The following is a 93,924-nucleotide window of genomic DNA, read 5'->3' as shown; positions in this document are numbered from 1 at the left end:
TGTCCAAGTTTTGGGGTTCAGTGCAGACTGCGCCTCTTTGGGCGGTCTGCGCCGCCGCGCAGTAAGCGAAGCGCATGCAGTTGAATTGAACTTGAACTCAAGAACTTGAACTTAAAAAGTTGCCTTTAGATTTCAATCTAAAATAAAAACCCCTTTGTTGTTAATTTTTTCAGGATTTCGTCTATTAATTAAGTTCCCCTTCACTCGAAGGGCCCACTCTGAAGGTCGTAAATGGAAAATCCAACGCTGCTACAGTTCTTTCATTGGTATTACCCTGAAGGCGGAAAACTCTGGCCGGAAGTGGCCGAAAAGGCAGAATGGCTGGCGAATACCGGCATTACCATGGTTTGGCTTCCTCCGGCTTACAAAGGCGCGGCAGGGTCAGCTTCCGTGGGGTACGACACGTATGACTTATTCGATCTCGGGGAATTTGACCAGAAAGGCAGCGTCGCTACCAAATACGGTGATAAAACACAGCTTGTTGCCGCCGTGCAAAAATTGCGTGACCACAATGTTGGGGTCCTGCTCGACGTGGTGCTCAACCATAAAATGGGTGCCGATGAGAAAGAACAGATCCTCGTCAATCGCGTAAACGAAGATAACCGCGACGAAATTGATCCCGAAGGTGTTCAAGCCGAAGCCTGGACCAAGTTTACCTTTGATGCGCGTCAGGGCGAATATTCAAAATTCGTCTGGAATCACCAGTGCTTTAGCGGTGTCGATCACATCGAAAATCCAGATGAAAATGGTGTCTTCAAGATTGTGAACGAATACACCGCCGAAGGCTGGAATACCGAAGTCGATGACGAATTCGGTAATTTCGATTATCTCATGGGCGCAAATATCGATTTTCGGAACAACGCCGTTCGTGAAGAGCTGCACTACTGGGCGCGATGGATTATGGAACAGGTGCCATGTACCGGTTTTCGTTTGGATGCGGTCAAACACATTCCGGCCTGGTTCTATAAAGAGTGGATCGACAAATTACAGGAAGCCGCCGTCGAGCCTATGTATCTGGTTGCGGAATATTGGACTTTTGAACTCGACCGGCTCCAGCAATATATACACCAGGTTGACGGCAAAACCATGCTGTTCGATGCGCCATTGCTGCTCAATTTCCACCATGCGTCCAAACAGGGTAAAGAGTACGACCTCACCAAAATCTTTGATAACACCTTGGTACAGGCCGACCCGTGGCATGCAGTGACTATCGTTGCCAACCACGATACCCAGCCGTTGCAGTCGCTGGAAATTCCGGTTGAGCCGTGGTTCAAACCTTTGGCTTACGCGTTGATCCTGCTGCGTGAACAAGGTTTACCCGCCGTATTTTATCCCGATTTGTTTAGCGCGCAGTATGAAGATACCGGCGATGACGGCGAAACACATCAGATTGACCTGCCTGCGGTCGACGTATTGCCCGCGTTGCTGAAAGCGCGTCAGGACTATGCATGGGGGATCCAGACCGACTACCTCGATGACGCTAACTGTATCGCTTTCGTTCGCAGCGGCACCGCCGAGAAACCGGGTTGCGTAGTAGTCATGTCCAACGGCGACGAAGGGTTTAAAGACATTATTTTGGGCGACAGCTTTACCGGCAGCGTGTGGAAAGATATTACCGGCAACGCGGATTATCAGGTCGAATGCAATCAGGAAGGCAGCGGACATTTTGGCTGCAAAGCGGGCAGCGTTAGCGTCTGGATTAAGGAGTAAATGCTTTTTTGGCATGTTGGAAAAGCTAAAACGTAAAAAGTTACTACACTAAGTAAATGCCAGCGAATTTCACTTTAAGGAAGAAACTATGAAAAAATCAATGCTTGCCGCTCTCATGCTGACCACACTTTCTGTAGTAACTCTGACAGGTTGCTCCTCGAATCAGTCAATCAAAACCACCGATGGCCGCACTATTGTGACCGACGGTAAACCGCAGGTAGATAGCGACACGGGTCTGGTGTCCTATAAAAACGCGCAAACCGGTCAGACTGAACAAATCAATCGCGACCAGATTAGCAACATGAGTGAATTAGATAACTAACCAAAGGAGATGACCATGAAAAAGGCAATGTTACTTCCGCTTGCAGCTGTGCTGTCTGTTGTTGCCCTGACAGGATGTACCCGCACCAGTTATGCGATTCATACCAATGATGCGCGCACGATTGTCGCCGACGGCAAGCCGATGGATACCGATGCAGGCATGCTGGGTTACACCGATGCCTGGGGCATGAAAAAGCAAATCAATAAAGCGGACGTCAAAGAAGTGTCGGAAATCCCTCACTAACCTTGATTCTGCTATCGATACGAAAGCTGCCTTTGGGCAGCTTTTTTCGTTTGAAAGGCTTTCGTTTGAAAGGACTCTTATTCGAAAAGGCTCTTACTTAAAAGATCTCATTCGAAAAGGCCGATGATCGAAGAACAAAAGGGGGTCAACCGACAAGAGCTTCTTCCGTGAGGCTGCCTGTCGATTGTCGCAACGCGGGGTTTCTGAATGAAACCGAAAGTACAGGCTTCTGAACGAAACCGAAATTAATGCTATGAAATTCAGGCAAAAATCAGGCCGAGGACGGCGCCGACTGCCAGCACCCACAGCGGATGCAGTTTTTTGTTCATCGCCAGCACGGTACAGAGCACGATAATGGCACCGAGCGCCACGCTGGTCGCTGAGGCTTCGGCAATAAGCAGGCCGCTGGAGACCACCAGACCGACAGTGACCGGCACCAAGCCGCTCTGCACAATGCGACGCCAAGGTTTATCTTTATAACGTTTCCAGCTGCGCATCACGATAAGCGTGATGATGGATGAAGGGCCAAATTTGGCCAGCGATGAAACTAGCAATCCGGCCCAACCGGCGACTTGCCAGCCAATCAGCGGCACTATCATCATATTCGGACCTGGAGCCGCCTGCGCCAATGCAAACAGGGCGCTAAATTCCTGTGCGCTCATCCAATGATGATTCTGCACCACTTCACGCTGCATCTCGGGCAAAATAGTATTGCCGCCACCAAACGCCATCACCGAAAGTTGAGTGAATAACAGCGCGAGGGTAATCAGAACGCCGATCATTTCTGGCTTCTCCAGTACAGCAAAATACTGACGGGCGCGAGCACCAGCATCACTAACAGCATCGGCAGTCTCAGTCCCGCAATGGCAATAATTCCTATGGCGACAATCGCCAGCGCCATCCATTTACCTTTCAGGGGCAGCAGCATTTTGATGCCGGTCGACAGCAGTAATCCCGCTGCTCCCGCCGCCAGTCCGGCAAATAGGTGTTCAACAATCACATCATTCTGATAGCGGGCATAGACTAAACCGAGCCCGACCACAATCACCGTCGGCGCGCAAATCAGCCCTAAAATCGCCGCTAACGCGCCGCGTAATCCACGAAAATCATTGCCCATCGCCACCGACAAATTGATGATGTTGCCGCCGGGCAGGAATTGGCACAGGCCAAGCAGTTCGGTAAATTCGTCGCCGCTTAACCAGCGTTTTTTCTCGACAATCATTCGTCGCGCCATTGGCAGTACGCCACCAAAACCCGTTAGGCCCAAAATAAAGAAACCCATAAAGAGCGCGCGGCAGTCAGGCGCGTCGGCCAGCGTTTCGCTGCTCACCAGACTTTCGTTTGGCACGCTATCATTTGTCAGACTTTCATTTTCATGTTTAGCAGCGGGTACGGACATGACAGCGCTCTGTTTGTGTTTAAAATTAGATAAGGTATGGTTTTTAAGTATGATGCCAGCGGGAGTGTGCCGCTGTCTAATGCATTTGAACAACATAAAGGATACCTAAAAGGTATGGCGACGATTGATTTACGAAGGCTAAAGGCTTTTGTCACGGTGGTAGAAGAGGGCAATATCACCCGCGCTGCTCAACGACTGTTTATTCAGCAGCCGCCACTGACCCGTTTACTGCAAAGTCTTGAACAAGAGTTTGGCGTCAAGCTGTTGGAGCGGTTTCCGCGCGGTGTGGAACCGACCGACATTGGCAAAGTGTTGTTTAAAGAGGCTAAGGCTTTGCTGGACCGCGCAGAAAGTCTGAGTGCGACCATGCAGCGCGCAACGGAAGGCAAGCAGGGAAATATTCGGATTGGTTTTACCAGCTCGGCGGCGCTGCACGCTTTCGTACCCAACGTATTACGCCGTTATCGCGAGTTTTATCCGCAGGTTACGGCGCAGCTTGAAGAGGCGGGCAGTACTGAGTTATTGCAGGGTTTAGTCAATCGCACGCTCGACGTGGCATTTGTCCGCACGCCGGTATTAGGCATGCCCGAGCTTAAAATCGAGCGTATTTTACAGGAGTCGATGAGGGTCGCGTTGCCCGTCGGCCACCCTTTGGCGCAGCGTCATCGCGGACCCGTGGCGCTGAAAACGTTAATTAACGAAGGCTTCATTCTCTATCGCCGACCCGCAGGGCAAGGGCTTTATGACGCCATTCTCGCCGCCTGTTATCGCGCGGGATTTAGCCCACGAATCGTGCAGGAAGCGCCGCGTTTAACCTCGTGTTTAAGTTTGGTTGGGGCGGGATTAGGGGTGTCGATTGTTCCCGCCTGCATGGTTCGCCTCGGCGGCGATGGCGTGGTCTATTTGCCGCTCTCAGAAGAGGCCGAACTGCACGCGCCGCTCTATCTGGCGCAGAGAAAAGATAGCCAGAGTTCGGCGATGATCGCCACGTTTGGTGAGTTAGTCAAAGGCCAGTTAGAAGAGGAGAATCAGCGCTAATCTATTAGTAAATAATGATGTTAATGAAAACGAAAGCGTGAAAATCGTCAGGTATTAGTCCTCTTCGCGCAGATGACGTGCAGTGGATTCGACTGTGATACTGTCGTGCGCCACGGCGTGCAGCAGCGAATCGAGCAGGCCGGGGAAGCGGGCGTCGAGATCGTCACGACGAAGCGAAAGCAGGTTGGCGCGACCGTCCGGACGCTGCCAGATAACGCCACTTTCGCGCAGCACGCGCCAATGGTGAGTCAGCGTTGACTTCGACTGGCCTTGCAGCAAGGTTCCACAGGCGTGTTCGCCGCCGTTAGCTAATATTTGCACCACGGCAAGGCGCAGCGGATTTCCTAGAGCGTTCAGCACATTTTCGAGGCGAATCTGCTCGCGTTCGGGATGATTGGCAATCATTTTGAGTAAAAAGGTTTCCGTCGCAGGATGGCTAATAGGCCGAAAAGGCGCTGTTTGCAGAATGAATGGGCTATTCGATAATGATGAGGATAGTTACAGCTTATAAAGTTGAAGTCAAGAAAGCCCGCAGTCACGGGCATTCTCGTGAATTAACCCGATTCAGTCATCGAAAATATGGCGTAACGACGCTTCTTGAATAGCGGCATAAAGCGAAAATTCATTTACTACTTTACAGCCAAGAGCGCTTTCGAAAGCCTGTTGATTCGGATTGCCGCTGCTGACCGCGCTTTTGTCACTGCCCAAATTAGACTGAAAAATTCCGGCTGCGCTAACGGGCAGAAAATCTTCATAGATTATCGGCTCGAAAATCACCACCCGGGCATGAATCAGATCTTCGAGATTATCGCGCGACACATTGTGTTCGGGGATAGTCGCGCCGGGCGTCAAATGATAACGGAAGTAGCCCAGCTCTTTACTGCGCAGCTGTTCGGCGTCGTCTGGAAAATCGGCAAAGGCCGCTTCCATATGGCGCTGGTGGCTATCGTTGTCCAATTTGTTACCTGAAGCAGAAGCTTGCAACAGCAACTGATCGTAGAGCGCGCGGCCTTTGGGCGTCAGCGCTAAACCCCGTTGTTCAATTTCACCGAAGCGCGCGGTGTGTTTTCCGCTGTGTTCATCGATAAAACGAATCTGTTCGCTTAGCGCTTTGAAACTGGTCTGACGCAGTAAAATCGGCACCTGTCGGCGAGGCGGACCTTCGATCACCTCTTTGGGGGTAATGCCGTAGTCAGGCATCACGCGCTGCACGAGGTCGATATCCAACGTTCTCGGCGTGAGGTGATTGATATGCGGACCTTTGAAGCAGACCACGTCGGCTATCAAACGATGATGGTCGAGCAGGGCATTATAGGTAGCCAACGAAACCTGTGCCTCGCTGTGCCAACGGAATGTTTTAAGCGCTTCAATAACAAATTCATTGGTTTCGGCATCGGTTAAACCACCCGCCTGCTGCTGCTGGGCAATCAGCTCACGAACTCTTGGCGAAAAAATGTCACGCTGTTCGAGAATCTGGCGTGCTTGTTCGCGCAGTGTTTCATTTTCGATCAGTTCCATACGCAAAAGCGAAGTGAAAACGCGGAACGGATTAATGCGCAGCGAATCTTCGGAAATGGGCCGAAACGCCGTCGAGTGTACCGGAACGCCCGCCGCCGAAAGGTCGTAATATCCCACCGGCGACATACCCATAACGGCAAACAAATCTTTCATGGTGGCAAGCTCGGCCGCCGTGCCCAGGCGAATGGCGCCGTGCCTTTCAACCTCCAGCCGATTCAATTCTGCGGCTTTTACATCCTGTGAAAAGGTGCTCGGATGCTGGTTTAAATAGACCGCATTAGTCTCTTTAACAATTTGCAGCAGGGTGCCGTACTGCGGCACTTCCTGCTGATACATCTGCGACATGGCTTTCGAAAAGCGGTCGCGAATTTCATCTGGGGCGATCAATTCATTACTCATCATGATTCCTCGGCCTGATATCATTTATTCCCTTTATATCTCAAGCTTAGTGAATCTCTGTGCATTCGGCATCAAACACCTTTCAAGGATGATGAGGAACGCACACTTTGTTTATGAACGATTATGTTTATGAACGATTATGTTTATGAACGATTAAGCGCAGCCCGGCTTTTTTGTGTTCCGAGTAACTCAACGCCTTTCACTGCCTTGCGGTGGCGAGTCACATATAGGCTAAACGACACCATTATCAACGTGACGAGTGAAGACATTAGCGTTTGATAACGATAATCCGGCGATATGACCATATAACCTAATACCGCAACGATAATGAAAATCGCAAACCAGGTGAGCCAAGGGAACAGCCACATTTTGAAATCAGGCGACATGCCATTGCGTTCAAGCTGGGTACGCATTCTCAATTGCGACACGGCGATCACCAGATAAACGATAAGCGCAATCGCGCCGGTGGTCGAAAGCAGAAAATCAAAGACCTGATTCGGGAAGGCGTAATTGGCGATACAACCCGCAAAACCGGCCAGCGTTGAGGCCAGGACGGCAAGAGAGGGCACGCCATTGGCAGAGATTTTTTTAACGCGCGCAGGTGCGTCGCCGCGTTGTGCCAGTGAAAACAGCATGCGGGAAGCCGTATAAAGGCCCGAGTTCATGCAGCTACAAACCGCCACAAATACAACAATATCAACGATTAGCTTGGCGCCCGGCAGGTTAAGCGAGGTTAACATAAACTGGAACGTTCCCTGTGATTTTAGCGCCGGGTCATTCCAGCTCACCAGTGACACCACCAGAAAAATAGACAGCAGATAAAACAGCGCGATACGCCAGACCATCAAATTAGTCGAACGACGGATCTGTTTGGCAGGGTCTTTTGACTCGGCGGCGGCAATGGTAACGATTTCAGCGCCGAAAAAAGAGAAAATAGTGACTAATACGCCACCCAATACCGTGCCGAATCCGTGAGGCATGAATCCGCCTTGGTTATAAAGACGCGAAACCCCGTGTACGTTTGCCAGCGGCCAGTAACCCGAAACCGCAATCAATCCGATAATGATAAAGGCAATAATCGCCGCGACTTTGATAATCGAGAACCAGAATTCGAAAGCGCCGAAGCTTTTCACATTGGCGAGATTAGTCACGGTCAGCAGCACCATGATGGCAACGGCAAATTCCCACGACGCGACAGCCGGGAAGAGGTTATGCAGGATATTGGCCCCTGCAATTGCTTCAACGGGAATGGTCAATACCCAGAACCACCAATATAGCCAGCCGATGGTAAAGCCTGCCCAGTGACCGATTGCACGGGTAGCGTAGGTCGAAAAAGAGCCCGAATCGGGTTGAAGCACAGCCATTTCGCCGAGCATGCGCATCACTAACAGAACCAGCAATCCGGTGAGGCCATAAGAAATGAGTATCGCCGGGCCGGCGGTGGCAATGGCGTTTGAAGAGCCGATGAATAGGCCCGCGCCAATAATCCCTGCTATAGAAATCATGGTGACCTGAGGACCTGTCAGGCTATTACCAAGAGAAGAGCGCGCTGTAGAAGAATGATTCATAAGTTTCCTGCCAAATATGTGCTTGCCGACCCAGTGGCCTGGCAAAGAGTGGAAGTAGTTACATTGACTGCCTCATTACCTATCGTTGTTGATATTGACGAGCCTTATCATTTTCGTTGTGTCATTGAACTGTCACAATCAGGGGTAAATATAAGGAAAAAATTTTACTTAGGGTCATACGGTTTTCTTATGACCATGATTTGTGGGGTTATTTCAACTTTCGAGTTTCTCGATTTGCGTTATCAATCGCAAGTGAAAAAGCGTGAAGCGGTGGATGAAAAATCTTCGCGGCAAGGTGTAAATTGAATCTTTAGAAACGATGTGTTTTGCGACGATGGAATTAATAGCAAAAACCAATTGTACGTATATACTCGTACAATTGTATTTTGTATCCAGCATTGTTAACACGTCTTGATTAAAGACACTCGTCGACGGGAAATAAATCCCGCCTGAAATCGGCCATCCTCTATTAAGGACATTATATGGCTCGCAAAACTCCTATCGAGCGCTACCGCAATATCGGTATCTCGGCCCACATCGACGCCGGTAAAACTACGACCACCGAGCGCATCCTGTTCTACACCGGCATGAACCATAAATTAGGCGAAGTGCACGACGGTGGAGCAACGACGGACTGGATGGAGCAGGAGCAGGAGCGCGGCATTACCATCACCTCGGCGGCGGTAACCTGTTTCTGGCGCGGGATGGATCACGGCTTCGACGAGCACCGAATCAATATTATCGACACGCCGGGTCACGTGGATTTCACTATCGAAGTCGAACGTTCGATGCGCGTGCTCGACGGCGCGGTGATGGTTTACGACTCAGTCGGTGGCGTGCAACCGCAATCCGAAACCGTGTGGCGGCAGGCGAATAAATACCGCGTGCCTCGGCTGGCTTTCGTCAACAAGATGGACCGGCCCGGTGCCGATTTCTTCCGCGTTCGGCAGATGATGGTCGATCGTTTGAAAGCCAATCCGGTACCGATCGTGATTCCAATCGGCAGCGAGGAGCACTTTAGCGGCGTGGTTGACCTGCGCAAGATGCGGGCAATTTATTGGGATGACGCCACGCAGGGCATGACCTTCAGCTATGCGCCTATCCCGGCCGAGTTACAGTCGCTGGCCGAAGAGTGGCGCGAAAAGATGGTCGAAGCCGCAGCGGAAGCCACTGAAGAGCTGATGAGCAAATATCTCGACGGCGGCACGTTGACGGAAGAAGAGATAACCTTTGGCTTGCGTCAGCGAACAGTAGCCGGTGAAATTCAGCCGATGCTGTGTGGCAGCGCATTCAAAAACAAAGGCGTGCAACGGATGCTCGACGCCGTTATCGAATTGATGCCATCACCGCTGGATATCCCGCCGGTAGTGGGCACAGACGAAAACGGTCATGAGGTGCATCGGCAGGCTGACGACGGCGAAAAGTTTTCTGCGTTGGCGTTTAAACTGATGACCGACCCATATGTTGGGCAACTGACTTTCGTTCGTGTTTACTCTGGCGTGCTATCGAAAGGCGACAGCGTTTACAATCCGGTGCGCGGCCGTAAAGAGCGTATCGGCCGTATCGTGCAGATGCACGCGAACGTGCGCCATGAGGTGGATGAAATTCGCGCGGGTGATATTGCCGCCTGTGTCGGGCTGAAAGAGGTGACCACGGGGGAAACGCTGTGCGATCCCAATGCGCTGATTACGCTGGTTAAAATGGAGTTCCCGGAGCCGGTGATTTCGCAGGCTATCGAACCGAAAACCAAGGCCGACCAAGAGAAAATGGGTATCGCGCTGCAACGTTTGGCATCGGAAGATCCTTCGTTTCGTATTCGTACCGACGAAGAGTCGGGTCAAACCATTATCTCGGGAATGGGCGAGCTGCATCTGGAAATTATTGTCGATCGTATGAAGCGCGAGTTTGGCGTTGAAGCGAATATCGGTAAGCCACAGGTGACCTACCGCGAAACGGTGCGCAAAAAAGTTGACGATGTTGACGGCAAATTTGTGCGCCAGTCGGGCGGTAAAGGGCAGTACGGACACGTGGTGTTTTCGCTTGAACCTCAGGAATCGGGCAAAGGTTTCTCTTTTGTCGATGCGACGAAAGGCGGCGTCGTGCCACGAGAATTTATACCGGCGGTCGAAAAAGGCGTGGTCGAGGCGTTGAGTAATGGCGTGTTGGCGGGATATCCGGTGGTGGATGTTAAAGTGACATTAACCTTCGGCTCGTCGCACGAGGTCGACTCTTCAGAAATGGCGTTTAAAATGGCGGCGATTTTCGGTTTTAAAGAGGCGGCCCGCTTGGCGAGTCCGGTAATTTTAGAACCGATGATGCACGTTGAAGTGGAAACGCCCGAAGATTATGCGGGCAGTGTGATGGGGGATTTATCTTCACGACGTGGCACCGTGCAGGGGATGGAAGAGATTTTGGGCGGCGGCGGCAAGCTTATTAAAGCCGAAGTGCCGCTTTCCGAAATGTTTGGTTATTCGACCGTGCTGCGTTCCATGTCGCAGGGTCGCGCAACGTACACTATGGAGTTCCATCACTATGCCGAAGCGCCGCGCAACGTGGCGGATGACATCGTGGCGGCACGGGGCAGATAAATTTCTTCGACTTAATTGTTCGTAAAATCAGTGAAATAAAAACGGGGCCTCAAATCGATAGTTAAGATTTGGGGCCTTTTTTATGGGATCCAATCTACACTCAGTAAAGCTAATGATAACGACAGTTGATCTGAATTGATGATGAATATACTATACCCCCCTATAGTATATAGGACGCACCCGATGCCAAACTCCGCAGAAGACAAGAAAAAGGTTTTATCTCGAATTCGCCGTATTGGCGGTCAGGTCGAGGCGCTCGAGCGCGCGCTTGGCAGCGATGCGCCGTGTGTTGCCATGTTGCAGCAAATCGCCGCCATTCGCGGTGCGGCAAATGGATTGATGGCGGAAATGATGGAAATCCATTTGAAAGACACGCTGCTGTCCGACGCCCCGTCGATTGAACAAAGAACGCAATATACGGATGAAATCTCGACGCTCATCCGCTCTTATTTGAAATAGCTTCATCCGCCAAGAGGCGTTTGGGCCACACTGCATCCACACTATCTACACCTTACATTTACCTTAAACCTACTTTTTAGGAAGCGTTATGAAATCACGTGCAGCCGTAGCATTTGGTCCTGGCAAGCCGCTGGAAATTGTTGAAATCGATGTTGCTCCCCCGAAAAAGGGTGAAGTACTGGTAAAAATTACCCATACCGGCGTTTGCCATACTGATGCTTTTACCCTTTCAGGTGATGATCCTGAAGGCGTTTTCCCGGCAGTATTGGGTCACGAAGGCGGCGGCATCGTGGTTGAAGTCGGCGAAGGCGTGACCTCTTTGCAGCCGGGCGATCACGTTATTCCTTTGTACACCGCTGAATGTCGCGAGTGCAAATTCTGTAAATCCGGTAAAACCAACCTCTGTCAGGCGGTTCGCGCCACGCAGGGCAAAGGTTTAATGCCAGACGGCACCACCCGTTTCTCCTACAACGGCGAGCCGATTTATCACTACATGGGCACCAGCACTTTCAGCGAATACACCGTGGTCGCCGAAATCTCACTGGCAAAAGTTAACCCTGAAGCGCCGCTGGAAAAAGTCTGCCTGCTCGGCTGTGGCGTAACCACCGGCATCGGTGCGGTTCATAACACGGCGAAAGTCAAAGAGGGCGATAACGTGGCCATTTTTGGTTTGGGCGGCATCGGTTTGGCGGCTATTCAAGGCGCAGTGCAGGCAAAAGCGGGCCGCATTATTGCTATTGATACCAACCCGGGCAAATTCCAGCTGGCGCGCGAAATGGGCGCGACCGACTGCATCAACCCGAATGACTTCGACAAGCCGATTCAGGATGTGATTGTCGAAATGACCGACGGCGGCGTGGAGTTCAGTTTCGAATGTATCGGTAACGTAAACGTAATGCGTGCTGCGTTGGAATGCTGCCACAAAGGCTGGGGCGAAAGCGTCATCATTGGCGTAGCGGGCGCGGGGCAGGAAATCAAAACCCGTCCATTCCAGCTGGTAACTGGCCGCGTATGGCGCGGTTCCGCCTTTGGTGGCGTGAAGGGCCGCACCGAATTGCCGGGCATGGTTGAAGACGCGATGGCGGGACGCATCAATCTGGATCCTTTTATCACTCACAAACTGCCGCTGGAAAGCATCAATGAGGCTTTCGATCTGATGCACGAAGGAAAATCAATCCGTACCGTGATCCACTTTGGTGATAAATAACTCACTCGTGCCGCTCTACGTTTTGATTTGAGTCAGCCATAAAAAAGCCATAAAAAAAGCCGGTGAGCATAATAATGCTGACCGGCTTTTCTGATTTAATCCCTCGATTTCTAACTCAGGTTTTCGTCTAAAGTTAGTCGCTGACAGTCTCGTTAATAGGCTTGATCACCCGATGACGCTTTAACTCTCGGCGGTAGAGGAAGTAGCGCAGGCTATGCAGTACTACTAATCCGAGGGCGACGCGAATATTCCACGCGATGGCCGCGCCAAGAATCCCGTAATGGTGAGTCATCCACGGCAGGTAGATAATGTAGAGCAGCAGGTCGACTATCATGCTTACCGCCATTATCCACGGCTTGCCGCAGGCTTGGATCCAGATAAACGCCGGCTGTACCAAACCGTGCAACAAATATCCCACAAGGAACAGCGAGAAAATCATCCACGAGTGTTCGGCGAAGTCTGGACTAATCCAAACTGACAGGAACCATTTCGACAGGAATATGCCCGCAACCGCCGGAACGACCAGCACCGCGAATATACCCAGCAGCACTTTGTTGAAATAGCTGTTGGCAGAGCGAACGTCGGTTGAAATCTTGGAGACCAAAACCGGGAATAACACGCCGCAGGCGCTGACGGTGACAATCGCCACGCGAGAAACGACGTCGTAAGGAGTGGTGTAATAGGCAAAAGCGGCCGCACCGACAATAGAGGCCACAAAGAAGCGGTCAATATAGAGGATGATTGGCGCAATAATATTGCCTACTGAAATCCAGCCGCCGTATTTCACCAGCTCAAGCGTAATCTCTTTGGTCATCGGCACGCTAAATACGCTGGATGGCGTAACTTTACGGATTTCGCTGCGCATCATCATATAAAACGCGACTGCCATAATGCAGCGCAGCACGCACAGTGACAGCGTCAGCCAGAACAGGCTTGGGGTATAGAAAGAGATAATCACCGGCACTAAGTACATCAGTATCGAAAAGGGTGCTTTACCGATACTAATTTTCTTAAAGGCACCAAAGGCTTCCATTACGCCAACGAAAACGGTTTGCGCAATAACAAACGGCAGGCTGAAGGCAATAATCTCCATCGCGCCGGAAACTTCGTCGCGTATTTCCTGCGTGGTGACGTTAAACAGGTGCAGGGCTATCCATTTGCTTTCCACCCAGAACAGCACGGAAACAACCAGAATAACCGCCGTAATAATAAACCAGCCGGTTTTAATCACTTTTAGCATCGACGGCGCATTCTGCTCGTCGAGATATTTCCTGACCGAGTTGGTGACTGAGCGTGTAATACCAAAATCAAAAATTGTTATCGAACCGATGATAACAATAATCAGCGACAGAACCCCGAATCGCTCGAGGCCAGTGTGTCGCAATAACACCGGGATCATGAGTATAGCGACAAGCACCGGCAGGGCATAACCCAGGAAATTCCACGAAATATTCCGTAAAAAATCGCTGCTGAACAACTTCGCTATGTATTTTTTCATTTTTTGCGTTCGATCTGGTGAGTTTGTTCAAAAAAAAATGCCAGTCCCGAATACGTCTAGCTTCCTGCAACCTCCATTATTCAGGAGGTTGCAGGAGTGTATTCAGTCTGGCTCTTTAAGGCGTCTTTTCACGACTACGCTAAAACTTAAAGATGGTCCGAAGATTAATCTTTATCGATATGACGTTTGTACTCGTAAGTATAGAAGGCGTCATAGCTGTAGTTCTGGCTGTAGTAGTTCGCAGAGCGACGGATGATGGCGTTCAGGATACAACCCTTCACTTCAACACCGCTTTGCTCCAGACGTTTGATACTAACTTCAACTTCTTTAACGGTGTTGAGCTCGAAGCGCGCAACCATCATGGTGGTGCCAACCATCTGACCGATAATGCTCGAGTCGGTTACAGACAGGACTGGCGGGGTATCGATAACCACCAGGTCGTAGTTCTGATTAGCCCATTCCAGCAGATCGGTGAAGCGCTTGCTGGTCAGAAGCTCTGCCGGGTTTGGCGGAGTGCGACCGCGAGTCATCACGTGCATGGTTGGGATTTCAGTGGTGTGAATCACGTCGGTCGCATCTTGCTGACCTGCCAACACGGTTGACAGACCCACGCGTGGGTTAAGACCAAAGTAATCGTGCGCTGAACCACGACGCATGTCGCCATCGATCAACAGGACTTTTTTGCCGGTCAGTGCGATAACGCTCGCAAGGTTGACGGAAATAAAGCTCTTACCTGCATGAGGAACTGCACCGGTAATCATCAGAATGTCGTTCTTGGCGTCAATCATTGCAAAGTGCAGGCTGGTACGCAGGCTACGCAGTGATTCGACAGTCAAGTCGGCAGGGTCGGTGATTGCCAGAACTTCCTTGGTTTTTCGATCGTACTTGCTCTTGCCGCCCAGCGTATTGATAAACGGTAATGAAGCGAGACGACCTGCGTTGTTGGCGAACGGGACGTTTGCGTAAACGGTAATGCCTTGTTCTTCCAGCTCACGTGCGCTTTCGATACCGCGACGCATCATGATTTTGGTCACAATGAAGATAATCGCCATCATCGCACCCAGCAGGGCGGCCATGATTTCGATCAGGGTCAGTTTAGGGAACACTGCGCCCACTTCAGAGGTTGCATAGTCGATGATACGAACGTCGCCGACGGTACTGGCTTTGTTGATGCTTAACTCTTGCTGTTTACGCAGCAACTGAACAAAGATTTCCTGTTCGGAATCAACGTCACGCGTTAAACGCATCAGCTCTTGCTGGGTCTGCGGCAAGGCACTGATTTTCTTGTTCAAAGCGGTTTTCTCGTCTTCCAGAATTTTGCGCTGCTCAATCAGAGAGCGGTAAGTCGGGTGCGACGGAGTATAGAGCTGAGAAATTTCGGCTTCTTTAAAGGTCAGATCGTTCAGCGACTTGTCCAGGTTAACCATGGTGTCGAGTGAAGAACGAATTTCGAGATTCATATCTACAGAATCACGTTTCTGACGGTAGGCGTTCAAACGATCTTCTGAACGGTCAAGGTCATTACGCACCAGCGGCAGCTGCTCTTTCAGGAAGGCCAGGCTGTTAGCCGCTTCTTGAGAGTTACGCTCGACGTTCTGCAACAGGAAGTTGTTGGCGATGCTGTTCAGAACCTGCTGGTCGTGATCAGGATTTTCACCGTTCATTGAAAGTTCGATGATACCTGTATCCATACCGGCATCGGTCGCTTTCAGACGCGCAACCAGTTGGTCGTAGGCTTCACGAATCGGAACCTTACGCACGGTATAGGTAGTGCCAGTCGCTGCATTCATGGAATTGACAAAGATAGTCGTGCTACCTTTAACCACTTCCTGACCCACAGTACCCTGCAGAATAACGTTTTCTTTATTGCTTAAAGTATAGGTTTTCGGACCGGTGACTTTCAAAACGAAAGTCTGACCAAGCTGGGAAGCCGGGATTTCGAGCTTGCTGACATCCAGCTCGTTAACCGGTTTGTGCATCATGCGCGCCCAACCCTTTCCGAAGAACGGGAAGAAGTGCTCCTGCTGCTGAATATCTAAATGCAAGTCACGGATAGTCTTGAACTGAACCAATTTAGACTGGATCAATTTAAGCTGTGCATCAGACTTTGGCTGCGCACTGGACAAATATTTAGATACGTCATTCAGAATGGTAGAACTGGCATTACTTTCTACCTGCACCATCGCGTCAGTACTATAAACGGGGGTGGCGAAGAAGTAATAAATCACACCAAAAACCATCATGACTGCTACGGTAATTGCCACCAGCCAGCGGTCATCCAGGATCCCGCCATATAAGCGCCCCAGGTCCAGGTTATTGGAATTCGTTTCTATCTTGGCTAAGGTTGCGTCTCGTTTCTCTGACATTGTTAATCCCGCAATCAATGTGGTTATGGAATTTTGCTTAAAAGAAAATCTGTATAAACAAGTATTAGCAGCTCAAGGGTAGCTAAACAGCCACTTTCGGCACAGGCCGTTTGCTTCAATGATTTTGGTCGATATGCGGGTTCCTTGTTGTATCCTGCACTGGCCGATAAATTCGAACACCTGTCCGAGGTAACTGCTTTTATATCAAAAAGGGCACTAAATTCAAACGTCTAACTTATTATCCGCGTGCATAAGATAAGTATTATACGCGCAATATATTAGCCACAAACTGCATTGCAGGGGCGGCATCCTGTCGGACCTGAAACTCGTAACCAGATACGCGCCAGGCGAAAATTGCCTGATTATAGATAATAGGTTGGGCAACCATAGGTTCTTTCGCCGAAGGGTCGGAAGTGAGGCTGATTAAAAACTCACCCGCCACGCCTAACACGTCGGTTTTAATATAAACCTTATACAGATTGAGTTCCTGCATATATCTGTCTTCATTCGATTCATCGAGCTTGAACAGAGTGGTAAATTCCGATGGCGATCGACCAATACTTTGTGCCACGCCGATACCTTCGTACAGACGCGCCTTCATATAAAGCTTTTTATCAAAATTCACGAAATTAGGATTGATATTGGCGAAAGGTGCATCGCTTTCGGCTTTATTGTAGAGCGAGAGCATACTGCCGGAGTTGCTAATACCCAAGCCGCGCAAATTATCGGTAAGCGCAGAAAAACTGCTTTGTCCGGTAATAAACGAGGTGTACATCATCGAACCGAAAATGCCACTGCAATAACCCATTACCGCCTGAATTTTGGCAAAAGGTTCGCCTTCAAAATCATGCAGAATATCAACGTAGTTAGAACCCGATTCATTATCGGCACAGCGATGAACGGCGAGGACTTTTCGATTGGCTGCGCCCGCGCTGGAAGAACTAAGCGTTTGCCCCTTGCGGAAGCTGCTGCTCTTTTTACCCTGGCCGACAGAAACGTCGTGAGACTCCATCACCATGACATAAAATTTGTGCTGGTCTTCAAACGCCATTAACACTTCACAACGTTCGCCGCCCGCGTTGACCGCCATACCACGGCGTAAGCCTTGCAGGCTGTCGACCTGTAACATCGACAAATAACGGCCGTTAAAGTCGTGATCGCCAGCGATTTGCGTATATTGCGAGCCGCCGCGTAGCAAAATGCCGCCGTAACGGTTATCGGCGATGAACTTGACGTTAATCTTCCACGCTTCCGAAATGGGGGTCGTGCCTTTCGTTCCACGGGAGAGGTAAATCCCCATCCAGTTTCCGGTCCAAAAATCACCGGTAATCTGTACCGACGCATTTGGCCAGGTGTGGTCACCGTTTGCCACTACGCGAATACAGTTTCGTGCATCACCAATATGAATGTGCGAAAGCGCAAATCCATTGCCTCGGGCATTAATCCCGTCGGCTCGGCCGCCGCCGTTTAACATATTGATGCGTATATTAAGGCCCGTGATATTAGAGGTTGCGTCACCAATAACAATCATCGGCGTGGCGTCCCACAGGCTTCTGTGTGAAGGCCAGTTATCGTTGGCAATGAGGTGAGAGAGGCTGATATTCAAGCCATTGCTCGCCAATGCACCAGTAATCACTATTGGGCGACTGAGGGTATAAGTCCCTGTTCCATACACGTCATGAATACCGGCTTGAACGGCATAGTCGATGGCTGCACGAATCGCCGTGCTCCAGTCCCCGGCTGCGCTATTTTCATCGGCAAAATCTTCTATTGTGATGAAATGACTTAGCTTTGCGCCAATGCTGCCGCGCGAATATTTCTGGCGGATAGTGTAATCGTCGCGCCCAACACCCGCGTTGGCGTTCACTTGTGCCGCGCCGCCGTTGGCCTGCGAAGCTTGAGCATGTTGTACGGGTTCGCTTGCCTGCGCTTTGCCCCCCATCCAGCCCATAACGGCGGAAGGGACAAGCCAGCCAAAAAAGCGTCTGCGGGATAATGACATAATTCTGTACGACCTCTGCTAAGAGCCAGAATCGATCCGGCAGGAAACCTGAAACATCTGAAAGACGGATGTCAAAATAACGGCTATCTGAATAGTTGAGCTCTATTAAAAAGAGCAAATAAGAGAATAAATAGAAGAATAGATAAAAGAATTAAAGGCTTACTTGATGACACGACTCTTTACGCAACGACTCTTTATGAAACGCTTCTTTATGAAACCCTTCTTTATAAAACTAACAAGACGCCCGCCTTGTTGGCAGGCGTCTTGTTCGAACTTAATTTATAACTTAAAGAATTTTACGACTTAGAGAGCTTTACAACGTAGAAAGCTTTACGACTTTGAAAGCTGAACCACTATCAAGTGAAAACGATCTGACCAAAATTAGTGGGCAGTGAATCGGTTACAGGCATCGATAATCGTTTCTACGTCGGCATCCGAAAGTGATGGGTCGGCCGGAATGCTCAAGATTTCGTCGTGAAGGGTTTCGTTGAGCGGGAAGCTCAGATGATTCATTTCCGCATAGGCCGGCTGTTTGTACGGCGCAAGAGGGTAGTGAATTATCGTTTCGACACCGTTTTCACGCAGGAAATCTTTCAAAGCGTCGCGATGCTGGGTGCGAACCACAAACAGGTGCCAGGTATGCTGCTCACGCTGGGCAACCGTCGGCAGTTTCAACAGTGGGTTGTTGATGCCTGCAAGGTAGCGTTCTGCAATGCTGCGACGCGCTTCGACTTCTTTCCGGAAATATTTCAGCTTCACGCCAAGCAATGCGGCCTGCATTTCACTAAGACGGCTGTTAACACCCTGATAAATATTGTAATAACGCTCTTGTGAACCGTAGTTGCGCAGCGCGCGCAGCGTGGCTTCAAGTTCAGGATCATTGGTCGTAGCCGCACCTGAATCGCCAAGGGCGCCCAGATTTTTGCTTGGGTAGAAGCTAAAGGCGGCAGCGTCGCCCCAGTAACCCGCGCGATGGCCATCGATGCTCGCGCCGTGAGACTGTGAACAGTCTTCCAGCACCAACAGATTGTTATCCCGAGCGATTTCCATGATTTCAGGCATCGGTGAGCAGTAACCGTAAAGGTGTACCGGCATGATTACGCGGGTGTTTGGCGTAATCGCATCGCGGATTTTGCTCACGTCGATGTTGTAGGTATCCGCATCCGGTTCAACAAATACCGGTTTCAGATTGTTTTCGGTAATCGCCAGCACGCAGGCAATGTAAGCATTGGCCTGAATGATAACTTCGTCACCGTCTTTAATTTTGCCGAGCAGTTTCCATGCTCGCAGCACCAGTACCAGCGCATCCAGGCCAGAGGCCAATCCGATGCACGATCTTACCCCGCAAAATTCAGCAAATTGCTGTTCGAAAGTGCGTACTTCAGGTCCGAGAATGTAGTATCCGGAATCAATAACTCGCGCACTGGCCGCTTTAAGCTCATCGGCATAAGGCGTATTAATTTGCTTTAAATTGAGGAAGTTGATCATTTACGCATCCTTTTCTGGAACATCAGGCGTAATAAAATGTTGGTTATCTTTATAGAACGTCTCTTTCATGACGGGAACGTCAATCAGATAGTATTCATTGGTTTCATCTTCGCTGTAGAAGCTCTGAGAGATCTTCTTGATGAAACGCAGCGCCGGTTTGTTGTCCTTGCGCGCATCGATAACGATGTAGCGATAACCTATTTCTTCCATGAAATCGACCATCAGCAAGATGCTTTCGATGGCAGACGTCATGGTTTTGTTTTCGTTTAAAATCCAGCTACCGGCATGACCAATGCTTTTTTCTTTATCCATTTTATATGCGCGAAGCGAGCCAACCAGCTGCTGGTTGTCCTGACGCTGAATAAGGAAGTAATACTCCAAACCCGCGGCTTCGCGATTTTTATACTCTTCAAGCCAGACTTTCTGCTGCAGCGGGTCGTTGTCGACCGGCGTCAGAAACTGCGTGCTTTTAGGCGCAACGCGCAGACTGTGAACGAACTCATAGTCACTGACTTCAACGGGACGAAGTAAAATGGTCTTGCCGTATTTATTCTGCATATTTGGCTTTTGCCTCTTCAATAAACAGATCGTAGTCGTAGATGTAATCACTCTTGTCATACTTCTGGCTAGAGAGTACGACCAGCGCGCAATCTTTACTGAAGTCGTGCATTTCGACCCAAACCATGTCATTCACCAGCAAGCCTTTTGATGGGCTGTCTAACCAGTGATCGCTGATTTTATGGCCGTCGTTAAGGCGAACGCGCAGTTTACCGACCAGACAGATAAGGAACATCTTGTCATTGCGGTGAGCATGGAAGCCGCGATTCTGATTGGTATTGGTATTAAAGATGTAAAAAAGTCGCTTTATTTCGAAAGGGACCTGATTCATTGATTCCACGCTGACCAGACAGCCACGGTCATCGGTAAAGGTGACCAAATCAATCACCGAGTGCTGTGGCGGTTGCAAGGATTCTGCTTCATCAGTGTGTGTAAATAAATTCATAATAACGCCTCTAACCTTCTGATTAGTTTTGTTTATAGGCTGCCGATCCAGAATCGTAAGCCAATATTCGTACCAATTGTCCCAACAATTGGCGTGGTGCCTTGTTCGCTCTCACGAGGAGCAAGGCTTGGAAAGCAACCGCTGATTTTATTAATTTGTGACGCTAGCGGGCTGCGTATCCAGTTTTATTCGTCAACACCCCCGCAGCCACTTTTGCGATTTTGAAGACAATTCTTATAGACCAATATTATATTAATTTAGGTTGTTATATAAACTTAAAAAACGAAAACGGCCTTTTTTAGGATTACTGCAATGAGTAGCAGAATTTTTAAGGGGTGCTCACGGTTTCTTAAGCTTTAAATCACTTTTTCTTAACTGCTCCAAGACTTTTTCGAATGAACGCTTTTAAACGGTTCAAGGAGAAATAGGTCTTATTAAAAAGCGAGAAACGCCAGTATATCTGCCAAAATAGTTCCCTATGGTGATGGTATACATATTGCATGACCATCGGATAAACCGGCATAAATATACTGTTGCGAACGCGAAGATAATCTGTATCACCCGTCCACGGCACCAGCGTTTCCATGTTTAGCAGGCTAGGCTGATTATCATAAATGCACGCCAGATAGCGCGCTTTCACCGCCTGATAGCCATTTATTGAGACGATTTCGTCGAATACGCCGTCAGCATTATAATGCTCTATCGTCGCAACCACTTGCTCAACATGCTGTTTCTTAAGTTTATCTGCCGGTGAATAACCTTGCACATTCGAGGTTAATCCGATGCCACGTTTACCCGCCAATACCTGCTCGGCAAATGCCGTACCGCCAGGGAAAGGATAGCTGTCGACGTAAAAATCGGCTTCTTTCGAACGGGCAATAAATTGGTCATAGGGTAGAAGACGTAATACTTGTAAGCGTTTTCCGAAGCGCAGCTTTAAAGGCCACAGCCAAACATTGCCCGCAAAATTAATTCCTACCAGCGTAAAGGTCGCATTCGGCCACTTATTTAACAGCCGTGAGATAAGCGGACTCATATTCGCGCCACGGAAAGGGCGAAACTTCATTGCTGAACCCGAGGTGAAAAAATGCAGCGGCTGATTAGGCGTCGCTGAATTGTTCACAGGCACAGACTCAGGTTTATTTTCGGTTTTACTTTGCGATGTAACATCTGCAATAGGAATACCCAAGAAAGAAGTCTGGCCGGCAATCTGCTTACTCAAGTCTAGACGCGCGCCGTAGCTGCTCAGCTGGAAATAATAATCGCTCACTGAGCTGCCGTAAGTAAACGCGTGGTCCGCATGGTTAACAAAGGATATCTGTACGGGTTCGGGCTTATTATCGCTGAGGCTTCTGTTATACGCATTTTTAACTAATCCGCAGGCAACAACCGCCGCGATATCATCAAAATGGATGTGTAGAACAATGCGCTGATAATTTGCACAGATGTCACGAATTTTAACCACCGCGTCGAGCAGGTCGGTGGAGGCTATTTCATGCACCTCAGAGAAAATATCGTTAAAGCGCAGCTTGGCTTTTACGTCTGCCTTGCGCGTTATTAGCACGTCGGGCTTTACCGGATGCATCTGCCCGAGCTTTTCCATTAAGCGGGTATGACCGCCAACAATGAATGCTTCGGAAATAATATGCAGAGAGTCTTTCCTGGACCTATTTTCGTCGCTAACCGGCATTGTCAGAGGAGGCAATACCTCCTCGACGCGCTGGATAAGATTTCTTTCGACGTCGGGATCGTCATAGACCCCGATATCAATCATATGCAGCAGAGAGCCGTATATTTCAGCGGCTTTCAGGCTGGCGTTGAGATCCTGTCCGGAAAGGACGCTCTCCCGCAGAGGTTGCAGCAGAGTTCTCATGCTAACTCTCGCTCACTTACCGGACTCGGTAAGTGTTCGGCTTTGTAATAGTCAATAACGGCGTGGTGACGCGCGCAGAAGAATAGAATCGCGCCGCCAGAAGCACCAAACAGTAACGGGTTAAAGAGCCCGCCGACGAGCCATAACCCCAAAAATGCGAATGTCATCATGATATTGATAAAGCGCGTTTCGGTCTTGTCGTAACAGGAGCCGAATATCACCATCAGAAGAACCAGCAAATAGATTGAAGCACCGACGATCCCGAGGTCCATCAACATTGACTGGGTTTGGTTCTCGTAAAGATAAGGTGTTTCCGGCGCGCGGATCAGGCTCGGAATAAAGTAACCAATGCCGTGACCAAATATTGGATTATCAAGATAGTGATGACTCATGGCATTAGCCTGTACGTCACGCACCACGTCGGAGGAGGTATTAACGCTGCCCCCGATTCGCGTTTCCAAAATCTTGCTGACCGTATCACCCACCGGCGTAAAGCTATATAACGCCCAGCCAAACACGAATGCGACCATCGTATAATAGATTTTAGTCGACAGCTTGGCGTTAAAGATAAGGCTCAAGGCGATGGCTACCACGCTGACCGCCCAGAAGAAACGGGAGAAGGTCAACAGAATGGAGATGATTAGCACCACCAGACAAATAACGTTTAACAACTTTCTTTGTTTGCTGATCAGAATCTGGCCGACCAGAACGTAGAGAATAAACGGCGTGACGGAATCCATCGGGATTTGCAGTCGGGTCAGGAAACTGTCCTGAACGCCGAGGGTCATTAATTGAATGTCCCAGACTTTCGAAACGGCTTTAATAATGGTTCCGGTTGGCATCCCGGTTACGGCGGAAATAAACAGAATCGCCATTTTACCGAAACCAATAACCACGGCACCATTACGAATAGTATTAAATGCCAGTCGCTCGCCACCCATACGGTGTGGAATCGACGAAAGAAAACCGAAAACGACAAAGGTTAATAGCATGTCACGGGATTGCCCAATAACGCTTGGGAACTGATTTAACTGACCCAAAGAGTAGATAGCCAGAATAAAAATCAGCATTGCAAGCGGCCAGACCAGTTTAAAGAAACGGGCCATGGCTTTTGAATCGCAAATCAAGTGCAATCCAATCATTGGAATAATCAAAAAGCTGCGGGCCATGATGAGATAAATGGCAAACTTGGCCAGTATCTTCTTGGGCTCATTAATCGTCATCATACTAATAACCTTTAACCCTGAAAGGGCAGTGCGTAATCGCGCCACGTGACGTGGCGGGGACGGAAAACTGATAATTAGGGTTTATTCACCCGGCGCTAAACGTTGACGCTACAGCGTTTAGCGCTTCAACCCTTGGGTGGTACAGCTTTGAACGCTACCGCTTTTAGGCGCTACAGGCCCAGCACGTAAAATACGAAGAAAGAGGCATTACGCAGGAAACCTGTTTTATGCACGCCTTTACTGCTGAACAATTTAAATCGTGCCATAAAGCCTTTTTCGAACGATTCTACATAGTCGGTTAACAGTTTTCGGTCTTCCGGTTTCAACGCAGGGCTAAAGTCATCGAGGAACAGTTGAGCCTGAGTACGCGTGCGTCGAATAATATCACGCGCTTTAAAGAATCGGCTTTTAAATGAAACGCTTAATAGCGCGCCCAAAGAAGCAGATTGTGCACCCAGTACGTTATTTCCGTGCTGACGATAAAGAATCATCGAGTTATCGATAAAACCTACGCGGCCAATTGCCTGCGCCAGCATCGCCATATACCAGTCATGCATTATCGATTCGCCAATGCGGCTATTACGCGCCTTGTCGAACAGCTCATGGTTACAGGCCATCACACAACCCGTGACCGAGTTATTGACCATCAGTTTACCCAGGCTCGGATGACGATCGAGATTTTGGTAGGTAAACATCGAAATATGAATAGGCGACAGGTTCTTGTCGGCGACGCATAGGTCGGAATGCAAAAGAATCGGCCCCTGTTTTTGCTGCTCCATTTCAACGAAACGGTCCATAAACAGGCGCATTTTATTCGGTAACCACAGGTCGTCCTGATCGCTGAAGAAGGTGTAGTCAGCGGAGGTGTGCATGATCAGGTGGTTGAAGTTCTCGCGAACGCCGCCTTTTTTGCCGTTATCCAGCAACGAGATGCGCGGGTCTTGCTCGTTAAAACGATTGATAATTGCAGTCGTTTCGTCTGATGAACTGTCGTCGGACACCAGAAGACGGCAATCGTATTCAGGTAAATGAGAAAAATTGAGTAAAATGGATTGAATCTGTTCTGTCACATATTTCGCGCCATTATATGTAGCCAGAATAACGTTTATTTTTTTCATAGTGTCTCAACGTTAGAATATTGACGAGCTTACAGGCCGATTGTTCTAAATAAGCAAACCCTAAATAGGTAAAACCCAAGGCAAACTAGAACCGTCGATCAGTAAACCGTAAGCCCTGTAGACTGTGTCACGCGCGGCGCCTCTCACGAATGAAAGCGCGCCAAAAGCGCGTGACACAGACTAAATTAAAACTTGACGATAATCTCTTTCAGGGCCGAATCCCAATCAGATAAAGCGACACCTAAAGCTTTGATTTTTTCACCACTCAGCACCGAATACGCGGGACGCTTGGCCGGAGTAGGGTATTGCTCGGTCGTCACCGCGCTCAGCGTTGGCTTTTTGGCCAGTCTGCCCGCGGCGACAGCAACGTCAAAAATCTCGTCGGCGAATTCAAACCACGACACTTCGCGGTCACCGCCGTAGTGATAAATTCCGCCTTCTGCCTGCACCTGAAGCAGAGAGATAATGGCGTTCGCCAAATCACCTGCATACGTTGGGCAGCCGCGCTGATCGCTGACAATGCCCAGCGCGTCGCGTTTTTCGGCAAGATTCACCATGGTTTTGACAAAGTTGCTGCCGTATTCGCTGAACACCCACGCCGTACGCACCACGGCCGCTTCCGGCAACGCCGCCAGCACGGCGCGTTCGCCGTCCAGCTTGGTTTTACCGTAAACGCCCAGCGGATTGGTGGTCGCGGTTTCCAGATAAGGCGTGGTGCCCTGACCGTCGAACACGTAGTCGGTAGAGACATGAATCAGTCTCGCACCCACGTCGCGCGCCGCCAGCGCCAGATTTTCCGGACCCAGCGTGTTTACGCGGGCCGCGGCTTCTGGTTCGCTTTCGGCTTTATCGACCGCCGTATAGGCACCGGCGTTGATGATAGCGTCAGGCTTGTAGGCCTGAACGATTTCATCAACCTGCGCCTTGTTGCCGATATCCAGTTGCGCGGACCCCAGGGCTTCGATTTGCCAGCCCTCGGGAAGGCGATCCTGGATACAGCGGCCAAGTTGGCCGCTCGCTCCAGTCAGTAAAATTTTCATTTCACCAGTTCTCGCAGTGTCTTGCCGAGCTTGTCTTTTTCAGAAAGCAGCGGGTTTTCGATTGGCCATTCGATACCGACTTCCGGGTCATTCCACAGCAGGCAACCTTCGAGTGCAGGTGCATAGTAATCTGTGCACTTGTATTCGAAATCGGCTACGTCGGACAACACCACGAAACCGTGCGCCAGGCCAGGCGGAACCCAGAACTGGGTCTTGTTCTCTTCAGAGAGCAGCACGCCGTACCATTTGCCGTAAGAAGGTGAGTCCGGACGAATATCAACCGCCACGTCATACACTTCGCCACGGACTACGCGTACCAGTTTACCCTGCGGATTTTCGGTCTGAAAATGCAGACCGCGCAACACGCCCTTGCTCGAACGCGAATGGTTGTCCTGCACGAAATCCAGATCGATATTCAACATCTCCTGATAACGTTTTTTCTCAAACGTTTCCAGGAAGAAGCCGCGACTGTCGCCGAAAACCTTAGGTTGGATTATCTTGACGCCTTCAAGGGGAGTATCGATGATTTCCATATTAGATTTCCTTCGATGCAATCAGCTGGGTCAGGTACTGACCGTAACCGGTTTTAGCAAGAATTTTAGCCTGTTCGGCAACCTGCTCTTTAGAGATCCAACCTTTACGGTAGGCAATCTCTTCCAGACAGGCCACTTTAAAGCCCTGACGCTTTTCGATGGTGTGAATGAACTGCGAAGCTTCCAGCAGGCTGTCATGCGTGCCGGTATCTAACCAGGCGAAACCACGGCCCAGTTGCTCGACTTTCAGGTTGCCCGCGTCCATGTACATCTGGTTCAGGGTGGTGATTTCCAGCTCGCCGCGATGCGAAGGCTTGATCTGCTTAGCCATTTCGACCACGTTTTTATCGTAGAAATACAAACCGGTCACTGCCCAGTTGGAGCGTGGTTCGGTCGGTTTTTCTTCGATGGAAATCGCGCGATTCTGCTGGTCGAATTCGACCACGCCAAAACGCTCCGGGTCCAGAACCTGATAGCCAAAGACGGTTGCGCCTTCGCCATTGTTCTCGACCGCGTGCTCCAGCTTGCGACCAAAGCTCTCGCCGAAGAAGATGTTATCGCCCAGCACCAGCGCACAGCTTTGGCCGTCGATAAACTCTTCGCCAATCAGGAAGGCCTGCGCCAAACCGTCCGGGCTAGGCTGAATAGCATAGGTCAGCTTGATGCCGAACTGCGAGCCGTCACCCAGCAGACGCACGAAACCTTCGTTGTCTTCTGGCGTGGTGATGATCAGAATGTCTTTGATGCCCGCAAGCATCAACACAGAGATCGGATAATAAACCATCGGCTTATCATAAATAGGGAGCAGCTGCTTCGAAACACCGCGCGTTAATGGGTATAAACGTGTACCTGAACCGCCAGCGAGAATGATACCTTTCATGATTGCGTCACCTTTAAATTATTTAGTCAGCCCAAGACGCTCTGTCCAGGTACCTGCTTTAATTGTGTTTACCCACTCGAAGTTGCTCAGATACCATTCAACGGTTTTACGAATGCCGCTTTCAAAGGTCTCATCCGGCGTCCAGCCAAGCTCGCGCTCGATTTTGCTGGCGTCGATGGCGTAACGCTTGTCATGGCCAGGGCGGTCGGCAACCCAGGTAATCAGGTCACGATAGTTGGCAATACCTTCTGGCTTCTGCGGCACCAGCTCTTCGAGCAGGTCGCAAATGGTATGCACGACTTCGATGTTCTGGCGCTCGTTATGGCCACCAATGTTGTAGGTTTCGCCGACTTCGCCTTCCGACACCACTTTGTGCAGTGCGCGCGCGTGGTCTTCAACATACAGCCAGTCACGGATCTGATCGCCTTTGCCATAAACAGGCAACGCTTTGCCAGACAGGGCGTTCAGGATGATCAGCGGGATCAGTTTCTCTGGGAAGTGATACGGGCCGTAGTTGTTTGAGCAGTTAGTCACCAGCGTTGGCAAGCCGTAGGTGCGTTTCCATGCGCGAACCAGGTGGTCACTCGCGGCCTTGGTGGCAGAGTACGGGCTGCTTGGTGAATAAGGCGTTTCTTCGGTGAACAGGTCATCAACACCGTGCAGGTCGCCATACACTTCATCGGTAGAAATGTGGTGGAAACGGAACGCGGCTTTCTGCTCGTCGGACAGGGTCATCCAGTAAGCGCGGGTGGCTTCCAGCAGGGTGTAAGTCCCGACAACGTTAGTCTGCACGAAAGCAGCAGGACCATCGATCGAACGGTCAACGTGGCTTTCGGCGGCAAGGTGCATCACGGCATCAGGCTTGAATTCGCTAAATGCTTTGTTCAGCGCATCGGCGTCACAGATATCAACCTGTGCGAAATGATAACGAGGATCGTCACTTACCGGAGCCAGTGAAGCAAGATTGCCCGCATAGCTTAGGTTATCGATAACCAGCACCTCATCCTGGGTGTGCTGAATAATGTGTCTTACGACCGCCGAACCAATAAAGCCGGCACCACCTGTTACGATAATTTTCATTGTATCCTCAACAAAATTTGGGGTAGAGCAACGGGGGAGAGATTATTTCCAATACCGCTTGTGCATACTGAGCGAACGCGTCACACCGATTGGCAGGGTCTTGTAACTCTTCCCTAACTTGTAGCCAATGATCTTCATTGCATTGTTAATGCACGCGCGGGGCAGGAACATCACGCCATGTTTGAGCAAAAATCGCAGCTCAGAAATCAGGAATTTTTTACCTTCGCCACCGGCACCGCCGAACTTCTCATGGATCCACGACTCTTTGCCGTGAAATACACCAATATCGAAGTAGCGTTTAAACTCTTCGATAGGGGAGTAATTGTGAGAATGTCGGGCTTCGGCCTCGGCGACATAGGCCACTTTATAACCGGCCAACACTGCTCGCGCCGCAAAATACATGTCTTCGCTCAGGATGGTGTTGGACGGAAATCCGCCTAACTCCCTGAAAGCAGAAATGCGATAAGCCGCGAAAGAGTTTGAAGTAAACACGGTTTTCAACCCGGCACGCGGTGCGTCTGCGAGGGTGTAAACGTGACTCTTGGCCGTGTAGTTGAAACTGCGCGCATGGCGGGAAATCGGCGTCGCATTGTGATGCGGCAGCTGACGTCCGTAGGCGCAGGCAACTTTTGGATCGTCGAAGGCGGCGACTAAACGTTGTAGGCTGCCTTCTTCCGGTATTGCGTCCTGGGTGATAAAAATCACTACGTCACACTCATCCGGTGCCATGTCGACAGCCAGATTTCGCGTTCCACCGTGATTAAAGTCCTGCGAACTAATACTCGTTACATGAAAACCGGCCTGTGTTGCTAATTCGGCCGTTCCATCTTTACTACCAGAATCAATCACCTGCACGAAAAGGTCCGCAGGAGCGAACTTTTTAATGTTGTGAATCGACTCTTTCCACACTTCACCACCGTTATAGGTGGGTATTGCCAAAAAATATTTCATCATCTTATCTCGTTGGAGTGATAGATGAGGTATCTCCACGCGCAGCGGGTTTATCACCCGCCGACCTCCACGTGGAGACGCAGTATTAATCCCAGTTTTTAATGTAACGCACGCTTTCAGTCATGTTGTTCACGCCGGTAATAGTCGGCACGATCTGGCTGATAACGCGGTTCCAACGCACGATAGGCGCGGTGGTGACGTAAACGATGTCATACGGCTGGAGCTGGAAGTTGGTGCTCATCACCATCGCCGACGCATCTTTGGCATTCAGCTGATAGATATTGGCAATTTTGCCTTTATCTACGCCCTGACCATCATGGATGGCGCGAATAACAAAGATTCCGGAAGCATCAGCCAGTTCCTGATTGATGCCGCCCGCCGTGCCCAGCGCTTCCGCCAGCGTCATGCCGCTGCGGTCCATTTTCATGGTGGTCTGCTTGTTGACTTCACCCATCACGAAGATTTTGAGGTCGTCATTGCGCGGCACGTAGAGAATGTCGCCCGGATAAAGCAGGCGGTTCTGCATCAGGTCGCCGTTTTGCATTAACGCTTCAAGCGAAATCGGCTCGTCGTGACCATTGTGGGTCAAGACAACGTTGCGCCAGTCGGCATCGGTAGTCAGACCGCCCGCGGCGTTGATAGCATCGACAATCGTCAGCGGAATGTTGGTAATGGCCTGTGCGCCCGACGTCGTGACTTCACCCGTTACGTACACTTTTTGTGAACGGAATGAGGCGATACTCACGTCAATCTGTGGACTTTCCACGAAGCTGGCGAGGCGTTGCGCGATAAGTTTGCGCACCTCTTCAAGCGTCATGCCGACAACATGCACTTTGCCTATATAAGGGTAGAAAATATTGCCGTCCGCACCGACCCAGTTACCCGTATCGCTGGCGCTACGATATTGCCCGGCGGGGGTAGTCAGTTCTGGGTGGTCATAAACGGTAATGTTTAAAATATCACCGATACCGATGTGATATTGATAGCTTTTAAGCAGGTTTGTCAGTTGCAGGTTCGAGCGGGCAATGACCGGAGCAGGTTGCAATTTTTCTAGCAGATAAGGTGACATCGGGAGGATGTTGACCAACTTATCCAAGTCGTAATTGCTGTCTGGCACCTTGACGGAATTCTTACCCCCGGTCGATAAGCCTTGCCCTGGTACAATTGTACAGCCGCCTAAAATACCCACAGCAAAGACTAGCGCAGAAAGTTTAAACAGATTTTTGTGCATAGGTTCCAGACCATTTCGGTTTTTTGAGAGTCACTGTCTACATCATTTTCCGGAAACATAGGCATAGCAATCAAAGAGGAAATGCCAAATCAATAATCCGGGAAATTGGATGAAATCACGCGTTGTTTCTAAAGTAACCCGAGTGCGTAGGGGAAACAGGTATGCTACCGCCCTTGGCTCATAGCTACCAATACACTAAAAAAACGATGTATATAATCTCAGTACGCAGTTCAGGGAACAGACAATAACAGCCCTTACCGGGTGTTTTAAATAGCTAGGCTAAATAAATTCCACGATTTTAGGCGGTTATTGAAGCCAACAGATTATTATTCCATTGACCTTGATGTTTACACATTCGTGGTCTATGAAATAGTTGAGCCTGATGGGGGAAAAATCCTAAACGGCTATTGCGCGCTTTCGGCTTTGTCCTCACTTCTTCTGCTACAGTGAACTTCATTTCGAATTCACTTTAGCAGAAGGGGTATATAAATAACTATTCGTAGCGTTTTAACCAAGCCCTCTTTCAGATTATACCGATGAAAAACGGCAAGAATATTACAAAAACGACGCTTTAATGTTCGCCAAAACCATTAATTGGCGCATTGTCTTTCAGCTTTTTAATTAAATAAGGAACATTATAAAAAGGCTTGGGGTTTGAAACAGCGAAAGTCTGCGGGTGCATTTTTAAGCAATGCGCGCTGCTTGCAAAGTTAACGATTATAGGGTCAACGTTTATAACGTTAAAAAGGCGGCAGGGCAGTGAACCCTTAAAATGCGGGATGTCAGGGCGCTGACACAACGCGGTTCGTGTCTCCTGACCCTCAAAGAGGTAAAATTGATTAGCAGCATTCAACAGAATCACGTCCGCCTCACCCTGGTTGTACACAGCCATCGCCAGAGCAGAATTTGGCTGAAAATTCATATTTTTCAACGATTTTTGACAGCATTCTTTCACAACCCAGCCTTGGAACGTATGTTTAGTATATATAATACGAATGCCCTAAATTCGCAACACATTAATGCTTTTTAAACCTAGGATTTTTTTATAATCCAAGGGTTTTTTTTAAATAACCTATACACAATTTCGCATAAAACAGCGTCGGTTATACGGCTTTCTTATGGCTGAATTTAACTCTTTCGCGCCGATTGTTTAAGAAAAGTGCCTGCTCTCTTTTACAGTACTTTTATAGTACTTTTTCTAGTACTTTCCGCGTGTGGCGCATCTTTCGCGTTTCACGCCAACGACCTGCCGATAAAACAAAACCCTAAACTGGCAGAAGAAATAGTCACGCAGGATGAGAAATAATAACGGGCGTGCCTATTTATAGACGGCCAGTTATAAACGATCGCTTATAGTCTTTTAGACCACGGGTTATAGACGGGCGGTCATAATTGTCGAAGGTAATATTTTTGTATGAGAGCACTGCGTTTTATTTGAACGTTATTTGACTTTATTTCGTGATTAAATAGCGAGGTCTTTACTAAAAAATGACGTTCAGAAATATTTTGTATAAACATCCCGCCTTGTCTTTAAAAAAGTCTCCCCCACATAGAATGAAGAGAAACGCGAGCAAAGACGCCGTACACGCCTAGTCTTAAGAGGAGTAGACGTTTTCTATTGATGAACAGTGCTGGCGTAGAGTTTCGACGCTATGTCTCAACATAATGTCCCAACGCTATGTTCCAACGTAATGTCCCGACATAATGTCCGACAAAGAACACCGGTGATCCGGTAAAAAGTTTACGAGGAAATTATCATGACCCTTGAATATGCAATTGTAGCGGGCGGCTGTTTCTGGTGTACCGAAGCCGTGTTTAAAGATGTTATCGGCGTCGAGACGGTCGAGAGCGGCTATATTGGCGGCCAGACGGTGAATCCGACCTATGAAGAAGTCTGTAATGGCGATACCGGCCACGCCGAAGCGATTCGTATCGGTTTCGATTCTGAAAAGCTAAGTTACGGCGATCTGCTGGATATCAGCTTCGCGACGCATGATCCAACCCAGTTGAATCGTCAGGGTAACGACGTCGGTACTCAGTATCGCTCCGCCATTTTCCCGATGAATGAAGAGCAGCAGGCCGAAGCCGTAGCGGCGATTGCCCGCGCGCAGGAAGATCAGCGCGAGCCGGTCGTCACCACCATCGAACCGTTGGCGACCTGGTATCCGGCTGAAAACTATCATCAGGATTATTGGGAAGGTGCAGGCCAACGTAACGGCTATTGCCTTGCCGTTATCCCGCCGAAATTGCAGAAATTGCGGAAAAGCTTCGCAAATCGCACCAAATCACTGCAAGACTGAAACAACAAATTCGCGTTTTTTTGAAAGCGATCGCCAATATCCCCAGAAGTTTTGGGGATATTTTGTTTATAAATCCAGCTGATTGGCAAGATATTGTACTGAGAAGACGAATTCTAACGATTTAAAATGAGGTTTTTTTTGCCACACTCCAAGAGAATGAGGTAGCATCTTCCGCCGTTGCTGATGTTAACCACTCGTTAACCCCAGTGGGTCAGAATAATACAGTGGTGAAAAGCCACGATAGGCGTCAGCAATTGCAAACGTTTGCTCGTGTTGAAGGCCAGGGCGTGAAAGATTTCTTTTGGAGAACAGGTAAGAAATGAAACGACATAAAAAAACTGCGGAGCAGCTTGAGCATTCCAAGCACGCGGCCAAAAGGCGTTGGCTCGATTCCCATGAAGAGGGCTATCACAAGAGCATGGGCAGTCGTCAGGTTCAGATGATTGCCATCGGCGGCTCAATCGGTACCGGCCTGTTCCTGGGCGCCGGTGCGCGTCTGCAAATGGCCGGTCCTGCGCTGGCGCTGGTCTATCTGGTTTGCGGCATCTTCTCCTTCTTTATACTCCGTGCCTTGGGTGAACTGGTGCTACACCGTCCAACCAGCGGCAGCTTCGTCTCCTATGCGCGTGAATTCCTTGGCGAAAAAGCCTCTTACGTCGCGGGCTGGATGTACTTCCTCAACTGGGCGATGACCGGCATTGTCGATATCACCGCCGTCGCGCTTTATATGCACTATTGGGGCACCTTCGGCGATGTACCACAGTGGATGTTTGCACTGGCCGCGCTGGCGATTGTTGCCACCATGAACATGATCGGCGTCAAGTGGTTCGCCGAAATGGAATTCTGGTTCGCGCTTATCAAAGTGGCCGCGATTGCCATCTTCCTGATTGTCGGCGTCGTGTTCCTCGGCACGGGCAAAGAGCTGGCGGGTCAACCGACCGGTTTACACCTGATTACCGATAACGGCGGCATCTTCCCGCACGGACTCTTACCCGCGCTAGTGTTAGTGCAGGGCGTCGTCTTCGCCTTTGCCGCTATCGAGCTGGTGGGAACTGCCGCTGGCGAAACCAAAGAGCCCGAGAAGATTCTGCCTAAAGCGATTAACAGCGTTATCTGGCGTATCGCACTGTTCTATGTCGGTTCTATCGTGCTGCTGGTTCTGCTGCTGCCGTGGAATGCCTATCAGGCAGGTCAGAGCCCGTTCGTGACCTTCTTTAGCAAGCTGGGCGTGCCTTATATCGGCACCATCATGAATATCGTGGTGCTTTCTGCGGCGCTGTCGAGCCTGAACTCGGGTCTTTATTCCACCGGCCGTATTCTGCGCTCCCTGTCGATGGGCGGTTCTGCGCCGAAGTTCATGTCCCGCATGAGCAAGCAGCAGGTGCCTTACGCCGGTATTCTGGTCACCGTCGCGATTTACATCATTGGCGTGGTGCTGAACTACTACGTGCCGTCGCAGGTGTTTGAAATCGTCTTAAATATTGCATCGCTGGGCATTCTGAGCTCGTGGGGCTTCATCGTGGTTTGCCAGATGAAACTGCGCAAGGCGATTAAAGAAGGCAAGGCGAAAGATGTCTCCTTCAAAATGCCGGGTGCGCCGTTCACCTCATGGCTGACGCTGCTGTTCCTCGCTAGCGTGCTGGTGCTGATGGCCTTCGACTACCCGAACGGGACTTACACCGTAGCGACTATTCCGCTGTTAGTCGTGCTGCTGGTCTTCGGCTGGTTCGGCCTGCGCGGTCGCGCGGCAGAAGTTAAAGCGCTCGAGAAAGAGCACGCTGAGACGTTCGAAGCGAAATAATTTTGTAGCAACAAAGATTCAACTGTAAAAATCATAAAGCCCTCGACCTTGTTTAAGGTCGGGGGCTTTTTTGATGGTTCACGAAAAGCGATAAGACAATTAGCAAAAGGTGTGAAATAAGCAGCATTGAACACGTTTGATAAAGCGCATTTAAGCGCTGGTAATCCTAATATTTTCATGAGGTAGCGTATTTTCACTCAAGATAGCTATCTTATATGTAGACCTTGCACACAACGAATACGGGCAAAATAACCGGTTTGTTAAGTCTATAAATTCTGCGCTTAACAAAAATTTTCATCTAATTTATAACGGTATAGAGATTCAGCTAAATTGTGTAGAAGAGCAGCATGCCATGAAAATATTAATGCCTTGAAAGGAATTTTCTATTGTTACTTTGGTAGAAAATATTAACAACAACAGAGAATTCAGGTTTCATATTATTGAAGATCATTACGGAATATATTGGGCGCGTATCAGTATTCTTTGCTTAGAAAATGTTGTGGCGAAAATTCGTAAAATGTAAAAGTATAATGATGCATGTCTACAGCAGAACGATTTGCGTAAAAATCCTCTCCAAGAACAAGTTTGATCTCCCTCTCGAATTCCCATATAAGATATGCGCATATTAAACCTGTATCATCTTCAGAAAAATCATTGGTATCTGGATGAACAGTCACGTTAATTACCACATTACCAAACGGAGAATCCCTGATAAATTTTTCTGCGTCTTTAATTACTTGCGAAATTGTAGCGCTATTAATATCAAAGTTATGCATTACAGCCTTCTATCATAATTAAGTGAAATTTTTGGAATAAATAAAATAGTTAAACTTTCTTAATCAATTATTTAAATTTTATATAAAGTAATCCGATGTGTTTATACAAAATGTAAAATAATCAGAGGAAGGAGATAGATTACTCTCTTCAACTGCTTTTATTATTACACGACTACGTAGAAAGGTTGAGTTATTGCGATAGCTCACGCTAATTAAGTGGTTCAGATGGCATAAGCGTCTGATTTTTACATCAAGTTGATAATTAAGGTAAACTAACAGCATGATAAACTTCAGGGTTACTTAACTTAATATATTTTTTCATAATACTGCATGTTTACTACTTATTATGTCCTTTAGGGGCATCTATCATGTAAATCTATACCGAGTGATTTCCCACGTTACATATTACTTTAGTTAAAGAATAATTCATAAGAAATTTCTGAGTGAATAGTGAGTTAAAAGCAAATTAGTCAGAGATGACTTTTTGTAGTTATTGAATACAACATGATGTCAACACAAACTTAATTATGGCTCGTGCAGTCTTTGAACCCAATACGCCCGCCACCTGGGAAATCCTGCGCAGCGCGGTTGATGTATATTTGCATAATCTCTGGAAGCAGGGCGCATTATTCGGCGATAAACCCGAGTTGGCCTACTTTGTTAAAGTTGGTTTGGGCATAACGATGGATAAAGAGGATATTAACGCCGGAAAGCTGATTATTAAAGTGGGCATGGCGCCCGTCAGCCCAGCTGAATTTATCGTGCTCGAATTCTCCCAGAAACAACTTTAAAAGCTAGAAAGTTAAAGGTGGGCAGCTAAAACTGTTCGTCAAAGAAAGAGGACCGGGGAAAGAAGCACACCAATAATAAGACCGAGGCAATAAGAAAAGCCCGCATAATCTGCAGCAGTGCATATTATGCGGGCTTATTCTTTACGCAATTTTCTACAAGTCTAAGAGTTGAATTAAGGTTTGTTACCTAGCGTAAAGCTAAATTCGCCCACGCCTTCAATACCGCCCGTGACCACATCGCCAGGCTGCAACGCGCCTACGCCAGACGGCGTGCCGGTATAAATCAAATCGCCTGCTTTCAGTTCTACGGCTTCTGAAAGATAACTAATCACGTCGGCGACCTGCCAAATCTGGTCACTTAAATCGCCCGACTGTTTGGGCTCGCCATTAACATTCAACCAGATTTTGCCTTTCGCAGGATGCCCAACTTTACTTACGGGGATCAGCGCGTTAGCGGGCGCGGAAGCATCAAAACCCTTGGCGAAATCCCACGGACGCCCCAGCTTTTTGGCGGCAGCCTGTATATCGCGACGCGTCAAATCGACGCCGACGGTATATCCCCAAACGTGTTCCAGCGCCTGCGCGGACGGAATATTTTTGCCACCTTTGCCAATTGCCACCACTAACTCGACTTCATGATGCAAATCCGCGGTCAATGTCGGATAGGGCACCTCGCCCTGCGCGGGCACCACGGCGTCGGCGGGTTTACCAAAGAAAAACGGCGGCTCGCGATCGGGATCGTGGCCCATTTCACGAGCGTGTTCGGAATAATTACGGCCAACGCAGTAGACGCGGCGCAGCGGAAAACGTGCCTTTTGTCCTTCAACGGCCAGCGAAGCAACGTTAGGTTGCGGGATAACGAATTCAGTCATTTTTACTTTACCCTTTGTAGTTCAAACAAATGCAGATGTTAAAAAACGGTGATTTTCGATTATTCCAATGTAACCAGTCTGTTCTTCGCTTGCAACGTGGGTAAAGGTTTACGCCTGCTTTGTTTAACCAAAACAGGCTCAAATAAAAATAAAATGATTATCGATAACGCGGCGCGGCCTGACCTTGCAGAAACTCTGGCACCAATGCTTTGCGCAGCTTTTCAAATTCCAGCCACTTTGTTTCGTCTTGCAGCGGCGGAATAGTGACAGGCTCTTTGTTATCAAATCCGACCAACGCTGCATCGACCAGCTCGCCAACTTCCATCATGCCCGGAATTTCATCAATGTTTTTGCCACCCTTGTTCCAAATCTCGGTGCGGGTTGCCGCCGGTAATACCACCTGAAAATAGAGGCCGCTATCGGCCAGCTCCACTTGCAGCGATTGGGTAAAGGTTAAAACAAACGCCTTACTGGCGGTGTAAACCGGATCGCTAATTTCAGCGGCCAGCGCCAATACCGACGCAATATTGATAATGCCGCCATGTTGATGCTGGCGAAGTCCGTCCAGCGCAACGCGCGAAAGGCGGGCGACGGAGGTCACGTTGAGTTGGATCAGTTTATCGATCGCCTCTACGTCAGAGTTTTTAAAACCGCCGGGTAAAATAGTACCCGCGTTATTGATAAGTAAAGAGATTGCGGGCGTGGCCTGTATAAACTGCTCGAGTTTTTTTAAACTTTCGCCATCAGTGAGATCGGCGGGAAATGCTTTTGCCGCCACGCCATAACGTTGAGAAATGTCAGCGGCGAGCTGCTCGAGCTTTACGCCGTCGCGAGCAACAAGAATCAGGTCGTATCCACGTTTTGCTAGCCGATCGGCGTAGGTGGCACCAATACCGGTAGACGCGCCCGTTATCAAAGCTAAAGGTGCAGACTGGGTTGATAAAGTCATGATGAGATCCTCGAAGTGAATGTGGTTGCAATATTAAACCAGATGATTTTTAGCACTGGCGGTTTTATAATGCAACCAGATTATTTGCCTTAGCACGGAGTGATAAATGAAACGAACCAGCCTGAGTGACAGTCTTTGTCCGGTTGCGCGCACCCTGGATTTAATTGGTGACTGGTGGACGCTGCTGATTGTGCGCGATGCGCTGGGTGGTGTGCGTCGATTCAGCGAATTTCAGCGCAGCCTTGGCGTGGCAAAAAATATTCTCAGTTCACGATTAAAAACCTTGGTCGCGGAAGGCGTGATGCAGATTGGGCCAGCCTCGGACGGATCCGCTTATCAGGAATATGTCTTGACGCAAAAGGGGAAAGACTTGTATCCGATTCTGATTGCGCTCGGACAGTGGGGCAATCAGTACATGTTTAACGAAAATGAAACGTGCAGCCGCGTAGTTGAACGCGAAACCCAACAGCCGTTAGCGCCGATTAAACTTCGGTCACAGGATGGCCGCGAGCTGGCGGCAGAACAGGTTGAAGTGATTGTGGGGCAGAAGGGTACAAACTTCGCAAGTTAAGCGAATTGCAGCATAAAAAGTTAATGGAAAGAAGAGTAATGGAAAGAAGAATAGTGGAAAGAAGAGATGGCCGCCCATAATAGGCGGCCTATTTTTACGCCATTAGCATCATCTGATGGATCATTTCACCCACTCGTTTCACAGCGGGTCGATGAACGTGCTCATCAAGCTGGGCATAGTTGACGCGCAGGCAGTTACGGTATTTGCCTGACGCGGAAAATATCGAACCCACTGAAATCTGAATCTTTTCAGGTTCTAACAGGCGATTAAGTTTCTGGGTATCGATTTTTTCGTCCAGCTCAATCCACAGCAAAAACCCGCCCTGTGGGCGACTGATCCTGACGCCTTCCGGAAAATATTGGCTGATCCAATCGGTCATGATGCACAGATTTTGCTGATACTGGTGGCGCACGCGGCGAATATGCGTTTGATAATGGCCCTGCTGGATAAATTCGGCGATGGCAATTTGCGGCTGCGTCGCGCTCGCGCCCGTACCGATATATTTCATATGAATCGCGCGATCTCGATAGCGTCCGGGAGCAATCCAGCCAATCCGTAGACCCGGCGCTAACGTTTTCGAAAACGAACTGCATAACAATACGCGACCATCGTCATCCATTGACGTTATGGTCGACGGACGCGGATATTGATAGGCCAAATCGCCATATACATCGTCTTCAATGATCGCAATATCATAGGCTTGCGCTAATCGTAGCAGCGCTTTTTTGCGATCGTCGGGCATGTTATAACCCAGCGGATTATTACAGTTCGGCGTCAACTGTATGGCTTTAATCGGCCACTGTTCGAGGGCCATTTCCAGCGCTTCGATACTTATCCCTGTTACCGGATCGGTCGGGATCTCCAGCGCCTTCATGCCAAAACCTTTTAACGTTTGCATCGCGCCGTGAAAACTTGGCGAATCCACCGCCACAATGTCACCGAATTCGCAAACCGATCGGATAGCAATCGACAGCGCTTCGTGGCAACCCGTAGTGATAACGATATTTTCGGCATCCATATTGCTGCCGCTGTCGATCAGCAGGCGAGCAATCTGGTCACGCAGCACCTTTGAACCATCAATCGTATCGTAATATAAAGCTGAAATATCAGTGCGTTGCGCGACGCGTGCCAAAGAGCGCCCCAACGGTTTCAGGCTCGAAAGGGTGACATCCGGCGTGCCACCGCCTAGCGCAACCATCCCCGGCGTTGCGCGACTGTTGATTTGCGCAAGCACTAAATCCCACTGTGAAATATCCACCGGACGCTGTGGATTACGGCAAACGGCGGGCAAGTCGGCACGTTTTTTAAGCAATGAAACGAAATAGCCCGATTTTGGCCGCGCCTCGACCAGTTGCCGCTCCTCCAGCACGCGATAAGCCTGCTGCACGGTGCTGACACTGACCCCGTGTTCGTTGCTCAGCACTCTCACCGATGGCAAACGATGTCCCGCAGGATACAAACCCTGCTCAATCCGATCCCCTAAAACGTTGGCTAAATTATCATAACGGTTCATCGATTATTTCTCGTAGCAGTACAGATGACATTAATTTACGCCTAAATCTGTGCTTATAGCCATATCTGTATGGTGAAAATAATTAAAAACTGAATCTGTATCGCAAAACCCGTTTGGAGGATTCTAGTTGCACGGGTGAACAGGAGATAAAAAATGAAAAGAATCAGCGATAGCGAACAGTTTCTTAATAACGTACACGTGATTGCCGAACCACAGGGTGAGGTTACGAGTGGGCGTAGACGGTTTTTCTTAAATGCTTTAAGTAGCTGGTGGGCGCGGAGGCAGACGGCGAAGATTTTGAAAAATCTCTCTAACGAGCAATTAAAAGATATAGGCCTTGGGCGTCGGGAGATCGACAAGCTGTATGGGGTTTCGGGCGATGAAAATCGCAAGGTTTGGCCGAATTGGCCGAAATAACCTTTTTTTAGATTTTGAATCTAAGGCAACTTTTAAATTCAAATTAATGGGTCAACGGATTTTGACCTTTAATCTTTTAACTTCAACTTCCAATTCAATAGCATGCGCTTCGCTTACTGCGCGTTGCCGAAGCTTGACCGAGCCTTGACGGTTTTTAAATTCAACTGCATGCGCTTCGCTTACTGCGCGGCGGCGCAGACCGCCTCAAGGATGTTCCTAAGCGAACACCCTTGAGAATCCCGCGCTTTTTTTCCACAGCTGTAACTTGAGGACTAGAAAGGGAGATCTTTCCAGTTGCCACAGCGTGTGGCGTTGGTCGCGCGGCTTCGCCATTCCCTCATTACGGATTTGAGCCAAACACGTCTCAAATCACTTCATTCAGCGCCGCCCCGATACCGCCAATCACAGCCTCAAAAGAAAAAACGGATACTTTTAAGCGTTCAAAGGCCGATCACTCATGCCTAGTTAAGGTAATCAGCAACATCAGATAAAAATCAGGAAAAATCAGTTGAAAATTAATAAGAACATCGGGTAAATAAAATTTTTGAAGTTTAAGTTATCTTATTAAAAACAAAATCTATTAAGTTAGAGAGATAGGTCCTTGACCGCCCAAAAGTATCCGCCCTTGCTTTAAGTGTTGTGATTGGCGGGATCAGGACGGCGCGGAACGGAGTTGAAGAAGACGTTTTTGGCTTCTGAACGAAGTGACGGGAGCGCGAAGCGCCGCGACCTACGCCACGCGCAGAAGCAACTGGAAAGATCTACGAATGTAATCCTCAAGTTGCAACTTTGGAAAAAAAGCTCGGATTCCAAAGGCCCGAGCGACTGCGGGCCTTTGGGCGGTCTGCGCCGCCGCGCAGTAAGCGAAGCGCATGCAGTTGAACTTAAAAAACCGTCAATGCTCGGTCAAGCTTCAGCAACGCGCAGTAAGCGAAGCGTATTCAGTTGAAGTTGAAGTTGAAGTTGAATTTGAATCTATAGTTTAATTTGAATTTAAAGATCAAAATCGTTTATCAACCAATCTTGAACTTAAAAAGTTTACCTTAGCTTTCCAAAGCTAAAGCCCCCTAGCGATTAACACCGTTACGCCTTCTCTTTCAAAAGCGGCCTTGGATTCCGCACTAATCCCCTCATCCGTGATGAGATAATTAATCTTCTCCCAATCACACGGCAGGGCGAACATCGACACTTTGTCGATTTTGCTGGAGTCCGCGACGACGTAAACCACGTTTGCAGATTGAATCATCGCGCGTTTTACCTTGATGTCAGTTTCACTCGGAAAGCTGAGGCCGGCGCGGGGCGAAATACAGGCGGTGGCGAGAAAAAGTTTCTCCGCCAGCACGTTTTCGAAAAAGCTGGCCGCCTTTTCACCTGACGTCGAAAGAGTCGGAAATTTAAACGTGCCGCCGGTCAGTAAAATATTGACGCCGGGTTCGCCGCCGAGCTGCAACGCAATATTGACGGCAGTGGTAATCACCGACAGCTTTTTAATGTGCCCAAGATGATTGGCAATTGCCGTCGTCGTGGTGCCTGAGTCGAGAATAATTGTGTCGCCCGCCTCGATAAAACTGGCCGCTAACTTACCAATCGCCTCCTTTTCAGTGAGCTGCGTCTGGCGCTCAAGCATCATCGCGTGAGTGTTCTGCTTGCCATCCATCAGCGTCGCGCCGCCGTGGTAGCGCTGAATATATCCCTGCTTCTGCAATAAACGTAAGTCGCTACGAATGGTGGCTTCAGTCAGTTCAAAAGCATCAGTAAGCATCTTCACGGTGACCGTGCCGTCTTCCCTGATCATCTCCAAAATCTTGTCACGGCGGTGCTGCATGTCCGCCCACTGCTCATTTTTGCTTTTCAATTGAAATCTCCTTTTGCTACCGATGCCTTCATCTTAGCGACCCAGAGCCGTAAATATCGGTTTATAAGCCAAATTCCCGAGGCATGCTGGAAATTTTAACTGTCTATCTACTCGAAAGCGAGGTAGATGAAATTGTTTTTACATTTTCATATGAAAATGAATGAAGGTGATTTTTTAGGGTTGTTGTTGTATTACAAAGAGTTATTAATAAATACGAAAATATAATATTAAGCAACCACTTGATTTATATAACTTATTTAGCCTCATTTTCTTTTGTGCAAAACTTGATCGCTCGCTCATTTTTATCGAAAACGATAATCTATAGTTTTATTCGAAAATGAGTTGCGCCGTAAACGAAGCTGTTCATGGGAACAGGCTAGCGTCAGCGGCAAGGTCAAGACGAGGTAAAGATGGACGCTCAGGAAACAAGTCTGTTTAAGGAAACAAGCCAGTTTGAGGAAATCAAAACCGTCGCTCGGCAGGCGCGTCGCTACGTTTTGCAAATGAATCATCACGCGGGTAAAGGCCACACCGGGGCCGATCTTTCTGAAGTCGATATTATCTGTACGCTCTATATGGCAGTCATGGACAGAGGCGAAAAGCGCCCCGATCAAGACCGTTTTATTCTTTCGAAAGGGCACGGCGCGGGCGGCTTGTACTGTAGCGCAGCGGCGATGGGCCTGCTGGATCCGGCAATTCTTGACCAGTTTATGGGCGACGACACCTTACTGGCCGGACATCCTGTACATCAGAAACTGCCTGATTTGATTGAGATTAACTCCGGCGGTTTGGGCCACGGCTTACCGATTGCCGTCGGCTTGGCGCTGGGCAATAAAATCAGCGGACGCGAACATCGTCGCGCTTTCGTGCTGTTGGGTGACGGCGAACTGGCCGAGGGTTCCAACTGGGAAGCGGCGATGTCTGCCAGCAAATTCAAACTCGATAATCTGGTAGCAATTGTCGATCGAAACCGTCTGCAATTGGCGGGTAAAACCGAAGATATTATGCCGCTCGAGCCACTGGCCGACAAATGGCGGGCTTTCGGTTTCGAAGTGCTGGAGTGTGACGGCCACGATCCCGAGTCTATTTACGCCGCCGTCACGCAGCCAACCGTGGGTAAACCTCGGGTGATTCTCGCCAATACCGAAAAAGGTCACGGTATCTCCTTCATGGCCAACGTTCCCGCCTGGCACCACGCCGTACCTAACGATCAGCAGTTAGCCGAAGGGCTGGCAGAGCTGGAGGAGTGATCATGCAAGACTTACGCGACGCCGTCGTGGCAACCTTTATCGAACAGCAGGAGTTGGGAGCAAATATCAGCGTGATGGTCGCCGACTCGACTTCCACTTCGAAAATCGGGCCTTTCGAAAAAGCCTATCCAGATCGCGTTATCAATGTCGGCATTGCCGAGCAGAATATGGTGGGCATGGCGGCAGGTGTCGCCCTGAGCGGCCACGTGGTGTTTACCGCCAATGCGGCACCGTTTTTGTTTGCTCGTTCGAATGAACAAATGAAAAACGATGTTTGCTACTCCGAAACCAATGTGAAAATGCTCGGCCTGAATGCCGGTTTCGCCTATGGCCCGCTGGGTGCGACTCACCACTGTACCAATGACATTGCGATTGCCCGCACGCTTGGCAATTTGCAGGTATTTGCGCCCGCCGATGCCAGTCAGGCGCAGGCCATTGTAAAACATGCGATTCAGCATAAAGGGCCGGTTTATATCCGCATGGACAGCGACAAATTGCCTGTGCTGCACGACGAGAACTATCGCTTTATTCCGGGTCAACCCGACGTGCTGGCAGAAGGCGATGACGTCGTCGTTTTCACCTTGGGAACCTTGGCACACGAGGCGCTGGCCGCCCGCGAGCAGGGCTGTAATCCCACCGTCGTTTCATTGCCTTCACTCTGGCCGCTCGACGAACTGGCCGTGGTTGAATTAATTAAATCACACAAAAAAGTGATCACCATGGAAGAACACGTATTAAGCGGTGGCTTAGGCACCATCATCGGTGAGTTAATCCTTAAATACCGTTTAACGCAGCCGCTGCAGGCCTTCGGCATTCCTGCCTACGAGTTTACCCATAGCAGCAGCCGCACCGCGCTGCGCCGTCAATTTTCGATCGATACTTCCGGACTGGTTGCCGCAATCAAAGGTCCAGCCATCACTGCCGCTCGGGAGGCTGCGAATGAGCACTAATCAATACGATGTCAATTTGCGTTACGGCGTTGATACCAGCATGTCATTGGCCGGAAAAGTGGTAGTAGTGACGGGCGGACTAGGCGGGATTGCGATGGCGAGTAATCGCATGATGCTGGAGAAAGGCGCGCATTTGGCGCTGCTCTACCCTCAATTCGAAAGTGCAGTCAAAAATCAGGTAGTAGAAGAGCTGGGCGAAGAGCGAGTCAGTTATTTCGAATGCGATGTTACCGATCCTGCGCAGGTTGCCAGCGTATTCCAGCAGGTCGAGCAGCAGTGCGGGCAGATCAATATTCTGGTCAACTGCGCGGGCTATGTGCATCTCGAACCCGCTGTTGAAACCTCATTCGACCAATGGCAGAAAAATCTGGCGGTCAATTTAACAGGTCCGTTCCTTTGTTCGCAGGCGGCGGCGCGCAGCATGATTGCACGCGGGCAGGGCGGCAAAATTATTAATATCGCTTCGCAAGCGGCATCAATTGCGATCGATAACCATTGTGCCTACACCTCGGCAAAAGCGGGCCTGCTTGGCATGACCAAAGTGATGGCCAAAGAGTGGGCGCCTCATCAAATAACCGTCAATACGTTATCTCCAACCGTGGTGCTCACGCCGATGGGCGAGAAGGCCTGGCGCGGCGAAAAAGGTGAAGAGATGAAAAAACTCATCCCCCTCGGACGCTTTGCCTACACCGATGAAATCGCCGCCGCCATTCTGTTCTTCTCGAGCAACGGCAGCGACATGATTACCGGCGCAGACCTGATGATCGATGGCGGCTTTACCATCTGGTAAGCCTTCGAAAATGTTTGTAAGCCATTCAAAAATGAATGTGCAGTGAAAGTTTTTCAATAAAGGCAGTTTAATAGCGATGCAATGAGAATCCGTGGCGTCAACCCTACAAATTCGACGCCATAAGTATCCTAAAAACAATAACATTGAGAGAACATCACCATGAAAAGACATTTTGCCCTGTTAGCCGTTGCCGCCAGTCTCTGTGTTCCTCCAGCCTTTGCAGTCGAAAAAGGCACTTTTGCAATTTTAGTCAATTCACTCGATAACCCTTACTACTCTGCCGAAGCGAAAGGCGCACAAACGAAAGCCGAATCGATGGGCTATAAAACGCTGGTGTTGTCGCATGGCGAAGATGTGAAACGTCAGGGTGAGCTGATCAGTTTGGTTATTGGTCGCAAAGTACAGGGCATTATTCTTGATAACGCCGACTCGCAGGCCAGCGTTGCGGCAGTAAAACAGGCCAAAGATGCAGGCGTGCCGGTGGTGTTGATCAACCGCGAAATTCCGGTCGACGGCGTGGCGCTGGCGCAAATTTCACATAACAACTTCCAGGCGGGTTCTGACGTCGCCAACGAATTCGTTGAGAAAATGGGCGAGAAAGGCACCTACGCCGAGCTGACCTGCAACCTTGCCGATAACAACTGCGTGACCCGTTCGAAATCCTTCCACAACGTTATCGATCAATACCCTGATATGAAAATGATCGCCCGTCAGGATGCCAAAGGCACGCTGATCGACGGCAAGCGCATCATGGACAGCATTCTTCAGGCGCATCCAGACATCAAAGGCGTGATCAACGGCAATGGTCCAGTGGCCCTTGGCGCGATCGCCGCGCTCAAAGCCGCCGGCCGTACCGATGTTACCGTGGTCGGCATTGATGGCAGTAATGACGAACGCGACGCCGTTAAATCAGGCGCACTCTACGCCACCGTGATGTTGCAGGCACAGGCGATTGCTTCGCAGGGCGTTGAAATTCTTGACCAATACGTTCAGACCGGCAGCTACAAAGGTAAAGAACGCATCTTGTTCCGCGGCATTCTGATCAAGAAAGATAACGCCGATAAAGTGAATAACTTTAACTATCAAAAATAGCAGTCAGTAATGGCAGTTATCGAAACGTCAATTATCGACAATAGCCCTTATCGAAATAACCATTATCGAAATAGGCATTATCGAAATGGGCATTATCGATAATAAAGACTGCGGGAACAGCGGCCGAGGCGCGAAAGGGCATTGGCCGCTTATTCAGGTAGTTGAATAGATAGTTGGATAGACAGAAGTCAGCCTCGCCGCGACGGGGCTTGAAGGAGACGTGAAATGTCTAATCGCTTGATGTGGATAGTGATGGCTTCGCTGATGTTGTGCAGCTGCCGGATCGTGTCTGAAAAAAAGCTGGCGGAGCTGAAGAATCCCCCAAATCCGCACATGGCGCAGGCGGCATCGCTGTTTGACAGCAAGATTGCCCCGCAAATTACCAGCAGTGCCAAACCTTTATCCGGGTTGCTGACCCAAATCGAGAGTGCAAAAGATTTCGATAGCGCCTGCCAACAGTTGGGTTATCGCAGTCAAGACGAAAATCCGTGCGTGTTCAGCACCACCGTAAGCGGCACCGTGAGCGAAGTGAATACCACATCTCGTAATGGTCAATTGATTGTGAAGAGTGACGATCCGAAAGTCGGCGAAGTGAAAGTGCAAATCGGCCCAACCTTCCGAGGTACCGAACTGCGTGACAGCTATCGCGGCCTGAGTTACGGCGATTTCAACGACCAGAATATGTTTGGCGACTTTGGTAAAGCGATTAACCAGCGCGCCATCGCTTCGTTGGGTAAAACGACGTACAAAGTGGGCGACAAAATTACCGTTACGGGCGTATTTAGCGCCTTTGATACTCCTCAGCCGCCTATCTTGCTGACGCCGGCCAAAATCATGCCTGAACAGGCGACGCAGTAAGGAGGCGCGATGTTTGAACAACGTAGCAACAGCGTAGAGCCCGAACCGTTTGCCAATCCGCTGCTTCAGGGTTCGCCGGTGATTATCGAAACCTTAGGCGTTTCGCGCGTTTATCCGGGTGTAACTGCACTCGATAACGTGAACTATCGCGTCTATCGCAACAAGGTCAATGTGCTAATCGGCGAAAACGGCGCGGGTAAATCGACAATGATGAAAATGTTGGCGGGGGTCGAAACGCCCTCCAGCGGGCAGATTCTTCTCGACGGCGAGCCGGTCTCATTGACCTCGACCCATCAGGCCGAGAAGCACGGCATCAGCATCATCTTTCAGGAGCTGAACTTGTTTCCCAACATGACAATAATGGACAACATCTTCATCGGTAACGAATTTTTCCAGCGCGGACGCATCAACGTCGAGTATCAGTATCAGCTGGCAAAAGCGTTGCTTCAGCGACTGGAGCTGGATGTCGATCCGTTAACGCCGCTTGAGGAGCTGGCGATTGGGCACCAGCAGCTGGTGGAGATTGCCCGCGCATTATCAAAAGATACCCGCGTGCTGATTATGGATGAGCCGACTTCTGCGCTGAGCCAGTCCGAAGTTAAGGTGTTGTTTAACGTTATCGAGCAGCTCAAAAGGCGCGGCGTCACCATCATCTATATCTCGCATCGCCTCGAAGAGCTAATGGAAATTGGCGATCACATTACCGTGTTTCGCGACGGCAAATTTGTCGCGGAGTCTGAGGTGAGCCAGGTCAGTATTCCGTGGATTATCACCAGCATGGTGGGTGAAAAAGAGAAGCATTTTGACTATCGCTGTGCTGAAAAAGGGCCGGCGGTCTTGCAGGCGCAGGGGCTGACCATGCTGCATCAAAACGGCAACTATTCGCTCAATGATGTCAGCCTGACGCTGCATCAGGGCGAAGTGGTTGGCGTTTACGGGCTGCTGGGCGCGGGACGTACCGAGCTTTTCAAAACGCTAATCGGCCTGATGAAGCAGGACTCGGGTGAGATTCATTTGAAAGGCAATCGAATGGAAAACCGGCCCTTTGCCTATCGTCTCGAACATGGCATGGCGCTCGTACCCGAAGACCGACAGGCCGAAGGGTTAGTGCAGCTGTTATCGATAAAGATAAACATGACACTGTCACGTTTATGCAGCAAAAGCTTTTTGAAAACCCTGCTACCCATTCGAGAGCAGCCCGAAAACGTGGCGGTGCAACAGATGATAGGCAAGCTGTCGATTAAGGTGGGCGACGCCGATCTGCCTGTCACCTCAATGAGTGGCGGTAACCAGCAAAAAGTGGTGATCGCCAAGGCGTTGATGACCAATCCGCAGGTCGTATTTTTGGATGAACCTACGCGCGGTATCGATGTTGGTGCGAAAACCGACGTTTATCATTTGATAGGCGCAATGGCGCAGCAGGGGCTGGCGGTAATGTTCTCCTCATCAGAACTCGATGAGGTCATGCAGCTGGCAGATCGGGTCATTGTCATGGCGGACGGCAAAATTACCGCCGATCTCCCGCGCGCCGAGGTGGACAGAGAAAAACTGATCCGCGCATCGACGCCCCACGATTAAGATTAAGGACAGGCTATGCAAAGTCAAAAATATCTTGTTTACATGTACTTACTAAAGGCGCGCACCTTTATTGCCTTGCTTATCGTGGTGGGTTTCTTTAGCGCAATGGTGCCGAATTTCATTACTACTTCCAATCTGCTGATTATGACTCAGCACGTGGCGATCACCGGCCTGCTGGCGGTTGGCATGACGCTGGTTATCTTGACCGGCGGTATTGACCTGTCGGTAGGGGCCGTTGCGGGAATTTGCGGCATGATTGGCGGCGCCTTACTCTCGTTCGGCATCCCATTGTGGGGCGATAACCTGCTGTTCCTTAACGTGTTTGAGGTAATGGGCGTGGTTGCAGTCGCCGGTATTTTAATCGGCATGATTAACGGATTAGTCATTACCAAGCTCGGGGTCGCGCCGTTTATCTGTACCCTCGGCATGATGTATGTGGCACGCGGCGCCTCGTTGTTGACCACTGACGGTAAAACTTTCCCGAACCTGAACGGCGTAGACGCCTTAGGTAATACCGGCTTCTCGCTGTTGGGTTCAGGCAGCTTTTTAGGCATCTATAACCCGATTTGGTTGATGATTGCGGTGGTACTGCTAGGTATTTATATCACCAAAAAAACGCCGCTGGGTCGCTACATTTACGCCATTGGTGGTAATGAATCGGCAGCCAGATTAGCGGGTGTACCCATTTCGAAAGTGAAGATTTTCGTTTATGCCTTCTCGGGTTTCTGTGCAGCATTGGTCGGGCTGGTGGTCGCTTCTCAATTGCAGACTGCCCATCCGATGACCGGGAATATGTTTGAGATGGACGCTATCGGCGCTACGGTTCTGGGCGGTACGGCCTTGGCGGGCGGGCGCGGACGAGTATTTGGCTCGATTATTGGCGCGTTCGTCATCGTCTTTTTGGCCGACGGTCTGGTGATGTTCGGCGTCAGTGAATTCTGGCAGATGGTAATAAAAGGTCTGGTTATCGTGACCGCCGTAGTTATCGATCAGTTCCAGCAACGTTTGCAAAGCAAAGTCACCCTGATGCGCCGTCACGAAAAAAAGTTGCAGGCGAATCAGCCGCTCTCTGAGGTGAAGCATGTCTGAGCAAAGAGACGTGATTATCGCTATCGATGAAGGCACCAGCAATGCAAAAGCCGTGGCGATCGATGGTCATGGAAAAGTCATTGCCCAGTCTTCTCGGCCGCTACAGGTGCAAACGCCACAGGCGGGCTGGGTCGAACAACGGGGTGAAGTATTGATTGAAGCCTCGCTGACGGTGCTTCGGGAAGTAATCGAAAACGTGGGTGCGGGACGCGTAGCGGCACTCGCGGTGAGTAATCAACGCGAAACGGCAATGGGCTGGTGGCGAGAAACCGGCGAGCCTATCGGACCCGCTATCACTTGGCAATGCTCGCGCAGTGAAGACTTTTGCCAGCAACTGCGTTGGGATCATCACGAACAGGCGATCCGCGAGATAACGGGTCTGCCGATAGCGCCGCTATTTTCGGCTTCGAAAATGCGTTGGCTACTCGATAGTCTTCCTGACGGTTATCAGCGCGCCGAGGCGGGCGAAATCTGTCTCGGCACCGTCGACGCCTGGCTGTTATGGAACCTTACCGGCGGTGTAGCCTTTCGATGTGATACTTCAAATGCAGCACGCACCCAACTGCTGAATTTACAAACTGGGAATTGGGACAACCAAATGCTGACGCTGTTTGGTATTCCGCGCGCGGCGCTGCCTGAGATTTGCCCCTCCAGCGGACTGTTTGGCGTCACGCGCGGAGTCGACGGCGTGCCCGACGGGCTGCCGATTTTGGCCATGGTGGGCGACTCCCACGCGGCGCTTTATGGTCACGGACTTGGCGAAGCGGGCGGCGTAAAAGCCACTTACGGAACCGGATCGTCAGTGATGGCGCCTATCCCGCAGCCGCAAAGCAGCATTACCCAGTTGGCAACCACCGTCGCGTGGCACGATGGCCAGCAGGTGGTTTACGGCCTTGAAGGCAATATTCCGCACACGGGTGACGCAGTGGCATGGATGGCGCAAATCACCGGCCTCACCGACGGCAAAGGGGAAACGCTGGCGCGCGCGCTGAGCGAATTACCGGCCAGTGTCGACTCGACTCTTGGCGTCTATTTTGTGCCTGCGCTGACAGGCGCAGGTGCGCCATGGTGGGACGGACAGGCGCGCGGAGCGATTAGCGGTTTGAGTCGAGGCGTTGATCGCGCGCATCTCATCCGCGCTGCACTTGAGTCAATCGGTTATCAAATAGCGGATGTCATCGATGCTATGCGCCAGCACCCTGACTTTCATTTGGCATCGTTGATGGTTGATGGCGGTCCTACGCGCAATCCTTGGTTGATGCAGTTTCAGGCCGACCTGCTCGGCTGCGATGTTTTGCGCAGCAATACGCCCGAACTTTCCGCATTGGGCGCCGGGCTATTGGCGCGAAAGGCGCTGGATGAACTCGATAATGATCAGCTGACGGCGCTGTTGCCTCAACACGATGTGTTTACTCCCAACGCTGCTCGCCATGAACAGCTACAAGTGGAATGGCAGGGTTGGAAAGACGCCGTTGCCCGCACCTTGTCGTCGTCGCGCTCGAATTAATCACAAAAGAACATTTCTAGGTGAACATTTATACAGGTGAACATTTACAGGTGAACATGATGAACAGAGATTTCAGCGGAAAAACTGTAGTGATTACTGGTGCCTGTCGAGGCATTGGCGCGGGCATTGCCGAACGTTTTGCTCGTGATGGCGCAAATTTGGTGATGGTGTCCAACGCCGAAAGAGTATTCGAAACAGCCGAAAGCCTAAAACAAAAATACCCGGTTGAAATTTTACCTTTGCAGGTAGACGTTACGGATGAAACTCAGGTACAAGGCCTGTTCCAGCAGGCGATGGAGAAATTCGGCAGGGTCGACGTGTCGATTCAAAACGCAGGGGTCATCACTATCGATCATTTCGATACCATGCCCAAACAGGATTTCGAACGAATCTTGGCGGTTAACACGACCGGCGTATGGCTGTGCTGTCGCGAAGCGGCGAAAATCATGGTTAAACAGCAGTCCGGCAGCTTGATTAACACCTCTTCAGGTCAGGGGCGCCAAGGGTTTATCTATACGCCGCATTACGCCGCGAGCAAAATGGGCGTCATCGGCATTACTCAAAGTCTGGCGCTGGAACTGGCACCTTATAACATTACCGTTAACGCTTTTTGCCCGGGCATTATCGAAAGCGAAATGTGGGATTATAACGATAGAGTGTGGGGCGAAATTCTCTCTACCGATCAAAAACGTTACGGCAAAGGCGAGTTAATGGCGGAATGGGTACAAAATATTCCCCTAAAACGCGCGGGCCAGCCCGATGACGTTGCCGGACTGGTGGCCTTTCTGGCCTCGGATGATGCACGTTACTTGACGGGGCAGACGATTAATATCGACGGCGGACTGATTATGTCCTGATTTTCGAAGTGATTACCGATTTAAAAAGCATCGCCTGCGATAACGTTTAATCGTGTCGCAGGCGATTTTTTTACCCTTAATTTTTGAAAAATATAAGTTCTCAGGACATTGGCACCTGCATCTGTTTGTATTTTTCGAGGATAGGAGAATTGGTATCGCCGCTATTTTGCAGCTGCCACAGGTTACGATCGATGCCGTCGTTAATCATATAGATTACGCCGGTTTCAATCGCTGACATCAGGCAGAGCATCACAGGTTCATTGGTAGTAAAACCGACTTCCCCCTCCAGCAATCTTTGATAATCGATGTAGCGGAATACTCCGGCCTGGAACTCATAGGAGAGAATCGTCTTGCTGGTATTGACCGAGGAAAGCACTTCACCGGTATTAATATCAACAGCGCGCAGGTTTACGGCGATTTGGTCCAGCTGATATTGAGTACTCGCTCCGATGCCGAAATAGCGCGCACCGGCACCGCCAGATTTGACATTGCTTTCATAGCCGATAATTGATCCTTCAATCAGGATATTCGCCGCCACCAACGAAGAAAGAGGGCGGGCGTTATTAATCGCTACGCTGCCGTTGTCCTGTGCAGCACGAATAATCTTCCTCTCATTTAACAGATTTTGTAGCCCCTGACGCTCCAGCGGAATAAACCATTTGGAATCTTTTAGTGCGGTAACCAGCATTGAGGTGGCGCTTTGCGGCACGGCGGTGGAAAAGTTACTGGCGGGATAAGGCTTAAACTGCCCGGTTTCATCCTGAATATTATAGACCGAGACAAATATGCGTCCTTTCGCTGGCGGCAGGTGGGTCAGGTCTTGATAACTTTGCGCGCGAGGCAGCAAGGTAGGTTTGGCCGCTTCTTTCGGCGGTGAAGTAATACAGCCGCTAAGCACCAACACGGCCATTAAGAGGAGAGAGGTACGCATATTCTTATTATCCTATGTCTATACAGAGGGAGGTATCAAAAGTGAAACAAATAGCCTTGGCGAGGGGATCAGTTTGATGCACTGAGACCTTGCACCTGAATCGTTGAGGTTTTTCCGGTCGAACGGTCAGTGACGTTCATCACCAGTTGCCCATCGGTATTTTGCACGTCGACAATAAAGTCCTGAGTAACCAAACGTCCCGGCTTGCCCTGACTGATATTGCCCATCAGGCCGCTTAATAATTGGGATTGCAGTGCAGAGGTAAAGTTATCCAGCGCGCTGGGGGTAGAAGAATCAAAATCATAGGCATCCGGATCTTTATAAGAGTTCTGCGCGTTGGCCTCATTAAGAAGAAACGCGCCGTTATTTGGATTGCCGCCGAAATTAGGATTCACAAACTGAAAGACCATATTCCCCCCCCATGAAAGCGGAGAGAAAAGCAGGGCAGAGAGGACTAGCAGAAATATTTTCACGGTATTCTCCTTAGAATTCATCGCCGGACAGATCGCCGGTTCCCAGAAGGGTTTTATCTATTTGTCGTCTTGAAAGCGCCTCGCCAACATTTTGCAGGGCGGTATCGACTTCTTTGCCAAAATTGCGTCGATTCGGAAATAACAGCGTTTGATAGAGCGTATCCTGTCCGACCTTAATGGTTATCCAACTGCCCCAGCGTGCGCTCGGACGTTCGCTGATGGTCATGGTTTCCGGCAGGTTCTTCTCCCAACGGTCGGTGAAAAGCCGATAAAAATCATGGCCTACCGAGCTAACGGTATGATCCGTTATTAACCCCGGATCGCGGATATCCTTGATGTTTTTCTCTGCCAGTCCGTCGAAGCAGGTAAACATGGCACAAAGCATGAGTATGATTACGCCCGTTTTCATGCTGTTACCGCCTGAGATTTTCATTGGCCCAGCTCACTGCCTGAGTCCGATTTTTGACCGAGATTTTTTTGAACAGATTATATAAGTGGGTTTTTACGGTGTTTTCACTGATAAACAGCAGCTGCGCAATTTCATGATTTGAGGCACCCATACGTAACTTATTTAAAATCTCACTTTCACGTTGGGTAATGCCGTTTTGCTGATGATTGAAATAGCGCTGCTGTCCAGACTGATTGACCAAATAGCGGGTAAAGCGGGGAGAGAAATAGCATTCGTCGCGTAGAACGCTGCTAATTCCATCTGTCAGCTGCGTCTCACCCGTCGAGGGATAGAATACGGCGCTGATCGTGGGCCAACGTTCGATTTCGTAAAAAGGATAATCTTCAGGAGCGTTAAGCAGCAGAGTCTTTACCCGGGTTCGATATTGGCTCAACGTAGTTTGCCAATGGCTGGTCATTTTCTTATCCGCCTGAGCGATATCAAATATAACCAGTAGCTCGTCGGAGACAGGTTCATCCAGCGGTTTATTAATATGGTGCAATTTGGTATTGATGCCGAGTTTGTAACTCAGCTGTAATAACAATGCTGAAGATTGCAGTGAAGGCTTGGTGACAAGTAATAATACTTTATTCGACTGAGGCGTCTTTTGAGTATTCGATTGAAAGGTCTCGATAGTCATAATAGAATTTTTCCTAATAAGATCCATAAACTCTTTTCTTCAGGCGAAGAGTTAAGCTTCAGATGAAGAGTTGAGAGGACGAATCTGCTGTGTAAAATCCCTGGTGCAAGCGAACTACGGTCTAGTTTTGGCGCAATGGAAAAACATACCCCGCGCTGTCTAATCAATTTAGCGCGGCTGTATTTTAAATCAAGAGGGTTACATCAGTAATATAGGGGTAATACATAAGGCTTATTAACGGTATGATTATTCATTAGCCTGCGGGGTAATTTTCTAACCTAATCAAGATATTTATTATTAACTGAAATTATTGGGTTTTTTAAGTCATGCCCCAAGTTGAGTAAGAATGGATTATTTAAGAATAATTCGCCTTTTAATTCTTGGCTGTTTAATTTAATTAACGCGCTGGGAATAGTCTTAAGCATAAAATTTTGATATCAGTCACACTTTATTTTACTTAACATATCAGTGTAAGTTATAAGAAATTATCAAATGCATCGTCGACTGGCATTAATCTTAGTAAATAAGGCGAGGCAAGATAATTAATGAGCGAGCGAATGAATTTAATCGCGACTCATGCTTTCGTATGAGTCGAAAAATAAAATACCACTTCCCGCTGAGTTTAATTTGATTTTAGCTCTGCATACTGTAATGACTAACCCGACATTAGGTCATGGGGGGAGTCAATGAAAGTGTTTAATCTGGTCAGACATATAAATTTCCGTCTTCACAGTAAAAAGCCGCGGCTTTTATTAGGAGGGACGAGGCCAGCACCAAGGCGGGCAGCCACAATAGCGCTTTTGACTAGCTTATTTGTAAGCCCTTACCTATTTGCTCAGCAAAATGATCTGGCTTTTTCGGAAGCATTTACCCACCAAAATGAAATGTCTTCTTTGACGTTTGACCAACTGGCTGCGGGTAGCGGTAATAAAGCGCTAATCGAACAGCGCGGTAATCAAAATATGGCGCTGTTAAGCCAGCGAGGAAAAGGTAATAACGCCGATATTACTCAGTCCGGCGATCAAAATACGGCGCTGGTCTCACAAACGGGCGACAATAATTCGTCAGTTATTGAGCAGCAAGGATTTGGCAATACCGCGTTAATAGCCCAAAAGGGGCGCAGAAACGTGGCGCAAATAAGCCAAAGTGGTACGGACCGCTCAGCCGGTATCGTACAAAACTCGTCAGGAATGGCGATAAAAGTGACGCAGCGTTAGTGGTCGATGCCGTCAACTTAACCAACTAAACTCGAACCTATGGGGTAGCATCATGAAACTGTGGAAAATTATGGCAGTATCCGCGCTGGTCTTTAGTGGCACAACAATGGCGGCAGATTTCGGTGGTCAGGGCGGTCAAGGCGGCGGTTCTTCTGCGCCGGTATTCCAGGCGACTTCCTGGGGCTCTGAAATGCAAATTTATCAGGAAGGCTCACATAACGTAGCCAATGCCGCGCAAACTAGCGCAATGAATTCGCTGACCGATATCGACCAGCATGGCAGAGGCAACGTTGCTTCAACCGCGCAGCAGGGCGACAGAAGCATTTTGGCCGTCGATCAACTTGGCAGCTATAACCACGCCGATGCGCTCCAGACCGGCGACAAGAGCAAATTGCTGATTAGTCAAAACGGTAACGGCAACTTTGTAACCTCGACTCAATCAGCCAACAGCAGTCTGGTCAACATTCAGCAGGTTGGCAGTGGCAATCAGGCCTTCGCCGCACAGCGCTAATCAAGTTCTTACTCAAACGAAAAAACAGGGCACTGCCCTGTTTTTTTATCGAGGTTACCTTATGGTTTCACTGCTATTAGCCGCTGCGCTAAGCCAGCCTTTATGGTTCGACGTTCAACATCAGGGGAATATTTACGCGATTACGCCCATGGCGCATTTATCCGTGACGTGCGAATGTCAGGTGCAGATTACTTTTCAAAAAATAGGGCAGGCCGGGACGAGCACCAGTCAACAACAAGGCAGGCTCGCTATTTCTGGCGATGAGAATATCGCGCTGTCGAGAATGAAATTCACCCTCGACAGTCACGAAAAAGCGCTTATTACCTTAACGCTAACCGACGGCAAACAGCTGACTTTTGAAAAACGTCTGGTGCTGCCGCCTCAATAACGCTGGCTAAAACAGCAATTATTTGTTTTTTAGGAACATTATTAGTCATTTAGGAATATTAGTAGCTCATAGTCAAAATGGTTTTGGCGCGATCAAAATCAATATCCTGACGTTCGCCCATCGGCAACATATCGAAGCGTTGCAGATTTTCTAAAATCTCGTCGATAGCCGTTTTCGATTGACCATAATCACTCAATCGCGTTTTCAGGCCCATTACTTCGAAAAACTCTCTGGTTTTGGCAATCGCCCCGTCAATTCGGCTCTCTTCATCCCCTTCAACAATATTCCACACCCGTTCGGCATATTGCAGCAGCTTCTCTCTTTTACTCTCCCGCTGTACTTGCAACAGGCTTGGCAACAGAATCACCAACGTTTGAGCATGGTCGATACCATACAGCGCGGTAAGCTGGTGGCCGATGCGATGCGTTGACCAATCTTGCGGCACACCCGCGGCAATCAGGCCATTAAGTGCAAGCGTTGCTGACCAGGTGATTGCCGAACGAACGTCGTAATTTTCGGGATCGCTAAGCGCCTTAGGGCCTTCTTCGAGTAACGTGAGCATAATGCCTTCGGCAAAACGGTCTTGAACTTTGCCATACACAGGGTAAGTCAAATACTGTTCGATCACGTGAATAAAGGCGTCCACCACGCCGTTTGCCACCTGCGTTGCGGGCAGGGTATAGGTTTTGGTCGGATCTAAAAGTGCAAATTTCGGAAACAGCAGCGGATCGCTATAACCGGTTTTCTGGCCCAAACCCGTATGGGTCACTACCGAGACATGGTTGGTTTCGGAACCGGTAGCGGGCAAGGTCATTACGCAGCCAATCGAAAGTGCCTTCTGAAGAGGCTGACGTTTGGACCATAGAGGCCAAATGTCACCGTCATAACAGGCCGCGGCGGCAATAAATTTGGTGCCATCAACCACTGAACCGCCGCCAACGGCCAGCAAAAAATCAATCTGATTTTCTTTTACCACCGCAACGGCTTTCATTAGGGTATCGAAGTGAGGGTTAACTTCGATGCCACCAAATTCAACGCTAAAGCGCGAACCCAGTGCGGCCTGAACTTCATCCAGCGTGCCATATTTTTTGGCGCTGCCACCGCCATAGGTGATTAAAACGCGGGCATTTTCAGGAATATGTTTTGCAATATCTTTAATACGATCGGCACCAAACAACACGCGGGTAGGATTATAAAAATCAAAGTTGAACATGACAGGCCCTTGTAATAGTGAACAATCTGCACAATTTTCTCTCGACAATGATTACCATGATAAAGGCCGCAGACCCAAGATTGGCCACTAAATATCCTCTTTCGCCGCACAAACTGCTTAACTGAATGCCCCAGATTAATAATTATGCCGAAAGCGGCGAGACGCTAACAAGGCAGGGTTTACGCCGATTTTCGCGCCGTTTTCCCTATATTTTTAAAGCACCTAACCTACGTCTATACTGACATTAGCCTCGCTGCATATTGCCCGAAGGCTTTCATATGGAGTAGTAGATGAGAAGCGTACGCTTTTATCCAGAAGCCTGGCCGCTACATACGGCTTTTGTTATTGCTCGCGGCAGTCGTACCGAAGCGCGCGTTATCGTTTGTGAAATCGAAGAGGATGGCATTGTTGGCATTGGCGAATGTACGCCTTATCCGCGTTATGGTGAAAGCGAAATCTCGGTGATGGCGGAACTTGAGGCCGTTAGCGAAAAGATTCAGCAGGGCATCGACAGGCAGGCGCTGCAAACGTTATTACCCGCGGGCGCGGCGCGCAATGCTATCGACTCGGCATTGTGGAATTTGGAGCAGCAACAGCGCGGGCAAACGCTGTGGCAGTTAACGCAAATCGAGCCGCTAGTTTCGATTAGCATGGCGCAAACATTGAGTATCGACACGCCAGAAGCGATGGCGCAGGCGGCAATCGGCCATCAGCAAAATGGCGTGACCTTGCTTAAAGTTAAGCTCGACGACCATTTTATTACTGAACGCATGGTGGCTATTCGCAGCGTCGTTCCTAATGTTTCGCTGATCGTTGATGCTAATGAATCTTGGCATAGCGAAGGGCTGGCGGCGCGCTGTCAGCTGCTCGCTGACCTTGGGGTATTAATGCTCGAGCAGCCGCTTAAGGCCGGACACGATGAAGCCTTGGCTAATTTTATCCATCCTCTGCCTATTTGCGCGGATGAAAGCTGCCATACGGTTGACTCACTGCCTCAGTTGGTAGGGCGCTACGAGATGGTTAATATTAAATTGGATAAAACGGGTGGGCTGACGGGCGCATTAAAATTGGCCTCGGCCGCGCAGGCGCAAGGAATAGATGTAATGCTCGGCTGTATGCTTTGCACTTCTCGTGCCGTGCGTGCGGCGTTGCCGTTAACGGTAGGCGCTAAATTTATCGATCTCGATGGCCCGACCTGGCTTTCGCAGGATGTGGTGCCCGGATTGGCGTTTCACGCTGGCGTTATCGATTTACAGGCGACCGGCGATTAACGTTATCGTTTTCGACAGTGATGGTTATCTCTTACAAAGTGAAGTTTTTATTTGAAAGCTTTTCATTTAAAAGCATTTCAATCGAAAATCAGCTCAATCAAAATCAAATCAATTGAAAATTAAAAATACAAAAAGCCTCGGCACAAAGATTGCGGAGGCTTTTTTATTAGCGAAAAGGCTGTACCTTACGGTTTACTTTTTGGCTAACGGATCGAAAACGGTGTACGCCGTGCAGTTATACTGCTGGCCGGCCATCGTCAGGTGATACAGCTCTGCACCAGAGGTTCCGGCAGCATGCTCATTAATACCAAAATTAACGGTGGTATTTGAGGCATCCGGCGTGAAGGTTTTGGTATCGGCATTGTAAGTCGACAGCGTGTATTTAACCTTGTCGCTCATATCTTCATTTCGATTACCGAAATAGATTTGCGTGGCGTTGGTTTTCGGATCGGTAATTTGCAGCACCATGGTGTCTTCACTGGTGATGGCGCTAGTAAGCACTTTCATGCCGCCACAGTGGGTATAACCCGCTGCCGTATAGTTTCCGATCATCTCTGCGGCCTGTACTGCTGGCGTCATCGAGCCCAGAACCGCCAGTGATAAAAGCATTTTTTTCATGTGTTTCATTTTATTGTTATACCTGATTTACCGGATAGAAAAGGACTGTTGTGTTGGCAATGAGTTATTTCTCATAACATTAGTGTATGAATTACTAATCCAGCGTCTATTCGTTCAATGAAAGAAAATATGTCAGAGCAGGCCGGGCGCGGCTTTTGGCCTAAAATCATCCTTATACCTCCTAAAGATTTTCTTTACGCCTTGTTCTCTCATTCCCAGCCAATACGCTACATTTTGATACACTCTGCCCCGTGATGATCATCACTTACAGGGAGTGTCATGTCATGATAAAGCGCGTCAAAGTCCTTAATCTTAGAGCCTGCAATTGACCGATTTGTTGGAGCTTCAAAGAGTTAGCGCTAAACTAAAATTAAATATTAGAGAAAGTGAGAATTATCGTGGATGTCATCAAGGGTGAAGAACTGCAAGTTTCAGACGCTGTGTATGCGTATCAGTTAGACGGTAAAGGTGGCGTAAACGAAATTAATCAAAATTGCATAGCCAGTACCGAAAAGCCCTGCTGGCTGCACCTTGATTACTCAATGCCAAATAGCGAAAAGTGGATCAACAACACCCCACTTTTACCTGATAACGTGCGCGAGGCGTTGGCGGGCGAGAGCATTCGTCCGAAAGTGTTGCGTATGGGTGAGGGCACGTTGGTTACGCTTCGCAGCATTAATCTCAACGCCAATGCGCGTCCGGATCAGCTGGTGACCATTCGCGTTTATCTCACTGACAAGATGATTATCTCGACCCGTCATCGCAAAGTGTTTTCGATGAACGAAATCATTAATGATATGCAGCACGGCAGCGGCCCAACCGATACCGGCAGTTGGTTGGTGGAAATGTGTGATGGCCTGACCGATCACACCAGTGACTTCATCGAAGATTTGCACGACAAGATTATCGATTTCGAAGATGCATTGATGGAGCAGCAGCTGCCAGAACGGGGGCAGATGGCGTTGTTACGCAAGCAGCTGATCGTTTTACGCCGCTACATGTCACCGCAGCGCGACGTGTTCGCCCGCCTGGCAAGTGAGCGCCTGCCGTGGATGACCGACGATGAGCGTCGCAGAATGCAGGAAATTTCTGATCGACTCGGACGTGGTCTCGACGATCTTGACGCCAGCATTGCCCGCACAGGGGTACTTTCAGATGAAATTAGCTCGCTGATGGCTGACTCGTTAAACCGCCGAACGTACACTATGTCTTTGCTTGCCATGGTGTTTTTACCAACTACCTTCCTGACAGGCCTGTTCGGTGTCAATCTGGGGGGCATTCCGGGAGCGAATAACCATCTTGGTTTTACGGTTTTCTGTGCAATCCTGGTGTTGCTGGTGGGCGGTGTAGCCTGGTGGATGAAGCGCAGCAAGTGGCTTTAAATCATTAGCGTTAGCAAAAAAACCGGATTAAAGGCAAAAAAAAGCCGGTCACATAGACCGGCGTTATTAGAATCAAGACAGGGCATTGATTCTAAATTGCTAAAACAAAATAGGACAATTATGGAGCACAACGCCTATCGCTTGACGTTGCATTCACCTGCGGAATAGATAGTGCTAGATTCTAAAGTTGAAGATATTGATTTAGCGCAATCATTAGCCGTTAAATTTGACTGAAACCCTCTTCTTTTTTCTCGCTAAATACCTGCCAGCAGAATTTGCCCCTTAGGCTGTTCCCCCTCATTTTCGCTAAAGGTGTGTTGAAAAAGAAACCAGGCTTTGGCGACATTGGCTGTTGCTTTGGCAGGCTGCTGCTGCAGTTGATAAAAGCACAGCATACCAAACAGCATTTGTGGATCTGAAAGTATAAGCCTGATGACCAATGACTTATTTTCATATAATACGCCGAAAAGCTGAGCGTATTTTCGTTTGTCGATACTCTCCAACCGAGTTTCATTCAAAAACGTTGTTACTTGCTCAGAAGCATAAAACGTAGTTTCCTGAATGTTCCAACCTCTATTTTCTCTCTTCATAACTTCCCGCATACGCTGTTGTAAACGCCACAGGAAAGCTGCATCGGCTAACTCGGCCAAAGCGAAAGCGCAGGAGAGGCGTTGCGCGGCGAGCTGAGCGAAAAAACCGATAGTCAGCATTTTGTTAGGTTCAGTGGCTAAGGGGATATCGATAATGCCTTCAGGCGAAGGGCCTGATGCCGTGAGTACCAGACTTTCGATTTGCTGAGGGTCAAGCCGTGAAAAAGATGCCAACGCCGTTTGATCCGGCTGAATGACAGGCTGTCGTGAGGCAGAAAGAATGCACTTTACCGGCCAATTGTGCAGCACTCCAGAAATCGGAAACCCTTGTTCAGACACATCGGGACGGATTAACAATATCTCCTGCGAAACGTTAATTGATGACCAGGCTACAAGTGTGTTGTTCCACGTTCTTTGCCAGGTATTTACGCGACTATTCAAGTGTTCTGACTGTACAGATTCATTAGTGAGTCCGGTAAAAACCTCTAGAGGATGCAGGACTTGGCTAGCTGCTTGGGTAACATTTTTTAGCCAGTTGATTACCGGTTGCCAAAGTGGCTGCCGCCTTTCGGCCCCTCGCTCTTCAACCTTGAAGGTCCACGGCTGATTAAATAGTTCAGTAGTAATGTGTGGCTGTTCATTATAAAAGCTAAAGAATTCATTTACCCCGGCGCGATAGCTCTGCAAATCTTTCACGTAATTTGAAGTTGGAAGGTGGTGAATAGCGTAAGGATTAAGTGAATCTAACATGGTTATAATTTGCTCAAGGATCGCAAGACTCTTGGTAATCCAGACGATGAGTTGGCCATATACTGATTCATCATGAGGTTCGGCCAGCAACAGCTGCTGCAACTTTTTAAAAATCTTCTGTTGGTAGAAAGCTTCCAAATGCGCATCCTTTCGCAGTTGGGGATTATAAAGATCAATTTTACGCCAGTGAAAAATAAACCAGGTTTCGTTGGTTAGATGAAGTTTTACATTAAGCCCCTTTTGCATTTCAACCTCGAGTCTTATATCGCGATTTCTTAATTGATGTTCGAAGTGCTGCAACTCAATCTGGGTCGATAGGTTTTGCGTAAAATGAAAAGGTATCTCCGAGCTACTGCTAATAGATTTTTGTATGTTGTTCAAGCGTTCTTGTCGCGCAATACGAAAACGCTTTAAGAGAGATTCAACGTAAACTCGACGATCGTTATCTAATGGAACCGTAGTGTTGGCGCGAGCTTGATCCGAAAAGAAATGGTCAAAGTATTCTAATGCACTACTTTGCCCGTGGGGGGCCGAATTGGGGGTGATGCGAGGCCATTCGACCGGAACGTAAGGGGAAGGTTGCAGGTTACCCTCAACGTCTGGAATACGATAACTAAGCTGCTGATAATTGTTTTCAGCAAAAACATAGACAATATTGCCCATGACATCTTCTAATAACCTTGGCAACGGTTGCATTTCGGCAGTAATAGGACTTTTATTATCCCATTCAATAAAATTCTCGAAGTGGATGACACCTTGCTTAAGCAGTCGTTGGCTTTTCGACGCTGAGATAAGACGCCATGTTGCTGTAGGCGTAAATTGCCAATCTCGTGAAAAGGTTAATGCGGTTGAGTTTAACGAGGGTAAACCGGTTTGCAGTGTAAAGTGCAGATCGGCTGATAACCTTTCATCCTTTATATCAAAATCAATCCGATAAGCACCATCTGCGAGAAAAGCTAGTTGTATTGGAACACACTTCTTTGTATGAGGCTGAGGATTAGTCAGCGCAAGAGTAGTAGGGCAATAAAAGTAAACCCGTCGACTTGGCTCACCATAATAATAAACCCCTGAGAGTGCGGGATGGGGTAATGACCCCTCAGGCAGGGTGAAACTACTCTCTTTGAAACACTCCATTCGCCAGGCCAAAGGTAATGAGCCAGTGAAGAATTCATCTACCGTCATTATCCCTTGACGCAGGGCCTGGAGATCGGCGGCCAGATTATTAAAAGTCCCGAGCGAGCGCCAAATAGCTTCATATGGGCCGTTTTCAGGTAGTGCATAAAAGCTCTCCCGATCTTCCGCTAAGCTGGCAAATAGCAAACGCTGACCATCATGCTGCCAGCCTAAATAACAAAAATGACTCACGGGATCCCACCAAAAACCCGAAAAACCTTCGGAAGGTAAACTTTGTAATGCTGTCGCGCCGTTTTTTATCGGAATTTCCCGTAGACGTGCAGCAATATCTGGCCAATGTGTTTTGGTGAGCATGACATTGGCAATGGCGCGAGAAAAATCAATGGTAGTCTGAGGTGTTGCTGCACCGTGCTGGCTGGCGTGAGACCAGTTAATAACGTCAGGATGCGAAGCAATCTCGGCTATACGCTGGGTGAGTTCGGGGAGCCCTTGTATTTCAGGAGAATCGCCGTGGGCAACGAATAAAAGGTGCTGAGCAGACCAACTTATAATTCCCTGCTTAAGCAGGTTAAACCGCGCTTCAGAATAAGTTTCACCTGTTAAGGTAAGCAGTGAAGCACTTTCGAGACTAAGAAATTGTTTAAGTCCGAAGGCAATATTTGCTGGAATAATGTTATCAAGGGAAACAGTCACGCTGACCTGTACTTCTTTTGCCGTAGTTTCAAAGCCGCCAAAACAGAGGCTTAGCAAAGCTTCTTGAGTGCTTGCTTTAGAAAACTGCCGAAATGCCAAGGGAACCGATTCGGGTTGGCCGAGCGGTAATATAATCCCTTGCTGCTGCTCATTAATGAGTAAAGCCACGCCAACAATTCGATCATCGGCAGAATACCAGCTTATCTTCAGCTGATTGGCTCTCAGGGCAGAGAGATAACGCGCTTGTTGATTGGGAGCAAGTTGTTTGAATACGGCATCGAGCAAGCGTTGTTGCTCTTGCAAGCTATTTTCAATCAACACAGAAAGCGGGGCAATATCGATTCTTACCAAACTGTATTGCCACTGATTGATATACTCTACCAGCCGCCTATCAGCAACTAAACAAGATAACATCATATTTTGCAGGGTAGATAAGGCAGCAATATTCGTTGCCACCGTTTTTAGCGCCAATTGAGGGGCTTGGCTGATATCCGCAAAAGAGTGCGTAGGGCTCAATAAAGCTAATTGCTGGTGGGCAAGTAAACGAACCGGAAAAAGGCCGGTATCAAATAAAGTACTAAATCCTAAATGCAGTAAAGATTCGGTTGAACTCTCGGCCAAGCCAAGCTGCTCTGAAATAATTGCGCCAAAACATAGCCACTGGGATGTTATCGCAGATACGGGTGCAGCGGCCAGAACCGGATCGACAGTTGAAAGATAGGAGGTAAATCCAAGCAATGTATGGAGCGTAGCATCAATAAAGCGCAATATTGCCTGCTGATGTTCAAAGGGAATAGTTCCCATACTCGAGAGATACACGGTATAAATATCTATCGATTGCCCTTTAATGAATCCATCTTTACTCAGTTCTACAAGTGCCATCGGCTCGTTAAAGAAAGAGTTTTGTAGATGCTTAAAAACATAGTCATAGAGTCGCGGAGATTCAGGGTAATGTAGAGTGATGATTTCAGCTAACGTTTGTAATATTGCGCGATTGTCCAAGAATACGCTCTCGTCTGCGTGATGCTGTAAAATTTTGACTTGATAATCAATTATCTGACCCTGAGGATTAATAATTTGATTAACCATTTCCATACCCTGTTGGGTAATATTCGATACCGAGGTTTTAACTTTCCCTGCTGACAGCTTATATAGACGTTGGTGGAAAGGGATGTTCCCTGAAAAATCTGCTATTAGATCTTTAACCTGTGGTTGAGTCGGTAATGATTCGTCGGGTCGTAAAGCAATAGGGAGAGGGTAAAGCTTATAGCCGTCTGGCGCATGACGCCGAGTGCGATTAGGGGCCTCAAATATAAAATCATTATTTAAGAAAGTAAACCAACGGCCTTCTTCAATTGAATATACCTGACAAAATAGTAAGTTTTTAAAATCATGGCATGCCTCTTTCATTGCGGCAGTCACATCATCGATAAAAAGCCGGTTAACGCTCCGCCCAATAATGATATCAATAGGTCCGTGCGCTAAACGCTTATTCCAGGCATCAAGCAGAATAGAGGTTACCTTCAGTAGCAAAGGGGCGAGATCTTGAAACCGCATTTCACTAAATAATTTCGGTTGTAAAGCCTTCGACCAGGCCAACTGTGCCGGTTCAGATAGCCAATCATCGGTACTGAATTCCGCCAATACTTTTGCGGTATACTCGCACCGCGAGTAGGATAGGTAAATATCTTCAATATCGGCAGAAATTAGCAACCAGTTATTGGTAAAATCGGCATGGGTAGGCAAGACTTCATTGGCATCTAGATTTGAATCCGCCAAGCGTTGAGAGAAAATATGTGAATTTTGACAAAAAAGAATAGCGTTACTTTTACTGTCATCAATCTTGTTGGCAATAAATAAGCCTAGGTATTTAATTACAGCATGGTGAAACTGTGACTGTAATGTATGCCTGGCTGAGCCGTACAACGAATATTTATCTAGTTTAAAAGAGAGGTTTTGTTCAATTTCGTCAATGACATCTCTTTTCTGCTGTTCGTTACCTTGATGTGATCTTATTAATTTTGAAAAATCTTCGCCCATAAGAATGTGCTGAACAAGGTAAGCATAATTTGCTTCAATACCCAGGATATTACTTTTCAAAATTCCTTTAATTATACTCATGCTTTTGTTAAGCAATGAATTTTGTTCAAGAGTTAATGTTTTATCTTTGAGTATGTTGTTGGAGTGAAGCTCGAAGTTTTCATAAAACTCATTTAATAGTTCTTCGGTAATGTTCTTTGAGGTGGTTGAATCATCAGTTAATTCATTACAAGCCAGTATTTGTGTCGTATAACTTCTAATTGGTATGGTTAATGAGATAAAGCAAAACATCGACATGTAATTATATTGATTAGATAAAGTTAAGCCTTCTTTTTTTAATTCATCATAAATCGTTAAAGGACTTGGCATCTTTAAGACGGAAAAAAAAGGCCTTTTTATAAAGATCTGGGTGAGTTATTTTTAGATCAAATATATTAACGATGATGTTATTAAAAGTTGAACCAGCAGAGGAGCAAGTGGCATTGTTATCGATAATTGAGGGAGGCAGTCTTTCATCATGCCCAGGTAATGGCGGTTTTAAGGGGTAATAAGGAGAGGGGCGATGTTTAAATTTTATATTATCCGCCAATTTTTTTGTGCTCATTTTGAGCATGTTGAATGCCCAAGGCCGAGCAATAGCCTTCAAGTTTTCACCCTGGCGCAATGAAAGATAAGGGAAAGCGATAAAAACGGGGGTAGATAATAAGCTTTGCGTAGATGATTTTATAGTATCTCGTAATACAATGATTTCAGCATCAAGTTTACTAATTTTGCGTTCTAATACGCTAATTTGGTATTGATACTCTACCGGGTATCGCGTGTGACTTGACTGAGGAAGTTTAAATGCAGCATCGAGATTTTTGGTTAATTCTTTAACTTTTCCTTCTTTTATCCACCTTTTGATATGGCATTGCCGATATGAGGTAACTAGCGTCGTGAATGATTTCACCATGTTATAACCTAAATAAAAATCAGCCGCACAAATTGCTGCCTGTAGAAAAGGGAGTGCTGAAGAAATAGGCTTGCTGTCTTTATCGCTGATGAAATTATCTTTAAAAAGTTCAAAGCAACTATAAAAGGGCAGTTTTTCAGCCACGGCCACTGAAAACCCTTTTTCCTGACGAATCTCTCTTTCAGTCAACTTATAGGTATGATCTCTTTGTTGGAGAAAGAGCAGCAATGCTCTTCTATCGTTGCATATCTCATCTTTTAAAGTCATCAGGGGATCCGAGCCATTAATCGCAATAGCTCTTTCTTTCAAGCTAACAATAATATCTTTACTATTAGTAAAGGTTTTACAAAGAACATTTTTGTAATATCTCAGGCGCTCGGCAAAAAAATCGCCTGTTTTGTCCCAAGCATTTAATTTTATAGTAGGTTCAATAACCTTGTCACAAGGATCAAATAAAGTGCGCTCGTCTAAGAAAAGATAGTTCTCATTGAGAAAGTCATGAGGGAGAGTGATGAGTGCTTTGGTTTGATTTATTCCAATTCTTTGTAAAGGAAACTGACCCAATTGAGTGCGACTGCCTTCAATATTAAATGAGTAGTAGCGACACTCTTTTGTTCTAACGCTATAACCAAAGAAAAATTTACCGATTTCGTGAAACGGCCGCTTATTGTAGGCGACTTTTTCGGTAGCTTCTTGTGAGAGTCTTATTACTTTTGACATGAATAAAAAGCGCAGGAATTTAAGCCTTTTTACTTCGGTATCGATAATATAAATTCTTGTGTCTTTATCTCTGAGGAAACTCAACTCATTCGCATCAAGCAGCTCAACCGCCATATCGACTACTTGACGATATTTCTGGCTATAAAACTCTCTTGCTTGTTTATTGGCAATCTCATAAAGCTTTTTAAGCTCTGACATCTTCTTATGGGCTTTAAGTTGGAAGGGTTGATTAGGCTTGTTATTTTGTGAGTTATAATCGCGAAGCTCGACCGGAACATTATTGGGTAAGTAACGATATAGTATCGCCATTCCATCTTCGAAGCTGCGAATAACATCGCGATAATTAGCACAATCGCTTAGCACATTGATGTCGGGAGTATAACTACCTTGATTATGAATGCGCAAACTATCGATATTGAAGTTGATCTTTTTGAAAATATTTATCTTGGAATATTCAATCTGGATAATTTCATCAAATGTCACCATCGGTAGACTTTCAAGGTCTATATCCTGTTCATGATAGTCATAAAAATCCTGATTGATTTTTCTGCGAAGCGTTACTGATGTTGTTTCATGGGTTGAACTGACGTTTTTAGCGGGATAATTATTAAGGCGCGCCATGTAAAACTCATCTTTCCTTCCTTCTTGTAATCCGGCTTCAAAATTCTTGTCAATAATATGCCTATTTTCGGCAATCTCACTGCCAATATAATTGAGCATATAATAGAATTTTTTTGACTGTAAATTGAGGCTGCTCATTTCATGACGTTCAAAGGTTAATGCAGCCGGGATTATTTGGCCAAGCAAAAATTCGGTTATTTTTGCCATCCTCAGTTTGTCTATTATGCCTAAGCTAATATAATGTTCTGCAACAGCAAGTCGTAAAGTTTGCAGCGCTTTTTCAACGGTAACGCTTTCTGATCTTTCCCATAATGTGCTGGCCTGCCTATCCAACGCTGAAATAAAATCGTCAATACTCCAGGCTTGTGGCGAATGAGGTGGAGCAAGAAGCACCGATAAGGTATCCAGCAAATAATCGTTAACATCATTTCGCTGTTCGGCAGTAAAAGTGGTGATATTGGCGGCATGTAAAAACTGACTGAGTCGATCTAAATCTGGATCGCCGTTCGCTTGAAAAAGAGTATTAAATAAATCCACGGCAAGAGGCCAGCCTGTTTTTGACGATATCAAAAACTTTCTTGTGACGTGAATTATTTCCTCACATAACGGACTACTATTGCTTGATATTTGCTGTAAAGGCAATGCTTGGGGAAGATTTTGCCTCGTCTTGTCGGCGGCGTGTTGTCCCATTAAGGCAAATGTACCCAAAAATGCCGTGGTTGAGGCCACGGCTGCGCCAGCCAGCAGAGTTATTTTACCGGGTAATTGCCATCCTGGAGCGAGGGTTGATGCCGCAATTACGCTTGAAGTGACTAATAAAGGTGAGCTTACAGTTTCATAAGTTGCCGAAGTTAAGAAGTTATCCTGAACGCTTACGCCACTATCAGGCGATACACAGGTTCTCTTAGGGATGGGCCAGACCGGAAGTTGACCCAGTAATATTTGTTGCTGATAATCTGCCTTTAATCGGAAATATTCTTCACCCTCGTAGCGCTTCCTTATTGTAATAGGAATCGCATGATTGACCGCGCGGTCCAACGCTTTTTGAGCACGGCGTTCTGAATAGTGACTGGCCTGTGAATCAGATTTGCACGGGTTTGAGGGAAAGTTCCTTTGATACCAGTTCTTCAATAAGCCATCTTTTTGTCGTTCATAATTAAAACTTTGCTGCGACAACCCATATATATCGCGGATGACGGCAAAACCCTGATTAAGAACATTAGGGGGTATTGACACATTGTTAATCAACCCGCTGAGTCGTAGTCCTGAATATAAGCACAGCAGCAGGCTCAAACCCGTAGCGGCTATACCGGCATAACCACTATCCATAAATAATGTTTGCGCAGGCAAGATCACCTGCGAATACAAATTCACCAATATCTCGGGCTGATGCAGATCTTGACTGGCACAAATGAGCAGGCCGGTATGAAGCAAGCCGGTTAAGGCGCTAATAATTTGCGAGGTGAGCGGAAGCTGCTCTCCTTCAAGCCAGGTAAGTAAAAAATGTGGCAGGCTAGCAACCAAAATGCCAACGGTATTAGGGCCCAGCAGATTATATATTAGTGTATTAAGCAGCGTTAGGCCGCCCAAAATCCCTGCCTGATACACGTAATCGACGCCGCGACTATGACAAAATAGGCCCACACTCAGCAGCTTGCTTATTTCTGGGGGTAGGATATTTAGCATGTCATTGGCTAAGGTAAACCTGCTGAGTTGAATAAGCTGATAGTGCAATGCATCTTTGATAGCGAGTGCGGTAGCGGTCAGGGAGGTTGTCCATGGGGTTTGGGTTGGTAAGTTTAACCAAGGTTGATTATCCAGGGCATCGAAATACTGCTCCTGTGATAAAGGCGTGCAGGCATCAAGATTATTGGCAATAGTACAAATATGGCTCACACATGACATGCAAGAGGAGTGATTCTCTGACAGGGGCTTATCTATCTTGCTGGTATTGACGGGCTGGCTGGAATTGACTGGATTAATTTCTTTATTAATTGTCGATATCTTCATTAACGTGGCGGCTTATTTCGAGATAAGTAAGCATTGGACTTTAGCAAACTCGCTAACAGTAAATTTGCAGATAACGCCCAAATCATCCTTCAGATTTACTCCACATCATGTGAAATCTTCTGCTGCATCCCTCTATCCATAAAGATATCTAGACTTCTAAACGCGCCTTTTGTAGAGTGTTGCAATCTTAAAATTTATTTAAATCATCAAATGATAACCAGCGGAGAACCCTATAAAAATGAGTAATAACATGGTGATTCTAGATGGCGGCATGGGCCGTGAGCTTGCAAGAATGGGCGCGCCTTTCCGTCAGCCGGAGTGGTCGGCACTGGCGCTAATTGAAGCGCCGCAGTTTGTGCGACAGGCCCACGATGCCTTTATTGCCGCGGGTTCGCAGGTTATTACTACCAATAGTTACGCCGTCGTGCCTTTCCACGTAGGTGAAGAAGTCTTTGCTAAACAGGGTGCCGAACTGATTGCTTTGTCGGGCCGATTAGCCCGTGAAGCCGCCGATGCCGCGCCGACGCCGGTCAAAGTTGCCGGTTCACTGCCGCCCGTTTTAGGCTCTTATCGTCCCGACCTGTTTGAGCCAACCAAAGCAAAAAGGCTGCTGAGCGTGCTGGTTGATGGATTAAAAGATAGCGTCGATTTATGGCTGGCAGAAACGCAAAGCTCGGTTGTTGAAGTCGAACTGGTACGTGAAGTGTTAGGTAATGATCCTCGTCCACTGTGGCTTTCGTTTACCCTGAAAGATGAGCTAAACGAAAATGGTGAGGCGCAGCTTCGCTCGGGTGAGTCGGTAACTGATGCCGTTAACGCTGTCTTGCGTTTGGCGGGCAGCGCCATTCTCTTCAACTGTAGCCGCCCTGAAGTGATGGCCAGCGCAGTGCGTGAAGCACGAGAAGTCGCTACGCGCCACGGTTCAAAACTGGCTATCGGTGTGTATGCCAACGCTTTCGAACCTTCAGACAACAAGCGCGGTGCCAACGAAGGGTTAAGCGATTTGCGCAAAGATACTGACCCGAAAGGTTACCTCAGCTTTGCCGAAGAGTGGGTTGAAGCGGGCGCAACGATGGTGGGTGGCTGCTGCGGAATTGGCCCTGAGCACATTGCTGCACTAAGCGAAAAGCTTGGCGACCGCGCGCACTCATAATCCTGTTTTCATATAAAAATTAGATAAAAAGGGCTTAGGCCCTTACTAAGGGAAACTCATGCTAGATCGTCGTTCGTTTATCAAAAGCGCAGGCGCGATTTCCGTCGCTGCGGCTACCGGTTCTTTATGGCCATTTTCCGGCGCTTATGCCGCCGACGCTGCGGTGCCTAAAAAGGGTGGCCATTTAGTGGTGGGCATCGATAACGCCTCCAGCACGGACCGCCTTGATCCAGCCTTCTGGTTTGAAACCTATATCTATTTTGTAGGTTCGCAGATTTTTAACAGTCTGGTTGAGATTGATGAAAAGGGCGGCCTCGCGCCTTCTCTGGCTGAATCCTGGTCTTCAGCCGATGGCAGCAAAACCTGGGTGCTTAAGATTCGTCAGGGCGTACAGTTCCATGACGGCCGCGCGCTGGGTGCCAAAGATGTGGTCTACTCGCTGAATCACCATCGCGGCGAGAAGTCGACTTCGCCAGTGAAAGGCTATCTGGATCCCGTGGCTTCTATTGCTGCAACGGGCGACCACGAAGTCACTATTAAATTGAACTCGCCAGACGTCGAGTTTGTCTGGTTGCTGAGCGCTGTGCATTTCGTTATCACTGCCGAAAACGAAAACTTCGATAAAGGGATCGGCACCGGTGCCTTTATTCTCGAGAAATTCCAGCCGGGCGTGACCACACTTACCAAGCGTAATCCGAACCATTGGAACAGCGCGCGCGGCCATGTCGACTCGGTAGAAACGCTGGCAATGAACGATTCAACGGCCCGCGTAGCGGCTTTGGTCAGCGGATCGGCGCAGCTTATCAACCGTGTTAACCCGCGCATTGTGGGTCGCATTCAGCACATGCCGAATATTCAGCTGGTACGCGCGAAAGACAGCGCGATTTACACTTTCCCAGGACTTTCGAATCTTGCGCCATTCGATAACGTGGATGGCCGTCTGGCGCTAAAATACGCTATCGATCGCAAACAGATTATCGATACCGTACTGGGCGGTTATGCCAGCGTTGCTAACGATAACCCGTTCTTCCCGTCGAATCGTTACTTCGCCAAAGACATTCCACAGCGTCCTTATGACCCGGATCAGGCCAAATTCCACTGGAAAAAATCGGGCTTTACCGGGCCGTTAACGTTATCTGTTGCCGACGCCGGATTCCCGGGATCGGTCGATGCCGCGCAGCTTTATCAACAATCTGCGGCCAAGGCGGGTATTGATATCAAGGTAGATCACGTGCCTGACGATGCTTTCTGGAACGACACCTGGCAGAAAAAAGTCTTCGTGTCGTCCAACTGGGCGAGCCGCCCAACTGCCGACGCCATGCTGTCATTGGTCTTTACCAGTCAGTCTTCATGGAACGAATCTGCCTGGAAAGTGCCGGCTTTCGATGCGATGGTCAAAGCCGCCCGTGGCGAAGCCGACGAAGCGCGCCGCAAGCAAATTTATCATGACATCCAGTTGATGCTGGTCGATCAGGGCAGCGAAATCATTCCGCTGTACGCCGATGCGCTCGACGGCTGCTCGACCAAAATCAAAGGCTTTACCTCCGTACCGGGCATGCCGCTCAGTGGTAATCGCGCGGCCGAAAAGGTGTGGATTGAAAGCTAAGCCAGCTAAAACGTTTAGTTATTATACGGTTAGTTTAGAAACGGCTTAGTTTGAAATAGCGATAAGGTTTGAAACAGCAATAAGGTTTAAAACGGATGTCAGAACTTACTACGCAACGGCCTTCGGGCCGTTCATCTTTGGCGGGGCTGGTGCTGCGTCGTTTGGGCTATGGCCTGTTAATGGTGCTGGCGGTGTCGGTGCTGATTTTTATCGGCGTGCAGCTGCTGCCGGGTAATGCCGCAACGGCCATTCTTGGACAGAGCGCCACGCCAGACGCCATTCGCGAGTTAAACCAGCAGCTTGGCCTCGACAAACCGGCGATTGGTCGCTATCTAAGCTGGCTAATGGGCATTTTGCATGGTGATTTCGGCATCAGCTACACCAGCCGCGAGGCCATCTCGGGGCCGCTGTTTAGCCGTCTTGCCAACACGCTGTTTCTCGCCGGATGTACGGCGGTCATTGCCGTGCCACTGGCGCTGGCGATCGGCTTTTTATCCGTGCGTTATCAAGGCGGTATCGTCGATACGCTGCTTAATGGCGTGGCGCGTGCCGCCGTGGCCCTGCCGGAATTTTTCTCGGGATATTTGCTGATTCTGATTTTTGCCATCACGCTGGCGTGGGCGCCGAGCAACAGTACGTTGTCTGATTCGATGCCTTTAACGGCCCGGCTGACGGCTATCGCGCTGCCTTGCGCTACGCTGGTGCTGGCGATTGTGGGTCATATGAGTAACATGACCCGCGCCGCGTTGATTGCCGCGCAAAGTGCGGCCTACGTCGATACCGCGCTGCTTAAAGGCCTGACGCCCGCGCGTATTCTTTGGCGTCACGTGCTGCCCAACGCGCTCGGCCCCATCATCAACGTCGTAGCCATTAATCTCGCCTATCTGATGGTTGGCGTGGTGATTGTCGAAAACGTTTTCGTTTATCCCGGCCTTGGGCAGTACATGGTCGACAGTATCAGTAAGCGCGATATTCCTGTAATGCAGGACTGTGCGCTGCTGCTAGCTGGAATTTACATTTTGCTTAATCTGCTGGCCGACGTGCTGGCGCTGATTGCCAATCCGCGCTTGCGCCATTCGCGCTAAGCGCAGGAGGATTTTTGACATGCCCGCATTAAAACCTACGGCTATTCTTGGACTGACAGGCCTGCTGCTGTTTGTACTGGTTGCCGTTTTCGCGCCGTGGCTTGCGCCATTTGCACCTGATAAAGTCATCGGCATGGCGTGGCAAGCCCCCGATGCGACGCTGCGTTTAGGGACCGATAATCTGGGCCGCGATTTGCTGTCACGAATGATTTGGGGCACCCGCGTTTCACTGGGCGTGACTGCGCTCGCCGCACTGGTGGCGTTTGTGGTCGGCTGCACGCTCGGTTTTATCGCCGGGATTAGCGGCGGTTGGCTCGACCAGACGATTTCACGCATTAACGATATGATAATGGCTATCCCGACGCTGATTTTCGCTTTGATTGTTCTTGCCGTATTACCGAAAACCATTCTGACGTTGACCCTGGTGCTTGGCCTTTTGGAATCAACCCGCGTGCTGCGCGTGGCGCGAGCGTTGGCAGTTGAAATTGGCGTGATGGAATATGTCGACGTCGCGCGTTTGCGTGGCGAAAGTCTCGGCTGGATCCTCTGGCGAGTAGTATTACCGAACGCACTTCAAACGCTGATCGCCGAGTTTGGCCTGCGTTTCATTTTCATTTTGCTGTTCCTCTCTGCGCTCTCTTTCCTGGGATTGGGTATTCAACCCCCCACCGCCGACTGGGGTGGATTGGCGCGTGATAATAAAGATGGCATCCTGTTTGGCGTTTGGGCGGCATTGATCCCGGGTGGGGCGATTGCGATTCTGGCGCTGGCGATTAACGCGGTAGCCGACTGGCTGATGAGCGGCAGTACCCGTGCATGGGGAGGCAATCATGGTTGATGCGACTCAGGTAAAACTTACTGAAAAAAATCCGCTGCTGCGGGTGAACGACTTGGTTGTCGCCACTACTGAGAAAAAACCGCGCCGGCTAGTCGACAGCATCTCTTTCGATTTAAACGCGGGCGAGGTATTGGGGCTGATAGGCGAATCCGGGGCCGGAAAATCGACGATCGGTTTAGCCATTCTTGGACATCGTCGTCATGGCATGCGTATCGAATCGGGTAGCATTCTATTTAACAACGCCGATATTAGCCGTCAATCGGCACGCCAATTGCGTGCGCTGCGCGGCAAAAAAATTGCCTATGTGGCGCAGTCTTCAGGGGCGGCTTTCAATCCGGCAATCACTTTGGGCGAACAGGTTATCGAAGCGACGTTAAAGCATCGAATATTGCCGCGCCAGCAGGCACAAGCGAAAGCCATCGAACTCTTTACTCAGCTCGGTTTGCCCGAACCCGCGCAATTTTATCATCGTTATCCGCATCAGGTATCTGGCGGGCAGCTGCAACGCGCGATGATAGCGATGGCGCTGTGTGCAGGACCAGAGCTACTGATTTTCGATGAGCCGACCACCGCGCTAGATGTCACCACTCAGCTTGGCGTGCTGAAAGCGATAGCCGAGGTGATTCGAGCTACGGGCGTGGCGGCGATTTATATCAGTCACGACTTGGCGGTTGTCGCGCAAATCAGCGACCGGATTATGGTATTGCAGCATGGCAAAATGGTTGAACATGCGACTACTAAACAGCTGCTTGCGGATCCGAAAAAAGAGTACACCCAGCGACTGCTGGACGCGCAGGGCGAGAGTCGTCAGCCGATGCCGATGGACCAACCCGAGCTGCTGCGTATCGAAAATATCAGCGCCCGATATCACCATCAGCCGGTATTACAAAACCTGTCGCTGTCGATTCCGCGCGGCAGAACGTTAGCGGTCATTGGCGAATCGGGGTCGGGGAAATCGACGCTTGGCAAGGTTATATGCGGGCTGCACAAGCCAGAAAGCGGAGAGGTTAGCCTGAACAAACAGCCGTTGGCCGCAGGGCTGCGTAACCGCACTCGCCAGCAGTTGCAAGACATTCAGCTTATCCACCAAATTCCGGATACTGCTTTGAATCCTAAAGAAAAAGTCGGGAGTCAAATAGCTCGGGTGCTGGAGTGTTTTACTGCTTTAAATCGACAGCAACGCGAACAGCGGGTAAACGATTTGTTGAAGCAGGTCGGGCTTAACGTTGAGCTGGCCGAGCGTTTTCCGGCGGCGCTGTCAGGTGGGCAAAAGCAGCGCGTCTGTATCGCGCGCGCCTTAGCGGCTGAGCCTAAACTGATTATTTGCGATGAGCCGACGTCGGCGCTTGACCCGTTGGTCGCGCGCGATGTGCTCGAACTATTACGCAATATTCAGCATCAAACCGGCATTTCATACCTGTTCATTACCCACGATTTACAGGTAGTGCGTGAAGTGGCGGATGAAGTGGCCGTGCTGCTGAATGGGGAGATTATCAGAAACGGATCGGTGAGTACGACGCTGGCCGAACCGCTGGATAATTACACTCGTGAACTGCTGCGTTCCGTGCCGGAGATGCGCATTGGCTGGTTAGCAGAGCAGACTGTCTAAAATCCGGTGAACTTAAAGTTTACTGCATTAAAAAACGCGCTGAATCTACTACGATTCAGCGCGTTTTTGTTAATGATTTTCTAGAAACTGACTGTTTTAGAATCTTGTTTCAGACAGCTATTTTCTATTATTTAATCTGTAAAATATCCAGACGTTCGATGACCACATCGTCGTCTTCTGCCTGCCAACCCACTGGCTGCATTGGAATATCTTCACGATCGAAAGCCAAATCACCGCCGTCAATAACTTCGCCGCCGTGCTGAATTCCTTTGAAATCAAACAAATTAGTATCGTTTAGATGCGAAGGCACTACGTTTTGCATCGCGCTGAACATCGTTTCGATACGACCCGGATAACGTTTGTCCCAGTCTTTCAACATGTCGCCGATAACCTGACGTTGCAGGTTTGGCTGTGAACCACAAAGGTTACACGGAATGATGGGATATTCGCGGGCAATAGCGAAACGTTCGATATCTTTTTCGCGGCAGTAGGCCAGCGGACGGATCACGATGTGTTTGCCGTCGTCGCTCATTAGCTTAGGTGGCATACCTTTCAGCTTGCCGCCGTAGAACATATTCAGAAACAGCGTTTGCAAAATGTCGTCGCGGTGATGGCCGAGCGCAATCTTGGTACAGCCCAATTCGGTAGCAGTGCGATAGAGAATGCCACGGCGCAGGCGAGAGCAAAGGGAACAGGTAGTTTTGCCTTCGGGAATTTTATCCTTAACGATGGCGTAAGTGTTCTCTTCAACAATCTGGTATTCAACACCCTGTTTTTCAAGGTATTCAGGTAAAATGTGTGCCGGGAAACCGGGCTGCTTTTGATCGAGGTTAACGGCTATCAGTGAGAAATTGACAGGCGCACTCTGCTGCAAATTGCGCAGGATCTCGAGCATGGTGTAGCTGTCTTTACCGCCAGACAGGCAAACCATGATGCGATCGCCTTCTTCAATCATACCGAAATCTGCAATCGCTTTACCCACGTCACGACGCAGGCGTTTTTGCAGCTTGTTTAAATTAACCTGCTCTTTCTTAGTAACTTCTTGTTTTTCAGACATTTTGTCGGTGCTCGAGATCTTAATTGACGTTCAGGTAAGCATGACGCACCTGAATTGTTATATAAAGAGGGGTTTGCGCTGGCTGAGCAACTCAGCGGGCGTTCGTATGGCGTGTATGGTACGGATTACGGCGACGAAAGCCAACACGTTTTGTAACGACATTTGCTGCTATTTCAAGGGCGAAATGCATAGTTTGATATTCTCGCCGCATAAACCTCAATACTTCACCAACAATTATCTCAATCAATTGATAATCCTTCATGACAATATATTAATTTCAAATAATATAAGGAAGATTTTTATTAATTTAAAGTTAAGAGTTATTTTTGTAAAAATAGCTTTATAACGTTGCGTAAAAGGCGCGCCCAAACTATATTCACTGCCGCCTGTGGTTAATGGCATATAAGTGGGAGTAAAGATTTTAATTATTTTAATTCCCTCAGTAAAAACGCGATTAGGAATATTATTATGACCAATATCGGGAACTGTTTAACGAGTAACTTCACCCAAAGCTTACGAGGCATGGAGGCATCTAACGTTCAGTCTGAAGCTAAAATAAATGATTTGTGTACACACCTAGTTAAAGTATCAATAGCCGCTAACAAGTATTGTAAGGATGTGGATAACGCTCGTAATTTAAGTGTCAAAGGTTCAATTGATGCAGTTATTAACCTAAGTGCCAATATCATAGATTCAAAAGCCAAAATAAATAGAAGGATCTTTAAGCTTGGTATGCAGCCGCTTGAAGCAAGATCTGCAAAGAAAGAAAAGCGAATTGAAAAAAATATTAAGCATCTTGAGCAAAAGATTAACAAGTCTGAGAAATTAGTAAGTAAATTGGATACTTCTCACATAACCCATGTTGCAGGGTATGCAAAAACTTCTTTCAAGGATTTTAAAACTTCAAAAACTAACTTTAGAGATTTTATTGATAGTGTAAGACCCCGTGCCACCACACAACATAACTCACCCACCTATACAAGACTCGCTTCACCTGTCAATCAACAAGATAATCCACCCGTTTATGTCCATTTCGCGCCACCTGCTTATGAACAAGCGATGAAGCAACCACTCTTATATAATATTTAATATAACACCTTAATTTACCTTTTTTGCTAGCCCCTATTAATGCTTTAATAGGGGCAATTTAAAAGGCAAGAATAGGGATTAATAATTCAGTGAAAAAAATGGGGGTGACTGTATGAAATTAACATTCAAAAGCAGCAGATAAAAAAAGCAACACCTCTATTTATCTTTATAAAGTTACAAGCTTGCTGAATAACTTCACTGGGACATAAACCACTTCAAGTGAGTTGGCTGTTTGACTTAGCACCTCTAAAAATATTTTAAGCCTACAGGTAAACTGTATAGAATGCTTTTTGCCACGGGGTAATAGGAGAACAGGCTATGCATCGTTCACGACAAGGTTCACCGTATTGTTCACGATTGAAAATTTCACTGCTGCTTATAATAGCTTTGTTCAACGGCGTAGCGCTATTAGCCATGAATACCTCTGCTGCAGAAGTCACTCCACAACTGGCTTTTTTTCGGGCTGATGAATTATCAAATATCAAGCTGCAACTTCTTCACGGCAAGGCCCCTCAGCCGACTCAACAAGCTTACCAGTTACTTATTAACGCCGCCGATCGGGCATTGAAGCAGCCAGATATGAGCGTAACCGATAAAGGCATCACGCCGCCGAGTGGTTCGAAAAACGATTATTTGAGTTTAAGCGCTTACTGGTGGCCCGATACGCATAAACCTGACGGCTTGCCTTGGGTTCGCCGAGACGGAAAAATTAATCCCGCAAGCAAAAATGAGCAAAGCGACGGCGTCCGCTTTGCAAGCTTCACTTCGAAAGTGCAAAATCTGACGTTAGCCTGGTATTTTTCAGGACAACAGCGTTATGCAGATAAAGCTGCCAGTATGCTGCATCGTTGGTTTGTCGATCCGAAAACGAAAATGAATCCGAATCTCAATTTTGCTCAGGGCGTGCCGGGCATTTCGGCTGGCAGAAATTCGGGTGTGCTGGATGGTCGCTATTTTTCCACCCGTATTGTCGATTCGCTGTCGCTGTTACGCGGCAATCCAGCGTGGTCACAAAAAGACGATAACGCCGTTCGAAAATGGATGCAGGATTATCTCGACTGGCTGCTCTCCAATCCGATTGCGCTAAAAGAAAGCAGGGCGCTGAATAATCACGGTAATTGGTATGCCACTCAGGTGGCGGGTATTGCGTGGTATTTGCATAGGGCGGAAATAATCGATCACATGGTGGCTTTAACAGAAAGTAAATTGGAAACGCAGCTTAAAACCGATGGCTCACAACCGCTCGAATTAGCCCGTACCCGGTCTTTTCATTACAGCTACTTCAACCTTCAGGCGGTGACTTTGCTGGCAAAATTGGCCGCAAAAAATCATCAGAATTTGTGGAATTATAAAACCGCCAATGGCAGCAGTATAATTCGCGCGCTGGATTATCTGGCACCTTACGCGGATAACCGCAAAATGTGGCCCTATAAAAGTCTCGATAAAGTGGGCGAAAGGTTAATTCCGTTGATGTCGTGGGCCGACAACGCTTTGCAACAGCCGCGTTATCGGCAGGAAGTGATGGATACTTCGTTTGATTTAGCGGCTGACGAAGAGGACAAAAACGGTAAAACACGCGGTGCAGTGATAGAAGCTTTGCAAGAAACATGGTTATTCTCGCAACCTTATGAAACGGGCCGTTAAGAGCAGCCTTAAAGACCTAAAGAAGTTTTGCAGGTTGATTGAACAAATATCGATGAGATTAATAAGTAACCAATCGAAACCATCTATTAGTAGATGCAAATAATTTCAGAAAACAGGCTATTTACTTCGCTCATGGGGTCGACGGCAGCAGAAAAGCTCGGCTATGATGGCTTTCGTTTAAATTATACAAACAAAAATTCGGGAGCAGGGTAGATGAATACTGCGTTACGCCTTCTACTGGCTGGTGCCACACTCGTTCTCGCTGCATGTAGCAGCAATAAAGAAACCGCAGAAGTTCCTCAGCAGGCCAACAGTTACAATATTGGTCATCGTAGCGCAAATGCGAGTCCGGCCGCCGCGGCCTGTTCCTTGGAGGGCGGCAGCGTGCAGCTTGCTCGTCAATTGGATGGCACATCAACCGGTATGTGCCAAATGGCCAATGGCCGCCGGGTCCCTCTTCGCTCTTGACGCTGTGGCGTTAGCACGGCGGCAAAAGCTTCGAGGGAATTGGGTTTTCGAAAATGCTATCAGCTCAGCACTTGATTCGGGCAGTGTTCGCCATTCGAAAGTTGTGACAGGTTTTCGAGTGTAGTTTCGGAAATACTGATTAGCGCTTCGCTGGTCAGAAACGCCTGATGGCCGGTGAATAACACATTGTGACAGGAAGAAAGTCGGCGGAAGACGTCGTCTAATACCACCTCGTTTGATTTATCTTCGAAGAATAGGTCGCGCTCGTTTTCGTAAACGTCCATGCCGAGTGCGCCGATTTTTTGCTGTTTCAATGCGTCAATCGCGGCGCTGGCGTCAAGCAGTGCGCCACGGCTGGTGTTAATGATCATTACGCCATCTTTCATCTGGCTGAAAGATTCGCTATTCAACATATGATGGTTTTCGGCCGTGAGCGGGCAATGCAGAGAAATGATATCGGACTGCGCGTACAGCGTGGCGAGGTCGACATATTCTGCGCCTATTTCCAGCGCGAGGGGATTAGGATATGGGTCAAAGGCTAAAAGCCGCATGCCAAAACCTTTCAGGATCCGTAACGCGGCGAGGCCAATTTTACCCGTACCGATAATTCCCGCCGTGCGTTGATGCATGTTAAATCCGGTTAATCCTTCGAGCGAGAAATTGGCTTCGCGCGTGCGCTGATAAGCGCGGTGAATATGCCGATTTAAACAAAGCATCAAACCAACAGCGTGTTCAGCCACGGCTTCGGGTGAATAGGCCGGAACGCGGACTATCTCTATGCCCAACTCTTTGGCCGCCTCCAAATCGACATTGTTAAAGCCCGCACAACGCAGCGCCAGCCGTTTAACGCCGATTTCTGCCAACTCTTTCAACACTTCACGACTGCCATCATCATTAACGAAAATGCATACGGCGTCACAGCCTGCGGCAGTTTTGGCTGTAGGCTGGCTCAGCATAAAATCAAAGAATACTAATTCGAAACCGTAGCGCTGATTCACCAGCTCAAAGTATTTGCGATCGTAATTCTTGGCGCCATAAACGGCAATTTTCATGCTTTTTGCTCCGAAAATTGAAATATATAAAAGGAGGAATCTTCCTTAAACCTAGCACTGAGAGAGTGTCGAGACAAAGGGTAAGCGGATGTAAATCGCCTTTTTATGATATTGTGCAACTGTTAAGAAAATATCAGGACAATTCATGAGGAAAGGACTTAAACATCTCGGCGTTTTCCTGTTGGCAGGGGCGGTAATCATACTGCTGGCGTTGGCTATTTTGTGGCGAACACTCCCGCAATGGCTGCCGACGGTGGCAAAACACTGGCTACCGCAGGGCACGCAATTAACCCTCGCCACGACGCCGGTTTGGTCACAGGGCGCATGGTTTTTGCCTGATGTTCGTTTTCAGGCGCAGGATTGTCTATTGGCCGAGGCAAAAGATGTGCATCTTTCAAGCCTTGCCACCAGATGGGATCTCCAATTGGCACAGCTCGATGTCGACACCGCCTGCCTCGCAAAACTGCCCGCCAGTCAGGGTTCCAGCGCGCCATTATCCTTGCCCGGACTCCAAAAACAGCTGCCATTAGGCCGGCTTCATATCGCCAAACTTAACATCACGCCTTATCAGCTTTATGCTGGCGAACTGAATATTGATAATAATGGTCAGCAGCAAGTTATTACTTATCAAGGCGATGCGCTGCATTTTAAGGCCGAGCTCGATAATAATCAGCAGCTCACTGTTCATTCATTAAGTCTGCTTCCGCCGGGCGGGGGTGAGCCTATTTCGCTGACCGGCAAATTGGCGCTGCCCGTCGCGCTCGATACTCTGCCCGCCAGCGGTGAACTGCATGGCGAAATGCGCAGCGCCGCCGTGCCTCATCCGTTAGATATCAGTGTAAATTGGCAGCAAAAACAGGGTGAACTTCAGCTGATTGAAAAGGGCGAACAGCAGCCTTTAGTGACGCTTCCGTGGCAGCTTGAAGAGAAAAAAATCACCATTGTTAATGGAAAATGGCGCTGGCCTTATGCCGCTCAGCCGCTTTCGGGTGGAGTCAGTCTGACTTTCGATAATTGGAGCGATAACTTCAACGAGACCACGCTAAGCGGGCGGCTGAATGTGTTGACTCAGGGGCACAATGGCAAGGCCAACGTGGTGTTATCGCTCGGGCCGGGCAAAATTGGGCTGCTCGACAGCGATATTCCGTTCCAACTGACCGGACAGGCTAATTTGCCGCAAATGTCGCTTAGCGCCTCGTTTCCGGCGACCTTAACGGGGTCGGTGCTGAATCCGGTTGTGGCGCTGCACAGTGGCGCGCTGCTGCGAGCGTGGGGGAATCCTACACCAACGCTTACTCTGCGTGATGCGCGCTGGCCTTTAGCGGGCGTTAACGTGAGCGCAAAGGGCGTCAGCGGGCCACTACAGGCGATAGTGCGGGGCGAAGACAGTTATTGGGGCAGTTTTGATCTGCATCTCAACGGAAAGTCGCAGGACTTTTGGCCCGATAAAGGCCGCTGGAACTTCAACTATTGGGGCAACGGTAATCTGCCTCCGCTCGGCGGCAAGTGGGACGTCGCCGGTAAAGGCAGCTGGCTCGACGCGCTGCTTTCATTAACCCAGCTTTCTGCCGGTTTCGATCGCCTGCATTATGGGCTGGTCAATGTTGCTGCGCCGCGCCTGACTTTAACTACGCCGCTGGTGTGGCAGCGTCCAATTCCACCTCGTTATGTGAAAACGCTGGCGCCCGTTACGCCTTCTTTCACTGGCGCGCTAAAGCTGGTCGCCAGCAAAATTGATTTCGAAAACAACGGTAATTTGCCCGCCACAACGCTTGAATTAGCCTTAAAAGGGGCAAATCCGAATGATATCAATCTCAATGGCCGACTTGAGGCCTTGCCGATTGGGCCGATTCGCCTTAATGGTCGCTGGGACGGTGCGCGTCTGCGTGGACAAGGCTGGTGGCCGAAACAGGATTTAACCGCCTTCCAGAGCCTGCTGTCGCCTGATTTAAAAATCAAGCTCCGCGGCGGAGAGCTTTATGCTCAATCGGCATTTTCGGCGGCGCGTGGCCAAGGCTTTATCGCGGGCGGCCATTGGGTGGTGAAAAATGGCAGCATGTGGCTTAAAGATGGCGACCTCAGTGGGCTTGAGTTTTCGCTTTCCTATCGTTTGAAAGACAGCGTATGGCAATTCGGAACCAAAGCGCCGGTATCGTTACGCATTGGCGAGTTAAACAATCTGTTTCCGATGCAAAATATTACCGCCGAACTGCAGGGCAGTTATCCGTGGAGCGAGAAAGCGCCGCTGAGGCTGAGTAATGTCGGCATGGATGCGTTAATGGGCCATGTTAGCCTGTCGGCTCTGAGACTGCCGCAGCATGATGCGGCCGTACTCAAGCTGCAAAAAATCAGTTTGAGTACGCTGTTTACTGCGCTGAAACCAAAACAGTTAACGATGTCGGGGCGAGTCAACGGCGAGCTGCCGCTGTTTGTCGATAACCCGAAATGGCTGATTCACGACGGCTGGATCGCCAACGACGGCGGCCTGACTTTGCGGCTTGACCCTGATTTTGCCGCCGCGATGGGCGGAGGAAATATCGCCAATCGGCTGGTTATTCAGCTGTTGCAATATCTTGAAATACAACGCTCTTATGCCAAAGTGAGTCTCGATAATTTGGGTGAGTTAACCATGGCGGCGGAAATCAACGGTGTGAATAATACCGACCAGCAAAAGCGTGAAATACATCTGAATTACACCCATCAGGAAAACGTCTACCAACTATGGCGGAGCCTGCGTTTCGGCGACAGTTTGCAGGAGTGGTTGCAACAACAGCTCAATGCTTCTTCTCCGACAGCGGTTCCGACAGTGGTTCCGACAGTGGTAAACACGAACCAAAAATCGAGGAACGACAAATGAAGCCGATAGCGGCCCGCATGATTTTCAACAGGCTATTTTTTACCCGCGCAGCAGGTCACGCGACGGTTCTCGCGACAATGACGTTGCTACTTAATGGCTGCGTTCCACGCATCGAAATCGCCACGCCGACCGCGCCAATCACTATCAATATGAATGTCAAAATCGAACATGAAATTCATATAAAAGTGGATAAAGATGTCGAAAATCTGCTGAAAAGCAACAGCGGCCTGTTTTGAGGATCATCAAATGAAAACGTTCAAAAATAGAGTGCTCATGATGGCGTTATTGCTGGGCGGCTGGCTGTTTTGCAGCTCGGCGCTGGCCTTGACTCTCGAACAGGCAAAGCAGCAGGGGTTAGTAGGCGAAACACTTTCAGGATATTTAGCGCCTGTAAAACAGGGTGCGGAAGCGCAAGCATTGGTCAAACGCATTAACGAAGGACGCGAGCAGCAGTATCAGCAGGTGGCGAAAAGTAATCAGGTCAGTACCGATGATGTCGCAAAACTCGCCGGACAGAAATTGGTAGCCCGCGCTGCCACAGGCGAATATGTGCGCGGCATCAACGGGCAGTGGCTGCAAAAATAGCTGGCCGATTGGCAATAAATATGGCAAAAAAAAACGCGCCCCGTTGGGCGCGCAATGTTTACTACTTCACTGCCGGTACACATGACGATTCTAAAAGTAGTTAGCCGACAGTAGAGCTTTCGAAATTCAAATGATTGAACTTCTGGCTTTCGATATCCAAAAATGAAGCTTGGATTTTCTAACAGCACTGCTTTCGAACGGCAGTGCTTTCAAACAGCAGTGCTTTCGAACAACAATGTTTTCGAACAGAGTTACGCTGCAGCAACCTGCTGGATAGCCGCATCGATTGCCGCTTTCGCATCAGCCTGCGCTTTTGCTGCCACTTCTGGACCGTAAGCGATGCCTTCAGCGTAGATGGTTTCTACGTCGGTCATGCCCAGGAAGCCCAGGAACAGGTTCAGGTAAGGTGCTACCAAGTCGCTTGGGGTATCTTTATGAATGCCGCCGCGGCTAGTCAGAACAACAACGCGTTTGCCTTTGATCAGACCTTCAGGGCCTTTTTCGGTGTATTTGAAAGTCACACCGGCACGAGCAACCAGGTCGAAATAGTTTTTCAGCTGAGTAGGGATGTTGAAGTTGTACATTGGCGCAGCGATAACGATAACGTCGTGGGCCTGCAATTCGTCGATCAGCGTGTTGGACAGCGCCAGCGCTTCTTCCTGACGTGGAGTCAGTGGCGCATCGGATGGACGCAGCGCGCCAACCAGCTCGCCGTCAAGCACAGGAATCGGTTCTGCAGCCAGGTCACGCACGGTAACTTGAGAAGCGCTGTCAGTAGACTGGAACTGAGAAACGAAGTAATCAGCCAGTTGATTGGTCTGAGAGAAGTTAGCCAGAATGCTTGATTTTAGAACCAGTACTTTGCTCATGTAAAATTCCTTCACTAAGTGAGATCATACGGAGACAAGGTTGTCCCGAGAATGTTGATTACTTTAGTGATAAATGTTTATCAGTGATAGTGCAATATTTCGAGCGCTACATCCAAAATTTTTGAACAACAATGTTTGCCTGCACCAGTCTTAACTACAATCAAAAAACCTTCGGCTTCGGCAACCTTATTCGCTTGTGATAACATAGTGTTATTCAGGTAAGGCCTCAGCCTGCCGACCATCAAGGAATCTCGAACGTGAAATCACCGCTCGCGGCACTATCAGCACAACTTGACGGGCTGATGCTACGTGACCGACAACGTCTGCAACGTCGTTTGCAGGGCGCGAAAAAAATCATCGATCCGCAGGCTCTACAAGGGCTGACTCAAGAGCTGGAAACGGCGATTCAGCAGGGCCTGCAAAAGGTGGGCGCGCGCGAAGCCTCGCGTCCAAAAATTAGCTATCCCGAAAATCTGCCGGTTAGCCAGAAGAAAGACGATATTTTCAATGCCATTCGCGACCATCAGGTAGTGATCGTGGCAGGTGAAACCGGATCGGGTAAAACCACACAGATCCCGAAAATCTGTATGGATCTGGGCAGGGGAATCAAAGGGCTGATCGGCCATACCCAGCCACGTCGTTTAGCCGCCAGAACGGTGGCCAATCGTATCGCCGACGAGCTGGATACCACGCTCGGCAATACGGTCGGCTACAAGGTGCGTTTTAACGATCAGGTGAGTGACAACACCTTGGTCAAACTGATGACCGACGGTATTCTGCTGGCTGAAATTCAGCAGGATCGCATGTTGATGCAGTACGACACCCTGATTATCGATGAGGCGCATGAACGTAGCCTGAATATCGATTTCATCTTGGGATATTTGCGTCAGTTACTGCCGAAACGTCCCGATTTGAAAGTCATTATTACCTCGGCGACTATCGATCCGCAGCGTTTTTCCAAACATTTTAACCACGCGCCGATCATCGAAGTCTCAGGTCGAACCTTCCCGGTCGATGTGCGTTATCGTCCGGTAGTCGACGATGCCGACGACGTGGATCGCGATCAGCTACAGGCGATTTTCGATGCCGTAGACGAACTTGGTCGCGAGAGTAGCGGCGATATCTTGATTTTCATGAGCGGCGAGCGCGAAATTCGTGACACCGCCGATGCGCTGAATCGTCTCGATTTGCCGCACACAGAAATTTTACCGCTGTATGCGCGGCTATCGAATAGCGAGCAAAACCGCGTGTTCCAGTCGCATGCGGGGCGTCGCATCGTGTTGGCGACCAACGTCGCTGAAACCTCGCTGACGGTGCCGGGCATCAAATATGTGATTGACCCAGGTACTGCGCGCATCAGTCGGTACAGTTTTCGAACGAAAGTGCAGCGACTGCCGATCGAACCTGTTTCGCAAGCCTCCGCTAACCAGCGTAAAGGCCGTTGCGGACGTGTCTCCGACGGTATTTGCATCCGTTTATATTCGGAACAGGATTTTCTGTCACGCCCCGAGTTTACCGATCCGGAAATTCTGCGTACCAACTTAGCGTCGGTTATTTTGCAGATGACCTCATTGGGGCTCGGCGATATTTCGGCATTTCCGTTTGTCGAAGCGCCTGACAAACGCAATATTCAGGACGGCGTCAGGCTGCTTGAAGAGCTTGGTGCGATTAATAATGCCGAAAATGGCCGTTACACCTTAACACCGCAGGGCCGAAGTTTGGCGCAACTGCCTGTCGACCCGCGTTTAGCGCGCATGGTGCTGGAAGCCGAGAAAAATAGTTGTCTGCGTGAAGTGATGATCATCACCGCTGCGCTGTCGATTCAAGACCCGCGCGAACGCCCGATGGACAAACAGCAGGCTTCGGATGAAAAACACCGTCGTTTTGCTGACAAAGACTCCGACTTTCTGGCTTTCGTTAATCTTTGGGACTACCTGCAAGAGCAACAAAAAGCGCTCTCTTCGGCACAGTTCCGCAAGCTGTGTCGCAGCGATTTCCTGAACTATTTGCGCGTACGCGAATGGCAGGACATTTATACCCAGCTGCGTCAGGTAGTGAAAGAGTTGGGGCTGCGAATTAACAGCACTGCCGCCGATTATCGCAGCGTACACTGTGCCTTGCTCACCGGTTTACTGTCGCATATCGGCCAGAAAGACGTGGAAAAGCAGGAGTTTACCGGTGCTCGCAATGCCCGCTTTGCTATTTTCCCAGGGTCAGGGCTGTTCAAGAAGCCGCCAAAGTGGGCCATTGTCGCCGAGCTGGTTGAAACCAGCCGACTTTGGGGACGAATCGCCGCAAAAATCGAGCCTGAATGGATCGAGCCGTTAGCGCAACATTTGGTGAAGTACAGTTACAGCGAGCCGCACTGGGAAAAAGCGCAGGGCGCGGTGATGGCGACCGAAAAAGTGACGCTGTTTGGCTTGCCGATTGTGATGGCGCGCCGCGTAAACTACGGCAGCATTGACGCCGCCGTTTCACGTGAGCTGTTTATTCGTCACGCGCTGGTGGAGGGGGATTGGCAGACGCGCCACGCTTTCTTCCGCGAAAATTTGCGTTTACGAAGCGAAGTTGAAGAGTTGGAACACAAGTCACGTCGCCGCGATATTTTGGTCGACGAAGAGACGTTGTTCCAGTTTTACGATCAGCGCATTGGCCATGAGGTGGTCTCGGCCAAACACTTCGATAGCTGGTGGAAAACGCAGCCTGCCGACAGCTTGAACTTCGAAAAAAGCATGCTGATAAAAGAGGGCGCAGGCAAAATTAGCGCCCACGACTATCCGAACTTCTGGCATCAGGGCAATATCAAACTGCGCGTCACCTATCAGTTTGAGCCCGGTACTGAGGCTGACGGCGTGACCGTCCATATTCCGCTGCCACTGTTGAATCAGATTGAAGAAGTTGGCTTCGACTGGCAAATTCCGGGTATTCGCCGTGAGCTGATTATGGCGTTGATTAAATCGTTGCCGAAACCGGTGCGCCGTAACTTTGTTCCCGCGCCGAACTATGCCGATGCTTTTCTGGGCCGCGCCACGCCTTTCGAATTGCCATTGCTAGAGTCGATGGAACGCGAGTTGCGCAGAATGACGGGCGTAACGGTTTCACGTGATGATTGGCAACTGGAGCAGGTGCCCGACCATTTGCGAATGACTTTCCGCGTTGTCGATGACAAAAATAAGACCCTGCGTGAAGGCAAAAGCCTGACTGCCTTGAAATCGACCTTGAAAGAGCAGGTGCAGCAGACGCTTTCTGCGGTCGCTGACGACGGTATCGAGCAGAATAATCTGCACGTTTGGAGCTTTGGCAGTTTGCCAGAATGCTACGAACAAAAGCGTAACGGTTATCAGGTGAAAGCCTATCCTGCGCTGGTGGATGAAAAAGACAGCATTGCTATCAAGCTGTTTGACAGCGAGTTGGAACAGTCGCAGGCGATGTGGAACGGCACGCGTCGTTTATTGCTGCTAAACATTCCGTCGCCGATTAAATATCTGCACGAAAAATTGCCGAACAAGGCTAAGTTGGGGCTCTATTTCAACCCTTACGGTAAAGTGCTGGACCTGATAGACGACTGTATTTCTTGCGGAATCGACAAGCTGATCGACGAGTCAGGCGGCCCCGTCTGGACAGAAGAGGGCTTTGCGAAACTGCACGAGCACGTACGCGCGCATCTCAATGAGGCGGTCGTAGGTATCGCGATTCAGGTCGAGCAGATTTTGACGGCGGTATTTAGCATCAACAAACGCCTGAAAGGGCGCATTGATATGACCATGGCATTGGCACTTTCGGATATCAAAGCGCAAATGTCGGGGCTTATCTATCGCGGTTTCGTTACCAAAAATGGCTGGAAACGTTTAGGCGACACGCTGCGTTATTTGCAGGCGATCGAAAAACGTATGGACAAGCTGCCGATGGATCCTCATCGCGATCGCGCGCAGATGCTGAAAATCGAAAGCGTGCAGCAAAAATGGCAGCAGTGGTTTAACAAACTGCCGCCGGTAAGACAGGCGAGTAAAGAGGTGCAGGAAGTGCGCTGGATGATTGAAGAGCTGCGCGTCAGTTACTTCGCTCAGCAGCTCGGCACGCCTTATCCTATTTCCGACAAGCGTATTTTGCAGAGCATGGAGCAGCTGAGTTAAGCGATAATTTTATTAGATATAGGAGGAAATCAAGTTTTTCCTCCTACATATTTTTCGAATATTTTAGCACTTAGTGGATTAACGGCATTTGTCACAACGCTATGAATTGACTTATTTTTCCTTGAAGTTGCTATAGATGCTAAAAGCGAGATTGCTGTTCCTAGTCCTTTAACATCATATTTACCTATAGAAATTCCTAAATGTCTTTCAATGTCGTTTCTTTTATTAGAATCTGCGCGCGCAATTAATGCTGATGGATGTATAGCAATACCCCTAATGTTCATTACACCTTCAAGGTCAGAGATAACAGCAATTGCAAAAGGATCACTGTCTTTTTTCTTTTTAAGTATATAAAAACTCGCGTTAGCTTTTTCGCTATTTTTTTGGCTGTAAAGCTCAGCTATTTTTTCGATGTATCTATTTATTTCTTCAGATTTATTAAGATTGTTAATTATATGCCCATCAATTGCTTGGCCATCTAATTTATCTTTGTATGTTTTTGCCGTTGTAGAATAGAGATGGCTTATTTTTTTTGCATCCATAGGGGAAATGCTTTTGATCTTGAAGTCGCCTGAAGATCGGTAAGTATCCCCTGTTGGCACTTTGGGTCTTATTTGTAACTTGCTGAAATATTTGGTTATTCTACTGTTCATTAATTTCATCGGCAAATTTTGACGAAAGAAGCCTCGTAAGCCGCTTTTAGGTAAAGGCGTTGAATGAGTCGTTACATCTTGGTCGGGTTCATTTTGTTCAGAATCACTTTGAGGCTGAACTTCGAAAGGTTCAATGCTGTCCGCTAGATTATCAACTACAGCAAGGGTCAAATTATCAATTAGCCTTTGTGTACGTTGGGCTGATATCTGTTCAGGCGTTAAATTGTAGCGCGACCCACGCCTAAAAAATTCCTCTTGAGAAGTTATTTCTTGAGATGAAGTCGCAGCATGCCTGGGCTGATTTTCTTGTACGGGTATTGGGCGAGCATAAGCTGGCATAAATACCTCAGGTGTATCATTAGTTGGTATCTTTATTCTAAAGAACTTGAGAGCGGGTAAATAGGCGGAAGGGTTCCTTATTTCTAAGGATTTCATCATCAAGATGAGTCATTCAATTAAAATAATAAAGTATTAAAAAATACCCCTTCTTCGAAAAGGAGGGGTATTAAATTTTCGATCAATGCACCAACTGGTTATCGCTTAATTGTACCAACGCATCTTTGATGGCGGGTACTGCGAGCGCGCGGTTATCGGCAAGATATCTATCCTGCGCGGCAGGGGCCGAGCTTTGAATACCAATCAGCGACCATTTGCCGTTTTGCTTAAGCAATAGCGGCGAGCCGCTGTCACCCGGCAGCGTATCGCAACGGTGCGACATTACGCCAGGCTGAGCCCAGCCGGTAATCAGGCAATCTTGGTGACTATAAAGGTCGTCGAGATGATCTTCAGGATATCCCGCCTGTGTCACTTTGCGGTCGTTGGCTTTCAAAGCAGCAGTCAATTCATCGCGCGAGCCTTCCCAAAGCGGTAACGGTTTGATAGGCAATTTTCGTTTCAAATCGGTAATACGGACCAGTGCGAAATCGTAAGAGGCGGCTTTTGGCGGCACAATCCAGCCTTCGCCGTCAGCCTTGAGCTTTTTGCCCAATGCCGGATCGACGAGCGTTTCGAGTCCAGTAATTTGATAACGCCATTTTTCATGCTGCGAGACGAATCGCAGGGCGATAACTTTATCAAGATTTCCCGGAGGAGCCAGCACGCAGTGGCCGGCGGTAAGCACCAGATGTTCGGAAATCAACGTCGCGGTACAAAGGTTTCCGCTGGCAGTTTCAATCTGGCCAATAGCCTGCCACGGCCAGCTTTTAACATCACTCACGTGAGTTCGGTGATCCTGGCCGAAAAACAGGGCAGTTTTCTCTTTAAGGCTGATAACGGGCGCATCTGAGTCGCTGTCAGCAGAAGAGTCGGCGTGAGCAGGAAGAGCGAAGCAGAAAAAGCACAAGACGAGCGGTAAAGCTATGCGCATATCGTATTGACCTTGAGTGCGGGGAGTGACCGAAGTTTAATAATTATGAGTTTGAGTATAGCGTTAAAAAGAGCGTAGGAAATGGAAGAACGCGGTAACTCATTGTATTTTGTCAATCTGGTAAAGAGAATGTGTGCAATCTGGTAAAGAGAATTTTCGTTAGCTGGTGAGGCGCGTTATCGATTACGTTGCATTAAAAGTAGAAAAATAATGTAATCAGGCCGCATAAAATCAGAGAGCTTAGGGTGATTTCGAACAGATAACGTCGCAGCATCGTCCATCAATACCTCAAGATTGCCGGGGTCATTGCCCGTCTTTACGCGCTGGTAGGGCGTAGCCTAGTTAAAAAAACACCCGGCGAACCGGGTGTCAAATAATCAGTCTTGATAAGAGTGAGACGTTGAGCTCACAAAGACATATTACTTAGCTGCTGGAGCAGCTTTTTTAGCGTGTTTCACGTGCTTTTTAGCAGCCTGAGCTTTCTGGGCAACTGGCTTCTTAGCGTGTTTCACGTGCTTTTTAGCAGCCTGTGCTTTCTGGGCAACTGGCTTCTTAGCGTGTTTTACGTGCTTTTTAGCAGCTTGAGCTTTCTGAGCTACTGGTGCTTTTGCAGCGTGTTTCTTAGCGTGCTTTTTAGCAGCCTGTGCTTTCTGGGCAACTGGCTTCTTAGCGTGTTTTACGTGCTTTTTAGCAGCTTGAGCT

At 48.8% G+C, this 93,924-nt stretch carries 79 protein-coding genes; 39 read left to right on the top strand and 40 right to left on the bottom strand.

Annotation, left to right across the window (positions count from 1 at the left end):
* Positions 1-231 precede the first annotated feature (231 nt).
* The 3 genes from amyA to SC206_RS01180 all read left to right on the top strand — a co-directional run bounded on the left by amyA (position 232) and on the right by SC206_RS01180 (position 2,275).
* Positions 232-1,710, top strand: coding sequence for an alpha-amylase (amyA, locus tag SC206_RS01190; RefSeq protein ID WP_332733347.1), 1,479 nt, complete (start codon positions 232-234; stop codon positions 1,708-1,710).
* Positions 1,711-1,798: 88 nt separating this feature from the next.
* Positions 1,799-2,032 (top strand): YgdI/YgdR family lipoprotein, encoded by a 234-nt coding sequence (locus tag SC206_RS01185; protein WP_332733345.1) that lies wholly within the window; start codon positions 1,799-1,801, stop codon positions 2,030-2,032.
* A 15-nt stretch (positions 2,033-2,047) separates the two neighbouring features.
* Entirely contained in the window at positions 2,048-2,275 is a 228-nt protein-coding gene (locus SC206_RS01180; RefSeq protein ID WP_332733343.1) for a YgdI/YgdR family lipoprotein, read from the top strand.
* Between the two features lie 260 nt (positions 2,276-2,535).
* On the opposite strand, the gene SC206_RS01175 is transcribed toward SC206_RS01180, so the two are convergent.
* Both SC206_RS01175 and SC206_RS01170 read right to left on the bottom strand, forming a co-directional pair.
* Entirely contained in the window at positions 2,536-3,057 is a 522-nt protein-coding gene (locus SC206_RS01175) for a chromate transporter (protein WP_332733341.1), read from the bottom strand.
* Positions 3,054-3,674 carry a chromate transporter gene (locus tag SC206_RS01170; protein WP_332733339.1) on the bottom strand — a complete coding sequence of 207 codons (621 nt, stop codon included), beginning with the start codon at positions 3,672-3,674 and terminating at the stop codon, positions 3,054-3,056. The genes SC206_RS01175 and SC206_RS01170 overlap by 4 nt, the downstream gene beginning before the upstream one ends.
* A gap of 114 nt (positions 3,675-3,788) precedes the next feature.
* Between SC206_RS01170 and SC206_RS01165 the strand changes: the two genes are divergently transcribed.
* Positions 3,789-4,712 carry a LysR family transcriptional regulator gene (locus SC206_RS01165; RefSeq protein ID WP_332733337.1) on the top strand — a complete coding sequence of 308 codons (924 nt, stop codon included), beginning with the start codon at positions 3,789-3,791 and terminating at the stop codon, positions 4,710-4,712.
* A 54-nt stretch (positions 4,713-4,766) separates the two neighbouring features.
* On the opposite strand, the gene SC206_RS01160 is transcribed toward SC206_RS01165, so the two are convergent.
* From SC206_RS01160 to SC206_RS01150, 3 genes are all read right to left on the bottom strand, one after another.
* Positions 4,767-5,117, bottom strand: coding sequence for an ArsR/SmtB family transcription factor (locus tag SC206_RS01160; protein WP_332733335.1), 351 nt, complete (start codon positions 5,115-5,117; stop codon positions 4,767-4,769).
* A gap of 159 nt (positions 5,118-5,276) precedes the next feature.
* Positions 5,277-6,629 (bottom strand): 2-oxoadipate dioxygenase/decarboxylase HglS, encoded by a 1,353-nt coding sequence (hglS, locus tag SC206_RS01155; protein ID WP_332733355.1) that lies wholly within the window; start codon positions 6,627-6,629, stop codon positions 5,277-5,279.
* A gap of 143 nt (positions 6,630-6,772) precedes the next feature.
* Positions 6,773-8,197, bottom strand: a complete 1,425-nt coding sequence (locus SC206_RS01150) for an amino acid permease (RefSeq protein WP_332733333.1) — start codon at positions 8,195-8,197, stop codon at positions 6,773-6,775.
* Between SC206_RS01150 and SC206_RS01145 the strand changes: the two genes are divergently transcribed.
* From SC206_RS01145 to SC206_RS01130, 4 genes are all read left to right on the top strand, one after another.
* Positions 8,189-8,503 (top strand): hypothetical protein, encoded by a 315-nt coding sequence (locus tag SC206_RS01145; protein WP_332733331.1) that lies wholly within the window; start codon positions 8,189-8,191, stop codon positions 8,501-8,503. The two genes, SC206_RS01150 and SC206_RS01145, sit on opposite strands and share 9 nt — an antisense overlap.
* Before the next feature lie 176 nt (positions 8,504-8,679).
* Positions 8,680-10,785, top strand: coding sequence for an elongation factor G (gene fusA, locus SC206_RS01140; protein ID WP_332733329.1), 2,106 nt, complete (start codon positions 8,680-8,682; stop codon positions 10,783-10,785).
* Positions 10,786-10,968: 183 nt separating this feature from the next.
* Complete coding sequence (locus tag SC206_RS01135; RefSeq protein WP_332733327.1) at positions 10,969-11,244, top strand: metal/formaldehyde-sensitive transcriptional repressor; 276 nt, start codon at positions 10,969-10,971, stop codon at positions 11,242-11,244.
* Between the two features lie 88 nt (positions 11,245-11,332).
* Entirely contained in the window at positions 11,333-12,451 is a 1,119-nt protein-coding gene (locus SC206_RS01130) for an S-(hydroxymethyl)glutathione dehydrogenase/class III alcohol dehydrogenase (RefSeq protein ID WP_332733325.1), read from the top strand.
* Between the two features lie 133 nt (positions 12,452-12,584).
* Here SC206_RS01130 and SC206_RS01125 read toward each other — a convergent pair whose 3' ends face one another.
* From SC206_RS01125 to SC206_RS01050, 16 genes are all read right to left on the bottom strand, one after another.
* Positions 12,585-13,949 carry a flippase gene (locus SC206_RS01125; protein WP_332733323.1) on the bottom strand — a complete coding sequence of 455 codons (1,365 nt, stop codon included), beginning with the start codon at positions 13,947-13,949 and terminating at the stop codon, positions 12,585-12,587.
* A gap of 164 nt (positions 13,950-14,113) precedes the next feature.
* A complete protein-coding gene (locus SC206_RS01120; RefSeq protein WP_332733321.1) occupies positions 14,114-16,315 on the bottom strand; it encodes a polysaccharide biosynthesis tyrosine autokinase in 2,202 nt (733 codons plus the stop codon).
* 262 nt (positions 16,316-16,577) lie between these two features.
* Complete coding sequence (locus SC206_RS01115; protein WP_332733319.1) at positions 16,578-18,317, bottom strand: hypothetical protein; 1,740 nt, start codon at positions 18,315-18,317, stop codon at positions 16,578-16,580.
* A gap of 381 nt (positions 18,318-18,698) precedes the next feature.
* Positions 18,699-19,805 carry a DegT/DnrJ/EryC1/StrS family aminotransferase gene (locus tag SC206_RS01110; RefSeq protein WP_332733317.1) on the bottom strand — a complete coding sequence of 369 codons (1,107 nt, stop codon included), beginning with the start codon at positions 19,803-19,805 and terminating at the stop codon, positions 18,699-18,701.
* Positions 19,806-20,363, bottom strand: a complete 558-nt coding sequence (locus SC206_RS01105; protein ID WP_332733315.1) for a GNAT family N-acetyltransferase — start codon at positions 20,361-20,363, stop codon at positions 19,806-19,808. It abuts the gene before it with no gap.
* Positions 20,353-20,808: a sugar 3,4-ketoisomerase gene (locus SC206_RS01100; RefSeq protein ID WP_332733313.1), complete on the bottom strand. Its 456-nt coding sequence runs from the start codon at positions 20,806-20,808 to the stop codon at positions 20,353-20,355. Before SC206_RS01100 ends, SC206_RS01105 begins: the two co-directional genes overlap by 11 nt.
* Before the next feature lie 361 nt (positions 20,809-21,169).
* A complete protein-coding gene (locus tag SC206_RS01095) occupies positions 21,170-22,681 on the bottom strand; it encodes a group 1 glycosyl transferase (protein WP_332733311.1) in 1,512 nt (503 codons plus the stop codon).
* The gene (locus tag SC206_RS01090; protein ID WP_332733309.1) at positions 22,678-23,907 is read right to left on the bottom strand and encodes an O-antigen ligase family protein; all 1,230 of its coding nucleotides are present in this window, start codon (positions 23,905-23,907) and stop codon (positions 22,678-22,680) included. Before SC206_RS01090 ends, SC206_RS01095 begins: the two co-directional genes overlap by 4 nt.
* Positions 23,908-24,077: 170 nt before the next feature.
* A complete protein-coding gene (locus SC206_RS01085) occupies positions 24,078-25,025 on the bottom strand; it encodes a glycosyltransferase family 2 protein (protein WP_332733307.1) in 948 nt (315 codons plus the stop codon).
* 185 nt (positions 25,026-25,210) lie between these two features.
* Entirely contained in the window at positions 25,211-26,065 is an 855-nt protein-coding gene (gene rfbD / locus SC206_RS01080; protein WP_332733305.1) for a dTDP-4-dehydrorhamnose reductase, read from the bottom strand.
* Complete coding sequence (gene rfbC, locus SC206_RS01075) at positions 26,062-26,598, bottom strand: dTDP-4-dehydrorhamnose 3,5-epimerase (protein WP_332733302.1); 537 nt, start codon at positions 26,596-26,598, stop codon at positions 26,062-26,064. Before rfbC ends, rfbD begins: the two co-directional genes overlap by 4 nt.
* A 1-nt stretch (position 26,599) precedes the next feature.
* The gene (gene rfbA / locus SC206_RS01070; protein ID WP_332733300.1) at positions 26,600-27,478 is read right to left on the bottom strand and encodes a glucose-1-phosphate thymidylyltransferase RfbA; all 879 of its coding nucleotides are present in this window, start codon (positions 27,476-27,478) and stop codon (positions 26,600-26,602) included.
* Between the two features lie 18 nt (positions 27,479-27,496).
* The gene (gene rfbB / locus SC206_RS01065; RefSeq protein WP_332733298.1) at positions 27,497-28,558 is read right to left on the bottom strand and encodes a dTDP-glucose 4,6-dehydratase; all 1,062 of its coding nucleotides are present in this window, start codon (positions 28,556-28,558) and stop codon (positions 27,497-27,499) included.
* A gap of 42 nt (positions 28,559-28,600) precedes the next feature.
* Complete coding sequence (locus SC206_RS01060) at positions 28,601-29,509, bottom strand: glycosyltransferase family 2 protein (protein WP_332733353.1); 909 nt, start codon at positions 29,507-29,509, stop codon at positions 28,601-28,603.
* An 85-nt stretch (positions 29,510-29,594) separates the two neighbouring features.
* A complete protein-coding gene (locus SC206_RS01055; protein ID WP_332733296.1) occupies positions 29,595-30,740 on the bottom strand; it encodes a polysaccharide export protein in 1,146 nt (381 codons plus the stop codon).
* A gap of 571 nt (positions 30,741-31,311) precedes the next feature.
* Positions 31,312-31,695 carry a hypothetical protein gene (locus SC206_RS01050; protein ID WP_332733294.1) on the bottom strand — a complete coding sequence of 128 codons (384 nt, stop codon included), beginning with the start codon at positions 31,693-31,695 and terminating at the stop codon, positions 31,312-31,314.
* A gap of 802 nt (positions 31,696-32,497) precedes the next feature.
* On the opposite strand from SC206_RS01050, the gene msrA reads away from it, so the two are divergent.
* Together msrA and ansP are read left to right on the top strand one after the other, a co-directional pair.
* On the top strand, positions 32,498-33,040 hold the full coding sequence (gene msrA, locus SC206_RS01045) for a peptide-methionine (S)-S-oxide reductase MsrA (RefSeq protein ID WP_332733292.1): 543 nt from the start codon (positions 32,498-32,500) through the stop codon (positions 33,038-33,040).
* A gap of 319 nt (positions 33,041-33,359) precedes the next feature.
* Positions 33,360-34,841 (top strand): L-asparagine permease, encoded by a 1,482-nt coding sequence (gene ansP / locus SC206_RS01040; RefSeq protein WP_332733290.1) that lies wholly within the window; start codon positions 33,360-33,362, stop codon positions 34,839-34,841.
* A 473-nt stretch (positions 34,842-35,314) separates the two neighbouring features.
* Here the strand turns inward: ansP and SC206_RS01035 are convergent, their stop codons facing one another.
* On the bottom strand, positions 35,315-35,617 hold the full coding sequence (locus SC206_RS01035) for a hypothetical protein (protein WP_332733288.1): 303 nt from the start codon (positions 35,615-35,617) through the stop codon (positions 35,315-35,317).
* Positions 35,618-36,144: 527 nt separating this feature from the next.
* Between SC206_RS01035 and SC206_RS01030 the strand changes: the two genes are divergently transcribed.
* On the top strand, positions 36,145-36,408 hold the full coding sequence (locus SC206_RS01030) for a phage tail sheath C-terminal domain-containing protein (protein WP_332733286.1): 264 nt from the start codon (positions 36,145-36,147) through the stop codon (positions 36,406-36,408).
* Positions 36,409-36,581: 173 nt separating this feature from the next.
* On the opposite strand, the gene SC206_RS01025 is transcribed toward SC206_RS01030, so the two are convergent.
* On the bottom strand, positions 36,582-37,280 hold the full coding sequence (locus SC206_RS01025; protein ID WP_332733284.1) for a fumarylacetoacetate hydrolase family protein: 699 nt from the start codon (positions 37,278-37,280) through the stop codon (positions 36,582-36,584).
* Between the two features lie 157 nt (positions 37,281-37,437).
* On the bottom strand, positions 37,438-38,229 hold the full coding sequence (locus SC206_RS01020; RefSeq protein WP_332733282.1) for an SDR family NAD(P)-dependent oxidoreductase: 792 nt from the start codon (positions 38,227-38,229) through the stop codon (positions 37,438-37,440).
* 106 nt (positions 38,230-38,335) lie between these two features.
* Here SC206_RS01020 and SC206_RS01015 point away from each other — a divergent pair, with 106 nt between their 5' ends.
* Positions 38,336-38,800: a winged helix-turn-helix transcriptional regulator gene (locus SC206_RS01015; RefSeq protein ID WP_332733280.1), complete on the top strand. Its 465-nt coding sequence runs from the start codon at positions 38,336-38,338 to the stop codon at positions 38,798-38,800.
* A gap of 94 nt (positions 38,801-38,894) precedes the next feature.
* On the opposite strand, the gene SC206_RS01010 is transcribed toward SC206_RS01015, so the two are convergent.
* A complete protein-coding gene (locus SC206_RS01010; RefSeq protein ID WP_332733278.1) occupies positions 38,895-40,313 on the bottom strand; it encodes an aminotransferase-like domain-containing protein in 1,419 nt (472 codons plus the stop codon).
* 153 nt (positions 40,314-40,466) lie between these two features.
* On the opposite strand from SC206_RS01010, the gene SC206_RS01005 reads away from it, so the two are divergent.
* Positions 40,467-40,730, top strand: coding sequence for a DUF1127 domain-containing protein (locus SC206_RS01005; protein WP_332733276.1), 264 nt, complete (start codon positions 40,467-40,469; stop codon positions 40,728-40,730).
* Between the two features lie 1,057 nt (positions 40,731-41,787).
* Here SC206_RS01005 and SC206_RS01000 read toward each other — a convergent pair.
* Complete coding sequence (locus SC206_RS01000; RefSeq protein WP_332733274.1) at positions 41,788-42,585, bottom strand: DeoR/GlpR family DNA-binding transcription regulator; 798 nt, start codon at positions 42,583-42,585, stop codon at positions 41,788-41,790.
* A 410-nt stretch (positions 42,586-42,995) separates the two neighbouring features.
* On the opposite strand from SC206_RS01000, the gene SC206_RS00995 reads away from it, so the two are divergent.
* The 9 genes from SC206_RS00995 (at position 42,996) to SC206_RS00955 (ending at position 52,556) form a co-directional block, all read left to right on the top strand.
* Positions 42,996-43,835 (top strand): transketolase, encoded by an 840-nt coding sequence (locus SC206_RS00995; RefSeq protein ID WP_332733272.1) that lies wholly within the window; start codon positions 42,996-42,998, stop codon positions 43,833-43,835.
* Positions 43,836-43,837: 2 nt separating this feature from the next.
* Entirely contained in the window at positions 43,838-44,785 is a 948-nt protein-coding gene (locus tag SC206_RS00990; RefSeq protein ID WP_332733270.1) for a transketolase family protein, read from the top strand.
* Positions 44,775-45,575, top strand: a complete 801-nt coding sequence (locus tag SC206_RS00985) for a GolD/DthD family dehydrogenase (protein WP_332733268.1) — start codon at positions 44,775-44,777, stop codon at positions 45,573-45,575. The genes SC206_RS00990 and SC206_RS00985 overlap by 11 nt, the downstream gene beginning before the upstream one ends.
* A gap of 159 nt (positions 45,576-45,734) precedes the next feature.
* On the top strand, positions 45,735-46,667 hold the full coding sequence (locus SC206_RS00980) for a D-ribose ABC transporter substrate-binding protein (RefSeq protein WP_332733266.1): 933 nt from the start codon (positions 45,735-45,737) through the stop codon (positions 46,665-46,667).
* A 225-nt stretch (positions 46,668-46,892) separates the two neighbouring features.
* A complete protein-coding gene (locus SC206_RS00975; RefSeq protein WP_332733264.1) occupies positions 46,893-47,525 on the top strand; it encodes a DUF2291 family protein in 633 nt (210 codons plus the stop codon).
* Positions 47,526-47,534: 9 nt separating this feature from the next.
* The gene (locus tag SC206_RS00970) at positions 47,535-49,103 is read left to right on the top strand and encodes a sugar ABC transporter ATP-binding protein (RefSeq protein WP_332733262.1); all 1,569 of its coding nucleotides are present in this window, start codon (positions 47,535-47,537) and stop codon (positions 49,101-49,103) included.
* Positions 49,104-49,118: 15 nt separating this feature from the next.
* A complete protein-coding gene (locus SC206_RS00965) occupies positions 49,119-50,192 on the top strand; it encodes an ABC transporter permease (RefSeq protein ID WP_332733260.1) in 1,074 nt (357 codons plus the stop codon).
* On the top strand, positions 50,185-51,699 hold the full coding sequence (locus SC206_RS00960) for an FGGY family carbohydrate kinase (protein WP_332733258.1): 1,515 nt from the start codon (positions 50,185-50,187) through the stop codon (positions 51,697-51,699). Before SC206_RS00965 ends, SC206_RS00960 begins: the two co-directional genes overlap by 8 nt.
* Before the next feature lie 59 nt (positions 51,700-51,758).
* On the top strand, positions 51,759-52,556 hold the full coding sequence (locus SC206_RS00955; RefSeq protein ID WP_332733351.1) for an SDR family oxidoreductase: 798 nt from the start codon (positions 51,759-51,761) through the stop codon (positions 52,554-52,556).
* Between the two features lie 100 nt (positions 52,557-52,656).
* On the opposite strand, the gene csgG is transcribed toward SC206_RS00955, so the two are convergent.
* The 4 genes from csgG to csgD all read right to left on the bottom strand — a co-directional run bounded on the left by csgG (position 52,657) and on the right by csgD (position 55,048).
* On the bottom strand, positions 52,657-53,487 hold the full coding sequence (csgG, locus tag SC206_RS00950) for a curli production assembly/transport protein CsgG (protein ID WP_332733256.1): 831 nt from the start codon (positions 53,485-53,487) through the stop codon (positions 52,657-52,659).
* 68 nt (positions 53,488-53,555) lie between these two features.
* Positions 53,556-53,981 carry a curli production assembly/transport protein CsgF gene (gene csgF / locus SC206_RS00945; RefSeq protein WP_442976024.1) on the bottom strand — a complete coding sequence of 142 codons (426 nt, stop codon included), beginning with the start codon at positions 53,979-53,981 and terminating at the stop codon, positions 53,556-53,558.
* On the bottom strand, positions 53,971-54,333 hold the full coding sequence (gene csgE, locus SC206_RS00940) for a curli production assembly/transport protein CsgE (RefSeq protein ID WP_442976025.1): 363 nt from the start codon (positions 54,331-54,333) through the stop codon (positions 53,971-53,973). The genes csgF and csgE overlap by 11 nt, the downstream gene beginning before the upstream one ends.
* Positions 54,334-54,373: 40 nt before the next feature.
* On the bottom strand, positions 54,374-55,048 hold the full coding sequence (csgD, locus tag SC206_RS00935; protein ID WP_332733252.1) for a biofilm master transcriptional regulator CsgD: 675 nt from the start codon (positions 55,046-55,048) through the stop codon (positions 54,374-54,376).
* Positions 55,049-55,734: 686 nt separating this feature from the next.
* On the opposite strand from csgD, the gene SC206_RS00930 reads away from it, so the two are divergent.
* From SC206_RS00930 to csgC, 3 genes are all read left to right on the top strand, one after another.
* Positions 55,735-56,265 carry a curlin gene (locus tag SC206_RS00930; protein WP_332733250.1) on the top strand — a complete coding sequence of 177 codons (531 nt, stop codon included), beginning with the start codon at positions 55,735-55,737 and terminating at the stop codon, positions 56,263-56,265.
* A 52-nt stretch (positions 56,266-56,317) separates the two neighbouring features.
* A complete protein-coding gene (locus SC206_RS00925) occupies positions 56,318-56,776 on the top strand; it encodes a curlin (protein ID WP_332733249.1) in 459 nt (152 codons plus the stop codon).
* A gap of 61 nt (positions 56,777-56,837) precedes the next feature.
* Positions 56,838-57,164, top strand: a complete 327-nt coding sequence (gene csgC / locus SC206_RS00920) for a curli assembly chaperone CsgC (RefSeq protein ID WP_332733247.1) — start codon at positions 56,838-56,840, stop codon at positions 57,162-57,164.
* A gap of 58 nt (positions 57,165-57,222) precedes the next feature.
* Here the strand turns inward: csgC and SC206_RS00915 are convergent, their stop codons facing one another.
* Entirely contained in the window at positions 57,223-58,377 is a 1,155-nt protein-coding gene (locus SC206_RS00915; protein ID WP_332733245.1) for an iron-containing alcohol dehydrogenase, read from the bottom strand.
* Positions 58,378-58,667: 290 nt separating this feature from the next.
* Here SC206_RS00915 and ycjG point away from each other — a divergent pair, with 290 nt between their 5' ends.
* Positions 58,668-59,648, top strand: coding sequence for an L-Ala-D/L-Glu epimerase (ycjG, locus tag SC206_RS00910; RefSeq protein WP_332733243.1), 981 nt, complete (start codon positions 58,668-58,670; stop codon positions 59,646-59,648).
* A gap of 192 nt (positions 59,649-59,840) precedes the next feature.
* On the opposite strand, the gene SC206_RS00905 is transcribed toward ycjG, so the two are convergent.
* Complete coding sequence (locus tag SC206_RS00905; RefSeq protein ID WP_332733241.1) at positions 59,841-60,266, bottom strand: hypothetical protein; 426 nt, start codon at positions 60,264-60,266, stop codon at positions 59,841-59,843.
* A 398-nt stretch (positions 60,267-60,664) separates the two neighbouring features.
* On the opposite strand from SC206_RS00905, the gene zntB reads away from it, so the two are divergent.
* Positions 60,665-61,648: a zinc transporter ZntB gene (zntB, locus tag SC206_RS00900; RefSeq protein WP_332733240.1), complete on the top strand. Its 984-nt coding sequence runs from the start codon at positions 60,665-60,667 to the stop codon at positions 61,646-61,648.
* Between the two features lie 254 nt (positions 61,649-61,902).
* On the opposite strand, the gene SC206_RS00895 is transcribed toward zntB, so the two are convergent.
* Positions 61,903-67,224: a hypothetical protein gene (locus tag SC206_RS00895; RefSeq protein ID WP_332733238.1), complete on the bottom strand. Its 5,322-nt coding sequence runs from the start codon at positions 67,222-67,224 to the stop codon at positions 61,903-61,905.
* The gene (locus tag SC206_RS00890) at positions 67,199-71,158 is read right to left on the bottom strand and encodes a hypothetical protein (RefSeq protein WP_332733236.1); all 3,960 of its coding nucleotides are present in this window, start codon (positions 71,156-71,158) and stop codon (positions 67,199-67,201) included. The genes SC206_RS00895 and SC206_RS00890 overlap by 26 nt, the downstream gene beginning before the upstream one ends.
* 238 nt (positions 71,159-71,396) lie before the next feature.
* On the opposite strand from SC206_RS00890, the gene SC206_RS00885 reads away from it, so the two are divergent.
* From SC206_RS00885 to SC206_RS00865, 5 genes are all read left to right on the top strand, one after another.
* Complete coding sequence (locus tag SC206_RS00885) at positions 71,397-72,311, top strand: homocysteine S-methyltransferase family protein (RefSeq protein WP_332733234.1); 915 nt, start codon at positions 71,397-71,399, stop codon at positions 72,309-72,311.
* Between the two features lie 58 nt (positions 72,312-72,369).
* A complete protein-coding gene (locus SC206_RS00880) occupies positions 72,370-73,917 on the top strand; it encodes an ABC transporter substrate-binding protein (RefSeq protein WP_332733233.1) in 1,548 nt (515 codons plus the stop codon).
* 95 nt (positions 73,918-74,012) lie between these two features.
* Positions 74,013-75,002 (top strand): ABC transporter permease, encoded by a 990-nt coding sequence (locus tag SC206_RS00875; RefSeq protein WP_332733231.1) that lies wholly within the window; start codon positions 74,013-74,015, stop codon positions 75,000-75,002.
* Between the two features lie 19 nt (positions 75,003-75,021).
* The gene (locus SC206_RS00870) at positions 75,022-75,840 is read left to right on the top strand and encodes an ABC transporter permease (RefSeq protein ID WP_332733228.1); all 819 of its coding nucleotides are present in this window, start codon (positions 75,022-75,024) and stop codon (positions 75,838-75,840) included.
* Positions 75,833-77,449 (top strand): ABC transporter ATP-binding protein, encoded by a 1,617-nt coding sequence (locus SC206_RS00865; RefSeq protein WP_332733226.1) that lies wholly within the window; start codon positions 75,833-75,835, stop codon positions 77,447-77,449. The genes SC206_RS00870 and SC206_RS00865 overlap by 8 nt, the downstream gene beginning before the upstream one ends.
* A 127-nt stretch (positions 77,450-77,576) precedes the next feature.
* Here the strand turns inward: SC206_RS00865 and ttcA are convergent, their stop codons facing one another.
* Positions 77,577-78,506 carry a tRNA 2-thiocytidine(32) synthetase TtcA gene (ttcA, locus tag SC206_RS00860; protein WP_332733225.1) on the bottom strand — a complete coding sequence of 310 codons (930 nt, stop codon included), beginning with the start codon at positions 78,504-78,506 and terminating at the stop codon, positions 77,577-77,579.
* A 468-nt stretch (positions 78,507-78,974) separates the two neighbouring features.
* Here ttcA and SC206_RS00855 point away from each other — a divergent pair, with 468 nt between their 5' ends.
* The 3 genes from SC206_RS00855 (at position 78,975) to SC206_RS00845 (ending at position 81,707) form a co-directional block, all read left to right on the top strand.
* Positions 78,975-79,595 (top strand): hypothetical protein, encoded by a 621-nt coding sequence (locus SC206_RS00855; RefSeq protein WP_332733223.1) that lies wholly within the window; start codon positions 78,975-78,977, stop codon positions 79,593-79,595.
* A gap of 318 nt (positions 79,596-79,913) precedes the next feature.
* Complete coding sequence (locus SC206_RS00850) at positions 79,914-81,239, top strand: alginate lyase family protein (RefSeq protein WP_332733220.1); 1,326 nt, start codon at positions 79,914-79,916, stop codon at positions 81,237-81,239.
* 213 nt (positions 81,240-81,452) lie between these two features.
* On the top strand, positions 81,453-81,707 hold the full coding sequence (locus SC206_RS00845; protein ID WP_332733218.1) for a DUF333 domain-containing protein: 255 nt from the start codon (positions 81,453-81,455) through the stop codon (positions 81,705-81,707).
* Between the two features lie 59 nt (positions 81,708-81,766).
* On the opposite strand, the gene SC206_RS00840 is transcribed toward SC206_RS00845, so the two are convergent.
* Complete coding sequence (locus tag SC206_RS00840; protein WP_332733216.1) at positions 81,767-82,759, bottom strand: 2-hydroxyacid dehydrogenase; 993 nt, start codon at positions 82,757-82,759, stop codon at positions 81,767-81,769.
* A gap of 145 nt (positions 82,760-82,904) precedes the next feature.
* On the opposite strand from SC206_RS00840, the gene SC206_RS00835 reads away from it, so the two are divergent.
* Genes SC206_RS00835 through SC206_RS00825 form a run of 3 tightly spaced genes read left to right on the top strand, consistent with a single transcriptional unit; the run spans position 82,905 to position 86,201 of the window.
* Positions 82,905-85,616: a YdbH family protein gene (locus tag SC206_RS00835; RefSeq protein WP_332733214.1), complete on the top strand. Its 2,712-nt coding sequence runs from the start codon at positions 82,905-82,907 to the stop codon at positions 85,614-85,616.
* Positions 85,613-85,852 carry a YnbE family lipoprotein gene (locus SC206_RS00830; RefSeq protein ID WP_332733211.1) on the top strand — a complete coding sequence of 80 codons (240 nt, stop codon included), beginning with the start codon at positions 85,613-85,615 and terminating at the stop codon, positions 85,850-85,852. The genes SC206_RS00835 and SC206_RS00830 overlap by 4 nt, the downstream gene beginning before the upstream one ends.
* 10 nt (positions 85,853-85,862) lie before the next feature.
* Positions 85,863-86,201, top strand: a complete 339-nt coding sequence (locus SC206_RS00825) for a YdbL family protein (protein ID WP_332733209.1) — start codon at positions 85,863-85,865, stop codon at positions 86,199-86,201.
* A 251-nt stretch (positions 86,202-86,452) separates the two neighbouring features.
* Here the strand turns inward: SC206_RS00825 and SC206_RS00820 are convergent, their stop codons facing one another.
* Entirely contained in the window at positions 86,453-87,070 is a 618-nt protein-coding gene (locus SC206_RS00820) for an FMN-dependent NADH-azoreductase (protein WP_332733207.1), read from the bottom strand.
* A 257-nt stretch (positions 87,071-87,327) separates the two neighbouring features.
* On the opposite strand from SC206_RS00820, the gene hrpA reads away from it, so the two are divergent.
* On the top strand, positions 87,328-91,203 hold the full coding sequence (gene hrpA, locus SC206_RS00815) for an ATP-dependent RNA helicase HrpA (protein WP_332733205.1): 3,876 nt from the start codon (positions 87,328-87,330) through the stop codon (positions 91,201-91,203).
* 29 nt (positions 91,204-91,232) lie between these two features.
* Here the strand turns inward: hrpA and SC206_RS00810 are convergent, their stop codons facing one another.
* The 3 genes from SC206_RS00810 to SC206_RS00800 form a co-directional block, all read right to left on the bottom strand.
* A complete protein-coding gene (locus tag SC206_RS00810) occupies positions 91,233-92,294 on the bottom strand; it encodes a hypothetical protein (RefSeq protein WP_332733203.1) in 1,062 nt (353 codons plus the stop codon).
* Positions 92,295-92,373: 79 nt separating this feature from the next.
* A complete protein-coding gene (locus SC206_RS00805; protein WP_332733201.1) occupies positions 92,374-93,222 on the bottom strand; it encodes a trypsin-like serine peptidase in 849 nt (282 codons plus the stop codon).
* A 419-nt stretch (positions 93,223-93,641) separates the two neighbouring features.
* Positions 93,642-93,924: hypothetical protein (locus tag SC206_RS00800; RefSeq protein ID WP_332733200.1), on the bottom strand; the 283-nt coding region annotated here is incomplete at its 5' end.

The sequence above is a fragment of the Rouxiella sp. T17 genome (assembly GCF_036663475.1).
Taxonomy (GTDB): Bacteria; Pseudomonadota; Gammaproteobacteria; order Enterobacterales; family Enterobacteriaceae; genus Rouxiella.
The sequence above is the reverse complement of the archived record's forward strand: the minus strand, read 5'-3'. Positions and strand labels throughout refer to the sequence as shown.

What these genes read in the sequence shown, in the direction of transcription:
- amyA (WP_332733347.1), top strand. Translation starts at nt 232, where the DNA reads ATGGAAAATCCAACGCTGCTACAGTTCTTTCATTGGTATTACCCTGAA.
- SC206_RS01185 (WP_332733345.1), top strand. Translation starts at nt 1,799, where the DNA reads ATGAAAAAATCAATGCTTGCCGCTCTCATGCTGACCACACTTTCTGTA.
- SC206_RS01180 (WP_332733343.1), top strand. Translation starts at nt 2,048, where the DNA reads ATGAAAAAGGCAATGTTACTTCCGCTTGCAGCTGTGCTGTCTGTTGTT.
- SC206_RS01175 (WP_332733341.1), bottom strand. Translation starts at nt 3,057, where the DNA reads ATGATCGGCGTTCTGATTACCCTCGCGCTGTTATTCACTCAACTTTCG.
- SC206_RS01170 (WP_332733339.1), bottom strand. Translation starts at nt 3,674, where the DNA reads ATGTCCGTACCCGCTGCTAAACATGAAAATGAAAGTCTGACAAATGAT.
- SC206_RS01165 (WP_332733337.1), top strand. Translation starts at nt 3,789, where the DNA reads ATGGCGACGATTGATTTACGAAGGCTAAAGGCTTTTGTCACGGTGGTA.
- SC206_RS01160 (WP_332733335.1), bottom strand. Translation starts at nt 5,117, where the DNA reads ATGATTGCCAATCATCCCGAACGCGAGCAGATTCGCCTCGAAAATGTG.
- hglS (WP_332733355.1), bottom strand. Translation starts at nt 6,629, where the DNA reads ATGAGTAATGAATTGATCGCCCCAGATGAAATTCGCGACCGCTTTTCG.
- SC206_RS01145 (WP_332733331.1), top strand. Translation starts at nt 8,189, where the DNA reads ATGATTCATAAGTTTCCTGCCAAATATGTGCTTGCCGACCCAGTGGCC.
- SC206_RS01150 (WP_332733333.1), bottom strand. Translation starts at nt 8,197, where the DNA reads ATGAATCATTCTTCTACAGCGCGCTCTTCTCTTGGTAATAGCCTGACA.
- fusA (WP_332733329.1), top strand. Translation starts at nt 8,680, where the DNA reads ATGGCTCGCAAAACTCCTATCGAGCGCTACCGCAATATCGGTATCTCG.
- SC206_RS01135 (WP_332733327.1), top strand. Translation starts at nt 10,969, where the DNA reads ATGCCAAACTCCGCAGAAGACAAGAAAAAGGTTTTATCTCGAATTCGC.
- SC206_RS01130 (WP_332733325.1), top strand. Translation starts at nt 11,333, where the DNA reads ATGAAATCACGTGCAGCCGTAGCATTTGGTCCTGGCAAGCCGCTGGAA.
- SC206_RS01125 (WP_332733323.1), bottom strand. Translation starts at nt 13,949, where the DNA reads ATGAAAAAATACATAGCGAAGTTGTTCAGCAGCGATTTTTTACGGAAT.
- SC206_RS01120 (WP_332733321.1), bottom strand. Translation starts at nt 16,315, where the DNA reads ATGTCAGAGAAACGAGACGCAACCTTAGCCAAGATAGAAACGAATTCC.
- SC206_RS01115 (WP_332733319.1), bottom strand. Translation starts at nt 18,317, where the DNA reads ATGTCATTATCCCGCAGACGCTTTTTTGGCTGGCTTGTCCCTTCCGCC.
- SC206_RS01110 (WP_332733317.1), bottom strand. Translation starts at nt 19,805, where the DNA reads ATGATCAACTTCCTCAATTTAAAGCAAATTAATACGCCTTATGCCGAT.
- SC206_RS01105 (WP_332733315.1), bottom strand. Translation starts at nt 20,363, where the DNA reads ATGCAGAATAAATACGGCAAGACCATTTTACTTCGTCCCGTTGAAGTC.
- SC206_RS01100 (WP_332733313.1), bottom strand. Translation starts at nt 20,808, where the DNA reads ATGAATTTATTTACACACACTGATGAAGCAGAATCCTTGCAACCGCCA.
- SC206_RS01095 (WP_332733311.1), bottom strand. Translation starts at nt 22,681, where the DNA reads ATGAGAACTCTGCTGCAACCTCTGCGGGAGAGCGTCCTTTCCGGACAG.
- SC206_RS01090 (WP_332733309.1), bottom strand. Translation starts at nt 23,907, where the DNA reads ATGATGACGATTAATGAGCCCAAGAAGATACTGGCCAAGTTTGCCATT.
- SC206_RS01085 (WP_332733307.1), bottom strand. Translation starts at nt 25,025, where the DNA reads ATGAAAAAAATAAACGTTATTCTGGCTACATATAATGGCGCGAAATAT.
- rfbD (WP_332733305.1), bottom strand. Translation starts at nt 26,065, where the DNA reads ATGAAAATTTTACTGACTGGAGCGAGCGGCCAACTTGGCCGCTGTATC.
- rfbC (WP_332733302.1), bottom strand. Translation starts at nt 26,598, where the DNA reads ATGGAAATCATCGATACTCCCCTTGAAGGCGTCAAGATAATCCAACCT.
- rfbA (WP_332733300.1), bottom strand. Translation starts at nt 27,478, where the DNA reads ATGAAAGGTATCATTCTCGCTGGCGGTTCAGGTACACGTTTATACCCA.
- rfbB (WP_332733298.1), bottom strand. Translation starts at nt 28,558, where the DNA reads ATGAAAATTATCGTAACAGGTGGTGCCGGCTTTATTGGTTCGGCGGTC.
- SC206_RS01060 (WP_332733353.1), bottom strand. Translation starts at nt 29,509, where the DNA reads ATGAAATATTTTTTGGCAATACCCACCTATAACGGTGGTGAAGTGTGG.
- SC206_RS01055 (WP_332733296.1), bottom strand. Translation starts at nt 30,740, where the DNA reads ATGCACAAAAATCTGTTTAAACTTTCTGCGCTAGTCTTTGCTGTGGGT.
- msrA (WP_332733292.1), top strand. Translation starts at nt 32,498, where the DNA reads ATGACCCTTGAATATGCAATTGTAGCGGGCGGCTGTTTCTGGTGTACC.
- ansP (WP_332733290.1), top strand. Translation starts at nt 33,360, where the DNA reads ATGAAACGACATAAAAAAACTGCGGAGCAGCTTGAGCATTCCAAGCAC.
- SC206_RS01035 (WP_332733288.1), bottom strand. Translation starts at nt 35,617, where the DNA reads ATGCATAACTTTGATATTAATAGCGCTACAATTTCGCAAGTAATTAAA.
- SC206_RS01030 (WP_332733286.1), top strand. Translation starts at nt 36,145, where the DNA reads ATGGCTCGTGCAGTCTTTGAACCCAATACGCCCGCCACCTGGGAAATC.
- SC206_RS01025 (WP_332733284.1), bottom strand. Translation starts at nt 37,280, where the DNA reads ATGACTGAATTCGTTATCCCGCAACCTAACGTTGCTTCGCTGGCCGTT.
- SC206_RS01020 (WP_332733282.1), bottom strand. Translation starts at nt 38,229, where the DNA reads ATGACTTTATCAACCCAGTCTGCACCTTTAGCTTTGATAACGGGCGCG.
- SC206_RS01015 (WP_332733280.1), top strand. Translation starts at nt 38,336, where the DNA reads ATGAAACGAACCAGCCTGAGTGACAGTCTTTGTCCGGTTGCGCGCACC.
- SC206_RS01010 (WP_332733278.1), bottom strand. Translation starts at nt 40,313, where the DNA reads ATGAACCGTTATGATAATTTAGCCAACGTTTTAGGGGATCGGATTGAG.
- SC206_RS01005 (WP_332733276.1), top strand. Translation starts at nt 40,467, where the DNA reads ATGAAAAGAATCAGCGATAGCGAACAGTTTCTTAATAACGTACACGTG.
- SC206_RS00995 (WP_332733272.1), top strand. Translation starts at nt 42,996, where the DNA reads ATGGACGCTCAGGAAACAAGTCTGTTTAAGGAAACAAGCCAGTTTGAG.
- SC206_RS00990 (WP_332733270.1), top strand. Translation starts at nt 43,838, where the DNA reads ATGCAAGACTTACGCGACGCCGTCGTGGCAACCTTTATCGAACAGCAG.
- SC206_RS00985 (WP_332733268.1), top strand. Translation starts at nt 44,775, where the DNA reads ATGAGCACTAATCAATACGATGTCAATTTGCGTTACGGCGTTGATACC.
- SC206_RS00980 (WP_332733266.1), top strand. Translation starts at nt 45,735, where the DNA reads ATGAAAAGACATTTTGCCCTGTTAGCCGTTGCCGCCAGTCTCTGTGTT.
- SC206_RS00975 (WP_332733264.1), top strand. Translation starts at nt 46,893, where the DNA reads ATGTCTAATCGCTTGATGTGGATAGTGATGGCTTCGCTGATGTTGTGC.
- SC206_RS00970 (WP_332733262.1), top strand. Translation starts at nt 47,535, where the DNA reads ATGTTTGAACAACGTAGCAACAGCGTAGAGCCCGAACCGTTTGCCAAT.
- SC206_RS00965 (WP_332733260.1), top strand. Translation starts at nt 49,119, where the DNA reads ATGCAAAGTCAAAAATATCTTGTTTACATGTACTTACTAAAGGCGCGC.
- SC206_RS00960 (WP_332733258.1), top strand. Translation starts at nt 50,185, where the DNA reads ATGTCTGAGCAAAGAGACGTGATTATCGCTATCGATGAAGGCACCAGC.
- SC206_RS00955 (WP_332733351.1), top strand. Translation starts at nt 51,759, where the DNA reads ATGAACAGAGATTTCAGCGGAAAAACTGTAGTGATTACTGGTGCCTGT.
- csgG (WP_332733256.1), bottom strand. Translation starts at nt 53,487, where the DNA reads ATGCGTACCTCTCTCCTCTTAATGGCCGTGTTGGTGCTTAGCGGCTGT.
- csgF (WP_442976024.1), bottom strand. Translation starts at nt 53,981, where the DNA reads ATGAATTCTAAGGAGAATACCGTGAAAATATTTCTGCTAGTCCTCTCT.
- csgE (WP_442976025.1), bottom strand. Translation starts at nt 54,333, where the DNA reads ATGTTTACCTGCTTCGACGGACTGGCAGAGAAAAACATCAAGGATATC.
- csgD (WP_332733252.1), bottom strand. Translation starts at nt 55,048, where the DNA reads ATGACTATCGAGACCTTTCAATCGAATACTCAAAAGACGCCTCAGTCG.
- SC206_RS00930 (WP_332733250.1), top strand. Translation starts at nt 55,735, where the DNA reads ATGAAAGTGTTTAATCTGGTCAGACATATAAATTTCCGTCTTCACAGT.
- SC206_RS00925 (WP_332733249.1), top strand. Translation starts at nt 56,318, where the DNA reads ATGAAACTGTGGAAAATTATGGCAGTATCCGCGCTGGTCTTTAGTGGC.
- csgC (WP_332733247.1), top strand. Translation starts at nt 56,838, where the DNA reads ATGGTTTCACTGCTATTAGCCGCTGCGCTAAGCCAGCCTTTATGGTTC.
- SC206_RS00915 (WP_332733245.1), bottom strand. Translation starts at nt 58,377, where the DNA reads ATGTTCAACTTTGATTTTTATAATCCTACCCGCGTGTTGTTTGGTGCC.
- ycjG (WP_332733243.1), top strand. Translation starts at nt 58,668, where the DNA reads ATGAGAAGCGTACGCTTTTATCCAGAAGCCTGGCCGCTACATACGGCT.
- SC206_RS00905 (WP_332733241.1), bottom strand. Translation starts at nt 60,266, where the DNA reads ATGAAAAAAATGCTTTTATCACTGGCGGTTCTGGGCTCGATGACGCCA.
- SC206_RS00895 (WP_332733238.1), bottom strand. Translation starts at nt 67,224, where the DNA reads ATGCCAAGTCCTTTAACGATTTATGATGAATTAAAAAAAGAAGGCTTA.
- SC206_RS00890 (WP_332733236.1), bottom strand. Translation starts at nt 71,158, where the DNA reads ATGAAGATATCGACAATTAATAAAGAAATTAATCCAGTCAATTCCAGC.
- SC206_RS00885 (WP_332733234.1), top strand. Translation starts at nt 71,397, where the DNA reads ATGAGTAATAACATGGTGATTCTAGATGGCGGCATGGGCCGTGAGCTT.
- SC206_RS00880 (WP_332733233.1), top strand. Translation starts at nt 72,370, where the DNA reads ATGCTAGATCGTCGTTCGTTTATCAAAAGCGCAGGCGCGATTTCCGTC.
- SC206_RS00875 (WP_332733231.1), top strand. Translation starts at nt 74,013, where the DNA reads ATGTCAGAACTTACTACGCAACGGCCTTCGGGCCGTTCATCTTTGGCG.
- SC206_RS00870 (WP_332733228.1), top strand. Translation starts at nt 75,022, where the DNA reads ATGCCCGCATTAAAACCTACGGCTATTCTTGGACTGACAGGCCTGCTG.
- SC206_RS00865 (WP_332733226.1), top strand. Translation starts at nt 75,833, where the DNA reads ATGGTTGATGCGACTCAGGTAAAACTTACTGAAAAAAATCCGCTGCTG.
- ttcA (WP_332733225.1), bottom strand. Translation starts at nt 78,506, where the DNA reads ATGTCTGAAAAACAAGAAGTTACTAAGAAAGAGCAGGTTAATTTAAAC.
- SC206_RS00855 (WP_332733223.1), top strand. Translation starts at nt 78,975, where the DNA reads ATGACCAATATCGGGAACTGTTTAACGAGTAACTTCACCCAAAGCTTA.
- SC206_RS00850 (WP_332733220.1), top strand. Translation starts at nt 79,914, where the DNA reads ATGCATCGTTCACGACAAGGTTCACCGTATTGTTCACGATTGAAAATT.
- SC206_RS00845 (WP_332733218.1), top strand. Translation starts at nt 81,453, where the DNA reads ATGAATACTGCGTTACGCCTTCTACTGGCTGGTGCCACACTCGTTCTC.
- SC206_RS00840 (WP_332733216.1), bottom strand. Translation starts at nt 82,759, where the DNA reads ATGAAAATTGCCGTTTATGGCGCCAAGAATTACGATCGCAAATACTTT.
- SC206_RS00835 (WP_332733214.1), top strand. Translation starts at nt 82,905, where the DNA reads ATGAGGAAAGGACTTAAACATCTCGGCGTTTTCCTGTTGGCAGGGGCG.
- SC206_RS00830 (WP_332733211.1), top strand. Translation starts at nt 85,613, where the DNA reads ATGAAGCCGATAGCGGCCCGCATGATTTTCAACAGGCTATTTTTTACC.
- SC206_RS00825 (WP_332733209.1), top strand. Translation starts at nt 85,863, where the DNA reads ATGAAAACGTTCAAAAATAGAGTGCTCATGATGGCGTTATTGCTGGGC.
- SC206_RS00820 (WP_332733207.1), bottom strand. Translation starts at nt 87,070, where the DNA reads ATGAGCAAAGTACTGGTTCTAAAATCAAGCATTCTGGCTAACTTCTCT.
- SC206_RS00810 (WP_332733203.1), bottom strand. Translation starts at nt 92,294, where the DNA reads ATGATGAAATCCTTAGAAATAAGGAACCCTTCCGCCTATTTACCCGCT.
- SC206_RS00805 (WP_332733201.1), bottom strand. Translation starts at nt 93,222, where the DNA reads ATGCGCATAGCTTTACCGCTCGTCTTGTGCTTTTTCTGCTTCGCTCTT.